The organism is Leptospira levettii (assembly GCF_002812085.1).
GTDB classification, from domain to species: domain Bacteria; phylum Spirochaetota; class Leptospiria; order Leptospirales; family Leptospiraceae; genus Leptospira_A; species Leptospira_A levettii.
The window spans coordinates 1-84,245 of sequence record NZ_NPDM01000009.1; the positions used below are offsets into that span (position 1 = coordinate 1).

Genomic DNA, 84,245 nt, shown 5'->3' on the forward strand with positions numbered 1-84,245 from the left:
CATTTATACTTTCAATGGCGAGAAGTTAAACAAATTCGATTAATTTGCAAAATCTTAATTCATTTTTTAAAGTAAGTATTCAATAGCGTGCTCACCGAAATGGCAAAGAGGTTGAACTAGATTTTGTAGATTTTTAAGAATAAATGATCTTTTTTAAAAGCATGTAGGGAATGTCATTTGCATTCCTGCATTTAAGATTGATATACTTAAGTAGATCAACTAACTTATTTTCAATTGTTGAAGAAATATATTTTTCTATTTTTATTTTAGAACACTAATTCTTTGAAACTGCAAATTCTCTTAATCTCCTTATTAAACTTTAAGTCAAAAAATAAATCCCCCAGCGAGAGGAACTCGGAGGGCTTGGTCACGAACCGTTAGGTGAGGGACGGAAGCGATAGCGAACCCCGTAGAACTCCGACCCCGCAGGGGACTCGCCCAAACACTTTCCATCAGAGAAAAAACTCATCATTCCAACCGATTTCCCATTCTATTCCTTGACAGAAACTCACAGATGTTATAATGAGACTCACCATGTTTCATCATCTATTTAATGATAAAAATAACCCAAAAGAGAGATTTTAGTGAATTATACACAATCAAATACTTCTTACTCTAAAAATCCAAGGCTCCTATCACCTAAGCCCACTCTAAAGCACAATCATAACTCCCCATATCCATACTCACCTTTTCTCCCTAAATTCTCTATACGCACATATACCAAACCAAATCACAACCTATCTCCCCTAGAGAATGAACACATTAGAAAGGAATACACCCTAAGAACCCTCAACATCCTCTCCACAATCTACCAAAAAACCTGCAACTGTCCTAACTCTAGTAAGGAACCGAAGTTAAACTTCCTCAAAGTCAAAGGAAGAGAATCGATCGCTAGATGTGGACATTGCCAAAATCAGATAAGCCTCACTGCCAATACTCCTTTCCAAAACATTAAGTTACCTCTTACTTACCTCTCCTACATCATCCAAGACCAAATCTTACAATACCCAAAGGTAATGACTTCCAGAGAAATATCTAGAAAACTAAGTATCCCATACAAGACAGCCTTCTACCTCAAGAAACGCATCCAGGTGATGTATACTCAACTGAATGAAACTCTTAAAACTCAGTTATACAAAGAACTAGAAGAAAAGACAAAGGACTTCATACTCCCAAAGGAAGGTGACCTCAAAAAAGCCCTGAAAAATCAGCCTGTAGCAGTCGCTGACTCAGTGGTGTTGTATTCCTCAAGCATTAGAGCCAACAAACATAGATCGAGAAGATACAAGGGAGGAACAGCTTCGATTTATCTTTCTAACAGCTTAGGAGGAGAACAGAAAGGAACACTCGTCCATACTGTGGGAATCAACGGAGGAATGACCTTCTACAAAAGTATTCCACTCAATAACCAACACTACTTAGAGAAGGATCTGAATGAGAAGATTCCGAAAAGTGTAACTCTCTTCACTGATGAAGGATACAATTTCTTGTGGGATAGACCAAACCATAGATCAGTGAATCACAGTAAGAAATCGAATGATGCGAGATACAACTTGAGTCGAGAGAGATGGGTGACTAAAGAGGGAGTTTCCTCTAATGGTGCAGAGGCAAGGAACAATCTATTAAAGCAAAGTTTCCGAAGTTATGGGTTTCTCAGTTGTAAGTGGGGACAATTGGCATTGGATGAGATTAGTTTTCTTGGAAACGTAAGGTTTGTTCCAGAGTTGAAGAATCTACTGAGTTTGGGGGATTCTAGAAATGTGGGCTTTGGTGATTACCACTGCTCGAAGGGGACGTATCACCTACTTACATAAAAAACCCACAAAAATCATCTTCACCAAAACTCAGAGTAACTAATCAGGACAATAATAAGAGCCTTAAAGGATTAAAAAGCTCTCCTCGAAATAACCAGTCTTCCCCCCAACCAGAACCAGAAGAAACTAATGTCCTGACTTGTAACAATACGCACACATATAAAAAGTCCTTATTAAATAATAGTCTGGACACTTTTTTTCTTCTTAAGTCCTTAACACTTCTTAACACTATCTATCCTAAGTCTTGCTCATGTTCCAAACCTAATCTAGTATATCTCAAAGTTAAGAACAGACCTACTGTAGCTAAATGTTCTAACTGCCATAAGCAAGTCTCCATAACAGCCAATACACCCTTCCAAGGATACAAGTCTAACCTAGCCTACATAAGCTTTATAATTTGGGATATGATTAACCAGTATCCAAAGGTAATGACTAGTAAGGAGATCTCTAGAAAGTTAAACTTATCTTACAAGACTTCCTATTACTTAAAGAAAAGAATCCAAGTAATCTTCTCACAGCTTAACGAGACTCTTAAAAAGGAGTTATACAAAGAGCTAGAAAACCCTGTAGATACTGATAAAAAGCCTATTGCTGTAGCTGACTCTGTAGTTCTTTATTCTTCATCCTTAAGAGCCAATAAGCATAGGTCTAGAAGATACAAGGGAGGTTCAGCTTCTATTTACTTGAGTAACTCAATTGGAGGGGAACAGAAAGGAACCCTAGTTCACACTGTAGGGATTAATGGAGGGATGACTTTCTACAAGAGTATTCCACTAAACAATAGTCATTATCTTGAGAAGGACTTGGAAGAGAAGATACCTAAGAACGTAACTCTCTACACCGATGAAGGTTATACATTTATATGGGATAGACCGAATCATAAAATGGTGAATCACTCACTTAAGAGTAAAGACCCTCGCTACAATATGTCTAGAGAGAGATGGTGTACTAAGGAGGGAGTTTCCTCTAATGGAGCTGAAGCAAGGAATAATATCCTTAAGCAGTCCTTCAGGAGTTATGGGTATGTAAGTCCAAAGTGGTCACAGCTATATCTAAACGAGATTAGTTTTCTTGGGAACGTAAGGTTTTCTGGAGAACTTAGGAATCTTCTGAGTTTGGGGGAAGATGATTTTTGTGGGTTAGACATACCTACTGCTCGAAGGGAAAGTATCACCAAAGAACCCAATCCTTCATATAGAAACTCCAAATACTTCTATTCTCCCTTTCTCCCTAAGTTCACTAGAACTACTTATACAAAACCCGCTAAGAACCTATCTCCCATAGACAATGAACAAATCAAAAGAGAATACACACTTAGAACTCTCTCTATCCTGAGCACCATCTATCCCAAAAGATGCAACTGCCCTAAGTCCCTAGAGAACCCTTCCCTCAACTTCTTAAGACTAAAAGGGAAAGAAACCATTGCACGATGTTCTCACTGCCACAAACAAATCAGCATCACAGCAAACACACCTTTCCAAAACATCAAACTACCCCTCGCCTATATCTCCTACACCATCCAAGACCAAATCTTACAATACCCTAAGACAATGACTTCCAAAGAGATCGCAAGAAAACTTGGACTTCCCTACAAAACAGCATACTATCTTAAGAAACGTATCCAGGTATTCTTCTCACATCTCAATGAAACACTTAGGGAACAGTTATACAAAGAACTAGAAGAGTCCTCTAAGAACTTCAGACTACCGAAGGAAGGAGACCTCAAGGAAACCCTTAAAAATCAGCCTGTTGCTGTAGCCGACTCAGTGGTGTTATACTCATCATCCTTAAGAGCAAACAAACATAGATCCAGAAGATTCAAGGGAGGAACTGCATCCATCTATGCATCGAATTCCATTGGAGGACACCAAATCGGAACTCTAGTCCACACGATTGGCATTAATGGCGGTATGACTTTCTACAAATCGATTCCTTTGAATAACCAACACTACTTAGAAAAAGACTTAGAAGAAACCATCCCAAAGAATGTAACCCTTTTTACAGATGAAGGATATGGGTTTCTATGGGACAGACCCAACCATAAGTCAGTGAATCACTCGAAGAAATCAAATGACCCAAGATACAATATGAGCCGTGAACGTTGGGTGAGTAAGGATGGAGTCTCTAGCAATGGTGCGGAAGCTAGGAACAATATTTTGAAGCAGAGTTTCCGTTCGTATGGATATATCTCTCCGAAGTGGAGTCAGTTGGCATTGAATGAGTTAAGTTTCTTAGGGAACGTAAGGTTTGTGCCAGAACTGAAGGAATTACTAACTTTGGGGGGATCTAAAACTGTAGGCTTTGGTGATTTCCACTGCTCGAAGGGGGACTCGAACCCCCACACCTTGCGGCACTACCACCTCAAAGTAGCGTGTCTACCAATTCCACCATCCGAGCGGGTGTGTATGTGGACAGGTTAGGAAAACGGGTTCTTTCGTCAAGGAGATGAATTTTCTCTTGTCACTTGCCCTTAGTTTTCAGTAGGTTGTAGGGGTCATCAGTATGCAAGTTTCCGATTTAACCTTTCGTTTTAAACTACTCTTTCTTGGTTTCCTTTCGCCCATCTTTCTGTGTTTGGGATTGTTACTTTCAAGCCCCTATTGGTTGGGGACAAATGATCCATACCAAAAGTCAGAAATCGCAGTATTAGAAATCTCGGAACCATTTCCCACTAAAAAACAATTAAAGGCTGTCGTTAACCTATATACAAAGTCAGATTTCAAAAAACTAATCCTTGTTAGTAAGGAAGACAAATCACAAAACCAAGTGATAGGTCCTTTTGAAATAGACCAAAAAGTGAAAGAAATCCTCATTTCAAACGGAATCCCAAGTTCACAAATCATGACTCTTGTAATTGCAGGTTCCAAAATGGGTGACACAGACGAGGCATCCAAAAACCTATTAAAATTAGCTGTTTCTGACAATTTAGGGTCTATATTACTCCTAACACGAGAGTTTGAAAAACGACGTGTTTTGAATATTTACAAAAAAACATTAACCAGTTTGCCCGTAAAAGTCACAGCGTATAGTTTTCCATCTGAAATTTCGGGTTCGAATTGGTTTTTATCAGAATCAGGTACGAAAGAAGTTTCCGTAGAATTCGTACGTTATATCTATTCTTACATCAGAGGTATCCTTTAACATGGATGAAATAAAAGATTCAAACGAACTCATAGAACAAAGAATTCAAAAGATAAATGATTTAAAAACAAAAGGAATCAATCCTTACCCACTTCGTTTTTTTCCAAACTCCGATTCCAAAACTCTATTATCTAGTTTTGATCCCAATCAAACCGAAAAAAAATCTTTCAAACTCGGTGGACGTCTGCATGCAAAACGTGTTATGGGGAAAGCAAGTTTTGCCCATTTAAAAGATGCAGAAGGTCTCATTCAATTGTATGCGACTCGGGATGACCTAGGCGAAGAAAATTATTCCTTATTTAAGTCTCTAGACTTAGGAGATTGGATTGGAATCGAAGGTTGGTTATTCCAAACTCAAAAAGGAGAAACCACGCTTCATTTAACGAACGTTCAGCTACTCGCAAAATGTATCAGACCACTTCCCGTTGTAAAAGAAAAAGATGGTGTTGTTTACGATGCTTTTTCCGACGTTGAACAACGATATAGAATGCGTTATGTGGACCTTGTCGTAAACGAAAACGTTCGTGAAACATTCAAAATGCGTTCTCGTATCATATCGGAAATTCGTAAGTTTTTAACAAATGAAGGATTTTTAGAAGTGGAAACTCCGATGATGCAACCGATTGCGGGAGGTGCAGCAGCAAGACCGTTTGTCACCCACCACAATACACTTGATATGGAACTTTTCCTTCGAATTGCACCAGAACTTTATTTAAAACGACTCATTGTGGGCGGAATGGACAGAGTGTTTGAACTCAATCGTAACTTTCGTAACGAAGGTATCTCCACAAAACACAACCCAGAATTTACCATGATGGAAGCTTATATGGCGTTTGGAGATATGGAAACCATGTTATCCCTTACGGAAAGGATGATTGTTTCCGTAGCACAATCCATTGGGAAAGGATTAAAATTTGCCTACGGCAAAGACCTAATTGACCTCACTCCTCCTTGGAAACGAGTGAAATACATTGATATCATCAAGGACTATTCAGGAATTGATTTTAGCCAAATCACCGATGTAAAAGAAGCCATTGAAAAAGCAAAATCCAAAGGAGTTGATTCATCTGATTCAGTATCAATTTGGAAAGTATGTGATGATGTTTTTAGTTCCCTTGTTGAACCTCACCTCATCCAACCTATCTTTATCACTGACTTTCCAAAAGAACTCTCCCCTCTTGCAAAATCAAGAGAAGATGATCCTAAGTATGTGGAACGATTTGAACCATATGTTGCGGGAAGAGAGATTGGAAACGCCTTTACTGAGTTAAACGATCCTTTCGACCAAAGGGAACGTTTTGAGGAACAAGTCAAACAAAGGGAAGCTGGTGATGATGAAGCCTTTATGATGGATGATGATTATATCCGTGCCCTCGAATATGGCCTTCCACCAACTGGGGGACTTGGAATTGGAATTGATCGATTGGTCATGTTACTGACAGATTCTCATTCCATTCGGGATACGATTTTATTTCCTCTGATGCGCCCAGAATAGAATCTGGGACATTCTCTTTAGGCATAAAAAAAACCTCTCCTTAACACCTTCGTTTTGGAGAGGTTTTTGATTCAATGGTATGTTTCGAATACCTTACGGTATTAAAAATTACCCAATAGATTCTTAACGTTTGTTAATATTGAGTTTTGGTTCCGATTCAATCACACGGATGAGTTTAGAGAGATTGGATTGGAACTTTGCCGTTTGGTCTCCATTCAATTGGTAATTGATTGTTTCCTTACGATTTGTGTAACTGATTGTGATGTTTTGGTTTTCACCAATTTTGGGTAACATCTCTTGTGTGAGTGCCGAAGTGACAATGATGGTATCAGAATAATCAGTATTGGTCTTTTTTAAATTGTACCAAGTTTCTCCTAATTTTAACGAAACCCCGATTGGGATATCAACATCGAAGGTTCCAATTTCATACAGGAGGAAATAATTGATAGCACCTGTGCCATTATCTCGTTCTGCCTTAAAGTACACACAAGGGCGTTTTCCTGAGAATAACCATAGGTATTTTTGCATACAAATGTCTTTGGAAATCGCGGTTTGTTGCTCCAAGGTCGGTTCTGGGGTTACGACAAAGGCCTTACTCCCGGAACAGGAAACGAGGACCAAAAAAAGGAGGAAAATCGAGGAAATTCGGGTGAGTGAGAAGATTCTTTCCATGATACACCCAACCTTTTTCGAGATGCAAGGTTTGGCAAAGGAAAAAATCCTGTTCCTATGGTATCTTATCCCAAAGGAAAAATAAAAGTCCTACTTCTGGAAAACATCCACAAGGATGCATATGAACTTTTCCACCGAGATGGTTTTGATGTAACTCTCATCAAAGATGCGATGGAAGAAGAAGAACTCATCCAAAAAATCTCTGATGTCCATGTTCTTGGTATTCGAAGCAAAACAAACGTCTCAAAAAAAGCATTAGAGAATGCTAAAAAATTAATGACGATCGGTTGTTTTTGTATCGGAACCAACCAAGTGGAATTAGAAGAAGCAGAAAAAAGAGCAGTTCCTGTTTTTAATGCTCCCTACAGTAACACAAGGTCAGTGGCTGAACTTGTGATCGCTGAAATCATCATGCTTGCAAGAAAAGCATCTGACCAATCTAGAGATGTCCACCTTGGCAAATGGAATAAAATTGCAAAAGGTTGTTTTGAAGTGAGGGGAAAAACTCTCGGTATCATTGGGTATGGTCATATTGGTACCCAAGTATCGGTCCTTGCTGAATCCATGGGGATGCGCGTGGTATTTTATGATATCATTTCCAAACTACCTCTCGGCAATGCAACGGCTGCACATAGTTATGAAGAACTTCTGAAACAATCTGATTTTATTTCCTTCCATGTTCCCGAAACAGAAGATACCAAAAACCTATTCCGTAAGGAACACTTACCTCTCTTAAAGAATGGAGTCTATGTATTAAACTTATCTCGAGGAAAGGTTCTCGAAATTGATGCACTTGTGGAAGGAATCAAATCAGGTAAAATTGCTGGTGCAGGTGTTGACGTATTCCCTGAAGAACCAAAATCAAATGATGATCCATTTGTAAGCCCACTCCAGGGACTACCCAATGTGATTCTCACTCCACACATTGGTGGTTCCACAGAAGAAGCACAAAAAAACATAGGAACGGAAGTTGCTGAAAAATTATTAAAATTTATCAATAATGGCTCAACTACTTTCTCTGTGAACTTTCCAAACATAGAATTAGGGAATTTAAAATCAGGTTACCACAGAATCCTAAATATCCACCAAAACCAACCAGGTTTCCTTCGGGACATTAACTCCATTATCTCTGATATGGGAGGAAATATCCTGACTCAAAACTTGAGCACATCGGCAAACATTGGTTATTTGAGTATGGAAATCGATAAAAATTTGGGTGATGAACTGAAAGACAAAATCAAAGCCCACAAACATTCGATCCGCACTCGAATCCTTTACTAAAATAAAGGGAAGGATGACATCATTATGATTGAAATCCTTCCCATCTTTACAAACTCTCCCTTACGCAACTTCACATATCTCATTTATTCCAACAGAACCGGCGAAGCGTATTCTGTGGATCCCTATCATGCTCCTCTCATTCTAACCCAACTCAAAAAAATGGGTTTAACTCTAAAGGGAATATTAAATACCCATGAACACGGGGATCACACAGAAGGAAATTTAGAATTAAAAAAAGAAACAAAATGTTTAGTCTATGGACATACAAATGCCAAAGGGAAAATTCCTGGACTCGACGAAACATTAAAAGAAGGACAAATCTGTTTTTCAGTGGAAGGTGAATCCATCGAAGTTTGGGACACTCCCGGTCATACATTTTCTCATTTAAGTTTTGTACATAAAAATCCTAAAACGATACTTGGGATTTTTTCTGGAGATACTTTGTTCAATGTAGGTGTTGGTAATTGTTTCCGAGGGGGAGATGCAAATGCCCTGTATGAAACCATAAACAACCGTTATGCTAATTTGCCAGACAATTGTCGTTTGTATCCTGGTCATGATTATTGGGAGAACAATCTGGCATTTTCCAAACATATAGAGCCAATTCACGAAGAAAGAGAATTGTTTCAAAAAACACTTACCCCCCATATGATTTCAACCATTGGACTGGAAAAAAAATTAAGTCCATTTTTTCGTCGTGATTTAGAATCCATCAAAGACCGACTAACAGAAATGGGAGAAACGGTCACAGATGATCGTTCTGTATTCTTACTCTTACGAAAACTGCGAGATCATTGGTAAAATTTTCATTTTACAAAAGAGAATCTCCCTTTAACTTTTAGTCAAATGACGATTCTTATCATCTGCCTCTTAGTTTCCATTTCTCAAATTTATTTAGCAAAAGCTGTTGTAGCTGTCGCAATGTCCCGCGAAGGGAAAGGATATGACAACCACCATCCAAGGTTACAACAATCAAAACTCACTGGATGGGGTGGACGCGCATATGGCGCACACCAAAATGGATTCGAAGCCTTCCCTATTTTTGCGATCGCAATCCTACTCAATTTAATCATTGAAGTTGATTTTTATTTCGCTGAAATCCTCGCACTGAGTTTTGTTTCGTTACGTTTTATATACATTTACCTCTACATTGCTGATTTTTCCTTTGCACGTTCCACCACTTGGACACTTGCATTTATTTGTAATATAGGATTGTACATTTTACCATTAGTGTATTAAGTTTCTCTCATAAGCCTTTGAAACGAATTTCCATTTTATTTTTTTTCATCTTTTTGTTTGCATTTGGATATGTACTTTTTTCCGAACCAAGTGAAATTGAGACTAATGGCAAAAACCGAATCACTGATTTTCAAAAGGCAAAACGTGTTTTAAAACGGTTTTATGCAAAAGTAGGAAAAGATTTTTATTGTGGTTGTGAGTTTGAAAAAGACGAAGAAGAACTCGGACGTTTTCGAATCAAACAAGATTCTTGCGGATTACAAGCAAGGAAAGATACCAAAAGACAAAGTTACATCGAATGGGAACACATAGTTCCCGCTTATAGTTTTGGAAAGTCTAGAGAGTGTTGGACCAAAACTAATTGTGAAGTAGGTGGGAAACTTTTAAAAGGAAGGAAGTGTTGTGGTGCAACAGATCCTGAATTTAATCTCATTGAAGCCGACCTTCACAACATCGTTCCTGTTCCCGGTGAAATTAATGCTGACCGAGGGATTTTTCCCTATGGAGAAATCGAAGGGGAACCTAGAGAGTATGGTCTTTGTGATTTTGAAGTGAACTTCAAAGCATCCATTGCCGAACCAAAACCAGAGATCAGGGGAGACATTGCTCGGGTTTACTTTTACATGGAGTGGCGTTACCAAATTCCCATCCCCGACGGGAAACGGAAACTCTACCAAACTTGGCACGAGAATGACCCACCAGATACTTTTGAGATTCGCAAAAATGAGATCGTAGAGAGGCTCCAGAAGGTAAAAAATCCCTTTGTCGAAGGCGAAACTCCCAATTGAACGAAAGAAGGGAGTTTTTGTTTTCAGAAAAGATTTTAATTTTGCCAAATCAAAGATAGCTTCATTTACAGATTTAGGGTGCTTTGGAGTCTGGAACCAATATGAAAGAATATGACATTTTGGTGGTGGGAGCTGGAGCTGGGACCAAACTTGTGACCCCTCCTTCTCTCATAGGAAAACGAGTGGTAGTCTTTGAAAAAGAGACTCCAGGCGGGACTTGTCTCAACCGAGGATGTATCCCTTCCAAAATGATCATCTATCCTTCTGAACTTGTCAGACTCAGAGAAGAAGGAGAACGATTTGGGATCAATTTCCCAAAACCAACCACGGTTCCTGTGGAATCGATCTTCCAACGAGTGAACCAAACGGTGAAAGCAGATTCTGATTCCATTCCAATTGCGTACGAAAAAAATCCGAATATCGATTATATCCCCAAAAAAGTTTGGTTTAAGGCATCCAAAGTTCTCACTGATGGTGAAAACGATTACACCGCCAAACACATATTTATTGTTACCGGCACAAGACCAAAAATTCCAAACATACAAGGATTGGAAAATACACCCTATTGGACTTCTAGAGAAGCACTCTCCCCTGCTAATTTTCCAAAATCATTACTCATTATAGGAGCAGGTTTTATCTCACTGGAACTCGGTGCTGCTTACCAAGCCTACGGGTGCCAAGTAACAGGGATCACACGAGGGGAAATCCTACGGCTTGTCGATGGTGATATCAAAACAGAATTAGGTAAACACCTTCCCTTTCCAATCCACACTCACTTTCAATTCGAATCGGTGTCCTACCAAAACAACAAATTCATCGTCAGTGGAAAAACGAATGATGGAAAATTTGCCCAATTCGAATCAGACGAACTCTTAGTTGCCACAGGTATCAAACCAAATACAGATGAATTACACTTAGAAAATACAAACATAAAAGTGAATGAAGAAGGTTTTATCCAGGTGGATGATACCTTACAAACTGAGGAACCAGGAGTGTATGCTTTTGGTGATGTGATTGGAAGGTATTTTTTCCGGCATAGCGCTAATTTTGAAGGGGAATATCTATTTGATCATCTATTTGGTAACAAAAAAGGCAAACCCATTGTTTACCCACCCATCCCTGAAGCCATTTTTACAAACCCACAAATTGCAAGTGTGGGCAAAACGGAAGAAACATTGATCAAAGAAGGCATCTCGTATTACAAAGGAATCAATCCTTACTCTTCCAGTGCGACGGGTATGGCTAGATTATCCCATTTAGGTTTTGTGAAGGTTTTAGTATCTAAGGAAACCGAACAGGTACTAGGGGCCCATATCATTGGAGAAGAAGCATCCAATCTCATCCACCAAATACTAATGGGAATGTATTTAAATGCCAAACTCGATGATTATTTAGGAATGGTTTATATCCATCCAGCCATTTCAGAAATCACAAGAAATGCATTTCGTAAAGTTCGCGACCAAAAATTGAAAGAGGGAAAATCGTGAAAAAATTTTTATTCAATCGTTTTGATAAGGATACCCTTAAGAAAAAAGTTTTGTTAGATACTAGAGAAAGAAGGGTCATTTCGTTTTATCGTTATGTTAAAATTGAAAACCCATTGGAATTTCGGAATTTACTCTATGATTCTTTTGAAGACTTAGGAATTCTCGGCAGAATTTATTTAGCAAATGAAGGAATTAATGCACAATTTTCAATTCCAATTGAGAATGTCGACAAGTTACGTTCCTTTGTTGACTCAGTTCCAGAACTAAAGAATATCTATTTTAATGATGCAGTGGAAGATAAGAAGGAAAGTTTTATCAAACTTGCAATCAAGGTCAGAAAAAAAATAGTCGCTGATGGATTAGATGATTCTCAGTTTGATCCATCCAATGTAGGAACTCATCTCTCACCTCTTGAATTTCATAAAGCAATGGAGGAAGAAGGAGTCATCGTCGTTGACCTCCGAAACAATTATGAATCAGAAGTGGGTCATTTCGAAAATGCAATTTTACCAGATGTCGGAACCTTCCGAGAAGAATTACCTTTGGTAGAAAAAATTCTAGAAAATGACAAAGATAAAAAGATATTACTCTATTGTACAGGCGGAATCCGATGCGAAAAAGCAAGCGCTTATTTGAAATACAAAGGTTTTGAAAAGGTCCATCAGTTACGCGGAGGAATCATCAATTATGCAAAAGTTGTGCATGACAATGGGTTACAATCAAAATTCAAAGGGAAAAACTTTGTGTTTGATGACCGATTGGGCGAAAGGATTACGGATGATGTTTTAACGGTTTGTTATACCTGTGGCAAACCATCTGACCGTCACACTAACTGTGCCAATTTAGGATGCCATGTTCTCATCGTTCAATGTGAATCTTGTTCTGAATCTTTACTTGGTTGTTGTTCAGAAGAATGCAAACAGATTGTATCTCTTCCAGAAGAGGAACAAAAAAAACTAAGACAAGAACAGAGAAAACAGCACAAATACCCAACACACCACCTAACAAGAAAACTAGTAGGAAAATAAATGAATCCATTTGCGATTGAACTCAACGGACTTGAAAAAACATATAAAAATGGTGTCAAAGCACTTCGGTCGATCGATTTAAAAGTTGAAACTGGAGATTTTTTTGCTCTGCTCGGACCCAATGGTGCAGGAAAGTCTACGACCATCGGAATCTTAAGTTCCTTGGTGAACAAAACAAACGGCAAAGTGAAAATCTTTGGAGTGGATATTGATGAAAATCCAAATCTTGCTAAAACATTCATCGGAATTGTCCCTCAAGAATTCAATTTTGGAATCTTTGAAGCAGTAGAGCAAATCCTCATCAACCAAGCAGGTTTTTATGGTATGCCACTAAAAGAAGCCAAAGACAAAGTAAAGTATTATCTGGACAAACTTTCACTTTATGACAAACGTAAATCTGCCGCAGGGACTTTAAGTGGTGGTATGAAACGTAGGTTAATGATTGCAAGAGCTCTCATTCACGATCCAAAATTACTCATTTTAGATGAACCAACAGCAGGTGTGGACATTGAAATCAGAAGGTCAATGTGGGATTTTTTAAAAGAACTCAACAAAGAGGGAAAAACAATCATCCTTACTACACATTATTTGGAAGAAGCAGAATCCCTCTGTAAAAATATAGCAATCATTGATAAGGGAGAAATTGTCGAAAATACATCGATGAAAAAACTCTTACAAAGATTAGACAAAGAAACCTTTATCATCGATTTAAAAAAATCATTCAAAACAAAACCAGGCTCTAAACGCTTCAACTGGATTTGGTTAGACGACCATAGCTTAGAAGTTCAATTGGACAAAAAAGCCTCTGTCAATGATCTATTTGCGGAACTTACGAAACAGAAGATGGAAGTTTTAAGTTTGCGGAACAAATCGAATCGATTAGAAGAATTGTTTTTATCACTTACAGGAAAGAACTAATCATGTGGAAAGAAAACTTAACCGCGCTTAAGACCATCGTTCGAAGGGAATGGATTCGTATCATCAGAATCTGGGTCCAAACCTTAATCCCACCCGTGATCACAATGGCACTTTATTTCCTTATTTTTGGAGAACTTGTTGGCCGACAAATTGGCAAAATTGGAAATTTTACCTATATCGAATTCATTGTTCCTGGACTTATCATGATGAGTGTCATTACCAATTCCTATAACAATGTTGTTTCTTCCTTTTTTTCCAGTAAGTTTCAAAAGAATATCGAAGAACTTTTGGTATCACCTACTTCTCCTTATACCATTGTTTTAGGTTATACGTTTGGCGGAGTGGTGCGAGGTCTTTTTGTAGGAATTTTAGTCACTCTCACTTCCTTATTTTTTACAAACCTTCAATTCCAACATCCTATCATCATCTTTTTTACAGTCATCCTAACATCGATTTTATTCTCCCTTGGTGGATTTTTTAATGCTCTTTTTGCAAAAAAATTTGATGATGTTACGATCATTCCTACTTTTATCCTCACACCATTAACTTACTTAGGTGGTGTGTTTTACTCGGTAAAAAACCTACCCGAATTTTGGCAAACGGTCTCTTACTTAAATCCAATTTTGTATATGGTGAATCTTTTCCGATATGGATTCATTGGGGTAACAGATGTAAATTTAATCTTTTCTCTTAGTTTTATTCTCGTTCTTTCCGTTCTTTTATTTTTACTCAATGTTAGGTTAATGAAAATTGGTTATGGAATTAGAAACTAAACAAACTAGAAAAGATCGAATGGAACAAGTTTTGAAGGAATTTTTCCTTCCCACAGAACTGACTGTACTTGATGTATCATGGGAACATGCAGGTCACCCTGGTATGACAAAGGATTCCAAGGAAACCCATTTTCGGATCAAAATGGTTTCACCCAAATTCCAAGGGAAGTCTACTGTGGAACAACATAGAGATGTATATTCCCTCCTCGGACCTGAATTTAAAAAGGGCCTCCATGCTCTAGAAATGGATCTATCCTCACCCAAGTAGGAGTCTAATGAATATGGCAAAACCTACACTCATCAGCTTTAAACTTTGTCCGTATGTACAACGCTCAGTGATTAACCTGTTAGAAAAAAAAGTAGATTATGAGATTAAGTACATTGATTTAGCAAATAAACCAGATTGGTTTTTAAAAATTTCACCCTTTGGTCGGGTTCCAGTACTTGTCGTGGGAGAAGAAGTGTTGTTTGAATCTGCTGTGATCAACGAATATTTGGACGAAACAAATCTTCCGACTCTCCACCCAAAAGACCCATTGGTAAAAGCAAAACATAGAGCTTGGGCGGAATTTGCAAGTGCCTTACTTGTTGACCAATATTTATGGACCATGTCTAAAGATGAAGTGGAATCCAACAAAAAAAGAGACGAAATCCTTTCGAAGTTTAAAATCTTAGAACCAGTTTTACCAGAACCCAAAGGTGGAAAATTATTCTTCGCAGGTGATTCCATGCACCTGGTTGATACTGCTTACGCACCTTTTTTTATGCGCTTGGATTTTCTAAAATCAAAGGGGACCGAGTTTGATTTAGTGAGTGGATTTCCAAAAATTCAAATTTGGAGTGATACACTACTTTCTTTACCATCGGTAAAGAATTCTGTTTTACCAGAAGTGCCAAAAGAATACATTGAATTTATCAAAGCCCACAATTCATGGTTGGGAGGAAAATTATAGGATGACCATTCCAGAAATCCAAAAAAAAATCGAAGAGGGTTTGCCAGGTTGTACTGTAGAAATTTTAGATCCTTACCGTGACGGTGTTCATATCAAGGCCGTTGTCACCTACAAAGGATTTAATGGTAAGGGTCTCATTGAACAACACCGCATGGTGTATGCTACTTTAAAAGAAGAATTAAAAGAAGAAATCCATGCATTAGCATTGGAAACAAGGAGTGAATAATTATGGAACAAGAGTTAAAAGATAAAATTGAATCGTTAATCAAATCAGAAAAGGTTTTTCTTTTTATGAAAGGAACTCCAGAAATGCCACAATGCGGTTTTTCTGCAGGTGTAGTATCAACTTTAAAACAACAAGGAATTCCATTTGGTTCCTTTAATGTACTTTCCGATATGAAAGTCAGAGAAGGAATTAAAGAATATACGAATTGGCCAACCATCCCACAACTTTATATCAATGGAGAATTTGTTGGTGGTCATGACATCACGGTTCAAATGGCTCAATCTGGGGAACTCAAAAAAAAAGTAGGTTAATTCCATGATCCGTCTCTACCAATATGACTCTTGTCCCTACTGTTATCGTGTTAGGCAAGCCATAGAAACACTAGGTCTAACAGAAGGTAAGGATTATATTTTGGTAGAGGCTAGGTATGGCACACCGGGAAGAGACGAGGTCATCCGACTCGGTGGCATTTCCCAAGTCCCTTTCCTTGTTGATGGAGAGACCAAAATGTATGAATCTCTCGACATCATCGACTACCTTCGAAACAAATTTACGTAAATCCTAATAAATCGAGAATCTTATCTCCAACAGCTCTTGGTTTTCCAGCATATGGAAACTCATGGATGTATAATACAGGATTAAAATTAATTTCTAATACCGCATAATGGTCTGGATTTGGTTTCTCTGAAATGGCACTCGAGATAATATCAATTCCACATATCACTGCAGAAGCAGCCTTTGCTGCATTTAACGCAATGGTTTTAAACTCAGGGTGGACCAAATCGGTGACATCAATGGAATCTCCACCGGTTGATATATTCGAATTTTTCCTTAAAAATACTTGTTCTTCTTTTTTGGGAACAGAGGAAAAGGTATATCCAGAATCAGAGAGAACTAAACTTTCGATTTCGGACATTTGGATTTTTTCTAAGGCAGTGATATGTCCTTCCCCACGTCTTGGATCTTTGTTTTTAATTTCAATGAGTTCCCGAATGGTGTGAACTCCATCCCCTACCACATTGGCAGGAACTCGGTTACAAACCGCTACAACTTCATCACCTAATACTAAAAAACGATATTCAGGACCTTCTATAAATTCTTCTACAATGATGGAATTGGAAAACGAAAATGCCTGTTTGACAAAAAAAGTAAATTTTTCCAAAGAATCGTTAGGATTCGAAATACCAATTCCAATTCCAAAATTGGTTGTGACAGGTTTTATCACCTTCTTTTTAGATAAAAAAACCGGATAATCCAAAAGAGCATCTTCAACGTTAGAATAATCTTTGCCTATGGGAACCCTAACGTTATTTTCATTTAACACCAGTTTGGAGGCAATTTTATTTTCCATCACCAAATAAGTCATCAAACTGTCCAAACGAGTTTTACTAGCTTCTTTTACAAATTCTGTATGATCACCTTGAACCAAACGTAAAAAATTTTCCTTACGATCGATTACTTCTACTTTGATTCCTCTACTCATTGCATCTCGGATGATGATTTGAGTCGAAATTTCTAAGTCCTGCCAGCCAGGTAATAATGGTTTTGGTTCCATTTTTTTTAAACCTCACTACAAAGTTTTAGAGGTTTAATTTGTATGGGTTTCTGGTTTTTTTTAAGATGGCTTCCTTCTAAAGTTTCGATTTTTTTCTGTTCGTAAATCGATTGTTCACTTAGGTCTTCGTAGTATTTGATACGATTGGGAGAAAGGCCTACTTGTAAAAGTTCTGCTTTATGCGATTTGGCAAGAGCCAGCCCAAACTCTCGGAAACTCGATTTATGGATCTTTAAATCTAATTCCGACATGGTAGCACCTAGGAATGAAGGATCATCCCATTTTTCCCATTGTGTTTCCCAAGCCCGACTAAATGGTCCACTTGCATCATTATCATCCAATAGATCAGCAATCGGCTGTAAGTCGACAAAGAGCTGGTGAACCATGTCTCGGAGTAAAATCTCTTTTCCAAATAAAAATACCTTTGTCTCAGGTTTTCGGCCGAACCAAGTTGTGAGTTCCTGGTTTTTTCTCCAGTTTGCCATTTCATTTGCATCTGCTTTTGGAGACTCGTTTAACATACAGTAGAGTAACACCATATGCAGGAAATACAACCTTGTTTCTTCCACACCAATCGCTGAAAAAGGATCCAAATCAAGTAGTCTTAATTCCAAGTATTCGACTCCCCGTTCCACCAGTGCATCTACAACCCTTTCCTCACCTTTTGGAACTTGTTTTGGCCTCACTAGTGAGTAATATTCATTTTCCAATTGTAAGACAAAGTCATTCAATTGATTGGTTGGTTTGGTGTTGAATTTTTTGTAAGGTGCGTATGTTTTTGATACAACTTGGCACATGTCCGATGCATATTCCTTTAAGGAATTCACGGAAATTGGGTATTTGCCTTGCACTTTACTAGTATAACCAATATTCGATAACCTTAAAGTAGTGGAATAAGGGGCATTTAAAGTTTTTGAATCTAACTTTTGTAAGTTTTTTAACGCATTCGGAGAATCAATAAAAGTAGAATCTGTTAAACTAGAAGAACCAAACAAATACAAAAGTGCAGGAGAGATCCTGTAAAAATTACGAATGGTATCAAAATAAATTTGCGATTTTGTCTCTTTGGAAAGTGGTTTTTGAAATCTTTTTTCAGAAACTACTGACAACATACAAGTATCAAATGATATGTTGTAATGGACTCCCGAAATCGTTTGCATTTTTTTTCCGTAACGATGTCCCAAACCATTTCGATAAATTGTTTTTTTTCGCCCTTCACTGGAAGTTCCGTACTGACCAACTTCTATTTTATTTTCTTTAGGCAACACAGGTGGCATACTAAATGGCCATAGGTATTCTTTTCCTAAGTTTTTAGCCGTAAATGTATGAAGTTCCGTGAGTTCACTCAGGGCATCGGGAATTGTTTTGTGTATGTTAGTTGCATATTCAATTTGTGCCTCTGCAAAATCGGTTTTAATGAGTGGATGAGTTAAACTCGAACCCAACGATTTTGGATGAGGTAACTGTGATAAAAATGCCTTTTCATCTACTCGCACACTTTCTCTTTCTAGACCATGTTTAGCACTCAGTAGACAGTCTTTGTATTCCTTTGAAAGTAGGGAAACAGTTGAATTTTTCTGTTTTGATTTTAATAATTTTGTTTTCATCGACTAAAAACCTAATGGAACACCTTCCCCTTTCGGGTCAGAGACACCAATGAGTTTGTCTCCTTCTTTTGACACAACAAATACCTTCGCACGGTGCCTACCATATTGGACTTGGTAAAAGGGAAGTTCCGTTTCAGGAAACGTTCCTTTTAATTCAGGATCTAAAAATAATGTATCAGGTTGGAATTGGTGGTGGATCCGCGGAAAAGAAACACTTTCATATAAGTTTCGTTTTTGAATCAAATAATGATACAAAGTGTTAAAAATAGAGGTTGGAATTTGAGACCCACCTGGGGCACCAATCACTAATTTTGTATTTCCATTTGGTTCCAATAGAATGGTTGGACACATACTCGAAAGTGGTGTTTTTCCTGGGTTTATCGCATTTGCTTTGGAACCAACAAGTCCATATAGATTCGGAACACCAGGAGCAATCGCAAAATCATCCATTGTATTATTCAATACAAGACCAGTTCCAGGAACCATTTGGACCGCACCAAAAATCCCATTGATGGATTGAGTGGAAGAAACAGCATTGCCTTCCTTGTCCATCACAGAGATATGAGTGGTATTATAGGAATCCTTGGGTTCGATCGGCTTCTGAATCGCCTTCCAATTGCCTGACACAACTTTTTTCTCGATTTCATTTACTTCCTCTTGGATGTAAGGTAACGAAATTAATTGTGATACGGGAACTTCTGTGAAATTTGGATCCCCACCTAACTCAGCTCGGTCTCTGTAAGCAACTCGCATTGCTTCTGTAATTTGCATCATTTCTCCCACTTGCCCTTGGGGAAAGGATTGGCGTTTAGCCATCTCAGCTTTCATTAACATCAATGTAACTAAATGTACCCCAGAACTAGGAGGAGGCATAGTTAACATTTGGTATCCCCAAACGGAACTACTCAATGGCTCCATCTGCTTGACTTGGTATTCTTTCCAATCTGTTTCACTAATGAAACCATCAAAATCTTTGTAATATTCAGTTACCAGTTTTGTTGTTTCACCATCGATCCATTCTTTCTCTTCATTTTCAGCAATCCGACTTAATGTTTGGAACAAATCATTTTGAACAAGAAGTTCTCCTTCCCGAATGGGACGATTGTCAATCCCAAATACCTTCTGCATGGAAGGATTCATATTTGACCAAACTTTTGTGATACCATTGGCTAAATCAGCATACACAGAAAAACCATTTTTCGCATAACGCATTGCAGGTGCCAAAACATCTGCGATTGGAAGTTTTCCATGTTGTTTTTGGATTTTCAGAATTCCTTGTACATTTCCTGGAACTCCAGCACTAAACGCACCTTTGCTAATTTTTTCGGTATCGGCTGATCCATCAGGTTTTGTATAAAAAGAACTAATTCCTTTTTTGGGGGAACGTTCTCGGAAATCATAAGCCCATTTCCCTTTTTTGGGAAGGTATACAATTGCAAATCCACCTCCAAATAACCCAGTCGATTGTGGTCTTAGTACGGAGATGGCAAAACTTGCTGCTGTAAAAACATCGACAACATTTCCACCTTGTTTCCAAACTTCAACTCCAGCTTGGGAAGCGAGAGGGTGGTCGGTTGCAATCATAAACTCACGCCCAATCAACTCATAACGATCCCTTTTAAGGGAGGCACCTTGGATCTGAGGAATGGAAGCAGATAACTCAGCATTTTTTTCTTTGGTATCTAAAAACGTTTGGATCGTTTCACAACTTCCAAGTGATAACAAACCGAAAAACAAAAAGAGGGAGGATCTCTTTTTGCCATAAAACAAAATCAATCGAATATCCCCATTTGCATTTTTGCCTCCTCGCTTGCCATCGATCTAGGTTCCCATTTGGGGTTCCAGACAACATGCACCACGACTTCAGAGATTCCATCCACTCGAAGTGCATGATTTTCAATGTCTTGTTTCATCTGTGGACCTGCAGGGCAAGCAAGTGACGTATATGTCATTGTAACCTCTGCTTTTTCTCCTTCCACTTTCACATCATAAATCAATCCCAGTTCAACGAGAGAAATTCCAATCTCAGGATCTTCGACAGATCGAATACTATGATACACTTCCCACTCTTTTTCTGTTTCAGGATCTCGGATCATGGTTTACCTCAATGATTTTTAATAGAGTTTGCCAAGGCAAAAGGGCACAACGATAACGACTTGGGTGAGATTTCACATTCCGAAAGAATGTTATCTCTTCTAAATCCCCAAACAAGGAAGTTTCATCTCCCTCTAAAAATTTTTTACGTTCATTCAAATAGAAAAGTAAGTTATTCTTTTGAAATTTGGATTGCTGTTTGAATAAAAATCCGACAGAGGCAGAACAAATCGAACAGGAATCACCGGATACTCCCAAAATTTTGATCTGATCCTTTCCTTCTTCCAGGTAATACAATTTCACTTCATCCCCACATAGAGGATTCAATCCCGAAACTTCTAAAACAGATCCCAATGGTTTTTGCCAATGGGCATAGGACTTCCATTTTAGAAAATCTTGGTATGTATTATTTTCTGACGACACGACCAAATATTGATTTTACCTTCTCAATGGATTTTATGAGAACATCAATGTCTTCTTTTGTATTATAAAAGTAAAATGATGCCCGACAGGTTCCCGGGATTTGGAACTGTTTCATGAGTGGTTGGCAACAATGGTGTCCCACACGAATGGCAACTCCCTCTTCATCTAAGATGGATCCAACGTCATGTGGGTGGATTCCATCCAAAGTAAAGGAAATAACGCCCCCACGATTCTCCAAATCCTCAGTTCCGTAAAGGGTAAGGCCACCAATTTTATGAAACCGTTCCAATGCATATTCGGTTAACATCCGTTCGTGTTCTTTGATATTTTGCATCCCTACTTTTTGTAAATAATCCAAAGCATGAGAAAAACCAATGACACCTGCTATGTTTGGAGTACCTGCTTCTAATTTGGCAGGAAGTGCTGCGTAAGTAGAACTTTCCAATTCCACAGATTCAATCATATCACCCCCACCTAACCAAGGTGGCATGGCTTCTAAAATTTCTTCCTTACCGAAAAGTACTCCAACTCCTGTGGGACCAAGCATCTTGTGGGCAGAAAAAGCATAAAAATCCACATCTAAATCCACTAAGTGAATGGGCATATGACAAGCAGCCTGAGCACCATCAACGAGAACTTTGGCCCCTACTTGCCTTGCACGATCAATGATCTTTCGTAAATCATGAACAGTACCTGTCACATTTGACATTTGGCTAATTGCCACAATTTTTGTTCGTTTTGTGATGATTTCACTTAACTTTGATAAGTCGTAAGTTGTATCCGCAAGAATTGGAATGAATTTTAAAAATGCCTTTTTTTCACGAGCCAACATTTGCCAAGGAACTAAATTGGAATGGTGTTCTTGGACGGACAAAACAATTTCATCCCCTTCTGAGACGTTGACTCGTCCATAAGTCTGTGCCACTAAATTGATGGCATCAGTTGTTCCCCGAGTGAATATGATCGCCTTTGCACATTGTGCTTGGAAAAAATGGGATGTTTTAATCCTAGTTCGTTCAAAAAGTTCAGTGGCATGTTGAGAAAGATAGTACACACCTCGATGGATGTTTGCATTTTCTTTCGTATAGTAGTCGTTTGTTGCTTGAATGACACTAAGTGGTTTTTGCGAGGTTGCCCCATTGTCTAAGTAAACAAGTGGTTTCCCATTCGGCATGGTTTGGGAAAGGATCGGAAAATCATTTCGAAGTTTGTAGGGATCCAAACTCATACAGACTCCAAATCCACTTCTAGGTCATTCCCATTCACTTTTGTAGGAAAGGTTGTAAGAGGTTCTGTTGCAGGGAGAGCTAAAACACTCCCATTTCTAATATCGAATTTTGCAAAATGACGAGGGCATGTGATCACACAACCTTCCAACTTACCACAAGAAATTTCTTCCCCATCATGGGTACAGGAATCTTCAAAGGCATAGTATTCGTTTTCCCATTTTGTAATCACAACAGAAAAATGCCGGGTTTTGATGACAGTTAACTTACCTTCTTCAATTTCGCCAATGGAAACTAATTTTTGAAACGCCATCATTTCCCTCCCACAAGAATGTTATGTATGGAAGATTCCAAATCCAATTTTACTTCCTCTTTGAATCCTACCGATTGTATGGTTTCTCCATAAAATGCAGTCACAAGTAGAGACTTAGATTCTTCAGGACTTAACCCTCGCGACAATAAATAAAAGTATTGTTCTTCGTCAATGTCACCAACGGTAGCACCGTGAGTACAAGATACATCTTCCGCTAGTACTTCCAATTTCGGATTTGCTTCCGCTCTTGCTTTTTTGTTTAAAGAAAGATTAAATGATTCTTGGTGAGCAACTACCTTCTTTAAGTTAGGTGGGATAATCAAATTTCCTGTAAAAACATGGTGAGAACGATCAGTCACAATTGCCTTATAAGTAATTTTACTTGTAGTATGGTCTGCATGGTGGTGCATTTCCATATCCAAATCCTTAAGGTTTCTTTTTCCTAATGCTGAAACTCCATCCACTGTCACTTCTGCACCTTTGCCTAATAAATGAGAGTGTAATACTAATTTGGAACGAAAACCACCAAACGGGAAATGATGGTATTTCACTGATGTATTCTCTTTGGATAGTAAAAGCACAGTTCGAAACTGGACTAAGTCTTCATCGAAAGTTTCTTCATCCAAAATCTCAACTTGTGAATCTTTGTCTGAAATAAAAACATCAATTCCTGTTTGCAAATGAAGTGACTCTGAATTGTGAAGGGTTTGCGTTTTTAAATGGATTTGGGAGATTTTCCCTTTGGGAACATAAAAAATTCGAAATAAAAACTTTGGCTCATCACCTAATGATGTGTATACGGGCGTAATTAACCCATCCTCACAGTAATGAAAATCAAACTCATGGGATTGTAAAACAGCTAGATAACTAAAATAGTCCTTTGGTAGGTAATTTTGTAACAAGCCAAAGATACCTTCTAGGATATCGTCACTTACCGAATCTTTTTCCAAAGAAGGAGAGGAATCATCAAATTTAGTTTTTTTCTCTTTGGGATCAAATCCCAGTTCCTTCCAATTGAGAGCGCTGATTGGAAATTTACGATAAGATTCCTCTTTTTCTGTAGGTAAACTTAAACCTTTCCAAGTTTCTAAGAGGGAACGACAAAACTGATTTCGCTTATTCTGGCTAATGGTAAACTGTTGTTTGTTGAGTAAGGAATTCATTTGACCCCTTCTCTCTCCAATATCCAATCATAACCCACTTCTTCCAATTTGAGAGAGAGGTCTTTTCCACCTGTTTCCAATATCCTTCCATCAGCAAACACGTGGACAAAATCCGGAACGATGTAATTGAGCATCCTTTGGTAATGGGTGATGAGTAAAATTGATCTCTCAGGGTTCCTGTTTGCATTGATCCCTTCGGAAACAATCCTCAAGGCATCGATATCCAAACCAGAATCAGTTTCATCTAAAATCGATAATACTGGTTTTAATAAACTCATCTGTAATATTTCAGCTCGTTTTTTCTCTCCACCAGAGAAACCATCATTCACATAACGTCCGATAAATGATTGCGGGACTTCCAAAAGATCCATCGCGGTTTTTAATTCTTGTTTGAATTCTTTTACAGGAAGTTCTTTTCCGCGGTGAGCTTTTAAAATGGATTTTAGAAAATTTCCGATGGTAACACCAGGAAGTGCTGTTGGGTATTGGAAGGATAAAAATAAACCAAGTCTTGCCCTTTCGTCTGTCGAAAGTTTTAAAATCGATTCTCCTCGAAAGAGGATATCCCCAGAAGTAACAGTGTATTTTGGATGGCCGAGGATGACATTGGAAAGGGTACTTTTTCCAGAACCATTGGGCCCCATGATGGCATGGACTTCTCCGGCTCCGATGGTTAAATTGACCCCTCGGAGGATCTGTTTGTCTCCGACATTGGCATGTAGAGATTTGATTTCGAGAATTGCGGACAAGGTGGTATCCTGTTTTTTTATATTTAGAATGATTCTATATTATAGACGAATCCCTACTACCAGGAAAATCGACCACTCAAAAAAAACAAGATTCTATTCCGACCAACTCACCTGTGCCACAAGGATCTTTCCTGCCATGAGAGAAAAGGTAAAGATAACATACTGATTCTGGTTGTTAATGTCATACAATGGGTAGGTCACACCCCATTTTTTGCGAAACCGTTCCGATTCCTCTTTGTGTTTCAAAAAATAAGGTTTCCAAGCATAGTTATTTCCAATTTGCCTGGATCGTTCCAAATACCCTCCGTTCATCCTGTCCAAATCATAGGTTGGTGTGATCTGGTAGCCTTCACCATCACATACAAATACCTTTAAGATCTCCCGAGGAAGGGAACCAAGGATTTGCCCAAACCGGTAGGGAAAGTCTTCCTCACTCGAATCAGAGAGTTCATAAAACAAATCCTGTAATTGGTCGATGATCTTTTGTTCTCGGATTCCCTTTTCCCGAAGTTCACGAGAACGCACACTGGAAAAGTTTTCGAGGACAGTTTTCATTTTATCAGAGAAAGTATTACGATTGAGAAAATGTGGGTTCGGAGTCGAAAAATAATAACCTTGGAGGAGATTGGCACCCATGGATAGGGCAAGGTTCACCTCTTCTTCTGTCTCTATCCCTTCAAAGAGAAGTTGGCTACCTAATTTCTGGGACATCTCCGAGATGGCCCCAAGGACCTGTTTGAAGGAGTTTTTATTCAAACTTTCCCTCATAATTTTGATGTCCACTTTCATGATATCTGGGTGGAGGTAACCAATTCGTTCTAAATTGGAAAAACCTGTCCCCAAATCATCGATGGCAATTTTTAAACCATAATCTCTGAAGATTTGAACAATCTGGATGAGCCTTTCGATCGAACCATCAAATTCGTCTTCCGTGATTTCGATCACCACTTGGTTACGATCAATCCCGTATTTTTCGATGAGTTGGATGATATGGAAATTTTCTGCAAATAAATCTGTATGGTGTACCCGAGACAGGAAATTGGGCATCATATTGAAGAAAAGTTTGGTCCGAAGGTTACTTTCCTTTAGGGTTTGGACTGCCTTCTCTCGCAAAATCCGATCAATATTGTAAATGGGAACCGGGTCATGTTCTCGGTTATGGAAAAGGCCACCTAAAGAATGGTAGGTGTTCTCTTCTGGATTGAACTGACGTCCGAGGACTTCGTAAGCTGAAATGGAGCGATTGATGGCATTGACGATGGGTTGGAAATGTGGGACAAAGTATGTCTCGTTCCAAAACTGGTTTCCTTCCGTTGATTCCGTTATGAACATGGTTCCCTTTCTTCCAACTTAGAACTAAGTTCAAAACTGGCAAGAAAAATTCCACATTTTTGGAACCATTTAGACCTATTTTAGGCAAACAAAATCCATATTTGTGTCAATTTTGACTCAAATAGAGTACCCATCAGGGATGGCAGAGTGTCTCGGGACAACAATGATCCCGTCACGGATCCGAATGTAATCATCTTCGTACTCTTGTAAGTTTTGTTCGTTTAACAGGCGAACGTTGGCGCCAATCGTACAGTCCTTGTCGACAATTGTCCGCCGTATTTCACAGTTAGGTCCAATGCCAATTGGGATTTTTCCTGACTTCCGATCGAAGTAACCGTAATGGTCAAGACCCATGATAATGGAATCGTAGATTTTTGTCCCAGAAGCAATGAGTTGCCTGACCCCAATGATGGATCTGTGCACCTCACATTGGTTAAGGATGGTACCTTCGGAAATGAGGGCTTGGTTCACTACCGCCTGATTGATCTTTGACGGTGGAAGTGCCCTCGCCCTCGTATAAATCGGGGTTTTCTCTAAATACAAATTGAATTTAGGGATATGATCGGTTAACATCAAATTGGCTTCGTAAAATGCTTTGATGGTTCCGATGTCCTCCCAATAACCGTCGTAAGTATACGCTTTTACTTTGCGTTCTTTTATCGCCTTCGGTAATATTTCCTTTCCAAAATCTGCCATATTTCGGTCTTCCAATACATCGATTAACGTGGATGTGTTGAAGATATAAATTCCCATGTTCGCAAGGAAGTTCCCGTTTTCTGTACGGCAAGATTCTACTTGAGTAAGGTCCTGTGGTTTTTCAATGAATTCCTGGATGGTACCACCCACTCCTGCTTTGACAATTCCCAAACCAAAAATTTGGTCTTCAGGGATTGCATTGGTTGCTACAGAAATTTGGGTTTCTGGGTCCATCAAATGGCTCTGCATAAAGTCAGCTAAGTCCATATTATAGAGTTGGTCTCCAGAAAGGATGAGGACATACTTTGGTTTTTGTTCGCGGATGTAAGGTAATACCTTTCTTACGGCATCAGCAGTCCCTTCAAACCAATTGGCGCTTGATACTGTTTGTTCTGCTGCAATGATTTCTACAAAACTTTTTTGGTGGATATTATTAGTGGCATAAGTTCGATTAATATGGCGGTTCAGCGAATACGAGTTAAACTGTGTGAGGATAAATATCTTTTCGAAGCCACTGTTCAAGGAATTGGAGATGGGAATGTCAATGAGTCTATACTTTCCGCCAAAACTCACGGCGGGTTTTGATCGTTTTTCTGTTAAAGGCAGAAGCCTTGTTCCCTTTCCCCCACCGAGAATAATTGTGAGGACTTCATCTTTTTTGAGAATAAAATCAACACAGTCTATTGAGTCTTCTTGGAATCGCATACCAATCCTTATAAAGGTATTTGACGAAAAAGCAAGAAAAGGAAACTAAAGATTCTAATTTTTTAATAGAGCTTCTAAGATTTGTTTGCCGTCCATTTTACCTGTAAAAGGATTCATCGCTCTTTCAGGATGAGGCATCATTCCTAAGACATTTCCTTTTTCATTACAGATCCCAGCGATATCATGTAAGGATCCATTTGGGTTTTCTTGATAACGAAATACAACTTGGCCATTTTTTTCTAATCGTTCTAAAGTTTCTGCATCAGCAAAGTATGCACCTTCACCATGAGCGATTGGAATGGAAAGATTTCCTTGGAAATGTTTTGCAAAGCCATTTTCTTTCACTGGAACAAGTTCTACATCTTTGCAAATGTACTTTAAGGTTCGGTTATGCAAAAGAGCTCCAGGAAGTAATCCTGATTCGGTAAGGATTTGGAATCCATTACAAACTCCAAGGACCTTTCCCCCTTTGTTCGCATACTTCACTACAGATTCCATGGAAGCACTAAATTTTGCCATTGCTCCACAGCGAAGGTAATCTCCAAAAGAAAACCCACCAGGCAAAACAACCAAATCAGGAACATCATCAAAGGATTCTTTGTACCAGGTATAATTCACATCTGCTTGGAAGTAATCGTGTAGTACGGATCCAACATCTTTATCACAATTGGAACCGGGAAAGGTGACCACCCGAACTTTCATTGGGATTCAACCACCAATTTATAAGTTTCGATCACTTGGTTCACAAGTACTGATTCACAAATTTCCTTCGCGATGGACTCTGCTTCTTTTAAGGAAGAGGCATTGAGTTTGAGTTCAATGTATTTTCCCACACGTAAGTCTTGGACTTGCCTCTTCCCTTGGTCATGAAGGGTACGGAGGACTGTTTGTCCTTGGGGGTCAAGGACGGATTCTTTGAGGGTGACATTTATTTTTGCGACAAACATATATTGATTTTATCTTCCAATTCCAAGTATTTTTTACGTAGTTCCTGAATCAAGGATTCGGGGAGTTTAGGGGGCGGTGGATTTTTATCCCAAGAGGTGGATTCAAGCCAATTTCTTAGGATTTGTTTATCAAAACTGGCGGGAGTTTTCCCAAGGACATAGGTTGACGCATCCCAATACCGGGAAGAGTCAGGTGTCAAAATTTCGTCAATGAGAACCGGTTCTCCCTCAATCAGCCCAAATTCAAATTTGGTATCACAGAGTAGGATCCCTTGTTTTGCCATCAATTGATGGGCTTTTTGGTAGAGGTGGAGGGAAATCGTTTTTACTTTTTGGAATAAATCGGAACCCACTTCTTTTTCCATTGTACTCTCACTCACATTTTCATCATGACCAGAATCATTTTTCCTCGCGGGTGTGAAAATGGGTGTGGGAAATTGGTAGGATTCTTGTAAACCCTTGGGATAAGGAGTCTCTGCAATGGTTCCGAATTGTAGGTATTCCTTCCAAGCGGAACCTGTGAGGTAACCACGAACCACACATTCAAAATCAATACGTTTTGCTTTTTTTACAAGAACAGAACGACCCATAAGACTTGGGTCATTTTGGTAAGGTTTTGGAAAACGGGAAACATCATCTGTGATTAGATGGTTGTTTATATCCGAAAAATAACGAAACCATTGTGTGGAAATTCGAGTGAGGACCTTTCCTTTGTCTTCTACTGGTTCGGAAAATACAACATCAAAGGCAGAAATTCGATCCGTTGCTACTAGAAGTAACTCTGAACCAAGATCATAAACGTCTCTCACCTTTCCTTTGTAATGGGGACTTGGGATCATAATTGTATACACACCATTGCCATATCGTCATTCGGAGTGGAAGTTCCACAAAACTCTAAAATTTGATTTTGAACTGTGGGAAGGATATCTCCACCAATACTTACAGATTTTTGAAATATATCACGCATTCCTTCTTCAGTGATGTATTCCATTTTGGAATTCATTGCTTCACTTGCACCATCTGTATACATAAAAAACTTGGAACCTTGTTTTAAAGCAATCGATTGCACTTCGTCGTTGGTAATCATATTGATTCCCATAATCATGGGACTCATCCCTTTCAACAATTTGGTTTCTCCATCCATGTAGATGATGGGAGCTGGATGACCGCCGTTGATATAGGATAAATTCAGGTCCTGATCAATGATCGCATAACAGAAAGTAATCGCATAATCTTCAGGGAGAACAAGTTCCATGTTTTTACGGAGGTGAGAAACACGTTCTTTCAAACCCATATTAGGAACTAAGTTGAATAATTGCATTTTGAACATGGCACCGATGAGAGCTGCACTTGGACCATGCCCTGAACAGTCGGCGATCACGATATGAAGTTTTTTTTCTTCAATCCATGTGTCGACAAAATCCCCTCCAATTTGTAAATAAGGATGGAAAAGAGTCTGTGCCTTGATACCGTTCCAAATAAAACTTTTTTCCGGGATCAATTGGTCTTGGACACGCCTTGCTGTTTGTAGTTCTTTTTCGTATTTACTTTTTTGTTGGTACAATTCGTCCTGTAAGTCTTTTAAACGAATTACTGAATGGATCTTTGCAACTAACTCTCGCTTATTGAATGGCTTATTAATAAAATCGTCACCACCATTTTTCATGGCTTCCTGGAAACCAACTTCTCGATCAATGGATGTAATAAAAAGAATTGGCAAAAGTTTAAACTGATCCATCTCCCTGAGTTCACGACAAAAGGAAAATCCATCCTGTTCTGGCATATTGACATCTAATAATAAAGTATCAATGCGGGTGTTGAGTAAAACCAATCTTGCTTCTTCTGCTGAATAAGCAGTGTATGTCTTAAAACCTTCTTGGGATAAAAGGTATTTGAGAAGCTCCACATTTTCAGGAACATCATCAACAATGAGAATTGTATGTTGTGATTCTTTTGTTTCCATTTTTGTTTTAATTCAATTCGGACCGTAGTTGATTTTTAATTTCATGGATTTTTTCATTTCGGTTCGAAAGGAAAAAAAGAAATAAAAACAAAAAATGGTAAGCAAGAACACCAAGCCACATCGTTTGTTTCATGTCCGAATCCATTCCCCCCTTACCAAGCACACTACCTGGGTGGTTTCCTGGATTTTCAATCCACCGAATGGCACCCCAAGTCAAAACCGCACTTAAGGCACAAAGAACAGATAGATAAGCAGATAAAATCGCCTTTTTTTTACGAGAAGGAACCAAATAACGAAAGATAAAATAACTCAAAAGAGAAAGGCATAAGATAAAGAATGATTGTAACCTAGCATCTGTTTTGTCCCAAGGAACACCCCATGCACTATAAGCCCAAATGGGTCCAGAGAATAAAACTCCTAAGGCAAAAAGAAAAGCAAGTTGGTTTGCAGTGAATGCAAGGCGATCCCATAGCAGGTCTTTTTTAAAAAAATAGATGAGAGAAAAAACAAATGATAAAAGTGGCCCGTATAATGCAACCCAGGCGACTGGAACATGTAGATAAAAAATTCTGTGGCTAAGACCTTGTTCCAAAATGACATTGGGATAGAGGATAGAAACAAAAACAGCAATTACCAAAGAAATACATACAATGATGTAAAAGGCAAAATCCAAGGCAGGGTGGATCAGTTTGATCTTACGTTCCATTTTTTTCCAAATTTTCAGAATGGAAAAGAAATTCTAGGAGAAAATACAAATCCCCTACTCATTCTGTAAGGTTTCTACCATAATAGAACCAAGGGTTCCGTAAAATAAAAGGAAAAACAAAAGTAATCCAATGGAAGGTAGATACAAACCTGGTTCATTCCAGTATCGATTTTCTGCTTCCAATCCAAATAAAAACAATGGAATGGAAAATGGAAGTTGTAAAAGAGGGATGATGATCTCTTTGAGTCGGCTTTCAAAAGCAACCACTCCAAGGGATACGCCCAAAAATACCAAACAACCACTTCCTAAATTGGCGAATAACCACTCGCCCAAATAACGCTCCAAAACCATATTTTGGAAAAATATTGATAAAACGAGGATCAGGAGCGCATTCACAAGGATGGTACAAAACCATATTGTGATTGATTTGCTGAGATAAAGATAAGTAGGACTGACATAACTGGAACTAGCTTCCCATCCCATTGACTCTCTTTCTTCCCATAAACTTTGGCTTACAATGACAAAGTTAAGAATGAAGATGATAGCCCACTTTAAACCACGAATGCTTCTTGCAGATAACATTTCGTTCACTTCGATGGATGTATAAAATATAAATACAACCGAGACACTCAGTGTAAAAAGTGAAACCACTCCCCCTAGCGAACGCCCTATCAAATAAAAATCTTTTTTTAATAGATTAAGAAACAAAGACATTCCCCTGGCGAATTAAAATTTGACCCGTACATTCAAGTTCACTTGGAATCGAATGGAGAACAACAAGAACGAGTCTCGATTTTTTTTCTTCATTTAAAATCGAACTTAAAACCAAAGAAGATTCAAAATCGAGTCCCGTAAAAGGTTCATCAAATAAAATGATCTCAGCCGAAGAAAGTAATACCCTCATGATGGCCACTTTCTGTTTCATGCCTCTGGAGAAAAAATGGATGGGATCCCATATTCTTTTTTCCAAACGAAAGAGTCTTAATAACTCCATCCTTCTCTCCAAAGAATGGGCACCATCCAAAGAGGCAAAGTAGTCCAAATTTTCTTCTAAACTCAGAGAGGAATAATAACCAAGTTCATGACCCAAATAAGCAATTTTTCGTTTTCCAAGTGGCCAAGTCCAGGCAGGAGAAGTAAGGGAGTCATGAAACATTTTCTTAAGTAAAGTGGATTTACCAGCTCCGTTTTCTCCAAGGACTGCAAGTAATCCACTCTCAAAAAAACTGAGATTCACCTCTTTCAATACGGTTTTTTCGCCGACAGTAATAGTGAGCCCTTTTGTCTCCAAAAGCATACGGTTCATTCTAACACCATGTTCCATCGACTGTTTACATTCGCACTTCTGTTTTTGTTTCCAAGCATCGTCTTTGCACAAAAACTCATCGGGAACAAAGAATACCCAGAACTTTTATGGGGAAAAGACGAAGAGTTTGATACCCGTGATTTTCCCAATGGATCCTTTATTTACCACAAAGATGATTTTATTCTGACCCGAGGAAAACTTTTTACGGGAGAACCACCCAAATCCAATGGAAGTTTTACCTATGGAACAGAAACCATTACAAATTCTGGGAAATGGAACAATGATACCATTGAACTTCTCTTAAATGGAAAAGCAAACCAAAGGGGTGAAGTCATCAAACGATTGGAAGCGGGAGTTCGTTTTGACCCACAATTTTTTCCGTTCCGATATAATCTAGGAAGATTGTATTCATTAGAAATGAAATACGAAAAAGCACTTGTTGAATTTGAATATGCAAAAGCAGAAATGCCAGATTATTACAAAACATATTTGCATATCGGAATCCTTTCTGACATCACACGCCAAACCTATTATGCCATCATGAATTATAAATTGGCAGTTGAAAAAAATCCATATGATACAGAAGCACTCATCCGACTTGCAGATCATTATTTGGCAACTGGACTTAAGAACAGAGCACTTTTGTATCTAAACAAAGCACTTAAAATCGAGGAAGAAAGTCCGAATGTAAAACTTGGATTTGCAAGACTTGAAATGGAAAAAGGCAATTATCATATTGCTTATAAAATTTTCAATCGAACTAGTTTAACTACTGGTGAAGGAAAACAAAAGTCATATGATAAAAAATTTCATTATTATTTTGCGGAAACCGCTTCCAAAGTCACAGACTATGAAACAGCAGAAGAACAATATACGAAAATGCTGAGTTTCACAAATGATCCTTTTTTTGCGACCGTTTCTTCAAAAGTGATCGCACGCAGAAGGGATATAGCAAAAAAATTCGCCGAAGCAAAACGAACTCAATTGGATGATTCGGAAGAAGAAGTAACACCGCCAAACGAATGATTTCTTGCAAAAACCAATTCTTGTAATAATTTTGATTTCGGATTTTTTAGAAGTTGTTTTGGATTACCAAATTCAGTGATTGTTCCCTCTTCTAATACAAATATTTGATCACACATATAAGATAAAAACCCAAGGTCGTGTGAAACAATCAACATTCCGAGTGAATCCTTTTGATTAATATCTTTCAATTCTTCAGCAATTTTTTTTTGCACAAGAACATCAAGAGCAGTTACTGGCTCATCTAACAAAAGATATTCTGGATTCATCAGTAAGGCTCTGAGTATGGCAAATCTTTGTAACTGACCACCACTTAACTCTCGCTTTGTTTTACTTAACAAAGATGTTGGTAGTTCAAATCGATCACAAAAACTTTCTATTCGTATTCTTTCCTTACTTTTTAATTCCTGGTTTAATACTAATTGTTTCTGAATTTTCAGTGGCTCGAATAACAATTCACCAATTGGTTGATAAGGTGAAAAACTCCCAAAGGGATCTTGGAAGACAGGTTGGATCTCGGGACAATGTTTTTTTCCAAGCAGTTTGCCGTTCCACTCCAACTCCCCTGTCCATTCATATCCCTCAGACTTTGGAAGTAAACCCAGTGCCAAACGAAATAAAGTGGATTTACCAGAACCCGATTTCCCAATGAGGCCAGTGATTTCTCTCGGATTTGTCTCAAAGGATATATCTTTTAAGATGGTTCGTTTCCCAATGTGAACAGAAAGATTTTTGATTTTAAACATAATAACCTGAAGATAAAATCATTGCATTCTCTCTCTTGATAAACATGCTAAAGAGTAAAAGTAGGAGTGAATCATTTTGGAGAAAGTAAAAATCACTGAAGTAGGACCAAGAGACGGATTACAAAACGAAAAAACCATTCTCTCCACTCAGGATAAATTCGAATTCGTAAAACGTCTAGTAGAATCTGGAGTCAAACACATTGAGCTCACATCATTTGTCCGAAAAGATAGAATTCCCCAAATGGGTGATGCGATTGAATTATCTGCTCTTGTGTTACCAAAATTTGCTAGTGACGTCGAATTTTCATGCCTGACTCCTAACACCAAAGGATATGATGCTGCTAAAGTAGCAGGTTTTAAAGAAGTGGCAGTTTTTACTGCTACCTCGGAATCATTTACCAAAAAAAACATCAACATGACCGTCTTGGAAAGTTTTACTTCCTTCCAACCAATTTTTGAACAAGCCAAACAAGATGGAATCAAAGTCAGAGGTTATATTTCTACAGTGATTGCTTGTCCATATGAAGGAAAAATTCCACCAGAAAAAACATTAGAGGTCGCTTTACGACTATTAGATGCCGGTGCCTATGAAATTTCACTTGGGGAAACAATCGGCGTTGCTGTTCCAGATGAAGTTGAAAAATTATTAGAAGTTTTGCTAAAAAAAATTCCGATTTCTTATCTCAATTGTCACTTCCATGATACCTACGGTATGGCAATTGCCAATACCAAACAAGCTCTCTCCATGGGGATACGAAGTTTTGATAGTTCCGCTGGAGGATTAGGTGGTTGCCCCTATGCAAAAGGTGCCGCAGGGAATGTGGCAACAGAAGATTTAGTTTATTTTTTAACAAGAGAAGGATACGATACAGGGATTCAACTGGATTCACTTGTACAAGTGAGTCAGTTTATGGAAACAAAACTGGATCGTCATTTTAGTTCCCGTACCTTCATAGCCAAAAAAAATGCCAGCTGATGTACGCTTATTAAAGAAAAAATTAGAGAATCTCAAAAACAAATACCAAAGTATAACTTATTTGGATACGGATCCCATTTGTTTTCCAAAACAATTCAAAGATCCATTGGATATCGAAATGATATCCTTAATCGCATGTTTCTTTGCGTATGGATCAGTCAAAAACATTCAAAATTTTTTAAGTCCAATCGTTACGGCAATGGGACCATCTCCCTATTTATTCCTAAAACAAAAACAGAGCACGTTGGAACCGTTTCTTAAGACACTCAAAGGATACCGTTTCCAAACAAAAAACGATCTAGTAATTTTCTTTTTAACCTTACAAAGGATCATACAAAAGCACAAACCTAAGGATACGATCTTTGAATCTATTTTTTTAGGTAGGGAAAAAAACTTTCAAAAAGAAACATCCATTCAGAACTTTCAGTCTTATTGGAAAGAGGAACTCACTACTACTCTTGGTAACAAACCACTTACGTATGGTTTACAGTTTTTAATTGGTAAGTGGGACTCCAAATCGCCTAAAAAAAGGATTTCTCTTTTTTTACGGTGGATGGTTCGAAACCACTATCCTGATTTTGGAATCTACAAACAAATCCTTCCGAGTGAAATTCCCTATCCCATGGATGTTCACATTCAAAAACTGAGTAAGGTTTTAGGTATCCGAAACAAAAAACAAGTAAACCTAAACGATGCATTCCTTCTTACTGAATATTTTTGTTTGCTAAATCCCGCCGATCCATTGTTATACGATTTTTATCTGACTAGGGTAGGAATCATTGAAAAATGCAGAGGAAGTTATGTGGAGGAAATTTGTAAGTCGTGTGAGTTGAAGGAGGTTTGTTTGGTAGTGCCACGGGGAATTGAACCCCGATTGCAAGGATGAAAACCTTGTGTCCTAACCATTAGACGATGGCACCGTGTAAGAACGTTTGCAAAGAGTTTTAAACTCTTGTTTTTGAGTCGTCGGGGATTCGAACCCCGGACCCATTCCTTAAAAGGGAATTGCTCTACCAGCTGAGCTAACGACTCGTTCTGTAGCCAAGAATATCGAACCACCTTTCTCGGTCAACAACTACTTAAAAAAAAGAACCAGAACTATCTATTTTTTTAATCCATGATGATCGTGTGATCACGATCAGGTCCAGTTGATACAATCCCAATTTTTGTATTCACTAAGTCTTGTAACGACTTGATATAAGATTGGCATAAAGGTGGTAATTTCGAAAACGAATTGATACCAGAGATATCATCTTTCCAACCCTTAAACTCAGCAAACAACGGTTTGACGCTCTCAAGTCCTTGTGATGGGAAAAAGTCTAGTTTTTTTCCTTTGTATTCATAACCAACCACTACAGGGATAGAATCATAATGGCTAAGCACATCGATTTTCGTTAAAACAAGTGAGTTAATCCCATTAACGGTAACAGCATGTTTGATCATTTGCACATCAAACCAACCACATCGTCTTGGTCTTCCAGTAGTGGATCCGTATTCTCCACCTAACTTACGAAGTACATCACCAGCTTCACCTAAAATTTCGGATGGGAAAGGTCCTTCTCCCACTCTAGTTGCGTATGCTTTTGTGATCCCAATTACATCTTTTAAATAACGGAAACTAACTCCAGAACCAGCAAGTGCTCCGCCAGTCGTTGGATTGGAACTTGTCACATAAGGATAGGTTCCAAAATCAATATCGAGTCCTGTCCCTTGTGCTCCTTCCAAAAGAACACGTTTTCCTTTTTCCAATTCGCTATTTAGGTAATATACTGTATTGACAATGTTTTTTCCCATTTTATCAGCAAAATCCAGAAGGAAATCATACATTTCTTTTGGATTCACAGGTTCTAAATCATAGTATTTAACAAGTTCTTGGTTTTTTACTTCAAGGATATGATTGAGTTTTGATTTTAAAAGGTCTTTGTCGAGTAAGTCACCAGCACGGACACCATTACGTAACATTTTGTCCGCATAACACATACCGATCCCTTTTTTTGTGGTCCCAATTTTTCGTTCTGGTGAGGAACCAGCTTCTCTTGCTTCATCAATCAATCTGTGGTAAGGTAAGAGGATATGGCAAGAATCACTAATAAGAACTTTATCTTTGACTCGGAATCCATGTGCTTCTAAATCAGCACATTCTTTTAAAAAGTATTCAGGATCTAAAACAACCCCATTCCCAATGACACAAGTGGTATTGTCATAAATGATCCCAGAAGGTACTAAATGGAAAATATATTTTTTACCACCAACAACGACAGTATGACCCGCATTTGCGCCACCTTGGTAACGTACGATGATATCTGTATCTTTAGAAAGGTAATCAATTACTTTTGCTTTTCCTTCATCACCCCATTGGGCTCCAACGACTAAATTTGCAGGCATAAATCCCTCATTTTTCCTTATTTAACAAAACTTCAATTGAATCCAAATGCAGTGCAAATCCACATGCATCCTTTTGTATCCCAGTAAAACTTGCATACAAATCATTATACACACCACCAGCAAAAACTGGTTCAGGGTCATGTTCTACATATCCCTGGAACATAAAACCTGTGTAATACGATAAATCCCTAACAAGAGATGGATCCCAAATACAGGACACACCTTGCATTTGTTTGTTCCAAACTTCAAAAAAAGATGTGATCGAAACCAAATCGTTTTTCACTAAATTCAATTCTTCTTTCGATAAATTTGATTCCAAATCTTTCTTAAAACCGACCATTCCATTAACTGGAATCGGTTTGAGTAATAACTGAATGATTTTCATATGAGAATCACTCGTATTTGTCCTCGCAGCAAGAGAGACTAATTCTGGAATGTTTTTCGTGTATAAAAATTGTCGTAAAACTTTTGTTTGTTCTTCATTCCAACCAAGGATTGTTAACAAATTGAGAAAAAAAGATGAATGACCAAATACAATCGTAAACGTTTTGTTTGGAATTGTATAGTCCCAAAGTTTTTTCAAAATTTGGATTTGGGAGATCAATTGGTTTGTATCACTTTTTCCTAAACTCTCAACTCCGACTTGTAAGATCTCTCTTCTGGAAGCGTTTCGTTTTTTATGGTCTCTAATCTTTTTGGCAAAATAATAGATGTTTTGGTTTTCTTCCCAATGGGACCGAGCGGCCATCCCTTTCACGACCTGTAATGTTAGGTCCACACCTGGAGAGAGTTCATTTCCATCCCAGTCCTTCGTGACCAGTAAACTCTCAACACCTTCATGCAATTGGGAACGAAAAGAATTGGAATAATCAAAACTAGGTAAAGTGATTTCAGAATACCCTTCTCTTTCAAAGAGTTCCGAAAACGATTGTAGTAAATTTCGCCGGTTTCTGCTTTCTTCCGGTCCTAAAAAATGAAATCCATCGGGTATCCATTTCTGTTCCGAGGAAATTGATTTGTTTTTTTGATTCATACCGGGATCTCGATCACCCAAGAAGTCAGGTTAGAGAAATCCTGGATTTACGCAATCAATTGTAAAAATCGAATAGACAAATCGAAACTTTTCAGTACGCTGATGTCGGTTTAGAGGCATACATGACAGAAAAAGAAGCCACTTTGGGACGTTGGCACAAAGAATTTTTTGAGAACATTCACTTATTTGTAAAATCCGGTCTTTCGGAACAAGAAGCAAAGTCCATTTTAGAAGAATTTTTAGTTCTATCACAAGCAACTCCAAAACCCAAGGTCATGGAAATTTTCCAAGAGCCTGAGCGATTAGAAGAGATTGGTGTCTACACCGACATCAGACCCGAACCTCGTGATTTTATGCTCAAATTCCTAGATCCCATCATGAAGAAATTTAAGGTGGAAGGAACAGAAAATTTAAAACTCCTCGATGGCATCATTGGCAAATACCCTGTCACTCTGATCTCTAACCACTTAAGCCATTTAGATGCACCTGCCATTTTTACCTTACTTTACAATTCGGGACCAGAGGGCCGTAAGATTGCCGAATCTCTTGTATTCATTGCGGGAAGGCTTGCCTTTGAACCTGATTTTACACGTCTAGGCCTTTATATGTTCGGAACTCTCCTTGTTTGTTCCAAAAAAGATATGGCGGATAACCCTTCTCTTTCTGATGTCATGACGAAAATCAACATGCGTGCCTTTCGAAATTCACAGAAATTACAATCCGATGGAAAGGTCATCTCCATTTTCCCTGAGGGAACTCGTTCTCGGGATGGAAGGCTTATGCCATTTGTGGACACTGTGTACCATTATGTTGCAAATAAAGTCATTTTGCCGATCTCTCTTGAAGGAACAGAAAAAATTCTACCGATTGAAGGATTACTTTTCAACCAAGCGGTTGGAAAACTCGTGATTGGTAAACCCGTACTTGTTGGTGAACTTACCAAACGAGAGATGGAAAGTTTTCCTTCTCATATCGAACAAATCTCATTTCCAGGCAGTGGTGACAAAAAACAATTCATCATTGATAACCTTGCCCTGCTCGTGGGAAGTAATCTTAACAAACATAAACATGGAACGTATCGTAACCTTTACCGAGGTGATGTCAGGGAAACAAACCAACTCATTTCGCTTCCCAAAAAACCAGATGAACACGTAGTGATCATTGGTTCATCCAATATGTCTGTCGCCTTTGCTTGTATATTGGCAAATAAAAATGTCAAAGTTACAATTTACCATCCAGATTCAGAAATGGTGGCTCGTAGTAATGAAGAAAGACGTGACATCATCCATTACCCAATCTACAAACTGCCACCAAACATTGATTTTTCGGATAAACCAGAGGTATTAGATTCTGCAACATTATTTGTCCAAGGTACAAACCCTTGGGAATTCGATGCTGTTTACTCCAAAATCAGAACTTATTTACAAAAGAATAAATCACCGATGGTGAATGTAATCAAAGGGTTTACTGGATCCAAAAAAGGGCTTATCCTCGAAGACTTAAACGAACTTCTCCTCATTGAAAGAGATCGTTTAGCGGTTGTATCTGGTGCATGTTACCCAGACCAAATTATGGAACGAAAAATATCTGGATTTGAAATTTCTGCCTTTGAGGATTCTCTGATTCCAAAACTCAAAGAACTTCTCACCAATAATTATGTATTCACAAGGACAGCCATCAATTCCCGAGATACAAAAGGGGTTCAACTTGGTGGTGCTTTAAAAACAATTTATGCTCTTGCAATGGGACTTGTAGAAGGATACTTCAAACGCGAATTAGGTGGAAATGTCGATAATACTTTGTTCCATTTGAGTAACCGATTTTTTAATGAAATGGTTTCTATTGGTGTTTTACTCGGTGGAGATCCGACTACATTTAATGGTTTATCGGGCATGACTGATTTTATGTTAGCATGTTTTGGATCTGACACAAGAGACCGTAAATATGGGTATGATCTTGCGAATGGAACTAGACCAGAAAAAATCACCAATGGATTTTATGGTCTGAAAGTTTTACCAAACCTCATCCAACTAGATGAAAAGAGACATCCAATTGTTGCCTCTGCCTATAAAACAGTGATCCAAAACGAAGATTTTGATCTTGTTGCGGAGGAATTACAAAAACAGTTAGCTAGAGTTTAGGGATTGAAACGATAAAAACCGTTTGGCCTGGTTCGGAAAATAACCGGATCTGGCCCTTGTGCCTTTCTTCTACAGATTGTTTGACAATTCCTAGACCAAGCCCGGTTCCTTCTCCTTTTTCCTTTGTTGTATAAAAGGGTTCAAAAATTCGTTTTTGCATATTCAAAGGAATTCCAGGACCATCGTCCTTAATGGATACTTCCACGTCGGTATTCGTTTCTTCCACTTGGACAGTGAGTTTACCTTTAAAGTGCATTGCTTGTAAGGAATTATAAATCAAATTTGTCCAAATTTGAATGAGTTCATCTGGATAACCCATAATCACTGGATTTGCGTTGTACAATCGTATACATTCAATACCTGATTTCATTTTATTCTGATACAAAGTAAGAACAGTTTCAATTGTATCTATGATATTGGTTTGGATTTTGGCAGACCCTCTATCCATCCTTCCATAATTTTTTAAACTATAAACAATTTTTGAAGTACGTTCCACAGCCAAACGAATTGATTCTATGCTTCGTAAGGCATTTAATTCATTTAATATGATACTAAGTAAAGGAGTGTTTTTCAGTTTCTCCACAAAATTTGTATTTTCTAAAATATAATCAGATACACCTAAATCTACAATACGATCTGCTAAATCGTAAGGTGAATCAATGTTTGCCGTTGTGAAAAGTGATTCTAAATTCTTTTTAATTTTTCTTGTCTCAGAAAAACTATACGTTTTAGGTTTTACTTGGAATAGTTCCGTGATCCAACGAATGATCTCCAAAGCATCCTTGTCAGAATACTTCTCCATACATTTCCTTATTTCGATTAACCTGGTTCCAAAATCTCCTAAACGGTTTTGCAATTGTTCACTAAATGCAGAAATTGCCGCCAAAGGGTTGTTAATTTCGTGTGCCACACTTGCTACAAGTTGACCGAGAGTGGCCATTTTTTCTGATAAAATGAGTTGGTCTTGAGTTTTTTGTAAATCTTCTAATATTCGATTGAGTTCTTTGGTCCTTTCTTTAACTGCAAATTCAAGTGCTTCTTTATTTTGTTTGGACTCAGTGATATCAATGAGAATCGCAAGTAACGTAGAACGACCATCATGATTGAGAATTGTATTCCCAGAAACCACATGCCTTATTTCGCCCGTTTTGGTTCGAACACTTGCTTCCATGCCAGTGCTCCAACCTTTTTTTTGGACTTCAGCGAGTAATCGTGCTCGGTCTAATTTTGTGATCCAAATATTCAATTCATGTGATGTTTTGCCGATGATTTCTTCTCTACTAAAACCGATAAGGCGGCAATACGCCTCATTCACATCATCGTATCTACCTGTTTCTGCATTTGATAAACTAACAGCTGCAGGATTTAATCGAAAAACACTTTCAAATAAATCCTTACTTAACTTTAATTCTTTTTGAAGTGCGTTTGCAAGTTTCTCTTTTTCCTTTAGGACAGTGATATTTTGACCTGCGCTGAGTAAATACCTACCGTTCTCTACAATTTTTCCACTAAAAAGAATCGTAACTGTTTCATTCGTTTTTGTCAAAAGGGGAACTTCAAAGTTTAGCACAAACCCATCTGTTTTTAATTTGGATAAAATGAGATCACGGTCTGCTAAATTCGAATAAATTCCTAAATCAATTGTGGTTTTTCCCACAACTTCCTCTCTCTTTCGACCAAGCCAATTACAATACACTTCATTTGCTTCTACATACAAACCTGTTTGCAAATCTGTAATTGCCATACCAATAGGGCTTTCAGCAAAACTTGTATGCCAAATTCGGTCAGTGATCGGTATAGAGGAGTCCATAGTTTTCGGAGGTTAAAAGATATCGGAATCTTCAAGTATGGCAATAAAAAAACCTACTTAAGAATGATCTCAAGTAGGTTTTTCACCAAGGAATTCGTGTTAGCGGATTAGAAGTTATTTAGAAGCGGCTACTTTTTCTTTTTTTGCCTTTTTTGGTTTTTCTTCTTTTTTGGCTGGTTTTTTCTCTTCGCGTTTTGCTTTCGCTTCTGCTTTGAGTTCGTCTTGTGTTTTTCGATCAACAAGCTCTAAAATTCCCATCGCCGTGTTGTCAGAAGGACGGTTTACCAATCGAATGATTCTAGTATAACCACCTACTCTTTCTGCATAACGATTTGCCAAATCTTTCAAAAGTTTGTTCACGATTTCTTGGTCACCAAGGTGGCTATAAAGATACCTTGTATTGTGCAAAATCGCTGCATTTTTCTTTTGTTCGTCTAGGTTCGCTAAATTTGCATCTAGATTTTTTTTCGCTCTAGTGATGATTCGTTCTGCATATGAACGAGCTACCTTTAACTTCGCTACTGAAGATTCAATCCTTTCGTGGCGAAGTAGAGAGATTACCATATTTTGAATCATAGCTTTTCTATGATCTGCTGATCTGTTGAGTTGTTTAACTTTATTACGTTTGTTCATCTTAAAAATCTCTCATACCGAACGAAAGTCCCATAGAGGAAAGTTTTGCTTTCAACTCTTGCAAACTTTGTTCGCTGAAATGTTTTGATTTCGTCATTTCGTCTTCTGATCTCTTAACGAGTTCACCAATGAAGTCAATTTCCAAACTGCGAAGAACGTTCGTGGAACGAACAGAAAGTTCTAATTCTTCTACGTGTTTAGATAGAGCTGCTTTCAGTTTTTCATCAGCTTCATCTAATTCTTCTTCTTCCTCTTCAATTTCTTCTTCAAAATTGATGAATACAGTGAGGTGGTCTTTTAGGATTTTTGCTGCTTGCGCTACTGCATCTTCTGGTGAAACAGATCCGTCAGTCCAAACTTCCATTGTTAGTTTTTCGTAATCAGATCTTTGTGCTACACGTGTTTCTGATACTTCAAACAAAACTTTTTGAATTGGAGAAAAGATTGAATCGATTGGAATCGTTCCCAGTACTTCGATGTCTTTCTTTTTGTCTTCTGCTGGAACGTAACCACGTCCCCTTTGGATTTCCAAATCCATAATCAAATTTGCATCCTCGTTGAGAGTAGCAATATGAAGGTCAGGATTCATGATTTCGATAGAAGAATCTACAGCTAGGTCAGCAGCTCTAAAATATCCCGCCCCTTTTAACTCAAGGTGGATCACTTTACTTGCTTCTTTGTCTTCTGGCTCGTATTTGATTCGAACTTGTTTTAAGTTAAGAATGATACGAGTGACGTCTTCTGCAACACCTTCGATGTAAGAAAATTCGTGAGAAACTCCCTCGATTCGAATCGCAGAAATTGCGGCTCCCTCGATCGAAGACATAAGTGTACGACGAAGGGAGTTTCCGATCGTTGTACCAATTCCTCTTTCGAAAGGTTCTGCAACAAACTTACCATAGTTTGGTGTATTCACATCGGTAGTGAATTCGATTTTTTTGGGTCTTTTAAAACCTTTTAATAAATTCTTTGGAGACAATGTCGTATCCTTCTTCTCTAAATTCTTACTTCGAGTACAACTCTACGATTACCTGTTCTTTCACAGGGATATCAATATGCTCTCTTGTTGGAAGTGAAGTCACTTCTCCTGAGAACTTGGCATAATCTACACTTACCCAAGAAGCAGTACGATTGATTGCTTGGGCTAGTTTGATATTTTCTTCGATAAACGCGGATTTTTGGAACTTCTCACGAATTTCGATTTTATCACCAACATTCACACGATAAGAACAAATATCAACTCTGTGTCCATTCACAAGAATGTGTCTGTGAGCCACAAAGTTACGAGCTTGTCTTCTAGTAACAGCAAAACCCATACGATACAGAACGTTATCCAATCTTCTTTCAAGGAATTGGAGTAAGTTTTCACCAGGAATCCCTGGAGTATGAGAAGCTTCTTCAAAGTATCTACGGAATTGTTTTTCTAACACACCATAAGCGCGTTTTACTTTTTGTTTTTCACGTAGCTGTGCGCCGTATTCTGTTACCTTCCCTTTTTTCTTTGGAGGAAGACCTGGTGGGTACTTTCTCTTTTCAAGAGAAGATTTTTCTTTATGTAATGTATGACTATTTTTGAGAAAGAGGTTAAGCCCCTCTCTTCTCATCAATTTAACAACTGGACCTCGGTAACGTGCCATATCTAATTCCTACACCCTTCTTCTTTTTCGTGGTCGGCACCCATTGTGAGGGAGCGGAGTTACGTCTTTAATGAGTTTGATTGCGATTCCTTTTGTGGTCAAAGAACGAATGGCAGATTCACGTCCAATTCCAGGACCAGAAACCATTACGTCCACTTCAGAAAGACCAGCAGCTTCAATTGCTTTCTCAGCAGCATTGGTAGCAGCTACTTGTGCTGCGTAAGGAGTGGATTTTTTGGACCCACGAAATCCCATCATTCCGGAAGAAGACCAAGAAAGAACGTTTCCAGCCATATCGGTAATCGATACGATTGTATTGTTAAACGAAGCTTGGATATAAACCTTACCTCGCGGGACGTTTTTCTTTTCTTTCTTCTTAACCTTTTTGGTATCTTTTTTATTTTTTGCGTCTTTTTCAGCCATGGATGAATCCTCTACTTAGTAGCCTTTTTCTTATTCGCTACAGTCTTCTTGACTCCCTTACGGGTTCTTGCGTTGGTTCTTGTTCTTTGTCCGTTGACTGGAAGTCCACGTCTATGACGGAAACCTCTGTAACAACCCACATCCATCAATCGTTTGATGTTGAGGTTGACTTCGGAACGAAGATCCCCTTCTACCTGGTATGATTCTTCAATGACTCGTCGGATCGCGGCTTCTTGTTCGTCCGAGAGGTCCTTCACCCTGATAGATTCGTCAATTCCTGCTTTTTTCAGGATATTTTGAGAGGATGTCTTACCAATACCAAATACGTATGTAAGACCGATCACTATTCTTTTGTTTGATGGTAAATCAACACCCGCGATACGTGCCATATCTTCCTATCTTTGCCTTTGTTTGTGTTTTGGGTTCGTGCAAATCACTCGGATTACACCTTTTCTGCGAATGACTTTGCATTCTGGACAGATTTTTTTTACTGATGCTCTAACTTTCATTATAGTTTCCTATTTCTTTCTGTAAGTGATACGGCCCTTGGTTAAGTCATAAGGAGAAAGTTCCACAGTGACTTTATCTCCAGGTAGAATACGAATGTAGTGCATACGCATTTTTCCTGAAATGTGCGCTAAAACCTTGTGACCATTCTCTAGTTCCACCCGGAACATTGCATTTGGTAACGGTTCTAAAACGGTTCCGTCAATGGTGATTGCTTCTTCCTTAGCCAGGGTCTATCTCCTACTGGATTGATTTTAAAATAGTGTTAGTGATTTCTTCCATACTTCCCAACCCATTGATTTGCCGAAGGATCCCCGTGCCTTTATAAAAGTCAATCAGGGGCAACGTCTTGGTGTTGTAAGTATGCAGACGGTTTTTGATGGTCTCTTCGTTGTCATCCGAGCGTCCTTCTTTGATCGCTCTACCTAGCAAACGTTTGACGAGTTCTTCATCAGGAACGTCTAGGTTGACAACGGAGTCGAGCTCCATGTGAAGCTCTTTGAGGATTTCCGAGAGAGCCTTTGCTTGCTCCACCGTCCTTGGAAATCCATCCAAAATGAATCCATTTGCACAATCGGATTCGACCAAACGGTCGCGAATTATGCCTATAACGACAGCATCTGGAACAAGGTCTCCAGCGTCCATAAATTTTTTTGCTTCAATCCCCATTGCCGTACCATTTTTTACAGCAGCACGGAGGATATCGCCAGTGGAAATTTGAGGGATATTGTATTTCTCTTTGATGATGTCAGCTTGTGTTCCCTTACCAGCACCTGGGGGGCCCATAAATATGAGTCTCTTCATTCGTTACACTCTTCCCTTGATTTTAGTCTTTTTCATGAAACCTTCATAGTTTCTCATGAGGAGTTGGGCTTCGATTTGTTTTAATGTTTCGAGTGCCACACCCACCATAATGAGAAGAGAAGTTCCCCCGAATGTATACACTAAAGTTCCCCCACCTGTATTTGATCCCAGGTTTAAGAATTTAATGATGAGATACGGAGCAAGAGCAAGACCAGCAAGGAAAAGAGCACCTGGTAAGGTGATTCGATTCAAAATTTTCTCGATCATTTCTTTTGTTTGGCTTCCTGGACGTACACCTGGGATAAACCCACCGTATTTTTTTAGGTTATCAGCTAACTCTTGTGGGTTGAACTGAATTGCTGTATAAAAATACGCAAAAAAGATAATAAGAGAAGTATAAATCACATAGTAAAATAAGGCATGGTACCAGATTTGTGAAAATGGGTTAAAATAATCCATAATCACAGCCCAACCAGCCCACTGTCCCCCTTTGGAAGACAACCACTGAACAATCGTTTGTGGAAAAAGGATAAGGGAAGATGCGAAGATAATCGGCATTACGTTTGCACTGTTCACTTTGAAAGGAATGGACTGGCTACGAGCCTGAACCATCTTTCTTCCCACCATTTGTTTTCCGTAATTTAACGGAACCCGGCGAACCCCTTGGGTTAAAATCACCGTAAGGGAAATGAGAACAATAAAGATAATTATAAGAATCAGGATACTGAGAGCATCCGAAGTGTCAGAAGTAAACATCGCAATGAGTGCTTCTGGCATACGTCCAATGATACCAGCAAAGATAATGAGAGATATTCCGTTACCAATCCCACGTTCCGTGATTTGTTCCCCGAGCCAAATGAGAAGAACAGTTCCTGTTGTGATGGATAACATCGCAATCGGTAAAAAATATCCTTCCACCGATGGATTGATCAGACCTGGGTATTTCGCTTGTGCCGTTCCCGATCCAGTGGACCAAGAATTCGCAAGTTGGATCACAGCAAGAGATTGGATGGCACAAAGGATGAGTGTTCCGTACTTCGTGTACTGTTGGATTTTTTTTCTGCCTTCTTCCCCTTCTTTTTGCATTTTTTGCAAACTAGGAATGAGGACCATCACAAGTTGCATAATGATCGAAGAAGAGATATAAGGCATAATCCCTAGTGCAAAAATAGAAAATTTGAGAAGAGCACCACCAGCAAACAAATCTACCATTCCAAGGAAACCTTCACTTGGATCGGCAGTAATGCCCGTCACAATCAAACTGTTGATACCGGGAATGGTCACGTGAGTTCCCATTCTAAATAGTAACAACATACCGATCGTAAATAGGATTTTAGATCTTAATTCCGGGATTCGAAAGATGTTAGCGATGGTTTGAAACATGGTTTATTTAGTTTTTTTTCTCTTCTTTTTTCTTTTCTCTGATGATGACTTTGCCACCTGCTTTTTCAATTTTTTCTTTTGCAGAAGCTGAAAATGCATCAACCGTAATGGTAATCGCAACAGTCACTTCACCAGTTCCGAGTAACTTAATCGGTCCTAGTTCAGATTTGATGAGTGACTTTGCTTTTAGGATCGCAGGAGTCACTTCTCCCGAAAGACCAGCTTTCGTTAGAGAAATCAAATTCACTGGTTGGAATACTTCAGAGAAGATATTCGTAAAACCACGTTTTGGTAAACGTCTATGGAGAGGGAGCTGTCCACCCTCGAAACCACGTCTCATCGAAGCTGCACGAGCTCTTTGTCCTTTAGAACCACGAGTGGAAGTTTTTCCCATCCCAGATCCTGGACCTTGGCCCACTCGTTTAGGAGAGGTTTTTGCGCCTTCCGGAACGGGAACCAAGTTTTTGTTTCCGAGAGATGTGGATTTTTTAGCGCGTTTTGCACCAAACCCACGACCTTGTTCGATTCTTTCTTGTGCCATATAATTATACCTTTTCCACTTTCAACAAGTAACCTACTTGTCGTAACATCCCTTTCAATTGGGGAGTCATTTTGTGTTTTTTGGATTGACCTTTCTTTTTAAGGCCGAGAGCAATCAGAGTTTTTTTGTGCATTGGAATGATACCAATGGAACTTCTTTCTTGCGTTACGATCACTTCTTCCATAGTCAGTACCCTTTTATAGATCTTGCCCAAACAAGTGTTTGAGGCTAACACCACGTCGTTTTACCGCCATAGACGGAGTTTCCAACTGTTGTAATGCATCCATAGTCGCCTTTACAATGTTCATCGGGTTTGAAGATCCCCATGACTTTGTTAGAACATCTTGGATCCCAGCTCTTTCCAATACGGAACGAACAGAAGCTCCAGCGATGATCCCAGTTCCTGGTGAAGCTGGTTTCAAAATCACACGTGCTGATTTGAATTGTCCAACCACATCGTGAGGAACGGTGTGACCAATATAATGAATGGATTTTAAATTCTTTTTTGCCGATTCAATGGACTTTCGGATCGCATCTGGAACTTCATTTGCTTTTCCAAATCCAATTCCTACTTTTCCTTTGGAGTCACCCACAACGGAAAGTGCATTAAAAGAGAAACGACGTCCCCCTTTTACTACTTTGGCGACGCGGTCGATTTTAACGACCTTCTCAGTAAATTCTTTTGTTTCTTCTTCTAACATCATTTAGAACTCCAATCCACCTTCACGGGCAGAATCAGCAAACGCAGCGATTCTTCCATGGTAAACCATTCCAGAACGGTCGAGTACCACTTGGGAAACACCCGCTTTTTTCGCCTTATCAGCGACTACTTTACCGAGTTCGGTTGCAGCCGCTTTACTCTTCTTAGAATTTTCATGTTTCGGAAAATCTTTCTCGAGAGTGGTTGCGTAAACAAGTGTTACACCTTTTGCATCATCAATGATTTGTGCAGTTAGGTAACGGTTTGTTTTGTTAAACACTAACCGAGGTCTATCCGATGTTTGGCGGAGTTTGTATCGAACTCGCTCCGCTCTTCTCAATCTTTTACTATTTTTAGCTGTCTTGTTGATCATGACGTTCTACTTCTTACCGGTTTTTCCGGCCTTTCTACGGATGTATTCGTTCTGATATTTGATCCCTTTTCCTTTGTAAGGCTCAGGAGGTCTTTTGGAACGAATGTCAGCCGCAACTTGTCCAACCAGTTGTCGGTCAATGCCCGATACTTTGATTTTGAGCTGATCTGCGACTTCAATTTTGATGCCATTTGGCTCAGGGAAAACCACTTCGTGAGAATAACCAAGTGCCATCACGAGGTCTTTACCACGTTTTTGTGCACGGTAACCAACCCCAGTAATTTCTAGGTTTTTTTCCCAACCAGTTGTGACACCCTTTACACAGTTCATCGCAAGCGAACGAACGAGACCATGGAGAGCCACTGTCTTTTGGTCTTCACTTTTTCTTGTGAACACCAATTCGCCGTTTTCAACGTTTGCTCCGACACCTTCGTAAAGTGGAGTCTTTAATTCCCCTAACGGCCCTTTGATTGTAAGGGCTTCTGCATCTGCTTTAACTTCTACCTTTGCAGGCAATTTGATGATACTTTTTCCAACTCGAGACATGGTGTTATCGTTCTCTAGAATACCTTACAGAGAACTTCCCCTCCTACTCTGAGTTTGCGAGCGCGTTTTCCCGTCATCACACCTTTCGAAGTCGAAAGGATGAGTGTTCCGATGTTATTTCGGAAAGGACGGATTTCACCAGACTGGATATATACCCGTCGTCCTGGTGTGGAAACACGTTCGATCATACGGATCACAGGTTTTTTCTCTGTGTCGTATTTCAATTTTACTTGGAAGTCATCAAAACTTCCATTTTTTACAGTTTGAACATCATCTACAAAACCTTCTTCTTTGAGAAGATCTAGGATGGACTTTTTGATTTTGCTACCAGGAATCACACAAAGCTCATGTTTAGCTTGTTGTGCGTTTCTAATTCTTGTTAGCATATCTGCGATTGGATCTGAAAGACTCATATCTTACCTTAACCTAATTACCAGGAGGACTTTTTCACACCGGGGATCTGAGCCTTGCTAGCAAGGTCCCGGAAGCAAAGACGACACATATCAAAGCGGCGCAAATAAGCGCGTGATCGACCACAAAGAGGGCAACGATTGTACTCTCTCACTTTGAATTTTTGCTCTTTGGCGTGGCGTTCCATCATTGATTTTTTCGCCATGAGTAATCTCCTACTTACCTGCCGCTCGGTAAGGCATACCGAAGGCTTGGAATAATTCGAACGCTTCTTTGTCCACTTCCGTGTTCGTTACGAAAGTGATATTGATTCCATAGATCGTATTGATTTTATCAAATTGGATCTCTGGGAAAATGATCTGTTCTCTAACAGAAAGGTTGTAATTCCCTCTGCCATCAAATCCCTTCGGGCTTACACCACGAAAGTCACGAACCCTAGGAAGGGCAACGTTGATGAAACGATCAAGGAACTCATACATATGATGTCCACGTAGAGTCACTTTGCAACCAAGCACCATTCCCTCTCTCACTTTGAAACCCGCGATGGATTTTTTAGCGAAAGTTTTCACAGGTCTTTGTCCAGTGATTTGGCCAATTTCCACAAGACATGCTTCCATTGCCTTAGGGTTTGTGTGAGCTTCACCCATCCCTACGTTGATTACGATTTTCTCTAATTTAGGAACACGCATTACACTTTGAAAGCCGAGTGACTTTTGCAGTGTAGGACGAATTTCCTTTTCGTATTTTGATTTAAGCCTAGGTACCATATCTATACTTCTTTCCCTTCAGGTCGAGTCACTCGTACGGATTTACCATCCTTCTTGGCAAAGCCCAAGCGTACAGCCTTAATTTTCTTCTTTGGCTTCGCTTTGTTCTCTGCTTTTGCGTCGTGAAACATCACATTGGAAATATGGATCGGGAATTCGATTTCAATCGCACCACCACCAGGGTTTTCTTGGGTTGGGCGAACGAATCTTTTTCTTTTGTTCACACCTTCGATGTAAACTCGGTCTTTGCGTTTATCAACAGCAAGAACCTTCCCTTTTTTTCCTTTTTCTTTACCAGAAATCACAAGAACTTCATCGTCCTTTTTGATTTTTGTTTTTTTGAATTTAGTAGGCTCGGAACCTCTATATGCTAACTTAGTCGCCATCTTAGAGAACCTCCGGAGCTAGAGATATAATTTTCATGTATTTTTTATCACGAAGTTCGCGAGCAACAGGTCCGAAGATCCTTGTTCCTTTTGGGTTCCCTTTATCATCGATAATGGCAACCGCATTGTCATCGAAACGGATGTAGGTTCCGTCTGGACGACGAACTTCTTTTTTCGTTCTTACGACAACGGCTCTTTGAACCGCTTTGTTATGCACTTTTTTCCCTTGCCCGTCACGAAGACCGTATGCAGGTTGTGCTTCTTTCACAGCGACGATGATTTCGTCACCAAGCGTTGCGTAGCGTTTTTTGGAACCGCCAAGCACTTTAACGCACATGACTTTTTTCACACCCGAGTTATCGGCTACTTGTAAAATAGTTTCTTGTTGGATCATACTAATTTCGCCTTCTCAATTACCTTTACAAGTTTATGGTGTTTCTGTTTAGAAAGTGGTCTTGTTTCCACAGCGATGACTCGATCACCAACTTGACACTCGTTCTTCTCATCGTGAATTTTCACACGAGAAGTTCTGGTCATAATTTTCTTAAACCGTGGGTGCACTTTTCTTGTGATGATTTCGATCACTACGGTTTTATCCATAGCATCACTCACAACTACACCTTGAATGGTTAAAGATTTTTTAGAGTTTTTATCTTCCATAACCTACTTCTTCTTACCTTTGCTTGTTTTAGCGACTTTTGGAGCCGAACCAGCTTTCGGTGCGATTTGTTTGAGTTTACCTTTTGCAGCTAGTTCCTTCTCACGAAGTACAGTTAATGCTTGGGCAATTCTCTTCTTATGATTGCGGATTACTTTCGGGTTCTCAAGTGATCTTGTAACACCAAATTGGAATCTTGCTTTTCTTACTTCTTCGGAAGAGGAAAGAATTTCTTTCTTCAAATCTTCTGGAGAAAGTGATTTGAAATCGTCTTTCATAGAACGTTCCTCTTAACAAATGAAGTTTCAACTGGCAGTTTAAATGCTGCTAGGTGGAGTGCTTTTCTCGCAGTGTCTTCATCAACACCAGCCATTTCAAAAAGAACTCGTCCTGGTCGGATCTCAGCAATCCAGAACTCAGGGTTACCTTTACCTTTACCCATACGAGTTTCGGCAGGTTTTTTAGTGATTGGTAAATGAGGAAAGATCCTGATCCATAATTTCCCACCTCGTTTTACTTGGCGGTTGATCGTGATCCTTGCTGCCTCAATTTGTCGCGCAGTGATACGACCGGAGGAGATGGCTTTTAAACCAAATTCTCCGAACGCAACGTAAGAACCTCTTTCGTCCTTACCTTTTAAGCGCCCTCTTTGGCGTTTTCTAAATTTTACTCGTTTAGGTGCTAACATGATGGTTTCTCTTTAGTACTTCTTAACTCGTTCTACGTTTTACAGCGTATTTATCTTCATCGGATTCTTCCTTCGTTGGGAAGTAATCACCTGTATAAGTCCATACTTTCACACCAATTTGTCCGAAAGTCGTGAGAGCTTCTTTGAATCCAAAATCAATTTTGGCACGAAGAGTATGAAGAGGAACTCGTCCTTCCATATACTTTTCCGTTCTTGCCATATCCGCACCGTTCAAACGTCCGGAGATTTGGATTTTAACACCTTCAACCCCACCGCGCATGGCACGACGAAGTTCCGCTTTCATGACACGACGGAAAGGCATCCTTTGTTCGATTTGAAGGGCAACCGTTTCAGCAATCGCTTGTGCGATGATTTCTGGTTTTTTCACTTCGATGATGTTCATTCCGATCGGCTTATCAGCGTATTTTTTAAGCTCTTGTTTCACCGCTTCGATGTTTTGGCCTTTTTGGCCAATCACCATACCTGGTTTAGAAGTATGGAGGTTCACGTTGATCTTTTCAGGGAATCTTTCGATTACGATTTTCACAACGGATGCATTTTTGAATTTCTTCTGAAGGAATCTACGGATCTTGATATCTTCGTGAAGATTTTTGATGTAATCTTGTTTGGAAAACCAAACCGAATCCCAGTTACGTGTGATTCCGATTCGTAGTCCGATTGGATTTACTTTCTGACCCATAAATTAGCTAACCTTCTTTTCGATTTCAGATACAACAACGGTGATGTGGCTTAGGCGTTTACGGATCCGAGACGCACGTCCTCGTGCTCTTGGGCGGAAACGTTTCATAATTGGTCCGTCATCCACATAGATTTTTTTAACATAAAGTGAGCTTGGATCTAAACTTTCATTCATCTGAATGGCATTTGCCACCGCAGAGTTGAGAAGGTTAATGATCATTGAACTTGCAGATTTGTTTGTAAATCGCAAGATATCTATCGCTTCTTTGTAATCGTATCCACGAACTTCATCAGCAACCAGGCGAGCTTTTCTGGCAGAAATTCTGAGGTGTTTTCCTACTGCTTTTGCTTCCATCACTCTACCTATTTCTTCGCTACTTTTTTGTCGCCACCATGACCTTTGAAGGTTCTAGTGGGAGCAAATTCACCGAGTTTGTGTCCAATCATGTTTTCATTCACATAAACAGGAACAAACGCTTTGCCATTATGAATCATGACTGTATGACCAATCATATCTGGATAAATGGTACTTCTTCTGGACCAAGACTTGAAGGGAGTTTTTTTCCCTTCAGAGTTTAACTTGGTAATTTTTTTCATGAGGTGGTCGTCGATGAACGGACCTTTTTTTAAGCTTCTAGCCATGAGTATCTAGATCCTACCTATTCCTGTTTTTCTTACGTCTTTGGACAATAAAACGGTCAGACGGTCTAGTCTTACGTGTTTTAAATCCTTTCGTAGGTTTACCCCAAGGAGTCACTGGGTGACGACCTCCGGAAGTTCTACCTTCACCACCACCGAGTGGGTGGTCCACAGGGTTCATAACGACCCCTCTTACCTTCGGTCTTTTTCCTAACCAACGGTTACGACCGGCTTTTCCTATGATCACTAAGTTGTGGTCTTTGTTGGAAAGTTCTCCAACTGTCGCTAAACACTCTTTCCTTACTTTTCGGATTTCCGAAGAAGGAAGTTTGAGTGAAACATAGTCACCGTCTTTTGCAGAGATCACAGCAAAGGAACCTGCTGTTCTTGCAATCTGACCACCTTTTCCAATATGGAGTTCGATGTTGTGAACGTTTGTTCCTGCAGGGATTTTATCTAATGGAAGTGTATTTCCAAGTTTAATCTCTGCGTTTGGACCAGACTCAATTTTATCCCCAACTTTAAGACCGTTAGGAGCTAAAATGTATCGGTATTCCCCATCCGCATAACAGACAAGAGCAATGAATGACGAACGGTTTGGATCGTATTCAATTGTTTTAACTGTCGCAGGGATTCCAAATTTATTACGTTTAAAATCGATGATACGGAACTTTCTTTTGTTACGTCCACCTTTCCGTCTAACAGCAATACGTCCCTTATTGTCACGACCAGCTTTGTAAGAAAAATTGGCAGTGAGAGGTTTATAAGGAACCACTTCCGTGATTTCTTTGAAATCTAATACCGAATAATACCGGCTAGACTGTGTTGTGGGTTTAAGTTTTCTAATTCCCATAATTAAACCTTAGCAAAATCCAAATTTGCTCCGTCTGCGAAGGTCACTACAGCTTTTTTGTAGTGAGGTCTTGGGGACGGCATGTTTCTAAAACGTTTCATTTTCCCACGGTAAACGGCTACGTTTACAGCAGTTGGAACAACGTTATACATTTGTTTCAGGGCTTGTTTGATCAAAGTTTTGTTCGCATCCGGGTGGACTTTGAACGTATACTTGACAGTTCTTTTTCCCATACGTTCTCCAATTGTTTGAAGGTCTTGCGACTTTTCTGTAACAACTGGTGATAAGATTACATTCTCTAGGTTCACTGTCTTATCCTTTCTTAGAATACTGAGCCTGAAGCTCTTTTAAAGCGCTTTCAGAGATTACTAAATTGTTATTATAGAGGATGTCTCGGCAAACGACTCGTTTGCTGTTCACATATTTGAGGTTCTCTATATTGCGAGTGGATCTTTTTAGGAATTGGTTTTCACCAGCTACTACAAATCCCACGTTACCCTTCTCTGCAATGTCCATGTTCTTCAAAATGTTGTAGATGGACTTTGTGGAGTAAGAAGAAGGTTCTACGTCTTCTATGATCGCGATTCTGTTTTCTTCTGCCTTTTTGTTAAGGATGGAGAGAACAGCTTTCTTCTTAACGCTGCGTGACAAGTTAGAGGAATAATCTCTCGGTTTTGGTCCATGAATGATACCACCACCAACGAAATGAGGAGCTCTAATGGATCCTTGTCTTGCACGACCAGTTCCTTTTTGAGCCCAAGGTTTGATTCCCCCACCGCGAACTTCGGAACGATCTTTTGTCGAATGTGTTCCTTGTCTATTGTTCGCATTTTCAGCTTTAACCGCATCATAGATGGCTCCAAGCGAAATGCCGGTAGCAAATAATTCTGCCGGAAGTTCAACTTCGCTTACGAATACGCCTTCTTTATTGTATTTACGCGCTTTCATGTTCTACCTATCTATCCGATTTTTTCTATCGTAACGATACCACGTTCCCTTCCTGGAACTGGACCGGATACAAATACCAAGTTAGCATCTGCATCAATTTTTACTACTTTCAGGTTTCGAACAGTTGTCTGCTCAGAACCCATTCTTCCACCCATCTTCAAACCCTTGAACACACGTCCAGGAGTTGTGTTCGATCCAATCGAACCCGGGTGTCTTTGGAAACGAGAACCGTGCCCAGCAGGACCACCAGCAAAACCATGGCGTTTCACAACACCTTGTGTTCCCTTCCCTTTAGAAGTTCCGGTCACTTTTACTGTATCATTCAAAGCAAAAACATCAGCGAGTTTCAATTCTGAACCCACTGCAACGCCTTCAAACCCTTTGAATTCAACCAAAGTTTTTTTAGGAGAAGCGATATTCGCCTTTTTAATGTGTCCAACTTCGGCCTTTGTTAAGTGTTTTTCTTTGGCATCACCGAATGCTAATTGAACAGCTTCATAGCCATCATTAGCAGATGTTTTTACCTGGGACACAAAACAAGGACCCACGCGTAAAACAGTAACAGTTACCATCTTACCGTCGTTATTGAATATGTGGGCCATGCCCAATTTTTCGCCGATTAAACCTTTAGCCATGGATCCTATCCTTAGGATTTAATATCTACGGAAACTCCAGCAGGGAGTTGAAGCTTCATTAGGGCTTCTACCGTATCTTCATTCGTATTTAAAATATCGATGAGTCTCTTGTGAGTTCTCATTTCAAATTGTTCTCTAGCTTTTTTATTCACGTGCGGAGAACGTAATACCGTGTAGATTTCTTTTTTCGTTGGAAGTGGGATAGGACCGGAGACAGTAGCTCCAGTCCTTTTCGCAGTTGCAACGATTTCAAAGGTTGATTGGTCAATCAACCGATGATCGAAAGCTTTTAACTTAACGCGAATTCTTTGTCCAGCCATTGCGATTACTCAACGATCTCCGCAACAACACCAGAACCAATCGTTCTTCCACCTTCACGGATCGCGAACTTCAAACCTTGGTCCATAGCAATTGGGTGAATAAGTTCGATAGACATCGTAACGTTATCACCTGGCATAACCATTTCCATTCCACCAGGTAAGTTACAAACACCAGTGATGTCTGTAGTTCTGAAGTAGAATTGTGGACGGTAGTTGTTAAAGAATGGAGTGTGACGTCCACCTTCGTCTTTAGTAAGGACGTAAACTTCCGCTTTAAACTTTCTGTGTGGAGTGATGGTACCTGGTTTCGCAAGAACTTGACCTCTTTCGATGTCTTCTTTTTTCGTTCCGCGAAGAAGAGCACCAATGTTGTCTCCAGCTTCCGCTTGGTCGAGAAGTTTACGGAACATCTCAATACCAGTAACAACTGATTTAGATGTATCACGGATACCAACGATTTCGATTTCGTCGTTGATCTTAAGAACTCCTTGCTCAACACGACCTGTTGCAACAGTTCCACGACCAGTGATAGAGAATACGTCCTCTACTGGCATAAGGAAAGGTTTATCAACTACACGTGTAGGGTTTGGAACGTAAGTATCAACAGCTTCCATAAGTTTAAGAATGGATTTCATTCCTAAATCGGAATCTTCACCTTCTAGAGCTTTTAAAGCAGATCCAGAGATGAAAGGTGTTTTATCACCTGGGAAGTTGTATTTGTTAAGAAGGTCTTTGATTTCCTCTTTTACCATCTCAATCATGTCTTCTCTTTCATCAGCAGCAAGCATGTCTGCTTTGTTAAGATAAACAACGATGTAAGGAACACCAACTTGGCGAGCAAGAAGGATGTGTTCTTTGGTTTGTGGCATAGCACCGTCAGTTGCAGATACTACGAGAATCGCAGCGTCCATCTGAGCAGCACCAGTAATCATGTTTTTAACATAGTCCGCGTGACCTGGACAATCTACGTGTGCATAGTGACGGTTAGGAGTTTCATATTCCTGGTGAGAGGTTGCAATAGTAATCCCACGAGCCTTTTCTTCTGGCGCGTTGTCGATTTGGTCATAAGCAACAGCTTTATTCTTACCACCGATCGCTTTTGCAAGGGTTGTAGTGATAGCCGCTGTTAGCGTAGTTTTACCGTGGTCAACGTGACCAATAGTTCCGATGTTTAAGTGTGGTTTTGAGCGGTCAAATTTTTCTTTAGCCATTGTTAGAATCTACTCCTCAATCGTGGTGCAAGACCCGATATTCGGTTCTTTACTCCTTTAGAACTGCATAAAATTCAGAGGTAAAAGCAGTCCTTTCCCAAGAAATGCCAATCCCTTTGGTCATGTTTCTAAGAGCCCCTGAAAAGCCAAGCAGGTTTTCTGCCGATGCATTGGCTTTTAAGTGACTCTTCCCTGCCACAGCCTCATAGGTGGATACCACCTTTGCGTTCCTGCGACTTAGATCAGAAAGAACTACACCTAAGTGGTTCGCGTCTACCATCACTTCGATCTCAGTGAGAGGACCAACCAAATATGTGTTTGACGGAAAACATTCCTTCACTCCGGCAAGTATTGCTACTTTGAGTAGAGTGAGAGTCGTTTGTAAATCCCCAGGAGGCATCTCGTAAGAGAGGACTCTTAGTCTCAGGCCACAAACTTCCTCACCGTAAAACCCGTGTAAGCAGGCTTCCATAAAGGACGTTTCTATCGAATGTTTTACTTCTTCCGGAAGACTTACCTCGAAGGCAATTTGCTTCGAAAAATCGGCAGTATCTTCCAGGACTGCGATGAGCGCGCCGCTTGACTTTTGGTCTTCAAAGGCACGATGCTCTAGGGCAACCTTATGAGACATTTTTTTAAAAAGCTCTAATTTGGCAATGTTTATCGAACTAAATGAGAGTTTTTTTTCCGTTTTCTCAGAAATCCTTCGGATCCCTATCTCCAAATGGAGTTCCCCTCTTCCAAAGAGAACCATTTGTCCCGTATCTGCTTTGAGTTCTAAGTGGTAACCGGGGTCTTCCCATACCAATTCTTCTAAGCGACATAACCAGAAATCCTTTTCGGAACTGATCTCTGGTTCTAATACCACTGAAAATGGACTGAGTTCCGATGTTGGGTGATTGGGGCTGACTCCATGGGAACCACCTCCGATGTAAACGACAGGATTCCCTGGTTCCATTTGGAATCCTTCCTTTGCCCGCATAATCCCAAGTTTTCCTTTTGTAAGGGCAACTACCTCCTCAAGCGTTTCGGCTGATAGAAAGGAAAGTGAGAGTTTAGCCTCCCCTTCCCTATGGATGGTAGTTTCAATTTTGTTAAGTCCTTTTGTTGCCTCCGCGGAAAGAAGGATCTCCATTACCCTTTCCGTTGGTAATGAAATAGTGGGGCAAACTACCGCATAACGACTAATTTGTGGGTCTGTCCTTCTTGAAAGTACAAGGAGTGGAGAGTTGGAAATTGGTTTTATTTCTTTTGGATTTGTCCACAACACAAGATCCAGGAGTTCACGTACACCTTCGCCAGTTTTTGCGGAACCACCGTACACAGGGTAAAGTTTCCCTTCCCCTGTCCCCTTTTGTAAGATACGTTTTGGTAGGTCTGAGGATTCTCTTTCTTCTCTCCAGAACGTTAACAGTGATTCTTCGTCACAAGCGAGTAGTTCTTCCTTCGTTGTTTTGGTAAAAACTCCTTCGTTTTCCAGGAAGTATTCCCAACCTGTTTTCCCTTTTTGGAACAACGTAACAGGAGGGATTTGTAAGATCTCTTCTAAGGAAACAAGTGTATCGAGGTAGTCTTCTGCAAACCGGTCCAATTTATTGATGAAAAAAACGATGGGGATGTTTGCCTTCCGTAACTCTTCGATCACTAATCTTGCTTGGGATTGTACAACTGTTCCTGCTTCCAAAATGACAATGGCTGTTTCCATTGCAGGGAGAAGGTCTGTGACTTGGTTCCGAAAATCGATATGACCAGGTGTGTCGATGAGTTGGATTTCAAATTTTCCAAAACTAGTAGTCCAAGGGACAACATGGAAAGTAGTCCTGATGGAGATCCCTCTCTCAATTTCTTCCTGGAGTTGGTCTGATTCAGTGTTTCCATCTTCAATGGTTCCAACCGCAGAAATTTTTCCCGCTTCGAATAAGATTCGTTCGGTGAGGGTTGTTTTTCCAGAATCGATATGAGCAAAAATGCCAACTGTGCGGTAGATCATGGTTTATGGGATGAGTGTAAAATAAAAAAGCCAGGCAAAAACCTGGCTTATCAATGTTTGGAATCGAATAAAAGGGATTACCAGCGGTAATGAGAGAATGCCTTGTTGGCATCTGCCATCTTTCTGATGTCTTCTTTTTTCTTAATCGCAGATCCTGTGCCTTTTTGTGCTTCCATGAATTCTGCAGCCAATTTGTTTTTCATAGACTTTTCGTTTCTACCACGGCTATATTTAATCAGCCATCTGATTCCAAGTGCAAGACGTCTTTCTGGACGAACTTCAATTGGAACTTGGTAAGTAACACCACCCACTCGGCGGGATTTTACTTCCACTTGTGGTTTTGCATTTTCCAATGCTTCTTGGAAAACAGCAAAAGGATCTTGTCCCGTTTTTTTAGCAATGACTTCTAATGCATCGTAGAACACAGCTTCAGCGACACTTTTTTTACCATCTACCATTAGGCAGTTGATAAATTTTGAAATCACTTTGTCGTTGTATTTTGGATCGCCTTCGATGTGGCGCGGTTCAACTTTTCCTCTTCTTCTAGACATATACCTTTCTCCGATTACGCTTTAGGACGCTTCGCGCCGTATTTAGAACGTCCTTTGCGACGTTTGTCCACACCGAGTGTATCCAGTGTTCCACGAATGATATGATAACGAACCCCTGGTAAATCTTTTACCCTTCCCCCACGGATCAGAACCACGTTGTGTTCTTGGAGGTTATGGCCTTCGCCTGGGATATAAGCAGTCACTTCAATTCCTGTTGTTAAACGAACCCTTGCTACTTTACGAAGAGCTGAGTTTGGTTTTTTAGGAGTGAAGGTCATCACTCTTGTGCAAACTCCACGTCTTTGTGGGCATGCTTTTAGAGCGGGAGATTTAGTTCTTTTCTTTTGGTCTTCTCTTCCAATACGGATGAGCTGGTTAATTGTAGGCATTCGATTCCTTCTTCTACTTCTCTTTTTAAAAAAATAATGACGTTTTCGTCCAAAATTCCAGATAGGGACATTCTGTAAACGAAAACATGAATTTTGTCCCCAGAAACCATCCAATTTGGATGATTTCTAGAAGATCTTCTTAGTGACTAATCGTCATCGTCCTCATCATCTGAGTCGTCCGATTCTTCTTCCAATTCGTCCTCATCTTCGTCTTCTTCCGCTACGAGTCTTGAGAGTGTAGCAGTCGAAACCGGAGCTGATTCGGAAAGTTCGGAAAGTTCTTCTTCCTCTTCTTCTGATTCCAAGTCCCAATCCAAGTCCCCAGGCATTTCTTTGAAAACTTCAATGTCACGGTATTTTTTCATACCTGTTCCCGCAGGGATCATGTGACCAATGATGACGTTTTCTTTGAGTCCCATTAGGTTGTCTGTTTTTCCTTTGATGGCGGCATCAGTCAGAACCTTAGTGGTTTCCTGGAAGGACGCTGCTGAGAAATAAGACTCAGTATTGAGTGAGGCTTTTGTAAGACCAAGAAGCACTGGAGTTCCTTGCGCAGGTGATCCACCTTCTTGTTCCACTCGATCGTTTTCTTCATCAAAGAGGAATTTATCCACTTGTTGTTGGTTTACGAACGATGTGTCTCCACTATCAGTGATGATCACCTTACGAAGCATGGAACGAACCACAACTTCAATGTGTTTATCATTGATATGAACCCCTTGTAAACGGTAAACCTCTTGCACCTCAGATACTAGGTATTCATGAAGGGCACTTGGTCCTTTGATCGCAAGGATATCATGTGGATCAAAGTTTCCTTCATCCAACTGGTCTCCTCGTTTCACAAAGTCACCTTGGCGAACACGGATTTGTTTTCCGACAGGGATAGCTACTTTTACTTTTTCTTGTTCTGCTGTTTCTGGGATGATATAGAGAATTCGTTTTTCTTTTACGATTTCACCCTTATCTTCAATTTTTCCATCAATTTCTGCTAGTGTGCAGGCATCTTTTGGACGACGAGCTTCAAAAAGTTCGTCTACCCTTGGAAGACCACCCGTGATATCACGAGTTTTTTCAGCAACCGATGGAATTTTGAAGATGATGTCACCTTCTCTCACTTTGTCTCCATTTTGGAATTGGAGGAGTGCATCCACTGGAACAGAATAACCATCCGAACCAACAACTACTTTTGGAACGAGACGGTCTTTTTTCTGTTCGACTACTTTTAAGATGATATTGGATGTTTTAGGGTCAACATCACGACGAACGTTTTTCCCAATTTCCAAATCTTCCCAAACGATGGTTCCAGAAGTTTCCGAAATAGCCACTTCGTTAAAAGGGTCAAACTCAGCGAGTGCTTTGTTCTCTTCTACGATTTGGCCTTCCTCCGCACGAAGGATGGTTCCGATTTTGACAGGTATGACAATGTCATCCCCAAGGATACGAAGTGTAGTTCCAACTAGGGAAACAACACCTGCTTGGTCAGAAGTGATCCGTTGTTCTGTAGAATCACTCACTTGCGTCGCAAACACTTCTCCTTTTTCCAATCGTTGTCCATCCACGACTCGCACACTGGATAATGACTCAGTGTTGAATTCTTGGATGAGTCGGTTCACGATAATCGTTCCACGACGAGCAAATACTTTTGCACTGTTGGCATTTGTCACCAAACGACCATTAATGGATTTTACCAAAGAACGGAATGGAACTTTGTGTTCCTTCTCTTGGATCGTAGCGGAAGCCGCACCACCCACGTGGAAGGTTCTCATTGTTAACTGTGTTCCAGGTTGGCCGATGGACTGAGCGGCAATGGTTCCCACTGCTTCTCCAATCTCAGCAGGGACAAGACGAGCCATGTCCATACCGTAACATTTTGTACAAATTCCATGACGGGAACGGCAAGTGAGTGGAGATCTAACTTTGATTTTATCGTAACCAAGGTTTTCGATCTGTTGGCCGAGTGCTCTTGTGATGAGAGTATCTTTTGGAAATACCACTTTTTCTGTCACTGGGTCAACTAGGTCTTCCGCTGTGTAACGACCGAACACTCTGTCCGCAAGAGAAACAATTACGTTTTCCCCTTCTTTTACGATTCCGAGTGTGATGTTTGCTTTGGTTCCGCAATCATCTTCGGAAACGATCACGTCTTGGGAAATATCCACAAGACGACGAGTGAGGTAACCCGCATCCGCTGTTTTTAAGGCAGTATCCGCAAGACCCTTTCTCGCACCATGTGTGGAGATAAAAAATTCTAATACCCCGAGTCCTTCACGGAAGTTCGAACGAATCGCAAGTTCGATGATTTCCCCTGACGGTTTTGCCATAAGGCCCCGCATCCCAGCGAGCTGACGGATCTGTTGTTTTGACCCGCGCGCACCGGAAGCTGCCATGACGTAAACCGGGTTAAATCCCGCTTGGTCTTTTTCGAGTTCCTTGAACATCCCTTCTGTAATGCGGTCATTGGTTTTGGTCCAAATTTCGATTACTTTTTTACGACGTTCTTCGTTTGTGATGATACCTTTACGGTACTCCATATCCGCTTTTTCCACTTCTTTGTTGGCATCATTTACGAGTCCTTCTTTTTGAGGAGAAACTCGGATGTCATCAATCGAGATGGTAGGAGCAAATACAGTCGCGTAACGGTAACCGAGTCGTTTGATTTCATCAAGCATCACAACTGTGATCCCTGGTCCAAACTTTTCATAAACGTCTGCAATGATTTTGTTTGTTTCTTTATCACCGAGGGTTCTGTTGATATAAACATACCCTTTTGGCATCACTTGGTTGAAGATAAGTCTTCCCGGTGTGGTTTCGATGATTTTACCTTCGTGTAAAACGGAAATTTTAGAGCGAATCTCAACCGTTTTGGTTTCAATCGCATACATCACTTCCTCAAGACCTGTGAAGAATTTACCTTCTCCCTTCGCGTCTTTGACTTCCGAAGTGAGGTAATAAATTCCAAGAACGATATCTTGTGTTGGTCCACAAATCGGTTGTCCGTTCGCAGGATTCAAAATGTTATGCGGTGATAACATGAGCATCCAAGTTTCGAGCTGTGCTTTTGGAGCAAGAGGAACGTGGATCGCCATTTGGTCCCCGTCGAAGTCAGCGTTAAACGCGTGGCAAACGAGTGGGTGAAGTTTGATTGCTTTTCCTTCTACAAGGACTGGTAAAAATGCTTGGATTCCAAGTCTGTGGAGTGTTGGAGCACGGTTGAGTAAAACTGGGTGTTCTTTCACAACTGTTTCCAATACATCAAAAACTTCTTTGTCTTCTGCTTCGATTTTTTTCTTCGCAGACTTGATGTTTGGTGCAAGTTCCAAATCCACAAGGCGTTTCATGATGAATGGTTTGAAGAGTTCCAAAGCCATTTTTTTAGGAAGACCCATTTGGTGGTATTTGAGTTCAGGACCAACAACGATAACGGAACGACCAGAATAATCTACCCGTTTTCCAAGTAGGTTTTGGCGGAAACGACCTTGTTTTCCTTTGAGCATGTCGGAGATCGATTTCAATGGTCGATTTCCTTTTCCCTTTACCGTACGTTTACGACGGCTGTTATCAAAAAGAGCATCGACTGCTTCTTGTAACATACGTTTTTCGTTACGAACGATGATCTCAGGAGCTTTCAAAGCAAGAAGGCGTTTGAGACGATTGTTTCGATTGATCACACGGCGATACAAATCGTTTAGGTCGGAAGTTGCAAAACGTCCCCCCTCTAATTGCACCATCGGACGAAGTTCTGGTGGGATGACAGGAACTACATCCAGAACCATCCACTCAGGGCGGTTTCCGGAATCCCGGAACGCTTCTAAAACTTCGAGGCGTTTAAAAATACGTTTGTCAGAGATTTTGTTTTTGTCTTGGATCTTTTGGCGGATCACACGAGCTTCTGCATCTACATCAATGCGTGCGAGAAGTTCTTTGATGGCGTCCCCACCGATTCCTGCGATAAACTTATCACCGTATTCATCTAAATAATTATGGTATTCATCTTCATCGATGAGTTCCCCTCTGTTCCTTCCGGAATCAGCTGGGTCAATGATCACATACTTCTCAAAGTAAAGAACACTTTTGAGTTGGTTGATCGTCATGTCGAGAAGCAGTCCCATACGAGATGGAACTGATCGGTAGTACCAAATGTGCGAAACAGGAGCCGCAAGTTCTATGTGCCCCATTCTTTCACGACGTACTTTGGAGTGAGTTACCTCAACACCACATTTGTCGCAAACCACACCCTTATAACGGATGGATTTGAATTTACCGCAGTAACATTCCCAATCCTTTGTGGTTCCAAAGATTTTTTCGCAGAAAAGACCATCTCGTTCCGGTTTTAGGGTACGGTAGTTGATCGTTTCAGGTTTTTTGACTTCCCCAAACGACCACTCTTTGATCCGCTCGGGTGATGCCAAACGGATCGTAATCGATTCAAAACTATTGTAATTTCTCATACTTTTTCCCTTCCCTAAACGTTTTCAATGGTCTCGAATTTAATTTTCTTTTTGTTTTTCGAGAATTCATCTTCGTAATCAGAGATATCCACTTCCAATCCTTCGGAGTCTTTAATGATGATATCGAGGGCAAGACCTCGGAGTTCCTGCACAAGAACGTTGAAGGACTCAGGAATACCCGGTTTAATCGAGTGGATTCCCTTCACAATCGCTTCGTAAATTCTTGCACGACCTAACATATCATCTGACTTGATGGTAAGTAACTCTTGTAAGGTATGTGATGCACCATACGCTTCGAGAGCCCAAACTTCCATCTCCCCTAACCTTTGTCCCCCGAACTGCGCCTTACCACCGAGTGGTTGTTGCGTTACGAGTGAGTAAGGTCCAGTAGACCTTGCATGGATTTTGTCATCCACCAAGTGAGCCAGTTTTAACATGTAGATGTATCCGCAGAAGACTTGGTTGATGAATTTCTCACCAGTTCTTCCATCGTATAACTGAAATTTGCTGTTTTCTGGTAAACCTGCTTTTTTGCAGAATTCGTGAACATCACCTTCACTCGCTCCATCAAACACGGGAGTTTCAAAATTGATCCCTAGTTTTTTAGCAGCGAAACCAAGTTGTGTTTCAAAAATCTGACCGAGGTTCATACGCGAAGGAACACCAAGAGGGTTGAGTACGATATCAACTGGAGTGCCGTCTTCCATGTATGGCATATCTTCCTGTGCCATCACACGTGCTACGACCCCTTTGTTTCCGTGTCTTCCGGCCATCTTATCACCCACTAGGAGTTTACGTTTACGAGCCACATACACTTTCACCATTTCTTCCACACCAGCAGCGAGTTCATCGCCTGTTTCACGGGAATAACGTTTGATATCGATCACAGTTCCTTCGAAACCGTTTGGCATACGAAGAGAGGAATCTCTTACTTCTTTTGCCTTCTCTCCAAAGATGGAGTGTAATAATTTATATTCTGGAGTGAGGTCAGTTTCTCCTTTAGGAGTCACCATACCAACAAGGATGTCACCAGGTTTTACTTCAGCACCCACACGGATCACACCAGACTCATCCAAATCACGGAACGCTTTGTCCGAAAGGTTTGGAATGTCACGAGTGATTTGTTCTTGTCCAAGTTTTGTTTCCCGAGCTTGGATTTCGAATTCTTCAATGTGAATGGAAGAGAATACATCGTCTTTAATGATTCGTTCTGAGATCAGAATCGCATCCTCAAAGTTGTAACCTTCCCAAGGCATAAATGCCACAAGAACGTTTCGTCCAAGCGCCAAATAACCAGCGTCAGTGGAAGGACCGTTCGCAAGGACAGTTCCTTTTTGGAGGATTTGTCCGAACTCTCCGTATTTTTCCCCTTTGATGATCTGGCCTGCAACTGGTGCTCCAATTCCAATATCTTGTCCTTCTTTGACAACTGCTTGGTATTGAACTTCTTCCGATAAAACCAATTCGTGAGTTTCCTTTTCACCATTCGGAGTTGTTACTTCGATACGTTCTTTGGAAACCTTACTCACCTTACCACCAGTTGTGGTATGGAGCATGGACACGTTTGGTTTTTGGTTAAAACAAGTGCCTTGGTTCGTTTTTTTGAATTTAATGAGTGGGTAGTGGACAATCTCTTTGGATTGGTCTTCTTTCACCCAAACACCTGTTGCATCCACTTTGGAAACAACACCATCTTTTTTCGCAACAATACAAACACCAGCGTCATACGCCGCACGAGCTTCCATACCCGTTCCCACAAAAGGAGCCTCTTCTGTAAGAAGTGGAACTGCTTGGCGTTGCATGTTGGAACCCATGAGTGCACGGTTCGCATCATCATGTTCGAGGAATGGAATGAGTGCTGTTGATACAGACACAACTTGTAGTGGAGCAAGGTCCATGTACTGGATCTCAGATGGGCTACGGAAAGGGAAATCCCCTCTGTGGCGAGTGGAAATGAGTTTGGAAGTAAATTCCCCTTTCTCATCCACAGTCGAATTCGACTGCGCCATATAGTGGTATTCTTCTTTATCAGCAGTGAGATACTCTACTTGTTTTTGGACTTTTCCATTTTTAACAAGACGGTATGGAGTTTCAATAAACCCATAATCGTTTACCCTTGCAAAACTAGACATGGAAAGAATGAGACCAATGTTTGGACCTTCCGGTGTTTCAATCGGGCACATACGACCATAGTGAGAATAGTGAACGTCACGAACTTCGAAACCTGCTCTATCACGAGAAAGACCACCAGGCCCAAGAGCGTTTAACCTACGTTTGTGGGTCAGTTCCGCGAGTGGGTTTGTTTGGTCCATAAACTGAGAAAGTTGAGAAGATCCAAAAAACTCATTGATCACCGCAGTGATTGGTTTGATGGAAATGAGAAGTTGCGGAGTTTGTTGTTCTGGCTCCTGCACTGTCATTCTTTCTTTGATGACACGTTCGACTCGAGAGAATCCAAGTTTCAATTGGTTTGCGATGAGCTCTCCAACAGAACGAATCCTTCTATTTCCTAAGTGGTCAATATCGTCTGGGTAGTAGTTTTCTGCCTCAGACATAAGCATCACAAGGTAACGAACCGTTTCAATGATGTCTTGTTTTCTTAAAACACGATCATCTGCTTTTGAGAATTCTTTTGGATTGTTGAATTCAAATTTGCTATTGATTTTGTAACGACCTACCACACCCAAATCAAACGTTTTGTGTGAGAAAAAGAGTCTTTTCAGTTCGGCTTCCGCGTTTTCAATCGTAGAAGGTTCACCCGGACGCATGATGGTGTGAAATTTTTTCACCGCGTCTTCGTAGTCGTTCACTCCGTCTTTTTCTAGGCAGTTGATGAGAACTGGATTGTCTTTTCCTTTTGGAAATTCAATGACATCCACATCTTTCACCTTCATTTCACGAAGGATGGAGATATTATCCTCATTGATTTTAGAACCAGCATCGAGCATGACCTCGCCTGTTTCCATGTTGATGATATCAGCAATGGTTCGGCGACCAATCAGACGTTTGAGGTCTTTTGGATTGGCACCTGCAATTTTCATTTTGCTTGAACCATAGAACAAACGTAATACTTCTTCGTTTGTTCCCATTCCCATTGCTTTCACAAGAAGTGTAGCTGGGAATTTTTTCTTACGGTCGATTTTGGCAACAAGGATCCCTTTGTTGTCCATCTCAAATTCCAACCAAGAACCTCGGTAAGGAATCACACGCGCAGAGAATGTATCTCGCACTTGGTCATAAGAGAAGAAAATACCAGGCGATCTGTGTAACTGGCTTACCACTACCCTTTCCGCACCATTGATGATGAAAGTACCGTGGTCTGTCATCACAGGTAAGTCACCCATGTAGACAACTTGTTCGCGGATTTCCCCGGTGTCCTTGATGATGAGTCGAATGACTGCTTTTAGTGGAACCGCATAAGAAGAATCAGTGTCCTTACATTCTTGAGGATCACGTTTCGGTTCCCCTAACACATAATGGCCATATTCCATGACCATATCGTTGTTTGGTGATTCGATTGGAAAAGATTCACGAAAAACTGCTTCCAACCCCTGGTTTAAACGTTTGGTCGGATCTTTCACTTCCGACTGGAGAAACCAATCAAAGGATTTTTTCTGTACGTAGATAAGATTAGGAAGTAAATTGAGGTCGGTAATTTTACCGAAATTTACCCGGTTTCTAATTTGCATTCGGGTATGCATGGAATACTCTCCCTAGAGACGTCAAAATAATAGATGGTATGATAAACGAAAAAATAGAGGTGGGGACGCCTACGGCCTCCCTGCCTCTAAGTTTTTGAAGACTGGGTTTAAAAATTGGCAACCGATTAACCGGCAGCAGCAACTTCTACTTGAGCCCCAACACCTTCGAGTTTTTTCTTAATATCAGCAGCTTCATCTTTAGAAACCCCTTCTTTTACTGATTTTCCACCAGCTTCCACAAGAGTTTTCGCATCTGCTAATCCAAGACCAGTGATTTCGCGAACGAGTTTAATAACGTCGATCTTTTTGTCACCGTGTGCTTTCAAGATAACATTGAAAGTTGCTGGTTCTTCAGCAGCAGCAGCGCCACCACCTGCACCCGCAACAGCCGCTACCGCAACCGGTGCAGCAGCAGAAATCCCGAATTTCTCCTCCATCTTTTTCACTAGGTCAGCAGCCTGAACTAATGTAAGACTTCCAATTTGTTCTAATAGCGCGTCAACAGACATCTATATTCTCCTTATCCTACTAATCACTATGATTACTAATTGCCGTTTTTCTCGGCTACAGCATTGATGGCGCGAGCCAATGATGCCATGATTTGATTGATTCCAGAAGCAATTTGCGTTGCAGGAGCATTGATCCCACGAGCCACTTGCGCAAGAAGTTCTTGTTTGGACGGAAGTCCAGCAATCGCTTCTACTCCAGACTTACCCAAAACCTCACCGTCCATATAGCCGGTTTTGATTTCAAGTTCCTTCTTATCTTTTGCAAAGTCCTTACAAACTTTCGCTACTGCTGGAAGTGCATCCAGAGAGAAAATCGCTGCAAGCGGGCCTTTGTAAACATCCCCAAAATCAATGGAGTTGTTTTTATGTTCAGAAGACTCTTTTAATGCACGGAGAAAAAGGTTGTTTTTGATCACCTTCATCTCTGATCCTTCCTTGCGAAGTTTCGCACGAAGGTTGGACATATCTTCAACAGTTAAACCGCTGTAAGATGCTAAAATAAAGTTAGGTCGTTTTTCCAAACGAGTCTTTAGTTCTGTTACTGCTTCAATTTTAGATGGATTTGCCATTTTTCTTACTCGTTATATGTTCGCGTTTACTAGTTCTTTTACATCGACTTTTACGCCGATTCCCATTGTCGCTGCTACTGAGAAAGACTTGAGGTAATCTCCCTTCGCATCGGAAGGTTTGTCTTTCATAAGAGCTGCAACAACAGCATTGATGTTATCAGAAAGTTTATCATCAGAGAAGGAACACTTTCCTACTCCTAAGTGAACCACTCCCCCTTTGTCAGGGCGGTATTCAATACGACCTGCTTTGAGTTCTTTCACTGCTTTTGTTACATCAGTAGTCACTGTTCCTGCTTTTGGTTTTGGCATAAGTCCTTTACGACCAAGAACTGGACCCAGTTTACCAACTTCCTTCATCATATCAGGAGTTGCCACACAGGCGTCAAAATCAGTCCAACCACCAGAAACTTTTTCAATTAGGTCCATATCACCCACGAAATCAGCACCAGCCTCTCTCGCTTCGTTTTGTTTGTCTCCTTTGCAGAAAACCAAAACCTTAATCGTTTTTCCAGTTCCGTGTGGAAGAGAAATTGTCCCTCTTACGTTTTGAAGAGATTTATAATTAATTTTAGTAGAGATCTCTAAAGTTCCGTCGAACTTTGAGTAACTGGTAGCTTTCGCTAACCCGACTGCCTCACCAAGGGTATAAGCCTTTGTGCGATCGACTTTCTCTTTGAGTTGGATGTATTTTTTGCCGCGTTTCATGACTTCGGTTCCCGTTTCCTAATGATTACTCGACGTTAACACCCATGGAACGGCAAGTTCCAGCAATGATTTTCACTGCTGCATCTAAGTCGTTCGCATTGAGGTCTTCCATCTTCGTTTTTGCAATTTCTTCTAGTTGTGCGCGTTTGATTGTTCCCACTTTTACAGTGTGTGGAGTGGCAGATCCACCTGGAATTCCAAGTGCCTTCATGACAAGAAGAGCCGCTGGAGGAGATTTAGTGACGAAAGTAAAACTTCTGTCGGAATAAACAGTGATCACCACTGGGAGTTTGAGTCCCATTTGGTTTTTTGATCTCTCATTGAACTGTTTACAAAATTCCATGATATTGAGTCCGGCCTGACCAAGTGCAGGTCCTACCGGAGGAGCTGGGTTTGCTTTCCCTGCTTCTACTTGGAGTTTAATTTGTTTTACTACTTTCTTTGCAGCCATCTCGTTTCAAGTTCCTTACTAAAAGTCAATCTATCAGTTCTATTGTTCCGATTTTACTTGGAGGTAATCCAACTCCACAGGAGTGGATCTTCCAAAAATTTCGACTCGGACACGAAGTCTTCCCTTATCAGGGAAAATTTCATCCACAAGCCCTGTGAAATTGGCAAACGGACCATCTATAATTTTCAATGTTTCGCCCACTTTGAAGAGGAAACGTGGTCTTGATACTTCTTCCGATTCCACATTTCCCACATCACTGAAGAGATTTTTGATCTCATCAAGAGAAAGTGGTTCCGGACCTTTTCCTTTTCCGCCTACAAATGTAGACACAGAAGGTAAGTTCTGGATTTTAAACCGAAGGTCATCAGTCATATTCATCTCAACGAGAACATAACCCGGCATGAGTTTTTTCTTCGTGACCTTCTTTTTGCCGTTTTTCATTTCGGCAACTTCCATCGAAGGAATTTTCACCGAAAAGATCTGGTCTTCCAGCTTTTGTTGTTGGACCATCTTTTCAATGTTAGTTTTCACCTTATTCTCATGACCAGAATAAGTCTGAAGCACATACCATTTTTTATCTAAAGAATCGCCCACTTCCCTACCTATGTTCCTAATGCCCAGAACCACTTTAGCAGTTTCAAGAAAATGAAATCTGAAGCTGATAAAAATAAGGAAAAGATAAATACTGTAACTAGGACTACAACGGTAGAACTCACCACTTCTTGGCGCGTAGGCCAATGTACTTTTTCAAGTTCTGCTTTACATTCCTGAATGAAACTCGTAGCTTTCATTGATCCTTGTCCTGTTTCTCTAATTCTATATTCCGTAGTTGGCAGGGCTGGAGAGAATCGAACTCCCACCAAGGACTTTGGAGATCCTAGTTCTACCATTAAACTACAGCCCTAAACAAGCCCTCTACCAGGCTTGAACTGGCGACCCCTTCCTTACCATGGAAGTGCTCTACCACTGAGCTAAGAGGGCAAACGTTTCCCACCCAAGCGCGGGTTTCCAAGCGAGGCTAGGTTTTTTACACTATTTTAAATGAGGCTCATTGGTCAATGGAAAATGAGTTTATTTCCTGGAAATGGTAAAAAAACAGGAAATTTGGTGATTTTCCAGTCTGATTTTAGTTGTGGATTTCCCGGTTCGATAATAGAACCATGTGGGAGAGACTCACAGTATAAGGAAAGATTCGTGGCGAAACCCTTTGTAGAATTAGAAGCACAAATCCCCGATTTAGTAAAGGCAAAATCGAAAATTGTCGTCCGTTCGTCTCGGATGAATCGCCAGTTGGAACAGTATGTGCTTGGGCTCATCACTCATATCCTAAATGAAGTGGGACAATCTCAATTTGTGGAAATGTTGTATACCATTTCCAAAGAACTTACCATCAACGGAATCAAAGCCAACCAAAAACGAGTTTTTTTTGAAGATGAAGGACTCGACATTACGGATGAAGCTGATTATTTCCAAGGGATCAAAGAGTATTCCAAAAAGTTCTCAGAAAAAATGGCAGATGAATATGGGAAACGATGCCTCGCCCGAGGTGTTTATGTGCAAATCAAATTCCATTACTGTTTAGATGGTCTTCTTGTGGAGGTGACAAACAACACTCCCGTCATCAAAACAGAAGAAGTTCGGATGCGTGAAAAAATGAAAAAGTCCATGGGGTATAATGACATCGCTGAATTTTACATGGACAATATGGACAATACAGAAGGTGCGGGACTTGGAATTGCTCTCATCATGATCCTTCTTAAAAACGAAGGTGTTGACCCTAACTTATTTCGCATCATCACTCACGAAGACAGAACCGTTGCCAGAGTGGAAATTCCATTTAACGACAATTATGTGTCGTTTCGCAGTGCCGAACTAGCAGAAATATAATTCGTTTTTGACCAAATCATTTCACCTGTAATTGTATCGACCTAGTATCCGCCCTTTTCGAAACTGGTGGACATGGAATTAAAAGGTGCAAACATTCTCGTCACCGGATCTGCCGGTGGACTCGGAAAGGCAATGGCATACCGTCTTGGTAAGTCAGGTGCCAATATCATTCTCTCAGACATCCAAAAAGACAAATTGGACGAAACCGTTTCTCTCTTTCAAAAAGAAGGGATCAAAACAACAGGAATCGTTGCCAATGTTGCAAAAGAAGAAGATAGTATCCGACTCATGGAAGAAGCAGCTGCATTTCAAGGAAGCCTTGATGTAGCAATCCTCAATGCAGGGATCTTACGTGATGGCCTTCTCATCCGGGTGGACAAAGAAACAGGAAAGGTCAAAGGTAAAATGGGCATCGACCAATGGCAATCTGTTATCGATGTCAACTTAACTGGAGTTTTTTTAACTGGTAGAGAAGCAGCTGCCAAAATGGTAGAACAAAAAAAAGGGGTCATCATCCCTATTGCCTCCATTGCCATGCATGGTAATTCTGGACAAACCAATTATAGTGCTGCAAAAGCTGGTGTTGCAGCGATGACAGTCACTTGGTCCAAAGAACTTGCCAAGTTCGGAATCAGAGTGGCAGGCATTGCACCTGGATTCATTGGAACAGAGATGGTATTAAAAGACATGAACCCAGAAGCATTAGAAAAATGGAAATCGATCATCCCAGTGGGAAGACTCGGGGAACCAGATGAAATTGCGTCGACAGCAGAGTTTATCATTATGAACGATCTTGTTACAGGTGTGGTTTTGGAAATCTCTGGTGGTGTCCGAATCTAACTTCGATTAATCCTTTTTTGCCTTCTTTTCGTACAAAGGAGGCAAAAGAATTTGTGAAATTATTTTGTCATTTTTTTAACAAACGATAAAAATTTCGTAGGTAATTTGGGTATGTATTCGTCATAAGGATATAACGGAATCCTTACCGATGAAAATAAAAACAGAACTATCGAAACAACAATTGGAACAAGCGATCAAAGGAATTCAAGGGATAGCCCACCCGATTCGTTTGCTCATCCTTTATACTTTGGCAAAAGAAGAAAAAACAGTAGGTCAACTCGTGGAATTACTTGGAACGAGCCAATCGGCCGCCTCTCAACACTTAAGCAAAATGAAAAACAATGGAATCTTGGAATCCCGAAAGTCTTCGAACCAAGTGTTCTATCGTTTGAAAGATGCTAAGTTCAAAGATTTGATCCAAACCATCGTAAAAGTGTACAAAAAGTAAGCATTACTTCGCTTCTAATGATAAGAGGCGAACGTATTCCTTTATGGAATCCTGGAGGTTTGTAAAACCGAAAGGATATCCGGCTCTCGTTAACTTTTCCATATTAGCGCAGGTATAATATTGGTATTTGCCTTTTAATGACTCTGGCATTTCCACATATTCAATGTTTATCGGCGCATTCATGGCACTAAAAAGTGCAGATGCCAAATCATTCCAAGTTTCTGCCATCCCTCGCCCGACATTGTACAATCCGTATTTTCGTTCACTGAGTAAATAGATACTAATTTTACTAGCATCCTTCACATACAAAAAATCCCGTTTTTGTTCCCCATCTTTGTATTCTGGTTTGTAGGATTTAAAAAGTTTTAGTTTGCCTGTATCTCGTATTTGTTCATACCCTTTGAGTACAAGACTACGCATATCCCCTTTATGTGCTTCGCCATATCCAAACACATTAAAGTATTTGAGTCCGATTAGTTTGTCTGCAATCTTCGTCTTTTTTGCATACAAATCAAAAAGGTGTTTTGAATAACCATACATATTGAGAGGTTTTAAAGATTCGATGGGGGCTTTATCATCGTATCCAAATTCACCTTCCCCATAAGTTGCCGCACTTGATGCGTATAAAAAAGGGATGTTTTTTGCAATCGCAAACTCAGCTAATTTTTTCGTATAATGGAAGTTATTCTGGATTAGATATGTTGCATCTTTTTCTGTTGTTGCGGAACAAGCACCTAGGTGGTAAATTTCGGAGATCTCAGAAAGAAGAGGATGGCCTGCATCCAAAAATCTTTCAAACTGATCCTTTTCATAATACTCTGTAAAAAAATTCCTTTGGAGATTTTTCCATTTCTCTGTTGTTCCCAAATGGTCTACAACCAAAATGTCGGTGTTTCCATTATGGTTTAAGTCTTCAATGATTTGCGAACCAATGAGGCCCGCACCGCCAGTGACTAAAGTAAGTTTTTTTGCCATTTCTCTGATGATTCTTTTTTCCTAAGAGATTCCATCTATCAACTTTTCTCTCGGATTTGGGAAAAGAGTTTTTGAATGTTTCCCGATTGTCCTCATCCCAATGGCAAGGAATCAATCCATTTGCCAAATCGTTCTTCCACCTGTTTGACCGTTTCTGGCAAGGGAGTGAGAACTTCTGGGATCCAAGGTTTCATCCGACAATCAAATACAATAGGAACTTGGTAGGATATATGGTTACGAATGGTTTCTGTCCTTGCATACACATCGGAAGCAGGTTCCATCCTAGTAAACATAGTCCAAATAAAATCCGAATCCGATTTCACAGCATCTTCCGAGTCGTCCACAAGAAACACGTAGGAAAACTTACCTAAATCTTCAGAGAGTAACGTTTCCGCCAAACGATCATTTGGTTTAAATTCCGAACCTTTGACAACAAGAACACCTGGTAAAAATACTTTTGGGTTTTGGAAACGTTTGTCTTTAAAACTTCCATTAAATTCTTTAGGAAGATTTGTATTGATGATGGGTTTGTTTGGATCGGTAATTCCCATCCAAAGAAGTTTACTCCCCTTATTCACAGTTCCACTCGTATAATCCAATGTATCTTGGCTGATATTGCTAAAGATAAAAAAATCAGTTCTCGGATCACTTCGTTCTGTGATCACTCGGAAGGTTTCTGAAAAGTTTTTTAGATTCACTCGTTCGTTGGTTACAAGTAAACACTTTGTGAGTGAGAGTTGCCCTTCTCCCAAAATGCGAAGTGCTCCCATAAAGGCTTCACGGAAATACCTTTCTTTGACAACGGCAGCTGCCAGTGAATGAACACCTGATTCCTCATAGGCCCAGACACCAAGAACCTGTGGCATCACAAGGGGAAACATAGGTGATAATAGGTCTTGTAAGAATTCAGCAATATAATGGTCTTCTTGTGGAGGTCTTCCCACAACCGTTGCTGCCCAAATGGCATCTTTTCTATGGAGGATATGGGAGAGATCTAAGTAAGGGTAATCATGTAACAACGAATAGTATCCATAATGGTCACCAAACGGACCTTCGGGTCTTCGTAATTTCGGTGGAATGGATCCAATGAGAGCAAAATCTGCATCAGCAACAATGGGGTAAGGTGAAACAGTTTTGTCTTTTTTCATCCGGAGTTTTTCTCCCATGAGAAAGGAAGCAAATACAAGTTCTGGGATCTCTTCCGGTAGTGGTGCCACAGCGGCAATGGTGAGAGCAGGAGGCCCACCGATGTAAACATGTGCAGGAAGGGATTTGTTTTCCTTTTCTGCTTCGTAATAATGGAACCCACCTCCTCTGTGGATTTGGATGTGCATCCCTACCGTTTTTTCACCAAACAATTGTACACGATACATCCCCAAATTACCGTTTCCAGAACTTGGATGTTGTGTATAAACTAGAGGCAAAGTGACAAAGGGACCACCATCTTTTGGCCATGACACAAGGCCCGGAAGTTCTTCCACGCTGGGAACACTGCCATCTAAAATAGGTGCCCGCCTGACTTGTTTTAAGCCCACCTGAAACGGCAAAAGGCCAAGGGAACGTTCTTTCCAAAGTTTGGAAAACCGCGGAGGGAAAATTTCTTTCGCAAGTTTGGCAAGTCTTGCGATCGTTTGTACGGGTTTTTCGCCAAAAGCCAAATGGATTCGTTTTTCAGAACCATAAAGATTGGTAGCCACTGGAAACTTGGTTCCCTTTACATTGGTAAAGAGCAGGGCAGGTCCTTTTTTTGCGACCACTCGCCTTTGGATTTCTGCCAGTTCTAAATTGGGGTCAACCAAATCGGAAATGACCCGGAGCTCTCCCTCTTTTTGTAAAAGTTTTACAAAATCATTCGTAGATCGTAGTGATGCCATAAAAAGGAATAGACGGCTCCTTGTTTTCTTAGACGCTTAAGGGCATAAATTCTATGTCCCAAGAACCAAATACTTCACAACCTATCATTACCGATATCAAAAGAATCGCAGTTTGCGGTGGATCGCTAGGAAGAGAACGACGCTCCTATGTGCGTGGTCAGGTAGTCGATGTAGGGATTACCGATTTGATGAAGGCAGATGGCCTCTGGGACCTAGTGACAGGGTTATTTAAGGGTGATGAAACCAAAATCACTCCCTTTCTCGATTTTTCCCTCGCCCCGGTTCGTAAACCAGTGTTAAAATTAGAAGTCCATGATGCGACAGGCAAACTCATCTATACCTCTGGTAAAATCAAGGCGGATGAGGATGGTTTTTTCTCCTGTGAAATCCGAGACAAACTGCCAGTAGGATCCCATGATTTCCAAGTGATTCTAGAAGGATTAGATAGTTTTCGACAGTATTCCAAAGACTTAGCCCATTTAAATGCCACCGAAAATTCCATCTTAGGAAGGACTACCATTGTTGGAAAAGGGAAACTACGGATCATCGCAGAAGACTACCAAGGCATTGTTGTTACATCAGACATTGACCAAACGTATCTAGCGACAGATATTCACTCTGGAAAAGGAAAATTCTCTGCTTTATTCGAGACACCTAACCAAAAACAGGCGCTACCAGGGATGCCTGAATTGTATCGAGAACTTAGAATCAACTTAGAGAATGCTCCCCTCGCCTTTATTTCCGCAAGCCCTCATTTTTTTCGAAGGACCATGCTTGCCACAATCGCAAAAGATAACATACACATTGAATCTTTACATCTAAAATACTTAGAAGGAACAATCAAAGGAGTTTTTGACAAAGTCATTGATACAATCTTCAATCCTCTTACATTTTTTCAAAATGGATTCAAACCAGCTTGGTCACGGACTAAAAAATTCTTAGGTGCCTCTTACCAAAGCCTATTCGATCAAATGTCTTATAAACTTTCTATTCTTCTGTACGACCGAATCTATTTACCCACAAATTCGAAAGAGATCCTACTCGGAGATAATACAGAATCCGATTATATGATCTTCACACTGTACCAATTGATCTGTATGGGAAAATTAAGTGGAGATGAGTTAGAAGAATATTTATACCAATTGAATTTTTTAGGTAGAGATGCCATCACAAGAGACGCAGCAAAAAAAATCAGACTGTATGCGGAAGAAATCCTTCGTATCCATGGACCTAAAAACCCAGTAACGCTTACTCTCATCAATCGCACAAGTCATGGTCCTAGTGAAATGGATATGATCCAAAAAGTAAAAGATGCCCTACCTAAAGGTATTTTCGAAACAGAATTTTCGAAGAAACCTCCCTTTTACGGAACAGAAGGTGCCATGGGAATGGCCATCCTTTTAGAAAATCATGGTTATCTAGATCCTAACCAAATTTTAACCATCATCGCAGGTATGATTGGAAAAGTTTTGGAAGGAAAACTTGTAGATGAAACTTTTATTTTAAAACAACTCGATGAGCTAACCCTTCCCAAAGAAGCGGAAGGAACAAAAGCGAAAATCAAAGAGAATTTAAAATCTGCGTTTTTAAATTAAATTTCAATTGAGTAATTTTGTATGATTAAATTTTGAAAAATATTTTAAAAAGAAAATCTTCCTATACTTAAAGATTGAATAGAGATTTACCAACAGAGGAATTGCCAATAGGATCATCATCACTAATTGGCTTACACTATTTTTTGGGAAAAAATCTACTGCCACCAACAATTTCAACATATAAAATGGAGCAAAAGATAAAATTGTAAGCATGATAGAAACAAATATCAACTCACCACGAGTGGTTTTCGCATAATAAAATTGATTTTTCGCTATATCATATCTCGGCTGAGACCATTCACGAATTTTCAGGAAAGGTTTTTCAATAAAATAATAACTAAGTAAAGCAATTAACGTAGAAACCATCAAACTAATCAATGCAGCTTTTAAAATTACAACTATATCATTCTTCTCTGGATTTGTTGCATCATATACTTTCCCTAACACAATTGTATTAACTAACATGTGAATTAAGTATATCCCATAACTTAGTTTACCAATAAAAACCAAAACACTGCTTGAAAGTATAAAACTAAGTCGCTTAAAGTAGCCAAATACCAAACCATAAACAACAAGAAATGCAAAAAATGAATAAAATGCATTCCGAAAAACAATAAAATATAAACGATTCTCTGAATAAGTCAATTGAACTAAGAAATAGAATATCAAACAAGTCATGGCGAATGTAAAATAGAATAATAAATTACCTTTTCGATCCCCTACTTTAACACCACCATCCCGCCAAATTTCCATTAAGAGAATTCCGTAGACAAATGGTTCAAAATGAAAATGGATTGGATGGAAAGCATAATTTACATAATCACCAAAATGCGGCAAGCTAACATAATAATAAGGATATAATCTTAGAAAAATTGGAATGATAATGAAAAATATCAATACTAGGTATTTATTTTTTCGATTTGGAATATACTTCTCATAAAAAAAATAACAGATTGGCATCAACAAATAGAACTGTTCTTCCATCGAAAGTGACCATCCCTGCGCCAATACTCTTTCTTTGGTAAAATTTGAAATATAAAAAGCATCTGCCCACCAATAACTAATTACATGTTTTATATTCTCAATCTTTGCTCCAATATCCTCAGGTAAATCTAAACCATTTGTTTTCTGAAGCATAACCGACATTAAGTATATGGTCATAAAAAACACAAAATAAAAAGCTGGAAAAATTCGCAGTGATCTTTTGATAACAAAACTCTTCCAGTTTTCCAAGTAATTTTGTCTTTTCTCAACTTCTCTTGAAAAAGATGCCGAAACTAAAAATGAACTAATTACAAAAAACAAACTCATTGAAAATTCAGCATTCTCAGCTTTTGACATATAGCTGCTATATGATTTAGGAATCAAATGCAAAGAAAAAGTATAACAATGAAAAAGTATAACAATGAAACAACCAATAGCTCTAATTACATAGAGTTCATTAATTTCTTTAGAATTCTTTCGAAAAACTTCTAGAAAATATTCTTTCATGATGCTTAAATACAGATTTTAAATAAATTAGTGATCAATTCGAACTCTACTTTAAACCAACTTTTTTTTTTGAACATTTTTTCCCTTAGCAAATTCAACAACATATAATGGCCTGCCCTTTGACTCTTCGAATATTCTTGCTATATATTCGCCAAGTATACCAATCGAAATCAAAATCGACCCTCCGATTAAGCAGATTAGAGTTACAATTGTTGCCCATCCTGGATTGTATACTATCGGAGAGTGTAAAATAAAATACTGAAAGGCGCGAAATAATGCATATATTCCAACTAAAAAACCAACAAAGGCAATGATTAATCCTAAAGCTAAACTAAATCTTAAAGGAATAGGAGAAAAAGAAATCGCAGCATTGATTGCCAACCCAATCATCTTCTTTAAAGGATATTTAGTTTCTCCAGCAACGCGTGGGTCCCGATTATAATATACTGGTATTTGAGGAAATCCGATCCATGCATTCATCCCTCTTAAAAACCGGTGATTTTCTCTTAATCCATTTAACGCATTCGCACAACGTCTAGAAATTAATCGAAAGTCACCAGTATCTAAAGGTAAATCTTTGTGAACCAATACCTTCATAATTCTATAGAAACACCATGCAGTAAATTTTTTAAAAAAAGTTTCTCCAGTTCTAGTGATTCTCTGTCCATAAACAACGTCATAACCCTCACGGTATCTCTCTAACATTTCAATGATCACTTCAGGCGGATCCTGTAAATCAGCATCCATAATCACAATAGCATCACCACTTGCATAATCCATACCTGCCGTAACAGCGATTTGGTGACCAAAATTACGCGATAGAGAAATAACCTGCACTGAAGAATCTTCAATCGACCAATTTACTAGCTGAAAAATTGTGTTATCCTTACTTCCATCATTCACCAAAATAATTTCTGTCTTAACAGATAAAGAATTTAAAAAATCACTTAACCTATTTCGCAAAAAAGGTAACACCTTCTCTTCATTATAACAAGGGATTACAATTGATAATAATTTGGGGTTAGAACGTTTTTCTAAATATTTTTCCATTCGACATCTCAGCCATTTATCTTTTATACTATTTACACTATAATATGATTAAAATTTTAAGAACACTTGTGTTCCAAGAAAATTTAGTCAAAATAAGTTCACTTTCTTAAATTTCTTAATTTCAAATCCCAAAACTTCATATTTTTCTATAAATCGATAACTCTCTTTGGGTTCAACCTTCAAATTGTTACCACCTAATTTTCTCGAAACCAAACAAATATAAGTCTGATTTGCGGTTTCAAGATTATAATTCCAATCGAAATGAATATCCTGAACTTTATTCCATTTTAAATAAAGATTAAAAAATTCTGGAAATGCATCTGTCAGAACCAAAGGACCAGGACATTTGCCACTTATTACTTGGGTTGCTCCGCGCCAATCTTCCTTAAATTCTATATAGAAATTTTTTCTGAGACTCATTAACGAAAAAACTACAGATAAAATCAAAATTAAAATAAAAAATTTAAAGTACTTTAACGAAGACATTTCAACAGAAATAAAATAATAGATCAGTGGTAAAGTAACGATCCAATTCCTGCTTGTGGTAATTGGAATATAAAATGAAAATAAGGTAGTAAGGAATATGATTGATAAAGCAACAAAAAGATAAATTGTCGAAGTTTGAAAATTCCAATTAGATATTTTTATATTAACCAAATTTCGAATCAATAATACTAAAAATAAAATCAAAGGCAAAATCACAGTGAGAATAAGATGTTTTATTGATACCGAAAAAAATAAGTTATAAAATCCTAAGAATAATATTGAATCAGGAGCCGAAATCCAACCAGCGGTTTCAATTCTACCAGCTTGTTTTAGATGAATAAGAAATGGAAAATAGGCCAAAATAACTATAATCCCAATTGTCAAGAATACAATAGATATTTTACGTTCAGAAAAAGAATGAATGAGAAATAGGAATAAAATCAGAAATCCCGAGTATATAAAGCCAAATAAGTGTATATAAGAAATTAATATCGATAGAACCAATAACGATATCAAAATGCTTTTCTGCTTGATGACCGGATTCTTTAGTTTTGTTACTAACAAAAAGAAGATCGTTGATAGTAACAATAATAAAGAGTAAGACCTAACCTCTTGTGCATAATAAATTGCTCCTGGAGAAACTGAGAATAAAAACAAGAATAGAAGCCTTATTTTTATAGATAAATGCCCAGACAACAACCAAACCAGGATAAGATTTAGAATAGAAACAGTTAAGGAAAAAATTTTTGCTAAAATTTCCTGGTTCTGAAATGGAATTTTCAACCAAAGTTTTAAGATAATTTGGAACAATGGTGGATGCGGATCTGAAGAAATGACTTTAAAGAATTCTGACCAACTATCGATGGAGGATGAATGTACAGAAAATAATTCATCTCCCCATAAACTCTGACGATCTAACTGATATACTCTTAAAAATACACCTATCCCCAAAAATAGGGAAATCATTAAGGTCAACCTAAACCTTGACATTCGGTGTGATTTATCTGTGCTCATCTTTCCTCAAATTTATTTGCCATGATTCAACTTAAACAAATCAAATTAAGCCCTGCTATATTTGAATGATTCATCTAATAATTTAAAAAAAACCAGAAAATAGATAGACATTTCGCTCAAATTTTCCGCTCATTAAATATTCAATCATTTTTCATATTAGCACTGCAAAAAATACCAATCACTAATGAAAGTCCTAGTTCACATTTTCATCTTCATTATAGCTTGTATTTTTCCAATCCTTAAATTTCACTTAGTTCACTTAAATGGTAACTTAATCGGAGACGGCTTAGATAATTTACTCGTATTAACTATATTAGAGCGTAATATAATTAACGCGAAAGAATTCATTAACAATCTCAATATCGAAAGTTTATATGCAAGTAATGCGTTTTATCCCTATCAACACACAGCTCTTTTCACCGAACCGATGTATTTTCCATCGTTTCTTTATGCTATTGTAAAGTATTTTACAAACAATCAATCCATAGCTTACAATGGATTGTTTTTGATTGCATCTTTAGTAAATTTCTATAGTTTTTATTTTTTATGCAGACAACTCAAATTCACAAATAAAAACAGCACAATTGGATCTCTTATTTTTGCAAATGGGCACTATTTTGCCATTCAAAATATACATTTACAGAATCAGTTCGCCTTTGGATTTCCATTAATTCTAGCATTTTCGATTTTATTTAAAAACACCAAAAGAAATAAATTTCTATTTTTAATCTTTTTAACTCTGTTACTTCAATTTTTATCTAGTAATTACTATGGACTCTTTCTTTTTTATTTCTTT

95 protein-coding genes and 5 tRNA genes are annotated in these 84,245 nt (G+C 39.4%); 25 read left to right on the plus strand and 75 right to left on the minus strand.

Annotated elements, in window-relative coordinates; all coding sequences use genetic code 11:
- Positions 1-584: 584 nt before the first annotated feature.
- Positions 585-1,814: a hypothetical protein gene (locus CH354_RS17485; protein ID WP_243396147.1), complete on the plus strand. Its 1,230-nt coding sequence runs from the start codon at positions 585-587 to the stop codon at positions 1,812-1,814.
- Positions 1,815-4,129: 2,315 nt separating this feature from the next.
- Here CH354_RS17485 and CH354_RS17495 read toward each other — a convergent pair.
- A tRNA-Leu gene (locus CH354_RS17495) sits at positions 4,130-4,211 on the minus strand.
- A gap of 105 nt (positions 4,212-4,316) precedes the next feature.
- Here CH354_RS17495 and CH354_RS17500 point away from each other — a divergent pair.
- Entirely contained in the window at positions 4,317-4,955 is a 639-nt protein-coding gene (locus CH354_RS17500) for a hypothetical protein (RefSeq protein ID WP_100727850.1), read from the plus strand.
- Positions 4,956-4,965: 10 nt separating this feature from the next.
- Positions 4,966-6,450, plus strand: a complete 1,485-nt coding sequence (lysS, locus tag CH354_RS17505) for a lysine--tRNA ligase (RefSeq protein ID WP_207762723.1) — start codon at positions 4,966-4,968, stop codon at positions 6,448-6,450.
- Positions 6,451-6,573: 123 nt separating this feature from the next.
- Here the strand turns inward: lysS and CH354_RS17510 are convergent, their stop codons facing one another.
- Positions 6,574-6,978 carry a hypothetical protein gene (locus CH354_RS17510; protein ID WP_243396148.1) on the minus strand — a complete coding sequence of 135 codons (405 nt, stop codon included), beginning with the start codon at positions 6,976-6,978 and terminating at the stop codon, positions 6,574-6,576.
- A 201-nt stretch (positions 6,979-7,179) separates the two neighbouring features.
- On the opposite strand from CH354_RS17510, the gene serA reads away from it, so the two are divergent.
- From serA to CH354_RS17575, 13 genes are all read left to right on the plus strand, one after another.
- Entirely contained in the window at positions 7,180-8,403 is a 1,224-nt protein-coding gene (gene serA, locus CH354_RS17515; RefSeq protein ID WP_100727853.1) for a phosphoglycerate dehydrogenase, read from the plus strand.
- A 24-nt stretch (positions 8,404-8,427) separates the two neighbouring features.
- Positions 8,428-9,204, plus strand: coding sequence for an MBL fold metallo-hydrolase (locus CH354_RS17520; protein WP_100727854.1), 777 nt, complete (start codon positions 8,428-8,430; stop codon positions 9,202-9,204).
- Positions 9,205-9,249: 45 nt separating this feature from the next.
- On the plus strand, positions 9,250-9,642 hold the full coding sequence (locus tag CH354_RS17525) for an MAPEG family protein (protein ID WP_100727855.1): 393 nt from the start codon (positions 9,250-9,252) through the stop codon (positions 9,640-9,642).
- Positions 9,643-9,659: 17 nt separating this feature from the next.
- Positions 9,660-10,430: an endonuclease gene (locus CH354_RS17530; RefSeq protein ID WP_100727856.1), complete on the plus strand. Its 771-nt coding sequence runs from the start codon at positions 9,660-9,662 to the stop codon at positions 10,428-10,430.
- A gap of 101 nt (positions 10,431-10,531) precedes the next feature.
- Positions 10,532-11,917, plus strand: coding sequence for a dihydrolipoyl dehydrogenase (locus CH354_RS17535; protein ID WP_100727857.1), 1,386 nt, complete (start codon positions 10,532-10,534; stop codon positions 11,915-11,917).
- Positions 11,914-12,945, plus strand: a complete 1,032-nt coding sequence (trhO, locus tag CH354_RS17540; protein WP_100727858.1) for an oxygen-dependent tRNA uridine(34) hydroxylase TrhO — start codon at positions 11,914-11,916, stop codon at positions 12,943-12,945. Before CH354_RS17535 ends, trhO begins: the two co-directional genes overlap by 4 nt.
- The gene (locus CH354_RS17545) at positions 12,946-13,863 is read left to right on the plus strand and encodes an ABC transporter ATP-binding protein (RefSeq protein WP_100727859.1); all 918 of its coding nucleotides are present in this window, start codon (positions 12,946-12,948) and stop codon (positions 13,861-13,863) included. It begins immediately after the preceding gene.
- A gap of 2 nt (positions 13,864-13,865) precedes the next feature.
- Positions 13,866-14,636: an ABC transporter permease gene (locus CH354_RS17550; RefSeq protein WP_100727860.1), complete on the plus strand. Its 771-nt coding sequence runs from the start codon at positions 13,866-13,868 to the stop codon at positions 14,634-14,636.
- Complete coding sequence (locus tag CH354_RS17555; RefSeq protein ID WP_238761144.1) at positions 14,620-14,904, plus strand: BolA family protein; 285 nt, start codon at positions 14,620-14,622, stop codon at positions 14,902-14,904. The genes CH354_RS17550 and CH354_RS17555 overlap by 17 nt, the downstream gene beginning before the upstream one ends.
- 13 nt (positions 14,905-14,917) lie before the next feature.
- Complete coding sequence (locus tag CH354_RS17560; protein ID WP_100727901.1) at positions 14,918-15,589, plus strand: glutathione S-transferase family protein; 672 nt, start codon at positions 14,918-14,920, stop codon at positions 15,587-15,589.
- 1 nt (position 15,590) lies between these two features.
- On the plus strand, positions 15,591-15,815 hold the full coding sequence (locus CH354_RS17565) for a BolA/IbaG family iron-sulfur metabolism protein (RefSeq protein WP_100727861.1): 225 nt from the start codon (positions 15,591-15,593) through the stop codon (positions 15,813-15,815).
- A gap of 2 nt (positions 15,816-15,817) precedes the next feature.
- Positions 15,818-16,126, plus strand: a complete 309-nt coding sequence (gene grxD / locus CH354_RS17570) for a Grx4 family monothiol glutaredoxin (protein ID WP_015678202.1) — start codon at positions 15,818-15,820, stop codon at positions 16,124-16,126.
- 4 nt (positions 16,127-16,130) lie between these two features.
- Positions 16,131-16,373, plus strand: a complete 243-nt coding sequence (locus CH354_RS17575) for a glutathione S-transferase N-terminal domain-containing protein (RefSeq protein WP_100727862.1) — start codon at positions 16,131-16,133, stop codon at positions 16,371-16,373.
- Here CH354_RS17575 and gshAB read toward each other — a convergent pair.
- The 18 genes from gshAB to CH354_RS17665 all read right to left on the minus strand — a co-directional run bounded on the left by gshAB (position 16,366) and on the right by CH354_RS17665 (position 32,600).
- On the minus strand, positions 16,366-17,370 hold the full coding sequence (gene gshAB / locus CH354_RS17580; RefSeq protein WP_100766559.1) for a bifunctional glutamate--cysteine ligase GshA/glutathione synthetase GshB: 1,005 nt from the start codon (positions 17,368-17,370) through the stop codon (positions 16,366-16,368). The genes CH354_RS17575 and gshAB overlap by 8 nt on opposite strands.
- Before the next feature lie 5 nt (positions 17,371-17,375).
- On the minus strand, positions 17,376-18,977 hold the full coding sequence (gene gshA / locus CH354_RS17585) for a glutamate--cysteine ligase (protein ID WP_100727864.1): 1,602 nt from the start codon (positions 18,975-18,977) through the stop codon (positions 17,376-17,378).
- A gap of 3 nt (positions 18,978-18,980) precedes the next feature.
- Positions 18,981-20,714, minus strand: a complete 1,734-nt coding sequence (gene ggt / locus CH354_RS17590; RefSeq protein WP_243396149.1) for a gamma-glutamyltransferase — start codon at positions 20,712-20,714, stop codon at positions 18,981-18,983.
- Positions 20,715-20,749: 35 nt separating this feature from the next.
- Positions 20,750-21,073: a metal-sulfur cluster assembly factor gene (locus tag CH354_RS17595; protein WP_100727865.1), complete on the minus strand. Its 324-nt coding sequence runs from the start codon at positions 21,071-21,073 to the stop codon at positions 20,750-20,752.
- Positions 21,057-21,494 carry an iron-sulfur cluster assembly scaffold protein gene (locus CH354_RS17600; RefSeq protein ID WP_100727866.1) on the minus strand — a complete coding sequence of 146 codons (438 nt, stop codon included), beginning with the start codon at positions 21,492-21,494 and terminating at the stop codon, positions 21,057-21,059. Before CH354_RS17600 ends, CH354_RS17595 begins: the two co-directional genes overlap by 17 nt.
- A complete protein-coding gene (locus CH354_RS17605) occupies positions 21,478-22,722 on the minus strand; it encodes a cysteine desulfurase (RefSeq protein ID WP_100727867.1) in 1,245 nt (414 codons plus the stop codon). The genes CH354_RS17600 and CH354_RS17605 overlap by 17 nt, the downstream gene beginning before the upstream one ends.
- On the minus strand, positions 22,719-23,033 hold the full coding sequence (locus tag CH354_RS17610; protein WP_165780372.1) for a Rieske (2Fe-2S) protein: 315 nt from the start codon (positions 23,031-23,033) through the stop codon (positions 22,719-22,721). The genes CH354_RS17605 and CH354_RS17610 overlap by 4 nt, the downstream gene beginning before the upstream one ends.
- Complete coding sequence (locus CH354_RS17615; protein ID WP_100727869.1) at positions 23,033-24,196, minus strand: SufD family Fe-S cluster assembly protein; 1,164 nt, start codon at positions 24,194-24,196, stop codon at positions 23,033-23,035. Before CH354_RS17615 ends, CH354_RS17610 begins: the two co-directional genes overlap by 1 nt.
- A complete protein-coding gene (gene sufC, locus CH354_RS17620) occupies positions 24,193-24,945 on the minus strand; it encodes a Fe-S cluster assembly ATPase SufC (protein ID WP_100727870.1) in 753 nt (250 codons plus the stop codon). The genes CH354_RS17615 and sufC overlap by 4 nt, the downstream gene beginning before the upstream one ends.
- Before the next feature lie 93 nt (positions 24,946-25,038).
- Positions 25,039-26,277 (minus strand): EAL domain-containing protein, encoded by a 1,239-nt coding sequence (locus CH354_RS17625; RefSeq protein ID WP_100727871.1) that lies wholly within the window; start codon positions 26,275-26,277, stop codon positions 25,039-25,041.
- A gap of 117 nt (positions 26,278-26,394) precedes the next feature.
- Positions 26,395-27,678 (minus strand): sugar phosphate nucleotidyltransferase, encoded by a 1,284-nt coding sequence (locus CH354_RS17630; protein WP_100766560.1) that lies wholly within the window; start codon positions 27,676-27,678, stop codon positions 26,395-26,397.
- A 54-nt stretch (positions 27,679-27,732) separates the two neighbouring features.
- Positions 27,733-28,380: a phosphoribosylformylglycinamidine synthase subunit PurQ gene (gene purQ / locus CH354_RS17635; RefSeq protein WP_100727873.1), complete on the minus strand. Its 648-nt coding sequence runs from the start codon at positions 28,378-28,380 to the stop codon at positions 27,733-27,735.
- A complete protein-coding gene (gene purS / locus CH354_RS17640) occupies positions 28,377-28,625 on the minus strand; it encodes a phosphoribosylformylglycinamidine synthase subunit PurS (RefSeq protein ID WP_100727874.1) in 249 nt (82 codons plus the stop codon). The genes purQ and purS overlap by 4 nt, the downstream gene beginning before the upstream one ends.
- Positions 28,607-29,464, minus strand: coding sequence for a phosphoribosylaminoimidazolesuccinocarboxamide synthase (locus tag CH354_RS17645; RefSeq protein WP_100727875.1), 858 nt, complete (start codon positions 29,462-29,464; stop codon positions 28,607-28,609). The genes purS and CH354_RS17645 overlap by 19 nt, the downstream gene beginning before the upstream one ends.
- A complete protein-coding gene (locus CH354_RS17650; RefSeq protein WP_100727876.1) occupies positions 29,461-30,588 on the minus strand; it encodes a PP2C family protein-serine/threonine phosphatase in 1,128 nt (375 codons plus the stop codon). Before CH354_RS17650 ends, CH354_RS17645 begins: the two co-directional genes overlap by 4 nt.
- A gap of 7 nt (positions 30,589-30,595) precedes the next feature.
- Positions 30,596-31,294 carry a cytochrome c biogenesis protein CcsA gene (gene ccsA / locus CH354_RS17655; protein ID WP_100727877.1) on the minus strand — a complete coding sequence of 233 codons (699 nt, stop codon included), beginning with the start codon at positions 31,292-31,294 and terminating at the stop codon, positions 30,596-30,598.
- Between the two features lie 54 nt (positions 31,295-31,348).
- Complete coding sequence (locus CH354_RS17660; protein ID WP_238761150.1) at positions 31,349-32,008, minus strand: heme exporter protein CcmB; 660 nt, start codon at positions 32,006-32,008, stop codon at positions 31,349-31,351.
- Positions 31,992-32,600, minus strand: a complete 609-nt coding sequence (locus tag CH354_RS17665) for an ABC transporter ATP-binding protein (protein WP_100727904.1) — start codon at positions 32,598-32,600, stop codon at positions 31,992-31,994. The genes CH354_RS17660 and CH354_RS17665 overlap by 17 nt, the downstream gene beginning before the upstream one ends.
- A 9-nt stretch (positions 32,601-32,609) precedes the next feature.
- Between CH354_RS17665 and CH354_RS17670 the strand changes: the two genes are divergently transcribed.
- Positions 32,610-33,626 (plus strand): tetratricopeptide repeat protein, encoded by a 1,017-nt coding sequence (locus CH354_RS17670; protein ID WP_100727878.1) that lies wholly within the window; start codon positions 32,610-32,612, stop codon positions 33,624-33,626.
- Here the strand turns inward: CH354_RS17670 and CH354_RS17675 are convergent.
- Positions 33,581-34,369 (minus strand): ABC transporter ATP-binding protein, encoded by a 789-nt coding sequence (locus CH354_RS17675; RefSeq protein WP_100727879.1) that lies wholly within the window; start codon positions 34,367-34,369, stop codon positions 33,581-33,583. The two genes, CH354_RS17670 and CH354_RS17675, sit on opposite strands and share 46 nt — an antisense overlap.
- Positions 34,370-34,445: 76 nt before the next feature.
- Here CH354_RS17675 and CH354_RS17680 point away from each other — a divergent pair, with 76 nt between their 5' ends.
- Both CH354_RS17680 and CH354_RS17685 read left to right on the plus strand, forming a co-directional pair.
- Positions 34,446-35,345 (plus strand): hydroxymethylglutaryl-CoA lyase, encoded by a 900-nt coding sequence (locus CH354_RS17680; RefSeq protein ID WP_100727880.1) that lies wholly within the window; start codon positions 34,446-34,448, stop codon positions 35,343-35,345.
- Positions 35,335-36,231: a TIGR02757 family protein gene (locus CH354_RS17685; RefSeq protein WP_100727905.1), complete on the plus strand. Its 897-nt coding sequence runs from the start codon at positions 35,335-35,337 to the stop codon at positions 36,229-36,231. Before CH354_RS17680 ends, CH354_RS17685 begins: the two co-directional genes overlap by 11 nt.
- Here the strand turns inward: CH354_RS17685 and CH354_RS17690 are convergent.
- The 4 genes from CH354_RS17690 to CH354_RS17705 form a co-directional block, all read right to left on the minus strand.
- Positions 36,191-36,265: transfer RNA gene (locus tag CH354_RS17690), tRNA-Glu, on the minus strand. The two genes, CH354_RS17685 and CH354_RS17690, sit on opposite strands and share 41 nt — an antisense overlap.
- Before the next feature lie 39 nt (positions 36,266-36,304).
- Positions 36,305-36,377 (minus strand) — tRNA-Lys (locus CH354_RS17695).
- A gap of 78 nt (positions 36,378-36,455) precedes the next feature.
- Positions 36,456-37,730: an adenylosuccinate synthase gene (locus tag CH354_RS17700; protein WP_100727881.1), complete on the minus strand. Its 1,275-nt coding sequence runs from the start codon at positions 37,728-37,730 to the stop codon at positions 36,456-36,458.
- 7 nt (positions 37,731-37,737) lie between these two features.
- On the minus strand, positions 37,738-38,763 hold the full coding sequence (locus CH354_RS17705; protein ID WP_100727882.1) for an ATP phosphoribosyltransferase regulatory subunit: 1,026 nt from the start codon (positions 38,761-38,763) through the stop codon (positions 37,738-37,740).
- Positions 38,764-38,885: 122 nt separating this feature from the next.
- Between CH354_RS17705 and CH354_RS17710 the strand changes: the two genes are divergently transcribed.
- Positions 38,886-40,904: a 1-acyl-sn-glycerol-3-phosphate acyltransferase gene (locus CH354_RS17710; RefSeq protein WP_100727883.1), complete on the plus strand. Its 2,019-nt coding sequence runs from the start codon at positions 38,886-38,888 to the stop codon at positions 40,902-40,904.
- On the opposite strand, the gene CH354_RS17715 is transcribed toward CH354_RS17710, so the two are convergent.
- From CH354_RS17715 to CH354_RS17935, 45 genes are all read right to left on the minus strand, one after another.
- Positions 40,894-42,714: a PAS domain-containing sensor histidine kinase gene (locus tag CH354_RS17715; RefSeq protein ID WP_100727884.1), complete on the minus strand. Its 1,821-nt coding sequence runs from the start codon at positions 42,712-42,714 to the stop codon at positions 40,894-40,896. The genes CH354_RS17710 and CH354_RS17715 overlap by 11 nt on opposite strands.
- Before the next feature lie 114 nt (positions 42,715-42,828).
- Positions 42,829-43,347: a 50S ribosomal protein L17 gene (gene rplQ / locus CH354_RS17720; RefSeq protein ID WP_100727885.1), complete on the minus strand. Its 519-nt coding sequence runs from the start codon at positions 43,345-43,347 to the stop codon at positions 42,829-42,831.
- Position 43,348: 1 nt separating this feature from the next.
- Positions 43,349-44,326, minus strand: coding sequence for a DNA-directed RNA polymerase subunit alpha (locus CH354_RS17725; protein ID WP_002974165.1), 978 nt, complete (start codon positions 44,324-44,326; stop codon positions 43,349-43,351).
- A 25-nt stretch (positions 44,327-44,351) separates the two neighbouring features.
- On the minus strand, positions 44,352-44,984 hold the full coding sequence (rpsD, locus tag CH354_RS17730; protein WP_100727886.1) for a 30S ribosomal protein S4: 633 nt from the start codon (positions 44,982-44,984) through the stop codon (positions 44,352-44,354).
- 9 nt (positions 44,985-44,993) lie between these two features.
- A complete protein-coding gene (rpsK, locus tag CH354_RS17735) occupies positions 44,994-45,407 on the minus strand; it encodes a 30S ribosomal protein S11 (RefSeq protein ID WP_004783964.1) in 414 nt (137 codons plus the stop codon).
- Between the two features lie 11 nt (positions 45,408-45,418).
- Positions 45,419-45,796, minus strand: a complete 378-nt coding sequence (gene rpsM, locus CH354_RS17740; protein ID WP_035983662.1) for a 30S ribosomal protein S13 — start codon at positions 45,794-45,796, stop codon at positions 45,419-45,421.
- Positions 45,797-45,802: 6 nt separating this feature from the next.
- Positions 45,803-45,916 carry a 50S ribosomal protein L36 gene (rpmJ, locus tag CH354_RS17745; protein ID WP_002974084.1) on the minus strand — a complete coding sequence of 38 codons (114 nt, stop codon included), beginning with the start codon at positions 45,914-45,916 and terminating at the stop codon, positions 45,803-45,805.
- A 9-nt stretch (positions 45,917-45,925) separates the two neighbouring features.
- Complete coding sequence (gene infA, locus CH354_RS17750; RefSeq protein WP_012476295.1) at positions 45,926-46,144, minus strand: translation initiation factor IF-1; 219 nt, start codon at positions 46,142-46,144, stop codon at positions 45,926-45,928.
- A gap of 10 nt (positions 46,145-46,154) precedes the next feature.
- Positions 46,155-46,718 (minus strand): adenylate kinase, encoded by a 564-nt coding sequence (locus CH354_RS17755; RefSeq protein ID WP_100727887.1) that lies wholly within the window; start codon positions 46,716-46,718, stop codon positions 46,155-46,157.
- A gap of 3 nt (positions 46,719-46,721) precedes the next feature.
- Positions 46,722-48,101, minus strand: coding sequence for a preprotein translocase subunit SecY (secY, locus tag CH354_RS17760; RefSeq protein WP_015678147.1), 1,380 nt, complete (start codon positions 48,099-48,101; stop codon positions 46,722-46,724).
- A gap of 7 nt (positions 48,102-48,108) precedes the next feature.
- Positions 48,109-48,642, minus strand: coding sequence for a 50S ribosomal protein L15 (gene rplO / locus CH354_RS17765; RefSeq protein WP_100727888.1), 534 nt, complete (start codon positions 48,640-48,642; stop codon positions 48,109-48,111).
- 4 nt (positions 48,643-48,646) lie between these two features.
- Complete coding sequence (gene rpmD / locus CH354_RS17770) at positions 48,647-48,826, minus strand: 50S ribosomal protein L30 (RefSeq protein WP_002974048.1); 180 nt, start codon at positions 48,824-48,826, stop codon at positions 48,647-48,649.
- 13 nt (positions 48,827-48,839) lie between these two features.
- Positions 48,840-49,343: a 30S ribosomal protein S5 gene (rpsE, locus tag CH354_RS17775; protein WP_002973816.1), complete on the minus strand. Its 504-nt coding sequence runs from the start codon at positions 49,341-49,343 to the stop codon at positions 48,840-48,842.
- 3 nt (positions 49,344-49,346) lie between these two features.
- Complete coding sequence (gene rplR / locus CH354_RS17780) at positions 49,347-49,715, minus strand: 50S ribosomal protein L18 (protein ID WP_100721707.1); 369 nt, start codon at positions 49,713-49,715, stop codon at positions 49,347-49,349.
- Between the two features lie 6 nt (positions 49,716-49,721).
- A complete protein-coding gene (gene rplF, locus CH354_RS17785; RefSeq protein WP_100721709.1) occupies positions 49,722-50,261 on the minus strand; it encodes a 50S ribosomal protein L6 in 540 nt (179 codons plus the stop codon).
- Between the two features lie 14 nt (positions 50,262-50,275).
- Positions 50,276-50,674 carry a 30S ribosomal protein S8 gene (gene rpsH / locus CH354_RS17790; protein WP_002973604.1) on the minus strand — a complete coding sequence of 133 codons (399 nt, stop codon included), beginning with the start codon at positions 50,672-50,674 and terminating at the stop codon, positions 50,276-50,278.
- A 17-nt stretch (positions 50,675-50,691) separates the two neighbouring features.
- Positions 50,692-50,877, minus strand: a complete 186-nt coding sequence (locus CH354_RS17795; protein ID WP_012476296.1) for a type Z 30S ribosomal protein S14 — start codon at positions 50,875-50,877, stop codon at positions 50,692-50,694.
- A 10-nt stretch (positions 50,878-50,887) separates the two neighbouring features.
- Positions 50,888-51,439 (minus strand): 50S ribosomal protein L5, encoded by a 552-nt coding sequence (gene rplE, locus CH354_RS17800; RefSeq protein ID WP_100721710.1) that lies wholly within the window; start codon positions 51,437-51,439, stop codon positions 50,888-50,890.
- A 2-nt stretch (positions 51,440-51,441) separates the two neighbouring features.
- Positions 51,442-51,825 (minus strand): 50S ribosomal protein L24, encoded by a 384-nt coding sequence (gene rplX / locus CH354_RS17805; protein ID WP_012388931.1) that lies wholly within the window; start codon positions 51,823-51,825, stop codon positions 51,442-51,444.
- A gap of 1 nt (position 51,826) precedes the next feature.
- The gene (gene rplN, locus CH354_RS17810; protein ID WP_002974152.1) at positions 51,827-52,219 is read right to left on the minus strand and encodes a 50S ribosomal protein L14; all 393 of its coding nucleotides are present in this window, start codon (positions 52,217-52,219) and stop codon (positions 51,827-51,829) included.
- Positions 52,216-52,485, minus strand: coding sequence for a 30S ribosomal protein S17 (rpsQ, locus tag CH354_RS17815; protein ID WP_012388932.1), 270 nt, complete (start codon positions 52,483-52,485; stop codon positions 52,216-52,218). Before rpsQ ends, rplN begins: the two co-directional genes overlap by 4 nt.
- Positions 52,486-52,488: 3 nt before the next feature.
- Positions 52,489-52,761 carry a 50S ribosomal protein L29 gene (rpmC, locus tag CH354_RS17820; RefSeq protein ID WP_100721558.1) on the minus strand — a complete coding sequence of 91 codons (273 nt, stop codon included), beginning with the start codon at positions 52,759-52,761 and terminating at the stop codon, positions 52,489-52,491.
- A complete protein-coding gene (gene rplP, locus CH354_RS17825) occupies positions 52,758-53,171 on the minus strand; it encodes a 50S ribosomal protein L16 (RefSeq protein WP_015678382.1) in 414 nt (137 codons plus the stop codon). The genes rpmC and rplP overlap by 4 nt, the downstream gene beginning before the upstream one ends.
- 22 nt (positions 53,172-53,193) lie before the next feature.
- A complete protein-coding gene (gene rpsC / locus CH354_RS17830) occupies positions 53,194-53,871 on the minus strand; it encodes a 30S ribosomal protein S3 (RefSeq protein ID WP_100721560.1) in 678 nt (225 codons plus the stop codon).
- A 3-nt stretch (positions 53,872-53,874) separates the two neighbouring features.
- Complete coding sequence (rplV, locus tag CH354_RS17835) at positions 53,875-54,225, minus strand: 50S ribosomal protein L22 (protein ID WP_100721562.1); 351 nt, start codon at positions 54,223-54,225, stop codon at positions 53,875-53,877.
- 8 nt (positions 54,226-54,233) lie between these two features.
- A complete protein-coding gene (gene rpsS, locus CH354_RS17840) occupies positions 54,234-54,512 on the minus strand; it encodes a 30S ribosomal protein S19 (RefSeq protein ID WP_002974021.1) in 279 nt (92 codons plus the stop codon).
- A 13-nt stretch (positions 54,513-54,525) separates the two neighbouring features.
- Positions 54,526-55,362, minus strand: coding sequence for a 50S ribosomal protein L2 (gene rplB / locus CH354_RS17845; protein ID WP_015677973.1), 837 nt, complete (start codon positions 55,360-55,362; stop codon positions 54,526-54,528).
- 2 nt (positions 55,363-55,364) lie between these two features.
- Entirely contained in the window at positions 55,365-55,670 is a 306-nt protein-coding gene (locus CH354_RS17850) for a 50S ribosomal protein L23 (protein ID WP_002973792.1), read from the minus strand.
- Positions 55,671-55,674: 4 nt separating this feature from the next.
- Positions 55,675-56,310 carry a 50S ribosomal protein L4 gene (gene rplD / locus CH354_RS17855; protein WP_100727889.1) on the minus strand — a complete coding sequence of 212 codons (636 nt, stop codon included), beginning with the start codon at positions 56,308-56,310 and terminating at the stop codon, positions 55,675-55,677.
- An 11-nt stretch (positions 56,311-56,321) separates the two neighbouring features.
- Positions 56,322-56,945 (minus strand): 50S ribosomal protein L3, encoded by a 624-nt coding sequence (rplC, locus tag CH354_RS17860; protein WP_100727890.1) that lies wholly within the window; start codon positions 56,943-56,945, stop codon positions 56,322-56,324.
- A gap of 11 nt (positions 56,946-56,956) precedes the next feature.
- Positions 56,957-57,265: a 30S ribosomal protein S10 gene (gene rpsJ / locus CH354_RS17865; protein WP_002974412.1), complete on the minus strand. Its 309-nt coding sequence runs from the start codon at positions 57,263-57,265 to the stop codon at positions 56,957-56,959.
- Positions 57,266-57,270: 5 nt separating this feature from the next.
- Positions 57,271-58,476, minus strand: a complete 1,206-nt coding sequence (tuf, locus tag CH354_RS17870; protein ID WP_100721764.1) for an elongation factor Tu — start codon at positions 58,474-58,476, stop codon at positions 57,271-57,273.
- A gap of 49 nt (positions 58,477-58,525) precedes the next feature.
- Positions 58,526-60,466, minus strand: coding sequence for an elongation factor G-like protein (locus tag CH354_RS17875; protein ID WP_100766561.1), 1,941 nt, complete (start codon positions 60,464-60,466; stop codon positions 58,526-58,528).
- Positions 60,467-60,543: 77 nt separating this feature from the next.
- Positions 60,544-61,017 (minus strand): 30S ribosomal protein S7, encoded by a 474-nt coding sequence (rpsG, locus tag CH354_RS17880; RefSeq protein ID WP_015678186.1) that lies wholly within the window; start codon positions 61,015-61,017, stop codon positions 60,544-60,546.
- 14 nt (positions 61,018-61,031) lie between these two features.
- The gene (gene rpsL / locus CH354_RS17885) at positions 61,032-61,406 is read right to left on the minus strand and encodes a 30S ribosomal protein S12 (protein WP_004783543.1); all 375 of its coding nucleotides are present in this window, start codon (positions 61,404-61,406) and stop codon (positions 61,032-61,034) included.
- A gap of 146 nt (positions 61,407-61,552) precedes the next feature.
- Positions 61,553-65,854 carry a DNA-directed RNA polymerase subunit beta' gene (rpoC, locus tag CH354_RS17890; protein WP_100727892.1) on the minus strand — a complete coding sequence of 1,434 codons (4,302 nt, stop codon included), beginning with the start codon at positions 65,852-65,854 and terminating at the stop codon, positions 61,553-61,555.
- Positions 65,855-65,868: 14 nt separating this feature from the next.
- Entirely contained in the window at positions 65,869-69,555 is a 3,687-nt protein-coding gene (rpoB, locus tag CH354_RS17895; RefSeq protein ID WP_100727893.1) for a DNA-directed RNA polymerase subunit beta, read from the minus strand.
- A gap of 125 nt (positions 69,556-69,680) precedes the next feature.
- Positions 69,681-70,064 (minus strand): 50S ribosomal protein L7/L12, encoded by a 384-nt coding sequence (gene rplL, locus CH354_RS17900; protein WP_012388946.1) that lies wholly within the window; start codon positions 70,062-70,064, stop codon positions 69,681-69,683.
- Between the two features lie 35 nt (positions 70,065-70,099).
- On the minus strand, positions 70,100-70,633 hold the full coding sequence (gene rplJ, locus CH354_RS17905; RefSeq protein ID WP_012388947.1) for a 50S ribosomal protein L10: 534 nt from the start codon (positions 70,631-70,633) through the stop codon (positions 70,100-70,102).
- 12 nt (positions 70,634-70,645) lie between these two features.
- Positions 70,646-71,338, minus strand: coding sequence for a 50S ribosomal protein L1 (gene rplA / locus CH354_RS17910; RefSeq protein ID WP_100721691.1), 693 nt, complete (start codon positions 71,336-71,338; stop codon positions 70,646-70,648).
- 25 nt (positions 71,339-71,363) lie between these two features.
- Positions 71,364-71,789: a 50S ribosomal protein L11 gene (rplK, locus tag CH354_RS17915; protein ID WP_100721689.1), complete on the minus strand. Its 426-nt coding sequence runs from the start codon at positions 71,787-71,789 to the stop codon at positions 71,364-71,366.
- 39 nt (positions 71,790-71,828) lie between these two features.
- Complete coding sequence (gene nusG, locus CH354_RS17920) at positions 71,829-72,383, minus strand: transcription termination/antitermination protein NusG (RefSeq protein ID WP_012388950.1); 555 nt, start codon at positions 72,381-72,383, stop codon at positions 71,829-71,831.
- An 8-nt stretch (positions 72,384-72,391) separates the two neighbouring features.
- Positions 72,392-72,580: a preprotein translocase subunit SecE gene (gene secE, locus CH354_RS17925; RefSeq protein ID WP_015679892.1), complete on the minus strand. Its 189-nt coding sequence runs from the start codon at positions 72,578-72,580 to the stop codon at positions 72,392-72,394.
- Positions 72,581-72,619: 39 nt separating this feature from the next.
- Positions 72,620-72,693: transfer RNA gene (locus CH354_RS17930), tRNA-Trp, on the minus strand.
- A 5-nt stretch (positions 72,694-72,698) separates the two neighbouring features.
- Positions 72,699-72,770: transfer RNA gene (locus CH354_RS17935), tRNA-Thr, on the minus strand.
- Positions 72,771-72,983: 213 nt separating this feature from the next.
- Between CH354_RS17935 and CH354_RS17940 the strand changes: the two genes are divergently transcribed.
- The 3 genes from CH354_RS17940 to CH354_RS17950 all read left to right on the plus strand — a co-directional run bounded on the left by CH354_RS17940 (position 72,984) and on the right by CH354_RS17950 (position 74,964).
- The gene (locus CH354_RS17940) at positions 72,984-73,676 is read left to right on the plus strand and encodes a histidine kinase (protein ID WP_100728582.1); all 693 of its coding nucleotides are present in this window, start codon (positions 72,984-72,986) and stop codon (positions 73,674-73,676) included.
- A 72-nt stretch (positions 73,677-73,748) separates the two neighbouring features.
- Positions 73,749-74,516, plus strand: coding sequence for an SDR family NAD(P)-dependent oxidoreductase (locus CH354_RS17945; RefSeq protein ID WP_100727894.1), 768 nt, complete (start codon positions 73,749-73,751; stop codon positions 74,514-74,516).
- Positions 74,517-74,664: 148 nt separating this feature from the next.
- Positions 74,665-74,964: an ArsR/SmtB family transcription factor gene (locus tag CH354_RS17950; RefSeq protein WP_012388953.1), complete on the plus strand. Its 300-nt coding sequence runs from the start codon at positions 74,665-74,667 to the stop codon at positions 74,962-74,964.
- A gap of 3 nt (positions 74,965-74,967) precedes the next feature.
- Here the strand turns inward: CH354_RS17950 and rfaD are convergent, their stop codons facing one another.
- Positions 74,968-75,939, minus strand: coding sequence for an ADP-glyceromanno-heptose 6-epimerase (gene rfaD, locus CH354_RS17955; RefSeq protein ID WP_100727895.1), 972 nt, complete (start codon positions 75,937-75,939; stop codon positions 74,968-74,970).
- A 92-nt stretch (positions 75,940-76,031) separates the two neighbouring features.
- Positions 76,032-77,813: a UbiD family decarboxylase gene (locus CH354_RS17960; RefSeq protein WP_100727896.1), complete on the minus strand. Its 1,782-nt coding sequence runs from the start codon at positions 77,811-77,813 to the stop codon at positions 76,032-76,034.
- Positions 77,814-77,866: 53 nt separating this feature from the next.
- On the opposite strand from CH354_RS17960, the gene CH354_RS17965 reads away from it, so the two are divergent.
- On the plus strand, positions 77,867-79,408 hold the full coding sequence (locus CH354_RS17965) for a phosphatase domain-containing protein (RefSeq protein ID WP_100727897.1): 1,542 nt from the start codon (positions 77,867-77,869) through the stop codon (positions 79,406-79,408).
- 3 nt (positions 79,409-79,411) lie between these two features.
- Here CH354_RS17965 and CH354_RS17970 read toward each other — a convergent pair whose 3' ends face one another.
- The 3 genes from CH354_RS17970 to CH354_RS17980 form a co-directional block, all read right to left on the minus strand.
- A complete protein-coding gene (locus CH354_RS17970; RefSeq protein ID WP_100727898.1) occupies positions 79,412-80,899 on the minus strand; it encodes an acyltransferase family protein in 1,488 nt (495 codons plus the stop codon).
- Between the two features lie 51 nt (positions 80,900-80,950).
- Positions 80,951-81,949 carry a glycosyltransferase family 2 protein gene (locus CH354_RS17975; RefSeq protein ID WP_100727899.1) on the minus strand — a complete coding sequence of 333 codons (999 nt, stop codon included), beginning with the start codon at positions 81,947-81,949 and terminating at the stop codon, positions 80,951-80,953.
- A gap of 87 nt (positions 81,950-82,036) precedes the next feature.
- A complete protein-coding gene (locus CH354_RS17980; protein ID WP_125172460.1) occupies positions 82,037-83,449 on the minus strand; it encodes a dolichyl-phosphate-mannose--protein mannosyltransferase in 1,413 nt (470 codons plus the stop codon).
- 184 nt (positions 83,450-83,633) lie between these two features.
- Here CH354_RS17980 and CH354_RS18380 point away from each other — a divergent pair.
- Positions 83,634-84,245: hypothetical protein (locus CH354_RS18380; protein WP_165780945.1), on the plus strand; the 612-nt coding region annotated here is incomplete at its 3' end.

Coding starts and splice junctions, on each gene's coding strand:
- CH354_RS17500 (WP_100727850.1), top strand. CDS start 4,317: ATGCAAGTTTCCGATTTAACCTTTCGTTTTAAACTACTCTTTCTTGGT.
- CH354_RS17510 (WP_243396148.1), bottom strand. CDS start 6,978: ATGCAAAAATACCTATGGTTATTCTCAGGAAAACGCCCTTGTGTGTAC.
- serA (WP_100727853.1), top strand. CDS start 7,180: ATGGTATCTTATCCCAAAGGAAAAATAAAAGTCCTACTTCTGGAAAAC.
- CH354_RS17520 (WP_100727854.1), top strand. CDS start 8,428: ATGATTGAAATCCTTCCCATCTTTACAAACTCTCCCTTACGCAACTTC.
- CH354_RS17525 (WP_100727855.1), top strand. CDS start 9,250: ATGACGATTCTTATCATCTGCCTCTTAGTTTCCATTTCTCAAATTTAT.
- CH354_RS17535 (WP_100727857.1), top strand. CDS start 10,532: ATGAAAGAATATGACATTTTGGTGGTGGGAGCTGGAGCTGGGACCAAA.
- CH354_RS17545 (WP_100727859.1), top strand. CDS start 12,946: ATGAATCCATTTGCGATTGAACTCAACGGACTTGAAAAAACATATAAA.
- CH354_RS17550 (WP_100727860.1), top strand. CDS start 13,866: ATGTGGAAAGAAAACTTAACCGCGCTTAAGACCATCGTTCGAAGGGAA.
- CH354_RS17555 (WP_238761144.1), top strand. CDS start 14,620: ATGGAATTAGAAACTAAACAAACTAGAAAAGATCGAATGGAACAAGTT.
- CH354_RS17560 (WP_100727901.1), top strand. CDS start 14,918: ATGGCAAAACCTACACTCATCAGCTTTAAACTTTGTCCGTATGTACAA.
- CH354_RS17565 (WP_100727861.1), top strand. CDS start 15,591: ATGACCATTCCAGAAATCCAAAAAAAAATCGAAGAGGGTTTGCCAGGT.
- grxD (WP_015678202.1), top strand. CDS start 15,818: ATGGAACAAGAGTTAAAAGATAAAATTGAATCGTTAATCAAATCAGAA.
- CH354_RS17575 (WP_100727862.1), top strand. CDS start 16,131: ATGATCCGTCTCTACCAATATGACTCTTGTCCCTACTGTTATCGTGTT.
- gshAB (WP_100766559.1), bottom strand. CDS start 17,370: ATGGAACCAAAACCATTATTACCTGGCTGGCAGGACTTAGAAATTTCG.
- gshA (WP_100727864.1), bottom strand. CDS start 18,977: ATGAAAACAAAATTATTAAAATCAAAACAGAAAAATTCAACTGTTTCC.
- CH354_RS17595 (WP_100727865.1), bottom strand. CDS start 21,073: ATGATCCGAGATCCTGAAACAGAAAAAGAGTGGGAAGTGTATCATAGT.
- CH354_RS17605 (WP_100727867.1), bottom strand. CDS start 22,722: ATGAGTTTGGATCCCTACAAACTTCGAAATGATTTTCCGATCCTTTCC.
- CH354_RS17610 (WP_165780372.1), bottom strand. CDS start 23,033: ATGGCGTTTCAAAAATTAGTTTCCATTGGCGAAATTGAAGAAGGTAAG.
- CH354_RS17615 (WP_100727869.1), bottom strand. CDS start 24,196: ATGAATTCCTTACTCAACAAACAACAGTTTACCATTAGCCAGAATAAG.
- CH354_RS17625 (WP_100727871.1), bottom strand. CDS start 26,277: ATGTTCATAACGGAATCAACGGAAGGAAACCAGTTTTGGAACGAGACA.
- CH354_RS17630 (WP_100766560.1), bottom strand. CDS start 27,678: ATGCGATTCCAAGAAGACTCAATAGACTGTGTTGATTTTATTCTCAAA.
- purQ (WP_100727873.1), bottom strand. CDS start 28,380: ATGAAAGTTCGGGTGGTCACCTTTCCCGGTTCCAATTGTGATAAAGAT.
- purS (WP_100727874.1), bottom strand. CDS start 28,625: ATGTTTGTCGCAAAAATAAATGTCACCCTCAAAGAATCCGTCCTTGAC.
- CH354_RS17645 (WP_100727875.1), bottom strand. CDS start 29,464: ATGATCCCAAGTCCCCATTACAAAGGAAAGGTGAGAGACGTTTATGAT.
- CH354_RS17650 (WP_100727876.1), bottom strand. CDS start 30,588: ATGGAAACAAAAGAATCACAACATACAATTCTCATTGTTGATGATGTT.
- ccsA (WP_100727877.1), bottom strand. CDS start 31,294: ATGGAACGTAAGATCAAACTGATCCACCCTGCCTTGGATTTTGCCTTT.
- CH354_RS17660 (WP_238761150.1), bottom strand. CDS start 32,008: ATGTCTTTGTTTCTTAATCTATTAAAAAAAGATTTTTATTTGATAGGG.
- CH354_RS17665 (WP_100727904.1), bottom strand. CDS start 32,600: ATGAACCGTATGCTTTTGGAGACAAAAGGGCTCACTATTACTGTCGGC.
- CH354_RS17670 (WP_100727878.1), top strand. CDS start 32,610: ATGTTCCATCGACTGTTTACATTCGCACTTCTGTTTTTGTTTCCAAGC.
- CH354_RS17675 (WP_100727879.1), bottom strand. CDS start 34,369: ATGTTTAAAATCAAAAATCTTTCTGTTCACATTGGGAAACGAACCATC.
- CH354_RS17685 (WP_100727905.1), top strand. CDS start 35,335: ATGCCAGCTGATGTACGCTTATTAAAGAAAAAATTAGAGAATCTCAAA.
- CH354_RS17700 (WP_100727881.1), bottom strand. CDS start 37,730: ATGCCTGCAAATTTAGTCGTTGGAGCCCAATGGGGTGATGAAGGAAAA.
- CH354_RS17705 (WP_100727882.1), bottom strand. CDS start 38,763: ATGAATCAAAAAAACAAATCAATTTCCTCGGAACAGAAATGGATACCC.
- CH354_RS17710 (WP_100727883.1), top strand. CDS start 38,886: ATGACAGAAAAAGAAGCCACTTTGGGACGTTGGCACAAAGAATTTTTT.
- CH354_RS17715 (WP_100727884.1), bottom strand. CDS start 42,714: ATGGACTCCTCTATACCGATCACTGACCGAATTTGGCATACAAGTTTT.
- rplQ (WP_100727885.1), bottom strand. CDS start 43,347: ATGAACAAACGTAATAAAGTTAAACAACTCAACAGATCAGCAGATCAT.
- rpsD (WP_100727886.1), bottom strand. CDS start 44,984: ATGGCACGTTACCGAGGTCCAGTTGTTAAATTGATGAGAAGAGAGGGG.
- rpsK (WP_004783964.1), bottom strand. CDS start 45,407: ATGGCTGAAAAAGACGCAAAAAATAAAAAAGATACCAAAAAGGTTAAG.
- rpsM (WP_035983662.1), bottom strand. CDS start 45,796: ATGGCACGTATCGCGGGTGTTGATTTACCATCAAACAAAAGAATAGTG.
- rpmJ (WP_002974084.1), bottom strand. CDS start 45,916: ATGAAAGTTAGAGCATCAGTAAAAAAAATCTGTCCAGAATGCAAAGTC.
- CH354_RS17755 (WP_100727887.1), bottom strand. CDS start 46,718: ATGAAGAGACTCATATTTATGGGCCCCCCAGGTGCTGGTAAGGGAACA.
- secY (WP_015678147.1), bottom strand. CDS start 48,101: ATGTTTCAAACCATCGCTAACATCTTTCGAATCCCGGAATTAAGATCT.
- rplO (WP_100727888.1), bottom strand. CDS start 48,642: ATGGCACAAGAAAGAATCGAACAAGGTCGTGGGTTTGGTGCAAAACGC.
- rpmD (WP_002974048.1), bottom strand. CDS start 48,826: ATGGAAGAAGTGATCGTAACGCAAGAAAGAAGTTCCATTGGTATCATT.
- rpsE (WP_002973816.1), bottom strand. CDS start 49,343: ATGTTAGAAGAAGAAACAAAAGAATTTACTGAGAAGGTCGTTAAAATC.
- rplR (WP_100721707.1), bottom strand. CDS start 49,715: ATGATCAACAAGACAGCTAAAAATAGTAAAAGATTGAGAAGAGCGGAG.
- rplF (WP_100721709.1), bottom strand. CDS start 50,261: ATGTCTCGAGTTGGAAAAAGTATCATCAAATTGCCTGCAAAGGTAGAA.
- rpsH (WP_002973604.1), bottom strand. CDS start 50,674: ATGAGTCTTTCAGATCCAATCGCAGATATGCTAACAAGAATTAGAAAC.
- CH354_RS17795 (WP_012476296.1), bottom strand. CDS start 50,877: ATGGCGAAAAAATCAATGATGGAACGCCACGCCAAAGAGCAAAAATTC.
- rplE (WP_100721710.1), bottom strand. CDS start 51,439: ATGGTACCTAGGCTTAAATCAAAATACGAAAAGGAAATTCGTCCTACA.
- rplX (WP_012388931.1), bottom strand. CDS start 51,825: ATGGCGACTAAGTTAGCATATAGAGGTTCCGAGCCTACTAAATTCAAA.
- rplN (WP_002974152.1), bottom strand. CDS start 52,219: ATGATCCAACAAGAAACTATTTTACAAGTAGCCGATAACTCGGGTGTG.
- rpsQ (WP_012388932.1), bottom strand. CDS start 52,485: ATGGAAGATAAAAACTCTAAAAAATCTTTAACCATTCAAGGTGTAGTT.
- rpmC (WP_100721558.1), bottom strand. CDS start 52,761: ATGAAAGACGATTTCAAATCACTTTCTCCAGAAGATTTGAAGAAAGAA.
- rplP (WP_015678382.1), bottom strand. CDS start 53,171: ATGTTAGCACCTAAACGAGTAAAATTTAGAAAACGCCAAAGAGGGCGC.
- rpsC (WP_100721560.1), bottom strand. CDS start 53,871: ATGGGTCAGAAAGTAAATCCAATCGGACTACGAATCGGAATCACACGT.
- rplV (WP_100721562.1), bottom strand. CDS start 54,225: ATGGAAGCAAAAGCAGTAGGAAAACACCTCAGAATTTCTGCCAGAAAA.
- rpsS (WP_002974021.1), bottom strand. CDS start 54,512: ATGGCTAGAAGCTTAAAAAAAGGTCCGTTCATCGACGACCACCTCATG.
- rplB (WP_015677973.1), bottom strand. CDS start 55,362: ATGGGAATTAGAAAACTTAAACCCACAACACAGTCTAGCCGGTATTAT.
- rplD (WP_100727889.1), bottom strand. CDS start 56,310: ATGAAAGCGCGTAAATACAATAAAGAAGGCGTATTCGTAAGCGAAGTT.
- rplC (WP_100727890.1), bottom strand. CDS start 56,945: ATGGCTAAAGGTTTAATCGGCGAAAAATTGGGCATGGCCCACATATTC.
- rpsJ (WP_002974412.1), bottom strand. CDS start 57,265: ATGGCTGGACAAAGAATTCGCGTTAAGTTAAAAGCTTTCGATCATCGG.
- tuf (WP_100721764.1), bottom strand. CDS start 58,476: ATGGCTAAAGAAAAATTTGACCGCTCAAAACCACACTTAAACATCGGA.
- CH354_RS17875 (WP_100766561.1), bottom strand. CDS start 60,466: ATGATCTACCGCACAGTTGGCATTTTTGCTCATATCGATTCTGGAAAA.
- rpsG (WP_015678186.1), bottom strand. CDS start 61,017: ATGTCTAGAAGAAGAGGAAAAGTTGAACCGCGCCACATCGAAGGCGAT.
- rpsL (WP_004783543.1), bottom strand. CDS start 61,406: ATGCCTACAATTAACCAGCTCATCCGTATTGGAAGAGAAGACCAAAAG.
- rpoC (WP_100727892.1), bottom strand. CDS start 65,854: ATGAGAAATTACAATAGTTTTGAATCGATTACGATCCGTTTGGCATCA.
- rpoB (WP_100727893.1), bottom strand. CDS start 69,555: ATGCATACCCGAATGCAAATTAGAAACCGGGTAAATTTCGGTAAAATT.
- rplL (WP_012388946.1), bottom strand. CDS start 70,064: ATGTCTGTTGACGCGCTATTAGAACAAATTGGAAGTCTTACATTAGTT.
- rplJ (WP_012388947.1), bottom strand. CDS start 70,633: ATGGCAAATCCATCTAAAATTGAAGCAGTAACAGAACTAAAGACTCGT.
- rplA (WP_100721691.1), bottom strand. CDS start 71,338: ATGAAACGCGGCAAAAAATACATCCAACTCAAAGAGAAAGTCGATCGC.
- rplK (WP_100721689.1), bottom strand. CDS start 71,789: ATGGCTGCAAAGAAAGTAGTAAAACAAATTAAACTCCAAGTAGAAGCA.
- secE (WP_015679892.1), bottom strand. CDS start 72,580: ATGAAAGCTACGAGTTTCATTCAGGAATGTAAAGCAGAACTTGAAAAA.
- CH354_RS17945 (WP_100727894.1), top strand. CDS start 73,749: ATGGAATTAAAAGGTGCAAACATTCTCGTCACCGGATCTGCCGGTGGA.
- CH354_RS17950 (WP_012388953.1), top strand. CDS start 74,665: ATGAAAATAAAAACAGAACTATCGAAACAACAATTGGAACAAGCGATC.
- rfaD (WP_100727895.1), bottom strand. CDS start 75,939: ATGGCAAAAAAACTTACTTTAGTCACTGGCGGTGCGGGCCTCATTGGT.
- CH354_RS17960 (WP_100727896.1), bottom strand. CDS start 77,813: ATGGCATCACTACGATCTACGAATGATTTTGTAAAACTTTTACAAAAA.
- CH354_RS17965 (WP_100727897.1), top strand. CDS start 77,867: ATGTCCCAAGAACCAAATACTTCACAACCTATCATTACCGATATCAAA.
- CH354_RS17970 (WP_100727898.1), bottom strand. CDS start 80,899: ATGAAAGAATATTTTCTAGAAGTTTTTCGAAAGAATTCTAAAGAAATT.
- CH354_RS17975 (WP_100727899.1), bottom strand. CDS start 81,949: ATGGAAAAATATTTAGAAAAACGTTCTAACCCCAAATTATTATCAATT.
- CH354_RS17980 (WP_125172460.1), bottom strand. CDS start 83,449: ATGAGCACAGATAAATCACACCGAATGTCAAGGTTTAGGTTGACCTTA.